This is a genomic window from Dyadobacter sediminis, assembly GCF_005860765.1.
Lineage (GTDB): Bacteria > Bacteroidota > Bacteroidia > Cytophagales > Spirosomataceae > Dyadobacter > Dyadobacter sediminis.
The window spans coordinates 1,038,088-1,153,430 of the sequence record NZ_VCEI01000021.1 but is presented as its reverse complement, the minus strand read 5'-3'; the positions used below and the strand labels follow the sequence as shown (position 1 = coordinate 1,153,430).

The 115,343-nt window shown below is 45.8% G+C and carries 95 protein-coding genes (2 of these 95 only partly in view); 40 read left to right on the top strand and 55 right to left on the bottom strand.

Translation table 11 applies throughout. The features are described 5' to 3' along the window. Both FEM55_RS12025 and FEM55_RS12020 read right to left on the bottom strand, forming a co-directional pair. Positions 1-1,127, bottom strand: the 5' portion of a protein-coding gene (locus FEM55_RS12025; RefSeq protein ID WP_138281557.1) for a hypothetical protein. It extends 427 nt beyond the left edge of the window; only the first 1,127 of its 1,554 coding nucleotides appear in the window; it begins with the start codon at positions 1,125-1,127; its stop codon lies off the left edge, out of view. A 113-nt stretch (positions 1,128-1,240) separates the two neighbouring features. Further along, complete coding sequence (locus FEM55_RS12020; protein WP_138281556.1) at positions 1,241-2,569, bottom strand: hypothetical protein; 1,329 nt, start codon at positions 2,567-2,569, stop codon at positions 1,241-1,243. A gap of 183 nt (positions 2,570-2,752) precedes the next feature. Between FEM55_RS12020 and proS the strand changes: the two genes are divergently transcribed. Together proS and FEM55_RS12010 are read left to right on the top strand one after the other, a co-directional pair. Further along, complete coding sequence (gene proS, locus FEM55_RS12015; RefSeq protein WP_138281555.1) at positions 2,753-4,228, top strand: proline--tRNA ligase; 1,476 nt, start codon at positions 2,753-2,755, stop codon at positions 4,226-4,228. A gap of 73 nt (positions 4,229-4,301) precedes the next feature. Beyond that, a complete protein-coding gene (locus FEM55_RS12010) occupies positions 4,302-4,733 on the top strand; it encodes an FKBP-type peptidyl-prolyl cis-trans isomerase (RefSeq protein WP_138281554.1) in 432 nt (143 codons plus the stop codon). A gap of 52 nt (positions 4,734-4,785) precedes the next feature. On the opposite strand, the gene FEM55_RS12005 is transcribed toward FEM55_RS12010, so the two are convergent. Next, on the bottom strand, positions 4,786-5,415 hold the full coding sequence (locus tag FEM55_RS12005) for an AlbA family DNA-binding domain-containing protein (protein WP_138281553.1): 630 nt from the start codon (positions 5,413-5,415) through the stop codon (positions 4,786-4,788). A gap of 4 nt (positions 5,416-5,419) precedes the next feature. Next, positions 5,420-6,544, bottom strand: coding sequence for a DNA-processing protein DprA (gene dprA, locus FEM55_RS12000; RefSeq protein WP_138281552.1), 1,125 nt, complete (start codon positions 6,542-6,544; stop codon positions 5,420-5,422). A 120-nt stretch (positions 6,545-6,664) separates the two neighbouring features. Here dprA and FEM55_RS11995 point away from each other — a divergent pair, with 120 nt between their 5' ends. Continuing rightward, positions 6,665-8,488, top strand: coding sequence for an alpha-amylase family glycosyl hydrolase (locus FEM55_RS11995; protein ID WP_138281551.1), 1,824 nt, complete (start codon positions 6,665-6,667; stop codon positions 8,486-8,488). A 16-nt stretch (positions 8,489-8,504) separates the two neighbouring features. On the opposite strand, the gene lepB (FEM55_RS11990) is transcribed toward FEM55_RS11995, so the two are convergent. The 8 genes from lepB (FEM55_RS11990) to FEM55_RS11955 form a co-directional block, all read right to left on the bottom strand. Then, a complete protein-coding gene (gene lepB, locus FEM55_RS11990; RefSeq protein ID WP_138281550.1) occupies positions 8,505-9,683 on the bottom strand; it encodes a signal peptidase I in 1,179 nt (392 codons plus the stop codon). Between the two features lie 147 nt (positions 9,684-9,830). Beyond that, positions 9,831-10,967, bottom strand: coding sequence for a signal peptidase I (lepB, locus tag FEM55_RS11985; protein ID WP_138281549.1), 1,137 nt, complete (start codon positions 10,965-10,967; stop codon positions 9,831-9,833). A gap of 29 nt (positions 10,968-10,996) precedes the next feature. Next, entirely contained in the window at positions 10,997-11,716 is a 720-nt protein-coding gene (gene dapB / locus FEM55_RS11980; RefSeq protein ID WP_138281548.1) for a 4-hydroxy-tetrahydrodipicolinate reductase, read from the bottom strand. 31 nt (positions 11,717-11,747) lie between these two features. Further along, the gene (locus FEM55_RS11975) at positions 11,748-12,437 is read right to left on the bottom strand and encodes a DUF5683 domain-containing protein (protein WP_229209212.1); all 690 of its coding nucleotides are present in this window, start codon (positions 12,435-12,437) and stop codon (positions 11,748-11,750) included. Positions 12,438-12,464: 27 nt separating this feature from the next. Continuing rightward, the gene (locus FEM55_RS11970; protein ID WP_138281546.1) at positions 12,465-13,382 is read right to left on the bottom strand and encodes a ParB/RepB/Spo0J family partition protein; all 918 of its coding nucleotides are present in this window, start codon (positions 13,380-13,382) and stop codon (positions 12,465-12,467) included. Positions 13,383-13,409: 27 nt separating this feature from the next. Beyond that, the gene (locus tag FEM55_RS11965; protein ID WP_138281545.1) at positions 13,410-14,207 is read right to left on the bottom strand and encodes a ParA family protein; all 798 of its coding nucleotides are present in this window, start codon (positions 14,205-14,207) and stop codon (positions 13,410-13,412) included. A gap of 164 nt (positions 14,208-14,371) precedes the next feature. After that, a complete protein-coding gene (locus FEM55_RS11960) occupies positions 14,372-15,394 on the bottom strand; it encodes an SPASM domain-containing protein (protein ID WP_138281544.1) in 1,023 nt (340 codons plus the stop codon). A gap of 76 nt (positions 15,395-15,470) precedes the next feature. Then, a complete protein-coding gene (locus tag FEM55_RS11955) occupies positions 15,471-15,932 on the bottom strand; it encodes an Lrp/AsnC family transcriptional regulator (protein ID WP_138281543.1) in 462 nt (153 codons plus the stop codon). A gap of 182 nt (positions 15,933-16,114) precedes the next feature. Here FEM55_RS11955 and ald point away from each other — a divergent pair, with 182 nt between their 5' ends. From ald to FEM55_RS11935, 4 genes are all read left to right on the top strand, one after another. Further along, positions 16,115-17,227, top strand: coding sequence for an alanine dehydrogenase (gene ald, locus FEM55_RS11950; protein WP_138281542.1), 1,113 nt, complete (start codon positions 16,115-16,117; stop codon positions 17,225-17,227). Positions 17,228-17,681: 454 nt separating this feature from the next. Then, positions 17,682-19,439, top strand: a complete 1,758-nt coding sequence (locus FEM55_RS11945; protein ID WP_138281541.1) for a DEAD/DEAH box helicase — start codon at positions 17,682-17,684, stop codon at positions 19,437-19,439. A 63-nt stretch (positions 19,440-19,502) separates the two neighbouring features. Then, the gene (locus FEM55_RS11940; RefSeq protein ID WP_138281540.1) at positions 19,503-20,024 is read left to right on the top strand and encodes a DinB family protein; all 522 of its coding nucleotides are present in this window, start codon (positions 19,503-19,505) and stop codon (positions 20,022-20,024) included. A 56-nt stretch (positions 20,025-20,080) separates the two neighbouring features. Next, complete coding sequence (locus FEM55_RS11935; protein WP_138281539.1) at positions 20,081-20,926, top strand: sugar phosphate isomerase/epimerase family protein; 846 nt, start codon at positions 20,081-20,083, stop codon at positions 20,924-20,926. 15 nt (positions 20,927-20,941) lie between these two features. Here FEM55_RS11935 and FEM55_RS11930 read toward each other — a convergent pair whose 3' ends face one another. Further along, a complete protein-coding gene (locus tag FEM55_RS11930; protein ID WP_138281538.1) occupies positions 20,942-21,976 on the bottom strand; it encodes a zinc dependent phospholipase C family protein in 1,035 nt (344 codons plus the stop codon). Between the two features lie 404 nt (positions 21,977-22,380). On the opposite strand from FEM55_RS11930, the gene FEM55_RS11925 reads away from it, so the two are divergent. After that, positions 22,381-22,725 (top strand): Dabb family protein, encoded by a 345-nt coding sequence (locus tag FEM55_RS11925; RefSeq protein ID WP_138281692.1) that lies wholly within the window; start codon positions 22,381-22,383, stop codon positions 22,723-22,725. A 70-nt stretch (positions 22,726-22,795) separates the two neighbouring features. Here the strand turns inward: FEM55_RS11925 and ung are convergent, their stop codons facing one another. Beyond that, positions 22,796-23,461, bottom strand: a complete 666-nt coding sequence (ung, locus tag FEM55_RS11920) for a uracil-DNA glycosylase (RefSeq protein WP_138281537.1) — start codon at positions 23,459-23,461, stop codon at positions 22,796-22,798. Between the two features lie 150 nt (positions 23,462-23,611). On the opposite strand from ung, the gene apaG reads away from it, so the two are divergent. The 11 genes from apaG to FEM55_RS11865 all read left to right on the top strand — a co-directional run bounded on the left by apaG (position 23,612) and on the right by FEM55_RS11865 (position 33,410). Next, positions 23,612-23,998, top strand: a complete 387-nt coding sequence (gene apaG / locus FEM55_RS11915) for a Co2+/Mg2+ efflux facilitator ApaG/CorD (RefSeq protein ID WP_138281536.1) — start codon at positions 23,612-23,614, stop codon at positions 23,996-23,998. Positions 23,999-24,016: 18 nt separating this feature from the next. Then, entirely contained in the window at positions 24,017-24,832 is an 816-nt protein-coding gene (locus tag FEM55_RS11910; protein WP_308420194.1) for an O-methyltransferase, read from the top strand. A gap of 100 nt (positions 24,833-24,932) precedes the next feature. After that, positions 24,933-25,901, top strand: a complete 969-nt coding sequence (locus FEM55_RS11905) for a DUF2157 domain-containing protein (protein WP_138281535.1) — start codon at positions 24,933-24,935, stop codon at positions 25,899-25,901. Then, positions 25,898-27,043 carry a hypothetical protein gene (locus FEM55_RS11900; RefSeq protein WP_138281534.1) on the top strand — a complete coding sequence of 382 codons (1,146 nt, stop codon included), beginning with the start codon at positions 25,898-25,900 and terminating at the stop codon, positions 27,041-27,043. Before FEM55_RS11905 ends, FEM55_RS11900 begins: the two co-directional genes overlap by 4 nt. 57 nt (positions 27,044-27,100) lie before the next feature. Continuing rightward, positions 27,101-28,138: a glycoside hydrolase family 43 protein gene (locus FEM55_RS11895; RefSeq protein WP_138281533.1), complete on the top strand. Its 1,038-nt coding sequence runs from the start codon at positions 27,101-27,103 to the stop codon at positions 28,136-28,138. A 230-nt stretch (positions 28,139-28,368) separates the two neighbouring features. Continuing rightward, the gene (locus FEM55_RS11890; RefSeq protein ID WP_138281532.1) at positions 28,369-29,430 is read left to right on the top strand and encodes an endonuclease/exonuclease/phosphatase family protein; all 1,062 of its coding nucleotides are present in this window, start codon (positions 28,369-28,371) and stop codon (positions 29,428-29,430) included. Between the two features lie 140 nt (positions 29,431-29,570). Beyond that, the gene (locus tag FEM55_RS11885) at positions 29,571-30,323 is read left to right on the top strand and encodes an EcsC family protein (RefSeq protein WP_374756478.1); all 753 of its coding nucleotides are present in this window, start codon (positions 29,571-29,573) and stop codon (positions 30,321-30,323) included. Between the two features lie 21 nt (positions 30,324-30,344). Then, positions 30,345-31,133, top strand: a complete 789-nt coding sequence (locus tag FEM55_RS11880; RefSeq protein ID WP_138281531.1) for an MlaE family ABC transporter permease — start codon at positions 30,345-30,347, stop codon at positions 31,131-31,133. A gap of 1 nt (position 31,134) precedes the next feature. Further along, positions 31,135-31,899 carry an ABC transporter ATP-binding protein gene (locus tag FEM55_RS11875; protein ID WP_138281530.1) on the top strand — a complete coding sequence of 255 codons (765 nt, stop codon included), beginning with the start codon at positions 31,135-31,137 and terminating at the stop codon, positions 31,897-31,899. Between the two features lie 3 nt (positions 31,900-31,902). Beyond that, positions 31,903-32,922 (top strand): MlaD family protein, encoded by a 1,020-nt coding sequence (locus tag FEM55_RS11870; protein WP_138281529.1) that lies wholly within the window; start codon positions 31,903-31,905, stop codon positions 32,920-32,922. A gap of 119 nt (positions 32,923-33,041) precedes the next feature. Further along, complete coding sequence (locus FEM55_RS11865) at positions 33,042-33,410, top strand: Hpt domain-containing protein (protein ID WP_138281528.1); 369 nt, start codon at positions 33,042-33,044, stop codon at positions 33,408-33,410. A 159-nt stretch (positions 33,411-33,569) separates the two neighbouring features. Here FEM55_RS11865 and FEM55_RS11860 read toward each other — a convergent pair whose 3' ends face one another. Further along, complete coding sequence (locus tag FEM55_RS11860; protein WP_138281527.1) at positions 33,570-34,745, bottom strand: glycosyltransferase family 2 protein; 1,176 nt, start codon at positions 34,743-34,745, stop codon at positions 33,570-33,572. Positions 34,746-34,748: 3 nt separating this feature from the next. Then, positions 34,749-35,666 (bottom strand): glycosyltransferase family 2 protein, encoded by a 918-nt coding sequence (locus tag FEM55_RS11855; RefSeq protein ID WP_138281526.1) that lies wholly within the window; start codon positions 35,664-35,666, stop codon positions 34,749-34,751. Between the two features lie 183 nt (positions 35,667-35,849). On the opposite strand from FEM55_RS11855, the gene FEM55_RS11850 reads away from it, so the two are divergent. From FEM55_RS11850 to FEM55_RS11830, 5 genes are read left to right on the top strand one after another with little or no spacing between them, the layout of a single operon-like run. Next, positions 35,850-36,401, top strand: a complete 552-nt coding sequence (locus FEM55_RS11850) for a hypothetical protein (RefSeq protein ID WP_138281525.1) — start codon at positions 35,850-35,852, stop codon at positions 36,399-36,401. Next, a complete protein-coding gene (locus FEM55_RS11845; protein WP_138281524.1) occupies positions 36,398-37,555 on the top strand; it encodes a response regulator in 1,158 nt (385 codons plus the stop codon). The genes FEM55_RS11850 and FEM55_RS11845 overlap by 4 nt, the downstream gene beginning before the upstream one ends. Positions 37,556-37,563: 8 nt before the next feature. Beyond that, complete coding sequence (locus tag FEM55_RS11840; RefSeq protein WP_138281523.1) at positions 37,564-37,902, top strand: STAS domain-containing protein; 339 nt, start codon at positions 37,564-37,566, stop codon at positions 37,900-37,902. 3 nt (positions 37,903-37,905) lie between these two features. Further along, positions 37,906-38,490 carry an anti-sigma regulatory factor gene (locus FEM55_RS11835; protein ID WP_138281522.1) on the top strand — a complete coding sequence of 195 codons (585 nt, stop codon included), beginning with the start codon at positions 37,906-37,908 and terminating at the stop codon, positions 38,488-38,490. Further along, positions 38,480-39,592, top strand: coding sequence for an acyltransferase family protein (locus FEM55_RS11830; RefSeq protein ID WP_138281521.1), 1,113 nt, complete (start codon positions 38,480-38,482; stop codon positions 39,590-39,592). Before FEM55_RS11835 ends, FEM55_RS11830 begins: the two co-directional genes overlap by 11 nt. Before the next feature lie 9 nt (positions 39,593-39,601). Here the strand turns inward: FEM55_RS11830 and FEM55_RS11825 are convergent, their stop codons facing one another. After that, a complete protein-coding gene (locus FEM55_RS11825) occupies positions 39,602-40,942 on the bottom strand; it encodes a lipopolysaccharide biosynthesis protein (protein WP_138281520.1) in 1,341 nt (446 codons plus the stop codon). 168 nt (positions 40,943-41,110) lie between these two features. Between FEM55_RS11825 and FEM55_RS11820 the strand changes: the two genes are divergently transcribed. The 5 genes from FEM55_RS11820 (at position 41,111) to FEM55_RS11800 (ending at position 47,923) form a co-directional block, all read left to right on the top strand. Continuing rightward, entirely contained in the window at positions 41,111-42,763 is a 1,653-nt protein-coding gene (locus FEM55_RS11820; RefSeq protein ID WP_138281519.1) for a glycosyltransferase family protein, read from the top strand. A gap of 48 nt (positions 42,764-42,811) precedes the next feature. Beyond that, positions 42,812-43,687, top strand: a complete 876-nt coding sequence (locus FEM55_RS11815) for a glycosyltransferase family 2 protein (RefSeq protein ID WP_138281518.1) — start codon at positions 42,812-42,814, stop codon at positions 43,685-43,687. A gap of 3 nt (positions 43,688-43,690) precedes the next feature. Further along, positions 43,691-44,467, top strand: a complete 777-nt coding sequence (locus FEM55_RS11810) for a glycosyltransferase family 2 protein (RefSeq protein WP_138281517.1) — start codon at positions 43,691-43,693, stop codon at positions 44,465-44,467. A 19-nt stretch (positions 44,468-44,486) separates the two neighbouring features. Then, positions 44,487-45,254 (top strand): glycosyltransferase, encoded by a 768-nt coding sequence (locus FEM55_RS11805; protein ID WP_138281516.1) that lies wholly within the window; start codon positions 44,487-44,489, stop codon positions 45,252-45,254. 62 nt (positions 45,255-45,316) lie between these two features. Continuing rightward, the gene (locus FEM55_RS11800) at positions 45,317-47,923 is read left to right on the top strand and encodes a response regulator (protein ID WP_138281515.1); all 2,607 of its coding nucleotides are present in this window, start codon (positions 45,317-45,319) and stop codon (positions 47,921-47,923) included. Here the strand turns inward: FEM55_RS11800 and FEM55_RS11795 are convergent. From FEM55_RS11795 to FEM55_RS11770, 7 genes are all read right to left on the bottom strand, one after another. After that, positions 47,906-49,117, bottom strand: coding sequence for a glycosyltransferase (locus tag FEM55_RS11795; RefSeq protein WP_138281514.1), 1,212 nt, complete (start codon positions 49,115-49,117; stop codon positions 47,906-47,908). The genes FEM55_RS11800 and FEM55_RS11795 overlap by 18 nt on opposite strands. 61 nt (positions 49,118-49,178) lie before the next feature. Continuing rightward, the gene (locus tag FEM55_RS11790; RefSeq protein ID WP_138281513.1) at positions 49,179-50,030 is read right to left on the bottom strand and encodes a beta-1,6-N-acetylglucosaminyltransferase; all 852 of its coding nucleotides are present in this window, start codon (positions 50,028-50,030) and stop codon (positions 49,179-49,181) included. Continuing rightward, positions 50,027-51,535, bottom strand: coding sequence for an O-antigen ligase family protein (locus FEM55_RS11785; RefSeq protein ID WP_229209211.1), 1,509 nt, complete (start codon positions 51,533-51,535; stop codon positions 50,027-50,029). The genes FEM55_RS11790 and FEM55_RS11785 overlap by 4 nt, the downstream gene beginning before the upstream one ends. After that, positions 51,535-51,681 carry a hypothetical protein gene (locus FEM55_RS24950; protein ID WP_171036536.1) on the bottom strand — a complete coding sequence of 49 codons (147 nt, stop codon included), beginning with the start codon at positions 51,679-51,681 and terminating at the stop codon, positions 51,535-51,537. Before FEM55_RS24950 ends, FEM55_RS11785 begins: the two co-directional genes overlap by 1 nt. A gap of 14 nt (positions 51,682-51,695) precedes the next feature. Further along, positions 51,696-52,874: a glycosyltransferase gene (locus tag FEM55_RS11780; protein WP_138281512.1), complete on the bottom strand. Its 1,179-nt coding sequence runs from the start codon at positions 52,872-52,874 to the stop codon at positions 51,696-51,698. Continuing rightward, a complete protein-coding gene (locus tag FEM55_RS11775) occupies positions 52,871-55,051 on the bottom strand; it encodes an exopolysaccharide transport family protein (RefSeq protein ID WP_138281511.1) in 2,181 nt (726 codons plus the stop codon). The genes FEM55_RS11780 and FEM55_RS11775 overlap by 4 nt, the downstream gene beginning before the upstream one ends. Beyond that, a complete protein-coding gene (locus tag FEM55_RS11770) occupies positions 55,048-55,716 on the bottom strand; it encodes a TolC family protein (RefSeq protein WP_229209210.1) in 669 nt (222 codons plus the stop codon). Before FEM55_RS11770 ends, FEM55_RS11775 begins: the two co-directional genes overlap by 4 nt. 115 nt (positions 55,717-55,831) lie before the next feature. On the opposite strand from FEM55_RS11770, the gene FEM55_RS11765 reads away from it, so the two are divergent. Beyond that, the gene (locus FEM55_RS11765; RefSeq protein WP_138281509.1) at positions 55,832-56,449 is read left to right on the top strand and encodes an acyltransferase; all 618 of its coding nucleotides are present in this window, start codon (positions 55,832-55,834) and stop codon (positions 56,447-56,449) included. A 72-nt stretch (positions 56,450-56,521) separates the two neighbouring features. Here FEM55_RS11765 and FEM55_RS11760 read toward each other — a convergent pair whose 3' ends face one another. The 4 genes from FEM55_RS11760 to FEM55_RS11745 form a co-directional block, all read right to left on the bottom strand. Next, a complete protein-coding gene (locus tag FEM55_RS11760; protein WP_138281508.1) occupies positions 56,522-57,736 on the bottom strand; it encodes a sugar transferase in 1,215 nt (404 codons plus the stop codon). 13 nt (positions 57,737-57,749) lie between these two features. Next, positions 57,750-58,139, bottom strand: coding sequence for a response regulator transcription factor (locus tag FEM55_RS11755; protein WP_138281507.1), 390 nt, complete (start codon positions 58,137-58,139; stop codon positions 57,750-57,752). 419 nt (positions 58,140-58,558) lie between these two features. After that, entirely contained in the window at positions 58,559-59,650 is a 1,092-nt protein-coding gene (locus FEM55_RS11750; RefSeq protein WP_138281506.1) for a hypothetical protein, read from the bottom strand. Then, positions 59,637-60,221, bottom strand: a complete 585-nt coding sequence (locus FEM55_RS11745) for an RNA polymerase sigma factor (RefSeq protein WP_138281505.1) — start codon at positions 60,219-60,221, stop codon at positions 59,637-59,639. The genes FEM55_RS11750 and FEM55_RS11745 overlap by 14 nt, the downstream gene beginning before the upstream one ends. Positions 60,222-60,363: 142 nt before the next feature. On the opposite strand from FEM55_RS11745, the gene FEM55_RS11740 reads away from it, so the two are divergent. Further along, entirely contained in the window at positions 60,364-62,250 is a 1,887-nt protein-coding gene (locus FEM55_RS11740; protein ID WP_138281504.1) for a vWA domain-containing protein, read from the top strand. A gap of 127 nt (positions 62,251-62,377) precedes the next feature. Here the strand turns inward: FEM55_RS11740 and FEM55_RS11735 are convergent, their stop codons facing one another. From FEM55_RS11735 to FEM55_RS11715, 5 genes are all read right to left on the bottom strand, one after another. Beyond that, positions 62,378-62,959: a DUF4202 domain-containing protein gene (locus tag FEM55_RS11735; RefSeq protein WP_138281503.1), complete on the bottom strand. Its 582-nt coding sequence runs from the start codon at positions 62,957-62,959 to the stop codon at positions 62,378-62,380. 30 nt (positions 62,960-62,989) lie between these two features. Then, positions 62,990-63,451: a hypothetical protein gene (locus tag FEM55_RS11730; RefSeq protein ID WP_138281502.1), complete on the bottom strand. Its 462-nt coding sequence runs from the start codon at positions 63,449-63,451 to the stop codon at positions 62,990-62,992. A gap of 51 nt (positions 63,452-63,502) precedes the next feature. Beyond that, positions 63,503-64,060, bottom strand: coding sequence for a hypothetical protein (locus FEM55_RS11725; RefSeq protein ID WP_138281501.1), 558 nt, complete (start codon positions 64,058-64,060; stop codon positions 63,503-63,505). Positions 64,061-64,122: 62 nt separating this feature from the next. Continuing rightward, the gene (gene treY, locus FEM55_RS11720) at positions 64,123-68,346 is read right to left on the bottom strand and encodes a malto-oligosyltrehalose synthase (RefSeq protein WP_138281500.1); all 4,224 of its coding nucleotides are present in this window, start codon (positions 68,344-68,346) and stop codon (positions 64,123-64,125) included. A 79-nt stretch (positions 68,347-68,425) separates the two neighbouring features. Then, positions 68,426-68,803: a response regulator gene (locus FEM55_RS11715; protein WP_138281499.1), complete on the bottom strand. Its 378-nt coding sequence runs from the start codon at positions 68,801-68,803 to the stop codon at positions 68,426-68,428. A 190-nt stretch (positions 68,804-68,993) separates the two neighbouring features. Between FEM55_RS11715 and FEM55_RS11710 the strand changes: the two genes are divergently transcribed. The 6 genes from FEM55_RS11710 (at position 68,994) to FEM55_RS11685 (ending at position 82,564) form a co-directional block, all read left to right on the top strand. Further along, positions 68,994-73,205 carry a hybrid sensor histidine kinase/response regulator gene (locus FEM55_RS11710; RefSeq protein ID WP_138281498.1) on the top strand — a complete coding sequence of 1,404 codons (4,212 nt, stop codon included), beginning with the start codon at positions 68,994-68,996 and terminating at the stop codon, positions 73,203-73,205. Positions 73,206-73,374: 169 nt separating this feature from the next. Next, positions 73,375-75,357, top strand: a complete 1,983-nt coding sequence (locus FEM55_RS11705; RefSeq protein WP_138281497.1) for an alpha-1,4-glucan--maltose-1-phosphate maltosyltransferase — start codon at positions 73,375-73,377, stop codon at positions 75,355-75,357. Beyond that, entirely contained in the window at positions 75,347-78,682 is a 3,336-nt protein-coding gene (treS, locus tag FEM55_RS11700; protein WP_138281496.1) for a maltose alpha-D-glucosyltransferase, read from the top strand. Before FEM55_RS11705 ends, treS begins: the two co-directional genes overlap by 11 nt. Positions 78,683-78,692: 10 nt before the next feature. Then, entirely contained in the window at positions 78,693-80,624 is a 1,932-nt protein-coding gene (gene glgB / locus FEM55_RS11695) for a 1,4-alpha-glucan branching protein GlgB (RefSeq protein WP_138281495.1), read from the top strand. Between the two features lie 32 nt (positions 80,625-80,656). After that, a complete protein-coding gene (locus FEM55_RS11690) occupies positions 80,657-81,454 on the top strand; it encodes an SDR family NAD(P)-dependent oxidoreductase (protein WP_138281494.1) in 798 nt (265 codons plus the stop codon). Between the two features lie 354 nt (positions 81,455-81,808). Beyond that, positions 81,809-82,564, top strand: coding sequence for a LytR/AlgR family response regulator transcription factor (locus FEM55_RS11685; RefSeq protein WP_138281493.1), 756 nt, complete (start codon positions 81,809-81,811; stop codon positions 82,562-82,564). 3 nt (positions 82,565-82,567) lie between these two features. Here FEM55_RS11685 and FEM55_RS11680 read toward each other — a convergent pair whose 3' ends face one another. The 4 genes from FEM55_RS11680 to FEM55_RS11665 form a co-directional block, all read right to left on the bottom strand. After that, the gene (locus FEM55_RS11680) at positions 82,568-82,951 is read right to left on the bottom strand and encodes a DUF3037 domain-containing protein (protein WP_138281492.1); all 384 of its coding nucleotides are present in this window, start codon (positions 82,949-82,951) and stop codon (positions 82,568-82,570) included. Then, on the bottom strand, positions 82,929-83,726 hold the full coding sequence (locus FEM55_RS11675) for a HipA family kinase (protein ID WP_138281688.1): 798 nt from the start codon (positions 83,724-83,726) through the stop codon (positions 82,929-82,931). Before FEM55_RS11675 ends, FEM55_RS11680 begins: the two co-directional genes overlap by 23 nt. Before the next feature lie 129 nt (positions 83,727-83,855). After that, the gene (locus FEM55_RS11670) at positions 83,856-84,350 is read right to left on the bottom strand and encodes a hypothetical protein (protein WP_138281491.1); all 495 of its coding nucleotides are present in this window, start codon (positions 84,348-84,350) and stop codon (positions 83,856-83,858) included. Between the two features lie 11 nt (positions 84,351-84,361). Beyond that, complete coding sequence (locus FEM55_RS11665; protein ID WP_138281490.1) at positions 84,362-85,516, bottom strand: zinc-dependent alcohol dehydrogenase; 1,155 nt, start codon at positions 85,514-85,516, stop codon at positions 84,362-84,364. 240 nt (positions 85,517-85,756) lie between these two features. Here FEM55_RS11665 and FEM55_RS11660 point away from each other — a divergent pair, with 240 nt between their 5' ends. Next, positions 85,757-86,137, top strand: coding sequence for a hypothetical protein (locus FEM55_RS11660; RefSeq protein ID WP_229209209.1), 381 nt, complete (start codon positions 85,757-85,759; stop codon positions 86,135-86,137). Between the two features lie 283 nt (positions 86,138-86,420). On the opposite strand, the gene FEM55_RS11655 is transcribed toward FEM55_RS11660, so the two are convergent. Further along, a complete protein-coding gene (locus FEM55_RS11655) occupies positions 86,421-89,072 on the bottom strand; it encodes a DUF7133 domain-containing protein (RefSeq protein WP_138281489.1) in 2,652 nt (883 codons plus the stop codon). 126 nt (positions 89,073-89,198) lie between these two features. Then, positions 89,199-90,092 (bottom strand): LysR substrate-binding domain-containing protein, encoded by an 894-nt coding sequence (locus FEM55_RS11650; protein WP_138281488.1) that lies wholly within the window; start codon positions 90,090-90,092, stop codon positions 89,199-89,201. A gap of 356 nt (positions 90,093-90,448) precedes the next feature. On the opposite strand from FEM55_RS11650, the gene FEM55_RS11645 reads away from it, so the two are divergent. Then, positions 90,449-90,898 carry an Hsp20/alpha crystallin family protein gene (locus FEM55_RS11645; RefSeq protein ID WP_138281487.1) on the top strand — a complete coding sequence of 150 codons (450 nt, stop codon included), beginning with the start codon at positions 90,449-90,451 and terminating at the stop codon, positions 90,896-90,898. A gap of 53 nt (positions 90,899-90,951) precedes the next feature. Here FEM55_RS11645 and FEM55_RS11640 read toward each other — a convergent pair whose 3' ends face one another. Beyond that, positions 90,952-91,410, bottom strand: coding sequence for a nuclear transport factor 2 family protein (locus FEM55_RS11640; protein WP_229209208.1), 459 nt, complete (start codon positions 91,408-91,410; stop codon positions 90,952-90,954). Between the two features lie 162 nt (positions 91,411-91,572). Beyond that, positions 91,573-91,965 (bottom strand): NUDIX hydrolase, encoded by a 393-nt coding sequence (locus FEM55_RS11635; protein WP_138281486.1) that lies wholly within the window; start codon positions 91,963-91,965, stop codon positions 91,573-91,575. Between the two features lie 246 nt (positions 91,966-92,211). Between FEM55_RS11635 and FEM55_RS11630 the strand changes: the two genes are divergently transcribed. Next, entirely contained in the window at positions 92,212-92,577 is a 366-nt protein-coding gene (locus tag FEM55_RS11630) for a hypothetical protein (protein WP_138281485.1), read from the top strand. 23 nt (positions 92,578-92,600) lie between these two features. Here FEM55_RS11630 and FEM55_RS11625 read toward each other — a convergent pair whose 3' ends face one another. From FEM55_RS11625 to FEM55_RS11560, 14 genes are all read right to left on the bottom strand, one after another. Further along, positions 92,601-93,059 (bottom strand): GNAT family N-acetyltransferase, encoded by a 459-nt coding sequence (locus FEM55_RS11625; protein ID WP_138281484.1) that lies wholly within the window; start codon positions 93,057-93,059, stop codon positions 92,601-92,603. A 133-nt stretch (positions 93,060-93,192) separates the two neighbouring features. Continuing rightward, entirely contained in the window at positions 93,193-94,494 is a 1,302-nt protein-coding gene (locus FEM55_RS11620; protein ID WP_138281483.1) for an MFS transporter, read from the bottom strand. Beyond that, positions 94,494-95,126: a bifunctional 4-hydroxy-2-oxoglutarate aldolase/2-dehydro-3-deoxy-phosphogluconate aldolase gene (locus FEM55_RS11615; protein WP_138281482.1), complete on the bottom strand. Its 633-nt coding sequence runs from the start codon at positions 95,124-95,126 to the stop codon at positions 94,494-94,496. The genes FEM55_RS11620 and FEM55_RS11615 overlap by 1 nt, the downstream gene beginning before the upstream one ends. Further along, on the bottom strand, positions 95,123-96,124 hold the full coding sequence (locus FEM55_RS11610) for a 2-dehydro-3-deoxygalactonokinase (protein ID WP_138281481.1): 1,002 nt from the start codon (positions 96,122-96,124) through the stop codon (positions 95,123-95,125). The genes FEM55_RS11615 and FEM55_RS11610 overlap by 4 nt, the downstream gene beginning before the upstream one ends. A gap of 100 nt (positions 96,125-96,224) precedes the next feature. Continuing rightward, positions 96,225-98,435, bottom strand: a complete 2,211-nt coding sequence (locus FEM55_RS11605; RefSeq protein ID WP_138281480.1) for an outer membrane protein assembly factor BamB family protein — start codon at positions 98,433-98,435, stop codon at positions 96,225-96,227. Positions 98,436-98,568: 133 nt separating this feature from the next. After that, positions 98,569-100,047, bottom strand: a complete 1,479-nt coding sequence (locus FEM55_RS11600; protein ID WP_138281479.1) for a RagB/SusD family nutrient uptake outer membrane protein — start codon at positions 100,045-100,047, stop codon at positions 98,569-98,571. 158 nt (positions 100,048-100,205) lie between these two features. Continuing rightward, the gene (locus FEM55_RS11595) at positions 100,206-103,196 is read right to left on the bottom strand and encodes a SusC/RagA family TonB-linked outer membrane protein (protein ID WP_138281478.1); all 2,991 of its coding nucleotides are present in this window, start codon (positions 103,194-103,196) and stop codon (positions 100,206-100,208) included. A gap of 183 nt (positions 103,197-103,379) precedes the next feature. Next, complete coding sequence (dgoD, locus tag FEM55_RS11590; protein ID WP_138281477.1) at positions 103,380-104,624, bottom strand: galactonate dehydratase; 1,245 nt, start codon at positions 104,622-104,624, stop codon at positions 103,380-103,382. A 100-nt stretch (positions 104,625-104,724) separates the two neighbouring features. Beyond that, positions 104,725-105,966, bottom strand: a complete 1,242-nt coding sequence (locus FEM55_RS11585; protein ID WP_138281476.1) for an enolase C-terminal domain-like protein — start codon at positions 105,964-105,966, stop codon at positions 104,725-104,727. 455 nt (positions 105,967-106,421) lie between these two features. After that, positions 106,422-107,459, bottom strand: a complete 1,038-nt coding sequence (locus FEM55_RS11580; RefSeq protein ID WP_138281475.1) for a LacI family DNA-binding transcriptional regulator — start codon at positions 107,457-107,459, stop codon at positions 106,422-106,424. Between the two features lies 1 nt (position 107,460). After that, positions 107,461-108,816, bottom strand: a complete 1,356-nt coding sequence (locus FEM55_RS11575; protein WP_138281474.1) for an enolase C-terminal domain-like protein — start codon at positions 108,814-108,816, stop codon at positions 107,461-107,463. Between the two features lie 56 nt (positions 108,817-108,872). After that, positions 108,873-110,414: a SusD/RagB family nutrient-binding outer membrane lipoprotein gene (locus FEM55_RS11570; RefSeq protein ID WP_138281473.1), complete on the bottom strand. Its 1,542-nt coding sequence runs from the start codon at positions 110,412-110,414 to the stop codon at positions 108,873-108,875. A gap of 32 nt (positions 110,415-110,446) precedes the next feature. Next, positions 110,447-113,581, bottom strand: coding sequence for a SusC/RagA family TonB-linked outer membrane protein (locus FEM55_RS11565; RefSeq protein WP_138281685.1), 3,135 nt, complete (start codon positions 113,579-113,581; stop codon positions 110,447-110,449). 566 nt (positions 113,582-114,147) lie between these two features. After that, positions 114,148-115,343, bottom strand: partial view of a glycosyltransferase family protein gene (locus tag FEM55_RS11560; RefSeq protein WP_138281472.1) — the 3' portion only. 220 nt of this gene lie beyond the right edge of the window; only the last 1,196 of its 1,416 coding nucleotides appear in the window; its start codon lies beyond the right edge, outside the window; its stop codon occupies positions 114,148-114,150.

The following is a 115,343-nucleotide window of genomic DNA, read 5'->3' as shown; positions in this document are numbered from 1 at the left end:
CCTTTGTCCTGAAAAAAGAAAGTAGCTCCGAAATTTCCTCGGAACGGGCTTGTCAGCGAATATACAAAATCATTGGGTGCGATCGGCAGGCTCGTATAGGGCGGTGTGATCAGATCTCCGTCCGGTCCTGTAACCTTGTTATCAACATATTGCGCACTGACATTCTGATTGAAAGTTTCCTTGATCGAAGTAAATGTCGGACTTGTCAGCACACCGCCGATCTGAACAAACGGATTAAACTTGTAAATCACTCCAAGCGCTACATTAATGCCGTTTCCTGTAACCGTAAGATTTTCATCCTGCTGCGTGAAAACAAGTTCCGGGCTGTCTGTATAATTGTCCTGAAAAGTCCGCGTGTACTTGTACCGCAGACGGCTGAACCCAAGCGTAGCACCGATGTAAAACTTGTCATTGTAATTTCCGGCATAGGCAATATTCCATTGTGTGTTCGCACCCGTCGCACTGTACGTTCCAAACTGATCTGCAGCACTGTTGTTATTATTCAGCGGGGCATAAGGTGGTCCTGTTGTACTTGTAGGATTGATCAAATACATTTGGTAATAAGCTGATGGCAAGGAATAAGCAACCGGGCCGCCTTTGGCCGGATCGCTTTCGAAATCCGTTTCAAGCTGCGAAACTGTTGTGCCGTCTGCATTTACGTTTTCCACAACCTGATCAAGATAAGCACTCCGGTTATTCAATCCTGAAAAATTGTATTTATCCTGAAAAGTCTGTTGACGTGAAAAGGATATTCCCAGCGATGAACCTTTCCACTTTCTTTGAAAACCGGGCTGGCTGGCAATGACAAGCGAAGCCTGTGCAACGTTGAAATTACTTTTACCGGATGACCGGGAATCATCAATGTAACGGGTATTGTTATTAATACTTGTCACTGCCGGACTGACAGTCAATTCAGATCTGTTATAAAAACCCAGTCCAGCAGGATTGCCGTGTATTACACTGGGATCGCCACCCAGGGCGGCATGATTTCCTCCAAGTGCCTGAAACCGGGCCGATCCTGTCAGATTACTTTCAGAATATCTCAAAGCATCCGATGCATATTGTCCGAATACGGATGAAGAAGCACACAGGGCACAAACTACCGCCCATATAGATTGTTTTGTCATGGATATATAATGTTCGCTAACCTTTGAATTCAACATTTAATAAACGAAAAACCCTGCAAGACTTTGCAGGGTTTTAATAATAATTCTATGCCTGATCAACAAAATCAGAGTGATTATCTCGGACCTCTTGAAGAAGAACGGGTTGCTCCGCCGCCGCCACCGCCGCCAGATGGCGCGCTGTAACTTCTGGATGGCGCACTATAACTTGGTGCACTGTATGAACGGCTCGGTGCGCTGTACGATTCAGAACCTCTGCTGCTAGGAGTTGAGTAACTACGTGCAGGTGCCGAATAATCAGACTGGCTTCTTGAAGGAGAATTGTACGATGGCGAGCTGTATGAGCTTGCTCCTCTTGACGAACGCGGACTTGCATAGCTGCCGGAAGTTACGCCATCCGAAGAATAACTGCTTGCATTAGTTGAACGCGGACGTGAATAATAAACATTATTGCCCTGGTTTTCACCTCTCGAACTGTAAGAAGAAGTTCCGCTTGTTCTTCCGTTTGCATCAGACAAACTGTTTCTTCCGTAAGATCTCGAAGACCTTGGTGAAGAATACGTGTCGTTTGCAGATATGGCATTTGCTGCTCTGCGGCCGGCACGGCCTTCAGTTACAGGAGTGGAATTGGATCTTGATCTGGACGAGTTTACAAAATTCGAGTTATAGCTGTCACGGTTTCTGGAACTGTTGCCGGAAGCAATTCTCGGTCCGGAAGTTCTTGCAAGACCCTGTCTTTCGTAATTGTTGTTTACTACTACAACCGGACGGCTGTAAGCCCATGGATTATAACCGTAACCGCCATAATAACTGTCATACATTCCATAACCGTACATGCTGTTATAGCCCCAGGGACTATAACCAAATGAATTATATCCGAAAGGATCATAACCGTATCCCAGCATACTTCCGTAACCCATCATTCCGCCGTAACCCATGCCCATCATGCTGCCGTAGCCCCATGGTGAATAGCCCATCATCGGACTCATGCCAAATCCCATATAAGGACGCATTCTGAACATGCTTCCAAGACCGAACTGAAGTCCGAAGTTCATTCCGCTTCCAGGCCAGTAAGAACCCAAGCCGCCGTAGCTGTAAGGATTTGCAAAAGAATTTGCCTGATTATAGCCGTCTACAAAACCGGCATTGTAACCAACATCATTGGAAACATTCCGTTTTACAGAACGGGAAGACAGGTAAGAATCATCATAATAATCGCTGGTACCTGTAGCTTCTTCGTCTCCAGTGTAAGTATAATCCGGATTGTCACTGCGGGAAATTTCTTGATCTGCACTGCGGTCTCTGGACACTAATCCGGAACCGGGATTTCCACCGTAAAGTGGATCATACCCGCCTGAACGTGATACATTTTGAGTCGTTGTACATCCCCAAGCTCCCAGCAACACCAGCAAAGAAAAATATTTTGCTTTATTGAACATCGTCATGGCTTTAAAGGATTAAAAAGTTTGATGCTAATATAATTAAAATTTTTATTCCAAGTACTAAGTAAACGTGCACTATAATACATTAATTCCAAATTTAACATAAAAAACTATCTTTGCTACTTCAAGAATTTGAGGTTCCGATATAACGATATACTCCTTTTCATTTACAAAATAATCCTACGAATGAGTAAAGCCTTACCAACCCGAAGTGAAAATTACTCCGAATGGTACAATGAATTAGTAAAAAGAGCCGATCTGGCCGAGAACTCTCCCGTCCGAGGCTGCATGGTGATCAAACCGTACGGCTATTCGATCTGGGAAAAAATGCAGCGGGCACTGGATGACATGTTTAAGGAAACCGGGCATACCAACGCTTATTTTCCTTTGTTCATACCCAAGTCATACCTGAGTAAAGAAGCCTCACATGTGGAAGGATTCGCCAAGGAATGTGCTGTCGTTACCCATTACAGGTTAAAAAATGATCCGAACGGAAAAGGCGTTATTGTGGATCCGGAAGCCAAGCTAGAAGAAGAACTGATCGTCAGGCCGACTTCTGAAACGGTGATATGGAGTACGTACAAGAACTGGATCCAGTCATACCGGGATTTGCCGCTGCTGATCAACCAATGGGCGAATGTGGTTCGCTGGGAAATGCGGACGCGTCTGTTTCTGCGTACTGCAGAGTTTTTGTGGCAGGAAGGCCATACGGCGCATGCTACTTCGGCGGAGGCCATTGCCGAAACCAGACAAATGCTGGATGTATACGCGCAGTTTGCAGAAGAATGGATGGCCGTGCCGGTAATTAAGGGTGTAAAATCACCGAACGAACGGTTTGCCGGCGCTGTGGACACGTACTGTATTGAAGCATTGATGCAGGATGGAAAAGCATTGCAGGCCGGAACTTCACATTTTCTCGGACAGAATTTTGCCAATGCCTTTGATGTGAAATTTCAGGATAAAGACGGCAAGCTGGAATATGTCTGGGGAACTTCCTGGGGCGTAAGTACCCGGCTTATGGGCGCACTGATTATGGCGCATTCGGATGACAGCGGACTTGTGTTGCCGCCTAAACTCGCACCGATTCAGGTGGTGATCGTGCCGATTTACAAGAATGACGAACAGCTGGAACTCATTTCTGCAAAAGTAGGCGAAATTGTAAAAGAGCTTAAAAAACTGGGTATCAGCGTGAAATACGATAACAGCGATGCTTATAAACCCGGTTACAAATTTGCCGAGTATGAATTGAAAGGGGTTCCGGTACGCCTTGCGATGGGCGCACGCGATTTGGAAAACGGCACCATTGAAGTAGCCAGAAGAGATACCAAAACAAAAGAAACCGTACAGCTGGAAGGAATCGCCGGCTACATCAGTTTGCTTCTCGACAATATTCAGGAAGCCATATACAACAAAGCCCTTGCATTCAGAGAGGAGAACACGACACGTGTAGACACGTTTGAAGAATTCAACCAGCTGCTGGATACCAAAGGCGGCTTTATTCTGGCGCATTGGGACGGCACTTCCGAAACCGAAGAAAAAATCAAGGAAGAAACCAAAGCAACGATCCGCTGCATTCCGCTGAACCAGGAACAGGAAGAAGGTGTCTGCATTTATTCCGGAAAGCCTTCATCCGGAAGAGTGGTTTTTGCGCGGGCATATTAATTTTAGACAACCGGTACAAGGTTCTGCAAAATTCCGGAGCAGGACAATTTTCTAACCATTAAGTTTTAATACAATGAAGCAGGCGAAAGCAGGTGATAATGTGCAGGTCCATTACAAAGGGACTTTGCCGGACGGACAACTTTTTGATTCATCAGAAGGACGCGATCCTCTGGATTTTCAGCTTGGAAGCGGTCAGGTGATCAAAGGATTTGATGACGGAGTTACAGGTATGGAAATTGGCGATAAAAAAACGATCCATATACCGAATGCCGAAGCATACGGCCCTGTAAATGAAGATATGATAATTCATTTTGACAGAAAACAGATTCCTGCTGAAATCCCTCTGGAAATTGGCAGTACACTGAACATGCATCAGGAAGGAAACGGCCAGGTTATTCCGGTCATCATCCGCGAAGTAACGGAAGATACAGTCGTGCTGGATGCAAACCATCCGCTTGCAGGACAGGATCTTATCTTTGAACTGGAATTGGTAGGAATTAAATAAACAGCAGTTTTTGTAATGAAAAGGCGTTTGACAAGGATGTCAAACGCCTTTTTTATTCTGCCCATTTGAGACTGAAAGTTTCGGGCTTCTTAGGAGAAATTTTTAATAAAATCTGTCTGGCGGCAAGATCGTGCAGCATTTTCTCTGCTCTTTTTTCCGAAATATTAATGATTCTGGAAAAGACCTTGGCCGTAATCGAATCCGTTTCTTTCAAGTAAGTCACCAGTGTTTTCACATGCCGCGAAGCAAGCAGCTTTGTGGTATCTTCATCGCTTTCGCCGTACAGCAGCAATCGCGGAATCGGCATGCTTTTGTCTTTGACCCGGATGTAGATAATCCTTTCTCGCTTTTCATTTCTGGCATAATGCGGCTTGTCATGACTTTCATTTACATCAATAACCAGTATTTTTCTGCCGTCCAGGCTAACCGTTTCTATACTGATCATTATGGCCGGTTCGATCAGTTCGGCAGTTGCCTTTTCCAGCTTTTGCAGCTCTTTCAGTTCCGACGCGACGCCCGAAATGGTGCCATTGTCCGATACGCCTACGATCAGGGTACCTCCTGATGTATTGGCAAAAGATACAATGGTCTTGGCTATTTTAAACGGGCTGTCAATGGTTTTCTTAAACTCGGTTGTTAGCCCTTCTCCCTGTTTTATTGTTTGAACGATGTCTTTAATCATGCATTTATATCAACCCGTATTTTTTGCCCGGCATGGACCGGACCATTCCCTGAAATTCCAGATTCAGCAACAGCGTAGCCAGCCTGTTAAGGTGCATTCCCGACTGCCACGACAGTTCATCGATCTGTATGGTACCATTTTGTTTCAAAAGCGCAAGAATTTGTCCTTCCTCCTGCGTAAATCCGTCAAAACTGGCTTGCAGCTGAACCTTTTCGGCTGCACCTTCATCTGTTTCCATTTCATGCCAGCCCATGGCATAGGCCATATCCGAAACGGAAGTAAAAATGGAAGCCTTGTGATCGCGGATCAGGGCATTGCAACCCTCCGACTGCGCATTGCCGATCATTCCCGGAACTGCATAAACATCTCTGTGATAATTTTGCGCAAATTCCACCGTAATCAGACTTCCGCCTTTCTTTGCCGATTCAACTACAATAATAACATCACTTAACCCCGCAATAATTCGGTTACGTGCAGGAAATCTCATAAAATCCGGTTTGGTATCCAGCGCATTCTCCGTGACAAGCCCGCCGTGTTCCATCATTTCTGCAGCCGTACGCTGGTGCGAGGAAGGATACACTACATCAAGGCCGCTTGCCATAACGCCTATTGTGGGAATATGATGCTTTAGACAAGCCCGATGCGCAGTGATGTCCACTCCGTATGCAAGTCCGCTTACGACCATGGGAAAGTAAGGCTGAAGTTCCTTGATAATGATTTCAGCAGTGGCTTTGCCGTACTCGCTGATTTGCCTTGTTCCAACAATTCCGACTGTTCTGGCTGCATTGAAATCGAAATTACCACGGGAATAAAGTACAATCGGGGCATCGTACAACGGTTTCAGTCTGGCCGGAAAAGATTTGTCTGTAAAAAAATGAAGTCCGGTTCCGGATTCGCTGCACTTGCGGTATTCCTCTTCCGCCATGCTCAGACAGTTTTTGGTGAGAATAGCCCTTGCTACTTTTTCACCAATGCCCGGGATTCTGATCAGCTTTTTGTATTCCGACTTAAAAACTTCCGAAGCGCTTCCGCAGTATCCGATAAGCTGCCTGATCGTCACGGAACCGATTCCCGGCGTATGAATCAGGGCAAGTGTACATATCTTTTCGTTTTCAGTAAGTTCCGACATATTATAGTGTGTTGTGATCCTCATTGCTTCCAACCAAACGTATAAGTATACGAACTGGCATGTATTTTGCCAATATACGTAATAGTTTAACCTCAAAAATAACAAATATCCCCAAGGGAAATGGAAAATTTACAAACTGAAGAAACGGAAACCATTCAACGATTTGAAGGAATGGGAGCAACCTGCTATCCGGAAGGAGTTTATTACCGGGTATGGGCACCGCATGCAGAAAGCGTTTCAGTAGTTGGTACTTTTAACGACTGGGATGATCAGAAAAACCCGCTTGAAAAAGAAGAAAATGGTATGTGGGGCGCTTTGGTAGCTAATTCAAAAGAAGGTGACGAGTATAAGTTTGCCTTGAAAACACCATATGGTGATTTCATGAGAAACGATCCTTATGCATTGAAAATGACCAATTCTTCCGGAAATTGCATCGTATATAATCATGCTTCCTTTGACTGGAAAGAAACCGGTTTTCAAATGCCCGGCTGGCATGAACTTGTCGTTTATGAACTGCACGTAGGTACTTTTAACGTAAAGGAAAAAGATCAGGTCGGGACGTTTTATACGGCTATTGAAAAGATCCCTTACCTGAAAGATATGGGCTTCAATGCTGTTGAATTAATGCCCTGTTCTGAGTTTCCGGGATCTCGGTCATGGGGATATAACCCCGCAAACCCGTTTGCCATAGAATCCGACTACGGCGGCCCTGACGGGCTGAAAGCTTTTGTTCAGGCTGCCCATGAAGCCGGGCTTTCCGTTATCCTGGATGTTGTCTATAACCATTTCGGCCCGTCCGATCTGGATCTGTGGCAGTTTGACGGATGGCAGGAAAACGATGGCGGCGGCATTTACTTCTACAACGACTGGCGTTCGGAAACACCATGGGGAAACACACGTCCCGATTACGGCCGCGGCGAAGTAAGACAGTACATTCATGACAACGCCATGATGTGGCTGAAAGAATACCGTGTTAACGGGCTACGCATGGATATGGTACCTTATATCCGGAATGTAAAAGCAGACGGCAATCCGGGCAATGATATTCAGGAAGGCATTTCACTTATACAATGGATCAATAAAGACATCCGTGAAAGTTGCCCGAATTGCATAACGATTGCAGAAGACATGCATTCGTTGGATTTCATCACCAATTCTCCTGAAAATGGCGGGATGGGTTATGGCTCGCAATGGGATGCGGAATTTGTACATACGGTCAGAGATGCCATTATTACAGCCAATGATCAGGACAGAAATATGTTCAGCGTAGCAGAAACGATTGCAGACCGGTTCAATACAGATTCCTTTCAGCGCATCATTTACACCGAATCACACGACGAGGTTGCGAACGGACAAGCGCGGGTTGCAGAAGAAATCGCAGACGGTGATGTAAATAACTGGTATTCAAAAAAGAGAGCCGCACTTGGCGTGGCACTGGTTTTGACTTCACCGGGCATTCCCATGATTTTTCAGGGGCAGCCACTGCTCGAAGACAAATGGTTTTCCGACAGTGACCCGATCGATTGGTCAAGACTGGAAAAGTTCAGCGGATTCGCTGCACTGCACCGCGATATGATCCACTTGAGAAGAAACTGGTTTGGCGTTACAAAAGGTCTTCAGGGCCAGAACGTGCAATTGATCCGGGTTGATAACGATAAAAAAATAATTGTGATGCACCGTTGGGATCAGGGCGGGCCAAAAGACAGCGTAGTGGTTGTCCTTAATTTTTCCATTGAAACTTTTTCTGACTATAAAGTAGGTTTCCCGAGAGCCGGTAAATGGAATCTGAGATTAAACAGCGACAATGCGCAGTACGATCCTGAATTCTCCAATATTGGCGTATTTGACGTAGAAACCATGGACGGATCTTTTGACGAACTGCCTTGTTATGCTTCGCTGCATATTCCACCGTACACCGCACTAATTTATTCTCAGGAAGAATAAACGAAGCCGAACGGAGCTATTTGATTACTCTGAATAACCTTTCCCAACGAATCTTGTTAAAAAAGTTCGTTGGGTCAGGATCAATTGACATCCATACAAATACTGCTTTACCTACAATATGATCTTTGGGCACAAATCCCCAGTAACGCGAATCCGCTGAATTGTGCCGGTTATCGCCCATCATGAAGTAATAATCCTGTTTAAACGTATACTGGCTCAAAGGCTTTCCATTCAAAAGAAGCTTGCCTTCTTTCAGGGTTACATGTTCATTTCCTTCATAATACCGGATAACATCCGCGTAAAATGCCGTATTTAAATCATTGAGTACAACGGTACCGTTTTCTTTCGGAATAATCAGCGGGCCGTAATTATCCTTGTTCCAGTTTGTCAGATTTGTTGCCGGAAAAAGAAAAGGCTCCTTTAAACCTTTGCTTAAATACAAAGGCTCCACTCTTTTTACAAAATCGTACGTTTTCAGCTTCTGGGCAAGAGCAGGCGTCGTTTTCACGATATAACCGGATTCATCATTGGAATCGGTACTGTCATTGAACGTTTCCGTAAACGGTGTAAAATCGGTAATACCGTTTTTACGAAATACATTTTCTTCATGAACAGCAGTTGTCGTTGACATAAAGTATTCGTTCTGCATGCGAAACGGAACGGGTTGCGCTTCACCATTGATATAAACCTGACCGTTCCGGATTTCCAGCGTATCACCAGCCTGCGCTACGCACCTTTTGATATAATTGGAACGGAGATCCACGGGATGCGGATGAAGGTCGGGCAGCACATTGCTGTATTTGCTGTACGTTTCCGGATGCTCAACAGGCAGGTTAAATACAACTACATCACCGCGTTTTACATCTGTGAATCCCGGCAAGCGGTATTGAGGCAATTTGATCCATTCCAGATACGAAGGAATCGCAGTTCCCCAAATGTACTGATGCGTAAGCGGCATCTGCAAAGGCGTAACCGGCGTAGTAGTGCCGTAATGCAGCTTGCTTACAAACAGATAATCCCCGACCAGCAATGTATTTTCCATGGAAGGTGTTGGAATTACAAAGGCACTGAAAAACAGCCAGCGGATAACAGCTGCAGCAATGACGGCGAACAAAACAGAATCAATCCATTCACGAAAGGCAGATTTGCCTTTATTCTGTTTTTGCTGTTTCGGGGCAATTTCGGTAACGGCCATTGCGGTTGCTTTTTGTTTACCTGCAATATTACATCAATATTTATAAATAGTAAATTTTTATATATTATTTATTTATATATATTGAAAAGTAAAAAAGGGAATGCGTTGCTGCATTCCCTTTTTACTTTTAAAATGGTCTTGAAAAAATCAGTTAATAACCCGGAAAATCCGGTTCCATCTGATTTTGTTAAAAAATCCGGTCGGGCTCGGATCGATGGACATCCAGACAAATACGGCTTTTCCGACAATATGATCCATTGGAACAAAACCCCAATAACGCGAATCCGCAGAATTGTGACGGTTATCGCCCATCATAAAATAATAATCCTGCTTGAAAGTATAGCTGCTGATTGCTGTACCGTTCACTTTCACCGATTTTTCTTCCAGTACTATATTTTCGTTTCCTTCATAATTTTTGATAACCGGACCGTATAATGCCAGATTTTCAGGAGTCATCTGAACGGTCATTCCTTTTTTGGGAACTGTTACCGGACCGTAATTGTCGCGGTTCCATTTGAACAGGGAAGAATTCGGATAAAGCATTGGCTCGCTGATTTCCTTCGGGGATTTTACAAGCGTGATTCCTTTTACAAAATCATAGTTCTTCAGCTTTGCTGCGATTTCGACTGTTGTAAAAACCAGATAACCCATCTGATCATTGGATGCAATCGTATCATTAAAGCTTTCCGTATAAGGGCTGTATTCGGAAATTCCGTTTTCCTTGAACACCTTAACCTCATTGACCGCAGTTGAAGTAGCAACAAAATACTCGTTTTCCATTCGGACCGGATTTTCAACCGCGGTTCCATTGGCATAAACCTGCAGGTCCCTTACTTCCACCTTGTCTCCGGGAAGTCCCATGCAGCGTTTGATGTAATTGGTTTTCAGGTCAACCGGGTGCTGAAGTTCAGGCGGATAATTGAACACCACCACGTCTCCGCGCTTTACTTCACTGAATCCCGGCAAACGGTATTGCGGCAACTGAACCGCATCGGTATAAGACGGAATGTTGGTTCCCCAGATTGTCTGATGCGTCAGCGGGACCTGAAGCGGTGTTTTCGGCGTACGTGTTCCGTAATGCAATTTACTTACGAACAAAAAATCCCCAACGAGCAGACTGTTCTCCATGGAAGGCGTAGGAATCGTAAATGCTTCAAAAAAAAGCCAGCGGATAAGGGTTGCAGCCACAACGGCAAAAAGTACGGAATCAAACCATTCACGGATGGGCGACTTCTTTTTATGGGTATGCACCGTACTGGAGGTAATTTCTTTATGGATAGCCATGCTATAAGTTTATTGATAGTTTATGATTTTCAATCCAGATTCTTCAGAAGGTCGTCCATTCCGAAAACCCCTTCCCTGCCCGGCAGCCATTCTGCTGATACCACGGCGCCCAATGCAAATCCGGCCCGGCTGTTAGCCGTATGCGTTATCTCAATAGTATCCACTTCGGATTCGTAACGGACAATGTGCGTTCCCGGAACTTCTCCTTCCCGCAGCGAGGTAATCTGTAAATATCCTTCTTCTTCATCAGGTGCCAGCTTCCAGCCGTCCAGTGATTCTGTTTCAGCAATAACTCCCTCGGCCAGTGTAATCGCCGTTCCGCTTGGCGCGTCCAGTTTATGAATATGGTGAATTTCGGTCATGGAAGACTGGTATGCATGTCCGTTCATCAAGCGTGCAAGCTGGCGGTTCAGACGGAAAAACAGGTTTACGCCGATGCTGTAATTGGATGCATAGAAGAATGCGCCGTTCTGTTCCTTGCACAATCTTTCAATTTCTGCACGGTGTTCCAGCCAGCCGGTCGTTCCGCTTACAACCGGCCAGCCTTTTTTAAGACAATAGGTTATATTTTCAAACGCGGCTTCAGGCGAGCTGAACTCAATGGCTGCGTCTACATCCGCTGTTTTGAGCACGTCCATTTCCGCGCGGTTGCCAAGGTCTATTCTGCCAACGATCGTATGCCCTCTTTCCAGTGCAATTTTCTCGATCGTTCTGCCCATTTTGCCGTATCCAAGTAATAGTATTCTCATCAATCAAAAATTTATTCGGTACCGGTAATAGTTACTTTACATTAAAAACAAGGCGCAGGCCTGGTGTCGGTGTTCGCATGGCGGGCTGGTTCAGTTTGGGTTCAATTCTCAATGACAAATCGTCTGAAAGATCAAACGTCTTCAAATGTGCTGCCACGTTGGCTTCAATAATGGAAAGTGAATAAATGAACCCGGAAACAATCAGCGCAAATCCTCTGTTGCGGCGCCAGTAATTCTTGCCTCTGGCCGCCTGGTCCCTTGTTGCAGGCAAATATTCACTTTCGGTATTCAGCAGGTTTCTTACTCGCACAATCTTTGTAGAATCCGGTGTAAGTCCTGTTTTTATATTTCCGTAATTCTTGCTGTTCTTATCCAGGTCGTAAAAGGATTTATACGTATCGAGATAATCCTTGTACTTTATGGAATTAAGATAATAGGCATAAAGTCCGCCGCCGAATGCAATATATACAATGGGAAGCTTCCAGTAATCCCGATTGTAAATCTGCCCGCCACCGGGAATCAGTGCAAGCCTAGTGGCCGTTTTGGGAACGGGCATAAACTTTTTGCTTTTGGGACGGATGGAATCCTGCTGCGCGACCTTGATGGTATCGCCGGATGCGCGGACGGTGTCTCCACCGGAAGCCGAACCCTTTTTTATAGCTCGAACAGTATCTGCCGGCGTGGTTTGCGCGATAATAGTTCTGGAAAAGAATATGAACATCCCAAGCAAAAACCAGTTTTTCAAGTCCTATTTAAATTTCAGTGTTTCAAGTATTTTTTTCAGCTCGTCCTGTGATGTAAAAGGAATCTTGATTTCACCTTTATGATCATTATTGCTTTTCACAGAAACTTTCGCTCCGAAAAAAGAAGACAATTGAAATTGTAACGACTTTATTTCCTGATTAATTGTAGCCTGTTTTTTGGCAGCAAACGATATGCTGCTCATCATGCCCAGTTTGCGGACTTCATCTTCCACTTTCCGCACTGACCAGCCTTCTTCAATAATTTTATTAAATATTTTTAACTGACTCTGATCGCTGTTTATGGTAATAATTGCACGCGCATGTCCCATGCTGATCTTGTTGTCGCGCAGTGCAGCCTGAATAACGGGCGGAAGTTTCAGCAAACGGATGTAATTATTGACCGTTGTACGGTTTTTACCGACGCGCACGCCAAGTTCTTCCTGTTTAAGATTACATTCCAGGATCAGGCGCTGATAGCTGAGGGCAATTTCTATCGAGTTAAGGTTTTCACGCTGAATGTTCTCGATAAGTGCCATTTCCAGCATTTGCTGGTCATTTGCTGTTCTGATATAAGCAGGGATAGAAGTCATTCCCACCAGTCTCGAAGCCTGCAGACGTCTTTCTCCCGAAATCAGCTGATAACTGTCATCCGTCAGCTGCCTTACCGTAATTGGCTGAATGATGCCCTGCACCCGAATGGAATCGGCAAGTTCCTGCAGAGATTCCTGATCAAATTTGGTCCGGGGCTGATACGGGTTTGCTTCAATCTGGCTGACGTCGATCTCGTTCATCGAACCGATGACGTCTGTCGGCGAAAGCCGGGCATTGGTTCTTGGCGCACTGATTTTTTCCGAATCCTGAAGTAAAGCCCCGAGGCCTCTTCCCAGTCCGGTCATTTTTTTGGTCTTACTGCTGTTCTCCATCTTCTTTCTCGCTGTTCAAATCATTTATCAGTTTACGCCAATCTGTTTGTCAGAAGACAGCAAACCATTTTTACTGAGAATTTCCCGGGCAAGATTCAGATAGCTCACCGCACCTTTGCTGTCGGCATCCTGCGCCATAACAGGAATACCATAGCTCGGCGCTTCGCTGATCCTTACGTTACGCGGTATGATGGTGTTAAAGACAAGCGATTCAAAATGACTCGTAACTTCATTTACAACCTGATTGGACAAGCGCAGCCGAAGGTCATACATCGTAAGCAGGATCCCTTCTATAATAAGGCTTGTATTGAGGCGTGACTGAATGATAGTAATGGTATTCAGCAGCTTGCCAAGGCCTTCCAGTGCAAAGTATTCGCATTGTACGGGTATGATAACGGAATCAGCGGCTGTAAGGCTGTTGATCGTGATCAAACCCAGTGACGGCGAGCAGTCTATTATGATAAAGTCGTATTCGTCCCGTACTTCGGCAATCGCATCTTTCATGCGCTGTTCCCGGTTTTTCAGATTGATCATTTCAATTTCCGCACCGACCAGATCAATATGCGACGGCAGCAGATTCAGGTATGGAAAATCAGTTTCCAGAATAATATCCGCCGTCCTCGCCTGCTCCACCATGCATTCGTAAATGCTGTTTTCCATTTCCTGCGGATTGAATCCCAGCCCGGAGGTTGAATTGGCCTGCGGGTCAGCATCAATAATCAATGTACGGAATTCAAGTGCGGCCAGACTTGCCGCCAGATTAATAGCAGTGGTTGTTTTTCCTACTCCTCCCTTTTGGTTTGCAATTGCAATTACTTTGCCCATGTATTAATTTGAGTTACCAAGGTCAAATTTCTATTATTCGGGGCAATTCACCAAAAAATGTTCCACGGAGTTTTTATTTACGGATACACTTATTTGATTAAGAGCAACTTAAACTATATTATTTATTAATTAAAAATAAATCTGCTACAAAATGGCGAAATGTTTCACGCCCAAACCTGAGTTCCTTCGGTACAATTTTTACACATTTCAATTTCCGAACGGGAACGGATCAGCGAAGCTCTGAAATCTTTGTATTTCTTTCCTTTCCATAATTGCCGGAAAGTCTGCCTTTTCATATCTCCGAGCTGGTATTCGGCATCTTTGTCAAAACAGCACGGAACCACCGCGCCGTCCCATGTGATGACACATGAATGCCACATTTTCCAGCAATGGTCCACAAATTTGTTTTTAATGGAATACCGGCCCGACTCCTGCTTTTGGTAACGCGAGTATTTTTCAATAGTCGGGATCAGTTCCGAGCCTTCTTCGTAGTCGTAAATCTGTGCCGTTTTCAGCCCGACTTCATCTACGCCAAGTTCTTCTGCAAGTTTTTTCACTTCCTCGATCTGGTGTTCATTCGGCTTCACAACCAGAAACTGGAATATGACATGCGGCGTGCTCGAACGCAGTTCCTTTTTCCATTTGATAATGTTTCGGGTGCCTTCGAGCACTTTTTCCAGATTGCCTCCAACGCGGTACTGCTGATAAACATCCTGCGTGGTACCGTCTATGGAAATGATCAAACGGTCGAGACCGGATTCTACCGTTTTTCTTGCTTTTTCATCCGTCAGATAATGCGCATTGGTGGATGTAGCCGTATACAGTCCTTTTTCATGTGCATACTGTACGAGTTCAAAAAATTTCGGGTGTAAATAAGGTTCTCCCTGAAAATAGAAAATAAGGTAAAGCAGGGTTTCGGCCAGTTCGTCTATAGTTTTTTTGTACAGCTTTTCTTCCATCATGCCGGTCGGCCTTGTAAACGAACGCAACCCGCTCGGACATTCGGGACAGCGAAGGTTGCATGAAGTGGTCGGCTCAAAGGAAATGGCAATCGGCATTCCCCAGTGAACCGGATTTCCGCTGACTTTTGAATAAAAATAACTGCTTAAAATCTGGATTGCATTCCATGCCCGCTTCGGCGTAACTTTGGACATCAGGTTGAGGCCGTCCTTGAAATTCTTATTCATTTATATGGCTTTTGGCAAATGGCTAGACTCTATATGCCTGTTTATCAATGTAAAATAAAACGTAAGCTGCGCTTGCTTATACAACGGAAATGGCAGTCGTGTACTTGATCTCGGAAATTACGAAATAACTGCTGATGTGTAACACACTTTTTAACGCAGAAAGTTTGTGCTGGTAAAACTGATTGTAAGCTTCCGCATCTTCCACAACGATTTTCAGCATGTAATCAAAGTTCCCCGATACGATCGAACATTCCAGCACTTCGCTCATTTTGACAATGGCTTCATTAAAATCCTCAAAACTTTCTTTACGCTGTTTGTCAAGCGTTATGTTACAATAAACGATCAAGGCTTTTCCAAGTTTACGCCGGTTGAGCAAGCCCACGTATTTATCAATAATTCCTTCTTTTTCAAGCTTCCGGATCCTTTCATGAACAGGCGTGACCGAGAGATTGATGTGTGCCGCAATTTCCTTGATGGTCATTTGTGCATTCTGCTGAAGAAGTTCCAGAATTTTTCTGTCCGTAAGGTCAGGCTGCATATAGTATTTTTTATCGGCTGAATATGGATTAATTACTTGATGGAAGAAATTATAATGCCATATAAGGATGAAAATAGTTTTCTTTTCTGTCCTTTTTGTATTTCATAGTATCTTTTTCTTAATAAAAGTACTTTTGCAAGTCTCCCGAAAGTCTTTCCAATCTTATAAAAATACAGTTTCCAATGATCATTGGCGTACCTAAAGAAATTAAAAATAATGAAAACCGTGTAGCCGTAACGCCAGCCGGAGTTACGGAATTCCTGAAAAACAAGCATACGGTTTATGTTCAGACGGAAGCCGGAAAAGGAAGCGGTTTTTCGGATGAAGAATACATGGCGGCCGGGGCCGTAATCCTGCCTTCCATTGAGCAGGTTTATGCCATTGCCGAAATGATTATCAAGGTAAAAGAGCCGATTGAAAGCGAATACGCGCTGATTAAAGAAGGCCAGCTGCTGTTTACTTACTTCCACTTTGCCTCATCCGAACCGCTGACACACGCCATGATTGAGCGGAAGGCAGTTTGCCTTGCTTACGAAACCGTTGAAAAAACAGACAGAAGTCTTCCGCTGCTTGTTCCGATGAGTGAAGTGGCAGGAAGAATGGCGGTTCAGGAAGGTGCCAAATATCTGGAAAAACCAATGGGTGGATTCGGCATTTTGCTGGGAGGTGTCGCAGGCGTAAAACCGGCCAACGTGCTTGTTCTTGGCGGTGGAATCGTGGGCACGCAGGCGGCTAAGATGGCGGCCGGACTTGGAGCAAATGTAACGATCGTGGATATCAGTCTGCCAAGATTGCGTTATCTGGAAGATATCATGCCTGCCAATGTGGATACCGTGATGTCCAACGAGTACAATATCCGTGATTTGGTTAAAAGTGCAAACCTGATCATCGGCGGTGTGCTGATTCCCGGTGCCAAAGCGCCTTCGCTGATTACGCGCGATATGCTGAAATTGATGAAGCCCGGAACCGTTATGGTCGATGTGGCCATTGATCAGGGCGGCTGCTTTGAAACGTCCAAAGCCACTACGCATGAACACCCGATTTATGAAGTAGACGGCGTTGTACATTACTGTGTTGCCAATATGCCCGGAGCAGTTCCTTATACGTCTACCCTTGCATTAACAAACGCTACGCTCCCTTATGCATTGCAACTGGCCAATCTGGGCTGGAAAGCGGCCTGCTCCAGAAATGAAGAACTTCGCAAAGGGCTGAATGTTGTAAATGGCCAGGTTGTTTTCAAAGGTGTTTCGGAAGCATGGAACCTGCCTTACACCGAAGTAGAAAAGATTTTTTAATAAACAAACCTGACTGATAAAACCCTGCGGATGCAACTATCCGCAGGGTTTGCTTTTCTAAAAATATTACAATTAATTACGCATCGTTATTGTAATTTCAAATTATATTCTTACTTTTGCATAAAATTTGAACGAACATCCGTTCGCTTCTCTGCTTCTTACACGGTTTAGCACTTAATAATTCGCTCCGACCTTAAAAATTACCTGGTTGGCATCACCGTTCTCATGCAGGACCCCACGGATGGTTTGTGGTGGGCTTTGCGCAATCCCCTTTTGAATTAGTTGATATTTTGCTGAATGATTCTGGCTATACGACCATTTTTGGTCCGTACAGGTCGTTGGCAAGTTGTTGATCCGATATGGATAGCTGTTCCGGAAATGGGAACCGGAATTTCATGCGAAGTAATACTTTGCACCTTTTTTACATCTAGCATTTTATAATAAAATACATATAATGACAACTGAAAATTTTGAAACTTTCTCAGAGCTTGGTCTCTCAGAAAACATCCTGAAAGCCTTAAATGAAATGGGTTTTGAAAAACCCTCTCCCATTCAGGCACAGGGAATCCCTGCAGTAATGCAAGGCTCCGACGTAATTGGACAAGCCCAGACCGGAACCGGTAAGACTGCTGCATTCGGAATTCCTGTTCTGGAAAGAATTGATATAACCAGCAATGCAGTACAAGCTCTTGTTCTTTGCCCGACCCGCGAACTTGCCGTTCAGGTTTCAGAAGAAATAGGAAGACTTGCCAAATACCAGAGAGGACTTAAAATTGAAGCGATTTACGGTGGCGATTCTATTGACCGTCAGATACGCTCCCTGAAAAAAGGAGTCCATATTGTAGTGGGAACTCCCGGCCGTGTTATGGACCATATGGAACGTAAAACGTTGAAATTCGACGAAGTACGCATGATGGTTCTGGATGAAGCGGATGAAATGCTTGATATGGGCTTCCGGGAAGATATTGAAAGTATTCTGGCCGACATGCCGGAGGATCGTCAGACAATCCTGTTTTCTGCAACGATGTCCAAGCCGATCATGTCCATCACAAAACGTTTCCTGAATGATCCGATCCTGATCAAAGTGGTACGTAACGAGCTGACAAACCAGAATATTGAACAGGTTTATTTTGAAGTAAAACCGCAGGCTAAAGTTGAAGTAATGACCCGGCTGATCGATATGTATCATCTTAAATCACTGCTTGTTTTTTGCAATACCAAACGCAAGGTGGATGAAATCGTTGAAGATCTTCAGTTGAGAGGTTATGCTTCCGAAGGGATTCACGGCGATTTGCGCCAGCAGCAACGCAGCAATGTAATGAGCAAATTCAAGGCAGGTGTAACAACGATTCTTGTTGCTACGGACGTTGCAGCCCGCGGTATTGACGTTAGCGGCCTGGATGGCGTGATCAATTACGACATTCCGCTGGATGAAGAATATTATGTTCACCGTATCGGCCGTACAGGTCGTGCCGGAATGTCCGGGAAAGCATTTTCCCTTGTTGCAAGAGATGAGAAATATCGTCTTAAATCCATTGAAGGATATACCAAAGTTAAAATTGAAAAAGGTGTCATTCCTTCTTACGAAGATATCGTAGGTGTCCGTAAAGCACGCTTTGTAGAGTCCATTTCCAATTCTATCAAAGAAGGCGATGATCTGAATCTGTATAATGATGTGCTGGAAATGCTTCATCACAGTGGTTTCTCGACCGAACAGGTTGTAGCCGCACTTGCCAAGCAGATCATGGGTGTTCAGAAAAATGAATATGCTGACAGCAACCTGGCATGGGAAGAAAGACGCAGCGACAGAGACGGCCGTCGTGAAGGCAGCGGTGACAGATTTGACCGCCGTTCGTCAGGAAGCCGGTTTGAAAGAAGCGGTGACCGTCGTGAAAATGATCGTTATGCACCATCATCACGCAGGTCCGAAGGCGGCCGTGACGGAGATTCAAGACGTAGCGGTACACCGGAAGCCGGCATGACCCGCTTGTTCCTGAGCCTTGGACGTAAAGATCACATTTTGCCAAAAGATATTGTTGGTGCCATTGCAGGCGAAGCTAACATTCCGGGAAAAACCATCGGTGCCATCGACATTTATGACAAATTTACCTTTGTTGACGTTCCGGAACGCGATGCACGTGCGGTCCTGAGAGCAATGGATGGAAATACGATTAAAGGAAAACCGGTTCAGATTGATATTGCAAAACAATAATCAACACAATCATCAGCAAAAAAGGGACTTGTAAAAAAGTCCCTTTTTTTGTTACTTTTCGGCATGAAAAACAATGAAAAACCGGAAGTATGGCTTCGCGGACCGCTTGCAGGTATTCCGGATCTGTTGCAGCCGGTTGCACATGCTCTACTTCAGGCACAGGAAGAAATTACAGCTCTGGTTCAGGATTTTCCTGACGAACTGCTTTGGGAACAACCGGCAGGCGTAGCTTCTGCCGGATTTCATCTTCAGCATATGGCGGGTGTTCTGGACCGGCTTTTTACCTATGCAAGAGGCGAATCGCTCCTGGAAAACCAGCTTGCCTATCTGAAGGCAGAAGGAAGCCCGCCCTTTCCGGGCTGTACTGCAGCGGATCTTCTTAGGATTTTGGATGACAGGCTTTTGTCCGTGATGCAGCAATTAAAGCAAACCGACGAAAGTACTTTGAAAGAAGTGCGTTACGTCGGACGCGCAGGAATTCCTTCAACGCATCTGGGCCTTCTGTTTCATGCTGCCGAACATACGCAACGGCATCTGGGCCAGCTTTTGGTAACTGCGCGGATATTAATTTCTGCAAAGGAGTAGATCAAAACGACTGTTTATCTTTTTTGAAAAATTTCTTAATTGTTAAAACGCGTTTTATGCAAAACTTTAAAAAAAGCTGCATGCTTTGTCTGCTTGCACTTTGCAGTCTGACAGTACGGGCACAGAAAAATCCCGAAGACAAGGCCGGCTGGAAACTGGGTGCTCAATCGTATACTTTCCGGTTGTTTACTTTTGATGAAGCTCTGAAAAAAATTGACAGCTGCGGCCTGAAATACGTGGAAGCTTTTCCGGGACAAAAGCTGGGCGGCAATCTGGAAGGAACCATGGATTTCAAGATGAATGCTCAGAAACGGCAGGAAGTAAAAAATCTGCTGAAAAAGCATGGCATTACAATGACTGCTTTCGGTGTGGTCAATGGAAAGGACAAAGCGGAATGGGAACAGCTCTTTGAATTTGCAAAGGATATGGGAATCCTGAACATAGATACCGAGCCGAATCCGGAACAGTTTGCCTACATCCTTCCGATGGCTGAAAAATACAAGATCAATGTTGCACTGCACAATCACCCGAAACCTTCCCGTTTCTGGCATCCTGATACGGTTCTGAAATATGCAGGAAACAGCAAATTCATCGGTTCGTGCTCCGATATCGGCCATTGGGTACGATCGGGCCTGGATCCGGTGGAATGCCTCAGACAACTGAACGGGCATGTTATGGGCATGCATTTCAAAGACGTTGTGAAAGATTCTCCGGACGGCAAGTATCACGATGTGATCTGGGGAAAAGGCGACAGTAAAGTGGATGCAGTCATTGCAGAAATGAAACGCCAGAAATTCAAAGGTCCGATTTCGGTTGAATACGAATATCACTGGGAAAATAATGGCCCGGAAGTAGCGGAAAGTGTCAAATATTTCCGTCAGGCTTACGAAAAGACCAAGTAGCAACAGTAACATTTGTTACTCGTCTCCTTCCGACCTTACCCGAAGAATCCGCTGAAACCAGCTTTGCTGTTCAGCGGATTCTTCATTTTTGACTTTTTGATCCGGCACAAATCCTGCCATTTTCTTTAAGTCGGGTTGGCCGGCATTGATCCAGCAGCTGTACCAGATATCGCCTACCATTTTTACAGATGCCTTCATGCGCCTCTCCACTTGCCCGCCAAGCATCTGATGGTATTTTTCTGAAAATTCCTTTGAATAGGATCTGGTCAGTACATTGTTCCTGAGTTCGTAACTGTACTTTTTATAAGATTCAAAATCCACAGTCAACTGCTTTTCAAACTTAAAAACAGAATCGCTGGCGGTATTGGATGCCATTACAGTTTTCCAGACTTGCTCTGCAATATCCGTATGATAAACCGGTTCGCCGATCCACATGTCATAATCCTCTGCAAACAGTTCCGGAAGCCGCGATTCCCAGAATGCGTGGATTCCTTCCTGATTGCTGAGCTGCCCGTTGTAGTTTCTGGTCGTATGCAAAGGAACATGCGCGTCGGCAATGTAATGGCCGAGATCCGCTGATACTCTCAGAATTCTGGCTGGATCGTGTGCTTTAAATGCTTCCGTCAGCTGAAAAGCAGCCGACTGAATATACCACGGTACAATGCCATGTTTTCGCAGGCTGTCTTCACCGATTTTCTGTACGGCATCCTTCCAGTATTTTGGCAGAGTTAACCTTGCGCTGTCGCCGTATACATCCAGATCAATGTAATGCCTTTCCGCTTCTCCCACAACCGAGTACCTTCTTCTGTCCGGGTTTGTTGCATTTTCAGTAAGGTAATCGATGTTCTTTTTATAGAAGTACTGCATTTCAACCGGAAGCCGGAACACTGCCATGCGGTTAATCCGCTTATGCGCCCAGAATCCCCATTTTACATCAGCCGCCTGAACAATGCTCGCCACCAGCATAAAAAGCTGCATACAGGAAATGAATTTCGAAAAAGACCGAAAATGATCCGACTTTTTTTTACGAAAGACACAAAGTTGTGCCATATAAAATTTTGATATGCCTGGAAAACTGAATTTTACCTGTTTAGACGCTTGCAGCAAAAAAAGTAACGCGCAATATGATTTTTGCTACTATAAATCCCCTGTTGTTCCACTTTCTATCGGTAAAATTCCTTTTTCCAAAACCCGGATATCTTTCCCCTGCAATTTCTAAGAAGAAAGCACCCCGAACATTATTCTATAATTTAATAAATGACATGAATATTATTTTTTAATACCAATTTAAATCAGAATATGTTATATAATATATACAAATAATGCAATTTATAAATATCTGGTTATCTTTGTAACCTAAAAGAGATAATTTGATATAATTGACTGAAAGGATAATGAAACCAAAAAATAAAACAATAGGATATTTAATACCGGTTTTCGCTTTGTGCGTGTTCATGCTTGTTATTTACGGAGCTTACGTTCCGCATAAACCTGCCGAAATACAGCGCGTAGTCTGTATCAAGTTCAAGCCGGGCACGACGCCGGAAGCCATTGACAAGCATTTGCGTGATTTTGCATCCATGAAAAATGCAGTAGATGATGTGGTTGCTTATTCCGCAGGCCATGTTCAGAAATCGGGCGCAAACGAAAACCAGTTTGACGTGATTCATTACCTGACGTTCCGCACCAAAGAAGGCGCATTGCAGTATGCTTCCAATGCCGACCATAAGGCATTTGTACAGGCAAATGAAGGCAAATGGGCTAATGTGCTGGAAATGAATTCGAATATTGAAAAGTAATCAAAGAAAGTAATAGGAGTGAAATTCTTAAAAAGAGCCGGGCTTCCCGACTCTTTTTTTATTTGCCGGATCACCAGTTTATCGGTTCGAGACCTTTGCTTTCCAGATATGCGTTGGCTTTGCTGAAATGCTGGTTGCCAAACCAGCCGCCGCCATTGGCCGACATAGGCGAAGGATGTTTTGATTTCAGTATATAATGTCTTGAAGCGTCAATAATACTGCCTTTATCTTGTGCATAACGTCCCCAAAGCATAAATACCAGATTGTTTTTCTCGTCTGACAAACACTTGATAACTGCGTCTGTAAACTTTTCCCAGCCTTTGTTCTGATGCGAACCGGCAAGTCCGCTTTGAACCGTCAGCGTGGCATTGAGCAGCAGAACACCCTGCTTTGCCCATCTTTCCAGATTTCCTGATTTCGGAATCGGCTTGCCAAGGTCGTCCTGAATTTCCTTGAAAATATTGACGAGTGACGGCGGCGTTCTGACCCCTTCATTCACCGAGAAACAAAGTCCATGCGCCTGCCCGGCGCCATGATACGGGTCCTGGCCAAGAATCACCACCTTGCACGCATCAAAACTGCAGTAATTGAATGCATTAAAAATTTGTTTGGCAGGAGGAAATATCTGTTTGGTTGAATATTCGTTCTTAACAAATTCAACAAGGTTTGTAAAGTAAGGTTTTTCAAACTCCGGTTCGAGTCTTTCTTTCCAGGATTGCTCTATTTTTACGTCCATAAAGTGGTTTTTAATTTGATATCCAAATTATATGATTTTGTTTTGGTTTTATCAGCATTTGATGACTATTTTCGTTTGAGTGGAAGAACTGAAATTTTATTATTGAACACTTCCTTACTTTTGCAACATTCATAAACACCTTCATTCCATATGGTTTCCAAAGTGACAGATGGTGTAAAAGTCACCGTTTTAACAGAATATCAACCGGATTATTCCAATCCCGGTCAAGATCATTACGTCTTTACTTATAAAATTCTGATAGAAAATCATAGTGAGTACACAGTCAAGCTGTTAAGGCGGCACTGGCTCATTTATGACGCCAACGGAACCGTCCGGGAAGTGGAAGGAGCCGGCATTGTCGGGCTGCAGCCGATCCTGGAACCGGGCGATGTCCATGATTATGTATCCGGCTGCAATCTGCGTACCGACATGGGCAAAATGGCCGGGACTTATCTCATGGAACGCGTTCTCGACGGACGACAGTTTCGTGTAATTATTCCTGCTTTTTCGCTGGTGGCTCCTTACAGAATGAACTAGCATTATCCGTTTTTTCGCATGCAGGACTTTTTTCCTGCTTTTTTAAACGCTTCACCATTGATTGCTGCTTACTTCAGGTACCTGTTCCATTCAGGAAACGAACATTCCATCCATTCACCTTTTGTTTTTGATCTTTACACACAGGTTATTAAAGTCAAAAAAGACCGCAATCCGGACTATAAAAGCCTGAAGTTGCTTCGTAAAGAACTTCTGAAATCCGATCGTCAGATCGAAATCCTTGATCTTGGGGCCGGCTCGCGCATCAACAAATCAAATCTCCGTAAAGTAAAAACCATTGCAAAAAATGCAGAAAAGCCGGAAAAATTCGGAAAACTTTTCAACCGGCTTATCCGGAGATTTCAGCCGGCAACCATGCTGGAACTCGGAACTTCATTAGGGCTTACAACTTTGTACATGTCCAAAGCGGCGCCGGAATCGCGCATGTTTACGTTTGAAGGCTGCCCGGAAACGGCAAAACTGGCTAGTCAGCATTTTAATAGAATGAATGCGGACAACATTAAAATTATTACCGGGAACATTGATTCCACGCTTCCCAAGTTTCTTGCCGAAACCAATACAAAGCTGGATTTCGCTTATTTCGATGCCAATCACCGGTTTGAACCCACGGTCCGTTATTTCGAAACATGCCTTCCGTATATTCAAAACGAATCGGTTTTTATTTTTGACGATATTTACTGGTCGCCGGAAATGACGCGTGCATGGGAATACATCAAGGCGCATCCGCAAGTAACCATTACGGTTGATCTGTTCTGGATCGGACTGGTTTTTTTCAGGAAAGAACAGGTTAAGGAAAATTTCACACTTCGTTTCTGACCGATCCAGACTTATCGAACGGTATGTCAGCGGTTTGACAAGTAAGCTGGACAGCAAACGCTTAAGTTACTATTTTTACTTTCTGCGTCTAAAAGCTGGTATGAACACACAATCAATACTTCGGGATCTGGTCGGTAAAAAAATCATTTCGGAAAGCCACGCTTCCCTGATTTTGGAGTACGAAACTGCAAAGCCTCTTTCCGTGCATTGGGAACTGCGGTATATGCTGTACACCGGCATCCTGCTTTTTAATTCCGGGCTTGGGATGATTATTTATGAAAACATCGATTCCATCGGACATCAGGCGATGATTGCTGCCATTGCATTGCTCACAGCCGCCTGCTTTTATTATGCGTATCAGAAAAGTCATCCGTACAGTCATGATGAAATACTGAATTCCAACAAGTTACAGGAATATATCTTATTGCTTGGCTGCGTCAGTTTTCTTGCACTGGAAGGTTATCTGCAGTTTCAGTATGAATTGTTTGGTTCACGCTATGGCATTGCGGTCATCATCCCGACTATTTTGTTCTTTGTATGCGCGTACCGGTTTGATCACCGCGGCGTGCTTTCCATGGCCATTACCGGACTTGCTTCATGGCTCGGGCTTACCATTGCGCCGCTCTCCGTTGTGTACGGAAATAATCTGACTGACCTGAAAATCCTGAATTCAGCAATTATACTGGGCACTTTGCTGACGGTTACAGGCTGGCTGTCAGAAAGGTTAAGTATTAAAAAACACTTTTCATCTACCTACATTTTCCTAGGCGGAAATCTGGCTGCGCTGGCTGCAATTTCAGGTTTGATCAATCAGCCGTACAAAGTAGCTTACGCCGTTTTAAGCCTTGCTTTTTGCTTGTTTTTTGTTCTGAATGCACGTCGGAAACAATCGCATATCTTTCTGCTGATTGGAATCATATATGCTTATATAACTGTTACTTACCTCATCTTTTTCAGAATAAGCGAAAATGCGTACTTTTCATTAATGACCGTTTATCTTACTGTTTCCAGCATCGGGGTCATTTATTTTCTGCTGAATTTCAAGAAAATCCTCGGAACAGCAAGATGAAAAAACCATACAATCTGAACTGGATCAAAAATATTGAAGTTCAGCGCCGGGCAACCGACTGGGCTTCTAAAAACCTGCTTGACAAACCGCAACTGGAAGCGATCAAAGCTCAATATCAGACGCATTTTTACAGGCCTAATTTCTTTGTCAAGATTGGACTTTTCCTTTTTGCAATTATTGCTTCTGCCTTTTTTATGGGATTTATTTCCATTTTTCTGACCGACAGCAATATAACCGATCGCGGTTTTGCAATGATCAGTTTTCTTTTTGCCGGATTCTTTATCTTTTTTCTGGAACGTCAGATTAAATTATTAAAATTCTTTCATTCCGGTGTTGACAATGCCTTGTTATACATAAGCATTGCATTGCTTTTTGTGCCTTTGTTTTTGCTTTTTAATGACCTGAAAATCTGGCAATATTCACTTGTTCTTTTCATTCTGTTGTCCATTGCGACCATACGTTATGCGGATATTTTAACCGCCGCGGGTTCCTTTTTGGCGTTGTTTGTTACGCTGGCAAATTTCCTGATGAACTTTTCAGCCGGTACTCTCATTTTGCCTTTTGCTGTTATGCTGATGGCTGCATGCATTTATTTTGCAGTCAGAAAAAACACAGGCATTTACTATGCAGACTGTTGTAAGATCATTGAAATACTGTCATTTGCGGCTTTTTACCTTGGCGGAAATTACCTTATCGTTCGTGAAGGAAATGCTTTGCTGAATAATTCCGTCCGGCCTATTTCCCTGCAAATTCCATTTGCGCCGGTTTTTTACCTGTTTACAATCGTGATTCCATTTGCCTACATAGTAACGGGTGTGCGTAAAAAAGACCGGATTTTGCTGAATACCGGCTTGCTGGCAATGGCTTTTTCCATGGTTTCGTTTGGATATTATTTCAGCCCTTTCACAACAGCCCAACATATTTTTGTGAGCGGACTGGCTCTTATTCTGTTTTCGGCTGCGCTGATACGCTATCTGCATAGGCCAAAACTTGGAATCAGTGATGAGCCGGAAAAGAGAAATATACCGGATGAGCTGAAATCAATTTTAATTGCACAAACCCTGGGACAAGATCCTGAAACAAAAGGCATTAATTTCGGAGGCGGAAACTTTGGCGGCGGAGGCGCAGGTGAAGTATACTGATTTCTGACAAAAATTGAGATATTTACATGTTACAATACCTTTTCCGAAAATCAACTGATGAAAAAACACTTCCTTATTCTTCTCCTTTGTATCTCAGGAATTCATTCATTTGCACAATCCACCGGTAAAACGTCCGGCAGTCCGGTGGCCGGCAGTCCGGTGGTCGGCAATCCGGTGGCCGGCAGTCCGGTGGTCGGCAATCCGGTGTTCCCCGGCTGGTATGCTGATCCCGAAGGCATTATTTTCAACAAGACTTACTGGATTTACCCGACTTATTCCGCACCTTATGAAAAGCAGGTCTTTTTTGACGCTTTTTCTTCCAAAGACCTTGTTACGTGGAAAAAACATGAGGCTATACTGGATACAAGTTCTGTAAAATGGGCTAAAAAAGCCATGTGGGCTCCTTCCATCATTGAAAAAGAAGGAAAATACTACTTCTTTTTTGGCGCTAATGACATTCAGAGCGATAATGAAACCGGTGGAATCGGTGTTGCCGTAGCCGACAAACCCGAAGGTCCGTTCAAAGACCTGCTGGGAAAACCTCTGATCGACAAGTTCCATAACAAGGCACAGCCTATTGACCAGTTCGTTTTCAAGGACAAGGATGGTCAGTACTATCTTTTTTATGGCGGCTGGAAACACTGCAATGTCGCCAAACTGAACAATGACTTTACCGGTTTTATTCCTTTTGAAGACGGTTCCATATTCCGGGAAATAACGCCGGAGAGTTATGTTGAAGGCCCGTTCATGTTCATCAGAAACGGGAAATATTACTTCATGTGGTCAGAAGGCGGCTGGACAGGCCCGAATTATTCCGTAGCTTATGCCATTGCCGATTCCCCATTCGGACCGTTTAAGCGTGTGGACAAAATTCTTCAGCAGGACCCGAAAGTGGCAACCGGCGCCGGCCATCATTCCGTTATAAACATTCCGGGTAAAGACCAGTGGTACATTGTTTATCATAGACGGCCGCTGACTGAAACCGACGGCAATCACCGGGAAACATGCATTGACGAAATGACTTTTGATGAAAAAGGGTTTATCAATCCGGTTAAAATCACAACCAAGGGCGTTAAAAAACAGCGTATTAACTAGCGCTTCTCAATAATAGCTTTTCATGACAATCCGTTGACTACTAATTTGACAGCTAACGGATATGTTTCGAATTACTTACATATAGCGGTCAGCGTTTAAATTAATTTTTCTGTTTTCCGGATTGTTCAGAGCCTGTTTTCGCCGGTTTATGACCAAATGATTTTTTAATTTTCATTTAAGAACGATATTGTAAGAACTTATTTGTTTGTGTTTATAGCTTTTCCGCTACAATGAATGCTTTAAAATGGATCCTGGAAGTTTCAGGCGCACTGGTCATTTTGTTTTCTGTTATACCGCTTATCCGGAATGACTATTGGGCATTCAGGGTTTTTGAGTATCCGAGGATTCAGAAGCTTTTTCTCAATTTAATCATTCTTGCGCTTTACGTTTCGTTCTTTTCCGTTTCATCAACGTACGAAATTGTATTTACAAGTCTGATCGTTGTGAATGCGTTCTATCTTTTATTTCAGATTCTGCCATTTACATTTCTGGCCAAGTCAGCGCTGATCAGGGCTACGAAAAAGGATGATGACAATTCACTGAGCATCATTTCTTCCAACGTTTTTCAGGATAATAAAAATACGGCCGGCTGCATGAAGCTGCTCCATAAATATGATCCGGACATTATTTTGCTGCTGGAAACCGACAACTTCTGGTTCAAAGGAACCGAAACCCTGAAAGAAAAATATCCGCATCAGGTTCTGGTGCCGCTGGAAAATACATATGGCATGCTGCTGTATTCCAAACTGAAACTAATCGATGCCGAAGTAAGATACCTTGTTGATCCTGAAATACCTTCCATTAAAGCAAAAGTGCAGCTTCCATCCGGCAAGACCATACGCTTGTACTGCGTGCACCCTACTCCGCCGGTCCCGGGCGAAAACCTGTATTCCACCGAAAGGGACAAGGAACTGCTGATGGTCGCCAAAGAAGTAAAGGAAAATAACTTGGCAACCATCGTGGTCGGTGACCTCAACGACGTGGCATGGTCCTATACAACCAAACTCTTTACCAAAATCAGCGGCCTGCTTGACCCGAGAAAAGGAAGAGGTTTTTACAATACATTCCATGCACAGCATCCGATTCTGCGCTTCCCGCTCGATCATGTATTTTGTTCTACAGACTTCAAGCTGCGCCGCCTGAAGCGGCTTGAAAATTTTTCTTCCGATCATTTTCCTATTCTGATCAGCCTGCAGTATGAAGCCATTGCACATTTGCAGCAGGAAGAGCCTGAACCAGACGCGGATGAAATCAAACTGGCGGAAGAAAAAATCCATAAAAAAACCAATTGATCCAGACTGCTTCCGGATGCATACCGGAGCCTGGCCAGCCTGTTTTCAGGGCTGCCATTTATTGGAATGATTTTTGCTAAACAGGAGTAAGTGTCAAAAACGCGTATTTCTGTTCTATCCGAAATTGTCCTTTTACCGGTATGCAAATCCTTACATATGAAGAAAAGATACAATCTGAACTGGTCAGGTGGCAGCAGAAGATGCAGAAGCGGCCCAACTTCATTGACCGGACTTCCAAGAAAGTTCAGGATAAGCTGAACAACATCATTCCCGATAAAGTGCATGAGGCCATAACGGCTTCCATCAAACAGATGACACGCGCTGTGCTTACAGGTGCGGAATTTACGACTTCCATGCCTTTGCCAAAAAGCTCGATAGAAGAAACCGAAATTGCAGTCAGAAAAAGGATTGAATTCTACAAAAAAGCAGGCGCCGCGGAAGGAGGCATTACCGGAGCCGGCGGTTTCTGGCTTGCACTGGCCGAATTTCCGATTCTACTGGGCATCAAACTGAAACTTTTATTTGAAATCGCAGCCCTGTATGGTTATCCGGTGGATGACTATCGGGAACGACTTTTTATACTTCACGTCTTTCAGCTTACTTTCTCAAGCCAGAAACAACGCCAGCATGTTTTTCAGCAGATTATTCAGTGGCATGTAAAATGCAAAGAACTGCCTGAAGATATCAATCAGTTCGACTGGAAGACCTTTCAGCAGGAATACCGGGATTATATTGATCTCGCCAAACTGGCGCAGCTGATACCCGGCATCGGAGCCGCCGTTGGCCTGGTCGTTAATTACCGCCTGCTCGATCAGTTGGGAAAAACAGCCATGAACGCCTACCGGATGCGATGGTTTGAAGAAAAGAATACATTACTAGCAGTTACAAGTTAATCCACCTTGCATTTTATCTGAATGAGCGCCAAGCAAAAGGAACACGTTTACACCAAAAAAATAGATTCGGCCTTACTGGCAGTTTACAACGGTTATTCTTTTTTTATCCGTTTTTTCCGTGAAGCTTTTCGGGGAAGAATGGAATTTCAGGAAATTATAAAACAATGCTATGCCATTGGGAACAAGTCGCTGTTGCTGATCGGGATGACGGGATTTATTACCGGAATGGTGTTTACCAAACAGTCCCGTCCGTCTCTGGCTGAATTTGGCGCTACTTCGTGGCTTCCTTCGCTGGTAGCCATCGCGATTGTGCGGGCTCTGGCCGCTCTCGTTACCGCACTGATCAGTGCAGGAAAAATCGGTTCCAGTATCGGTGCCGAACTTGGCTCCATGCGCGTGACCGAACAGATTGACGCTATGGAAGTCTCTGCGGTAAACCCGTTCAAGTTTCTGGTGGTTACCCGCGTGCTGGCTTCCACGATTTCGATTCCGATCCTGATGTTTTACTGTACAATGGTCAGCCTCATGGGCGCATTTCTAAACGTGTACCTGAATGAAGGCACAAGTTTTATTGCATTTTTTGAGAACGCATTCGAGCAGATTACTTTTCTCGATGTGGGGACTTCAGTCGCGAAAGCAGTTGCATACGGATTTACAATCGGTATTGTAGGCTGCTATCAGGGATATAACGCCAACAAAGGAACGGAAGGCGTCGGAAAAGCAGCCAATTCAGCGGTGGTCATTTCCATGTTCCTGATTTTTATCGAGGAAGTTATTATTGTTCAGGTATCGAATTATTTCAGGATATAAAATGGCAGAAACCCGCTTAGACACCGATACGGTTATTGATATACAAGATCTTTATAAATCATTCGGAGACCTTCATGTACTCCGGGGTGTGAACCTGAAAATCAGCAGAGGTGAAAATGTCGTTGTCCTTGGCCGTTCGGGAACAGGAAAATCGGTTTTGATCAAAATCATTGCCGGCTTGCTCCGACAGGATAAAGGAGTTTGCAATGTACTGGGAAATGAAGTTTCAACGCTCAATGAAAATGAACTTCGTGACTTGCGGCTGAAAATCGGGTTTTCGTTCCAGAACAGTGCGCTCTACGATAGTATGACAGTTCGCGAGAATCTGGAATTTCCGCTTGTACGCAATGTTGCCAACCTGAGCAGAGCCGAAATTAACGAACAGGTGGAATATGTACTGGATGCTGTCGGGCTGCTTCAGACCATCAATCAGGTTCCTTCCGAGCTTTCCGGCGGGCAGCGCAAAAGGATCGGGATTGCAAGGACACTGATCCTGAAACCGGAAATCATGCTTTATGATGAACCCACCGCAGGACTTGATCCGATTACGTGTCTGGAAATCAACGAACTTATCAATGAAGTAAAGGAAAAATACCACACGACCTCCATCATCATCACGCATGATCTGACGTGTGCAAGGACAACCGGCGACCGTATTGCCATGCTGCTCGACGGCATATTCCTGAAGCAGGGCACATTTGAGGAAGTATTTGATACCAATGAAGAAAGAATCAAAAGTTTTTACGACTATAATTTTATTCAATAAATAATGGAAACATCAAGCAGAAAACGCTCTATAACAGTTGGTCTTTTTGTCATCATCGGCATTTTGATTTTTGTAGTAGGTATACTTACGATCGGGAGCATGAAAAAAGCATTTTCTACAACCATTACGGTCAAAACCATTTTTGATGACGTAAACGGTCTTCAGAAAGGAAACAACATCTGGTATTCGGGTGTAAAAATCGGAACGGTGAAATCCATCCGGTTTCTTCAGAATTCCAAAGTGGAAGTGATCATGAACATCGAGGAAAAATCGCAGGAATTCATCCGTAAAAATGCCAAGGCCAAAATCAGTACGGATGGTCTGATCGGGAATAAAATTGTGGTGCTGTATGGCGGAACGCAGAAAGTGCCTTCCATTGAAGACGGCGATGTACTGGCTGTTGAAAAAATTGAAAGTACCGAAGAAATGCTGGCTGTACTCTCCGAAAACAATAAAAATCTGCTCGGGATTACAAGTGCATTCAAAACGATCAGCAAGAATATCCTGGAAGGAAAAGGAACAGTCGGGATGCTTCTGAACGACGAAAGTCTTTATAAAGACGTAGACCAGACTTTAACCCTGTTGAAAAAGGCATCGCAAAATGCTTCGACCATGACGGCATCGCTTTCGGGGTTTACTGACAAACTGAACCAGAAAGGCGGATTGGCCAACGACTTCGCAACGGATACGGTCATCATGCGCGATCTGAGAATGACGGTCGGCAGACTGAACGAAACAGTTTCTTCGGCGAATGAAATGGTTACTAACCTGAAAACGGCCAGCGCAGATATCAACTCGAATACAACGAGCCCGATTGGTGTGCTGCTGCACGATGAAGCAACAGCATCCAACCTGAAAGGCACATTGCAAAATCTGGAAAGCAGTACGGAAAAGCTGGATGAAAATATGCAGGCATTAAGATCCAACTTTCTTTTCAGACGTTATTTCAAGAAAAAAGACAAAGAACAGGCCAAACAGCAGGAAACGGCACCAACCGAAGAAAAAGCGCAGAATGTCCAGTAATTTGATATCTTTGTAAAAATAGTTGTGTATTTTACATGATAAGTCAAATAATTTCATAAGCTTTAACAAACCATAATTTGTAACTTGTTAAACATCTGAAACACCTATAACTGGAAGATATGGCACTGCAACTTAATCCTGCTCTGGACTTGAACTACATTGATAAAGCGTATGGAGAAGATCCTGTTATTCTGCATATGATTTTTGATGCTTTTCTCAGTGATTCTGTCCCGCGCTGGAATGCATTGCACGAAGCGCTGGACAAGGAAGACTGGAAGGAATCGGCGAGTATCGTTCACGGTCTGAAGCCGTCTTTTACCATGGCCGGTCTTACCTGGATCCGTCCGAAAGTGGAAGTGCTTGAAAAGGCAATCAAGGATAACGAAGAGCCGGAAAATCTGATGAATATGTACCTGACAATTTCCGATGAACTGAATCAGCTGATTCCGATTCTGGAAGAAGAATCCGAAAGGCTGAAAAACTATTAATTGGCTATTGGCTGTTAGCTGTTAGCAACTGGCTTTTAGGAAAGAGATAAATGTTACAAAGAAGTAAAATTTAAAGAATAATGTTTTTTGCTGAATTCTGGTGATTGCCGTTATTTTTGTAATTGCAATTTTTATAAAATATTGTTTGAAGCGCCGTTATTAAACGGCGCTTTTTCTTTTTGCCTTGTCCCATACGGCACTCTGGCTTCCGGCAAGGTATCTTTTGATTCCGGCCAGCACGGCATAATTCATCACGCAGAAGTAATAGGGCACAAATAATGCCTTGATCTTGATTCTTCGTTTTTCAAGAACCCATCCGGCAAAGGAAAGCGTATAAAAAAGCAGCTGCGCGGTCAGAATAGCCGTATAAAGCCATTCACCCGTTCTGATGACAATAACAATATTCAAAATCAGCGCAAGCAGCATCAGAAAAGGAGTTACGGTCCAGCGAAGCACGCGGTGACTGATGTACTGAAAAGTAAGGACGGGATAATGAAACGGGTTAAAGAGCTTTTCGAGGCGCAGAATGGACTGTATGCCCCCGGCCGCAATTCTGATTTTTCTTTTCAGCTCTTCCTTGATGTTGTCCGAAGAAAGTTCCGACGCATATGCCTCGGGTTCGTAAATAATGCGGTAACCTTGCTGCGCAATCAGCATGGAAATCATGAAATCATCGAGAATAGTATCGGGCTGGACTTCCTTGTACAGCGAACGCCTTACGCTGAACAGTTCGCCCGCCGCGCCTACAACCGAATACAGCTCGGAATCCCATTTTTTCAGCGTTGATTCGTATTTCCAGTAAAAGCCCTCTCCTGCCGTAGCATCGGCCATGGCATCCTGCATAACCCTTTTTTCACCCGAAACGGCACCCACTTCCGGATCGGCATAATGCCTTGCAATGAGCAGCAGCGCATCCTGGTTTAAAAACGTATTGGCATCGGTAAAAACAACCACTTCACTGTCCACTTCATGCATGGCTCTGTGAATCGCCTGAATTTTCCCGCTTCTGACCGGCGTATGCATGAGTTTGATTTGTCCGTAACGTGCAATAAGATCAGGCGTACGGTCCGAGGAACCATCTGTAATGAACAGCAGCTTCAGCTTTCCCTGCGGATAGGACAGTTCAAGCGTATTCCGGATTTTTTCCTCGATAATGCTTTCCTCGTTATAAGCTGCAATCACCAGCGTCAGCGTCGGAAAATCCTGATCTAAACCCGGAACCGGCCTTTTTCCTTTAAAAATCCTGCGAATTCGTACCAGAACATAAAGGACAATACCGTAACCTAGAAAAGTATAAAAAACAATGAACAGGCTGAACCAGAAAGAAAATTTCATATTTTATCTCGTAAGTGGGAATCCAAGATTATTGCTATCCGCTTTGTTTGTAAAATGCCATGTAATGGCCTTCAGAAAGACCGGAATAAAGTCGTACTCCTTGTTTTTGACGTACTGGAAAAGGTTACGCGGAATCACTGCAGCCAGAAAATAACAGCAGAACACAAGAAAAGTGAAGGTATCTGCATTTTTACGGATAAAAAGGATGCGGTTCCGGTTCATAAAAAATTCCTTCAGAGCCGTCCGCTTTCCTACTGAAACCGATTCCTTATGGTAAATAAGTGCCGATAAGTCAACGTGAATTTCATAACCGGCTTTCCGGATGCGTTCGCACCAGTCCAGTTCTTCGTAATACAGAAAGTAGTTTTCCGCCATCACGCCTGCTTTCTGCAAAGCTTCTCTTCGGATCATCATGGCGGCGCCATGCGCATAGCCCGTTATTCCGGTCAGTGAATCGTACTGGCCGCGATCTTCTTCAAACTGCCCGATGCATGCATTTCTGGCTGTGAAGTAATTCATCGGCGTATAACCTGTGTATTGCAGCATGCCCGGCTGGTCAAAGTAATGGATCTTGGGTGATATCATTCCGATTTTTGGATCGGACTCCATCTTCGCCACCAGCTTTCCGATCAGGTCCGCTGTAACTTCCGTGTCATTGTTGATCAGAAAAAGATAATCGCCGGTCGCATGCTGAATGCCGATGTTGTTCCCTCCGGCAAATCCGGTGTTGATTTCGGAACGGATGAATCGAATGTCTTTGTACCGCAACTGCCATTCCGGCACCACATTGACCTTGCTCCCATTGTCAACAACGATTATTTCCAGATCGGGATAGGCATTTACTTCCGCAAGTGATCTCAGCAAATCTTCCGTAACCAACGGCTGGTTAAAATTTACCGTAACAATGGAAACCCTTTTCATGATCATGTGATTTCTGAAATTGTTCTGAAATAACAAATATATTTTGTTGATTTGTAGAATTATTTCAAAATTAGTAATAAAATTATAGCTTCAAATAGTTGCTGGGTTTTAAGAAAATATTTTATTGGAATTGTAAATCACATGTCCGTTAAAGCAGTTTAAATCTTATAAAATATTTAAATAGTGAAAATTAATCGCTTGCTTAATATCCGGAAAGATTCTGAAGTACAAAGTGCCCGTTTGCCGCAGTCGGAAACCGGTAATACTTTGCTTGAACAGAAATTAAGCGAGCTGATCGAAATTATCGAGCGCTCCGTGATAGACAGTGAAAGTGCGAGACTTTATCAGCAGCAGATCGCAGAAGCTTTCGCAAAATCGGGAACAGCAGAAGCTCAGATCGCATCGTTTGAGCAGCTGGATCAGGACAACAACCTTTCGAGGGAAGAATTGCTGGAAGGTCTGGAAAAACTGCTTTCCGAAACCAAAATTGACAGCAAGATCAGTAGCAATTATCTTAAAAAAAATGCATTTCAAAAAGGCATTATGTTTATTCTGGCCATATTGCTGATCGTATTCGGATTTGCCATGATCATCATGCCTGCACCGCCCAGTTTTGAAATATTTACTGTTTTTTACTTTACTCCGAATGACGGCGTTACGATCATGGACTTGGTTTCGTTGCTCATCATATTTGGCGGCGTCCTATTGTTTGTTTTAAACTTCAACAAAAAATGATCAGTTTCCCGGATCCTCCTGCGGCCGTAAAAAAGATCCTGCTGGTAGAAGACAATCTGCTGTTCCGTAAGGTTATAGAAGCATCCTTGCTGAAAGCAGGCTACAACTGCGTGCTCTGCGAGTCTGCAACGGAAGCGCTGGAATTGCTTGCGGATGAAATGCCGGATCTGATTCTTTCCGATTATGACATGCCTGAAATGAACGGATTTGATTTCCGGCAGGCCGTTCTGCACAATCCGAACCTGAAAGATATCCCGTTTGTATTCCTGACTTCCATTACCGACGATTCGCTGATGCTGGAAGGGCTGAACATGTATGCGCTGGATTTTATCAACAAGGAAACGCCGATGGCGGTTATTATTTCTAAGCTCAACAACATCATTACATCGCTTCAGAACGAACACGTAAGATCTGTACACGAACTTAAAATTGCCGCTGAAACGCTGAATGTCAAATCCATGCCGGTACAGGACCCCAAAGTTGCAGGTTTCCGTGTCCATTTCTGGCACAAAGGGTTTCGGGGATATCCGGGCGGCGATTTCATTGATTTCGTGCAGGTCGATGAACGTTTCTGCTTTGCTTTTCTGGGCGATATCATGGGAAAAAAATGGAAAGCATGGTTTTTTACATTCGGGTTTTTAAGCTACATCCGGGCAGCTATCCGCTTCTGCGTGCTGGATAACGATTATGCCATTGATACCATCATGCAGAAGATCAATAAGCTGATTTATCTGGATGACAGCCTGGAAAGTATCCTATCCAGCCTGTCGCTGCTTCTGCTCGACAGCCATACCGGAGAGGTGCATTACTCCGGAGCAGGTGACCTTCCGCTCGTAAATTTTGAACCTTCGCTCGACAGAACTTCAACCATTATGTCTTCCGGCCTGCTGCTCGGACTGATGGAAGAAGGCATGTACGACAAACAGGTCATAAAAATGAAATCCGGAGACCAGATTGTGCTTTTTACAGACGGCATGATCGATATCCCTTCGGATGGTTCCAAAAAAAGCGATTATCCTTTTTTTGTAGACAAGATCAGCCCTTATCTCGGCAGGACTGACAGTTTTGAACTGATTAAAAAAGAGGTTCTGGGGACGATCAACGACGGTAACCAGATGGACGACGCAAGCATTATTTTTATCGAAAAACAATAATATACCCTATGGTACTTCAAGTTAATGACCTTTCAGATGTAGTACAGGCAACGATTTTGCCGGAAGAAGCCAGTTTGTCAAATGCAGACATGTTCAAAGAAGAAATGATCACACTCATAGCCGGAGGAACGAAGCTGATCATCCTGAGTTTCGAGAATGTGAATTATATCGACAGTTCCTTTCTGGGAAGCCTCGTTGTGGCTCTGAAATATGCCATGCCGCGGAAAGTGGATATCTACCTTGTTGCCCTGAAACCGGATGTCAAAAATCTGCTGACCCTGATCAGAATGGATAAAGTCTTCAAGATTTTCAAAGACTACAAGCAGGCTATGGAAACAATAAACTAGATTATGAAAGAGGAATCAGGTAAGATTAATATTGCTTTTAAATGTGACCGGGAAGAAATTCCCGGAATTGTAAACCTGTGCCTTGATCATATCAGGAAAGAAACACACGTCAAGCCTGTAGGTATGTTAACCCTTGCAAAGCTGAAATGGATTATAACCGAACTACTCACCAACGCAGTAAAGCATTCGGGCATGAACGAATGCATGCTGACTTTCGAGCATGATACCGAACAGCTTGTCCTGGAAAAGGAAGATACGGGAAAACCGCTGATGCTGTTTGAAAACAACAGCGGCCAAGTTATAACCTGGCCGCTGCCTCCCTTGGCCGAACCCCTCGAATTCCAGATTTACCACAACGGAACGGATTCACTCCGGGTACGGAGCACAGAACCTGACTGCGCAGCTTTTTTTGTTGAACAGCTGGATGACGTGGAAATGCCCGGACTGCTTATTGATACAAGCGAGCACTTCGGGCTGCTCATTATGACCAAAGCATCTGATGAATTTACCTATACATACGATCCCATACTAAAAATCAACCGGTTCAGAAGCACCATTTATCTGAATAGCAACGAACATGAAGCATAGGTTTGAAGTACTTGATATTTTTCGCGGCCTGTTTGCAACGCTGGTTTTTATGTTTCACCTCGGCCCGTTTGCAGAAACTCCCGTGCTGAACAACAGCTTTGTGGAAAATTCCGACATGTTTGTCGATTTCTTCTTTGTGCTGAGCGGATTTGTGATTGCTTACAGCTACCAATCCCTTTCCGACTGGCAGCAGTTCAGGCTTTTTATCACCAAACGCATTTACAGGATTTACCCGCTGCATTTGTTCATGCTTCTGGCGTTTGTAGGAATGGAAGTAGCCAAAAATCTGCTGAACCCTTATGTCAAGGTTAACAACCTTGTTAACCCGGCCAATAATATCACGACCTTTTTTACTTCCTTTTTTCTCGTTAACTCCACTCCGGTTCCGGGTGTACACGACGTGAGCTGGAATATTCCGAGCTGGTCGATTAGTGCAGAAATGATGGCTTATCTTGTTTTCGGAAGTCTGCTGGTTTTCATTCATGGCACGCGCCAGTTCAGCCACAGGAATTTCTATTATGCATTGATTATTCTCGTTTGTCTGGCAGGATTGTCTGCAGTTTCAGGAAGTTTACAGATCAATTACAGTTTTGATTACGGTTTTCTGCGCGGCATACTCGGCTTTTTTACCGGCGCAATCTGTTTCAACCTGTTCAGTGCTACGCATCATCATGTACGTACCTGGCCTTCGTTCTTGTTTTCTGCTGCGGAACTGACCACGCTTGTGCTGATTACGGTTTGTATCTGTTACGGAGAAATTATGAAGCCGCTCGGCGCTGTTTTTGAAGTGTTGTTCTTTGTCTGCATTTACACTTTTTCATTTGAAAAAGGCTTTATTTCCGCCATGCTGAAAAGAGCCGGCTTACTGCATAACCTTGGAAAGTACTCCTACTCTATTTACATGACGCATGCCTTGATGATCAGCCTTTTCAATGTGTTTTTCATCCGCATTCTCAAATTTCCACCCACTGCGTATTCTTATCTTTTCATCCTGAATTTTGCGCTGATTTATCTGGTTTCTTCCTGGACTTACAAGAATATTGAAATGCGTTTTCAATACAAGAAGACCAAAGTTCCTGCAAAGCAAACGGATGCAGCATAACGCCTGCAATCAGTTTTTCGCAAGTTTCAGCCAGTAAGTTTTAACGAGGTTTACCGCTTCCGAATAGCCCGTTGTGAATACGCTCATGATGCTGAAAGGCTCAAACCGGTTCAATCCCCAGTATCCGATTCCCACGCCGATCAGCGTCGGCACAATTCCTGCAATGGCCACGCCGTATACATTTCCTGTCAGGTAAATTCCGGCAAAGGAGGCCGAGACGCTTCCCGCGAGCATTAACAGTACTTTTACAAAATTGATCTTGGGCTGATGGATGACATCCAGCGTAAGGGCAAAAAACCGGTCGAGCGGATAAAGCAGTGCAAAGGTCATAAACAACCGCATGATGTTAGCGGCTTCACTGTGCACATACTTGCTTCCGCCGATGATGCTGATGGCAACGTCGGCAAGCGCCACAGCACCCAGGCAAGCCGGAAGCAGAGCCACCGTAATCAGGCCCGTATATCTTTTCATGGTTTCAATCACCTTTGCCTTGTTGCCTTCATTGTAGGCTGCGGATAACTCGGGCATTCCCGTGGCGGCAAAACTTCTGAGCGGAATTTCAATGATTTCCATGAGCCGTTGGCCGAGATTAAAAACAGCCAGCGCGGCAGGCCCGAGCATGAAGTTGATGATCATGGTGTTGGAAGTTCCGAAGAGGTTGGAGCTGAGCGTGGTCCCGACACTGTATTTGCCAAAATGAAAAATCTCACGGATCGTTGTCCACGTCCGGTCTTTGAACATGGCAATCCGCGACCAGCCCATGAGTATGGTAAAAAGGCTCGTCATGGCCGCACCGCCCAGATAAGCATAAATGATATTCTGCAGATTGGCCGTTTTGGTCAATGCCATGATAATCACAAACAGTATGAACACGCCCTGGCTCAGAAAACGGATGCAGAGCAAATGATCGAAACGCTGCTCGGCCTGTACGACGCAGGAAGCAATGAATGAAGGAAGCGACGCTACATAAATAATCCCGAACCATTCTACAAACAAAACCAGCGACGGATTTTTGAAATAGGAAGAAAACAGATAGGCAGGAACATTCAGGATCACCAGCACCAGCGTGATGGAACCGCCTATAAACCATGCCGAACCAACCACTTCCGCTTTTCTGGACGTAGCGGCACCTGCATAAAACTTGATAAAGGCTGTCGTAAGAAAGCCCGAGCGAAAGGTATCCACGAGCAGCAGAATAGACAGGAAAAACACCCACATTCCGATACTGGCAACCGGAAGCGCACGGTACAGGATAATCATGTTAAGCATTCCCAGTACCGACATGATGCCGTTTCCGGCCAGCGAAAGAAAATGTTTGTTCCTGAACTTCTGTAAAAGTTGCATTGCCATGTAACGCTGAATGTGACAGTTAGTATTTCATTTGACGGGGCAGCACAAATATGTAATTTTTTTTAATGAGATATTATTGACGCTGCGAATTATTTCCACAAATAATTTAATTAATTTGCCTAACGAATAGATTCCTAGCTACGTTCCAAAATAATACATTGGCGCTCTATGATGACCAAAACTTTTACACCGGTTAAAAATTCCCAAAAGAGTCATACGATATTGCTGTCTGCTATCCTGCTTTCAGGAATTTTCCTGCGTGTGTTCCATTATTTTGATAACCGTTCCTTATGGGAAGATGAAGTTTTCCTGGCTTCCAGTCTTATTCATATGGATTTTTTGCAGCTTGCAACCCTGCCGCTGGAATATCAGCAAAGGGCGCCGGTCGGCTTTCTCTGGCTTTCGCGCCTGGGTGTGGTGCTCTTTGGAAAGAAGGAACTGGCGTTACGGCTTTTTCCGTTTTTATGCGGCATTGCATCTTTACTTCTTTTTGTTCCGGTTGCCAGGCATTTCTTGCGTTCGGGCCGCAGCATCGTGGCAGCAGTGTTCATTGCAGCATTCGCGCCACCGCTGGTTTATCATGCCGTGGAAGTAAAACAGTATGGAACGGAGTTTCTGGCAACGGTGCTCTGCCTGCTCCTGTACATCAATCACATCGGAAAAACCGATGTAAAAAATCTGGTACTTTGGGGATTGGGCGGAGCTGCCATACTCTGGTTTTCGTTTTCGTCCCTGTTCGTTCTGGCAGGGATAGGCGGGGCCGTTGCACTCACCTGTATAATCCGGAAAGACTGGCGAATGTTCTTTTTATACCTCGTTCCGTTTTCACTGTGGCTCTTCAGCTTTGTCATTCAGTATGTATTTTTTATCAGCCGGTTTCCGGAAGAAGAATGGCTTGTGCAGTTCTGGCGCAACAGGGAAGCTTTTATGCCGTTCCCGCCGCGCTCGCTGCACGATGTGCTCTGGCATTTCAACCAGATTTATTCTCTCGTCCGGTATCCGATCGGTCTTTCATGGTTTGACCTTGATTACGAGCATGATTACAGCCAGGTGACCCGGATTCTGGCAAGGATTCCGTTCCTTCCGATTGTCGTCGGCACTGTCGGGCTGGCTACCTTGTATTTTCGTCAGAAGCGGCACCTGCTTCTGTTTTCATTGCCGGTTATACTTGCGCTGGCAGCCTCTTCGCTGGAATTTTACCCTTTAAGGGAAAGACTAACCCTGTTCCTTGCGCCGATCTTTATTCTGGTCATGGCAAAAGGCGTGGAAAGGATTGATGCTTTAAAGATTTCCTCCAATGCAAAAACGTGGATCGTCGCCATTCTGCTGGCGGCCCCGCTTATGAATTCCGTATTGCAGATCTGGAACACAAGCCTGTTTGGCAGTTACAAAAAATCCATGCAGCGCGAAGTCATGCAGAACATCCAAAGCCAGTACCGCGAAAACGATATCGTGTATGTATACTGGAACGACCTGCCATCGTACCGTTATTACGAGGAAGCCTACAATTTCAGGTTCAACACCATTTACGGCAGCGACGAGCGGAAAACTTCCAGCAATTTCAACAGCTATTTAAAAAACATGTCGGGCGATTTTCAAAAATTCCAGGGTCATGAAAGGCTTTGGTACATATACAAGCCCTATAACGGACTGAAACTTGGCGATATTGAAAACGAGCCGCAATGGTACTACCGCAATGTTGACGCCGTCGGAAAAGTACTGGGACATATTTCCAAAATGGGCACTTTACAGGAAGTATTCCCGTCCGGAAAAACGACCGACGATGTCAAAGTCTGTCTGTTCGAACTTTCTGTGCAGTGAGCCGGAAGTTGCCCTGAAATTATCGTTAAAACCTTTTAATGTTGAAACATGAGTTTATTTGGTTTACCAAAATGGATCCAGCCGCACCTGTTCAAGAACAAGAAATTCAAAGACCTTACGGGTTCCGAAATTGAAAATCTTAGAAGGACAATCAGCCGCTTCAGGGCTGAAAAACCGGATGTTTCGGTCGTTATCCCTGCATGGAACGAAGAAAACAACATTTACAGGACACTTTCTTCGCTTTCCAACAGCCGTACCAAATACATGGTGGAAATTGTCGTGATCAACAATAATTCCACTGACGGAACACAAAATGTGCTTGATACGCTGGGCGTTCGCAATTACATGCAGCCTGTTCAGGGAACGCCTTTTGCCCGGCAAATGGGTCTTGAACTGGCGCGCGGCAAATACCATTTATGTGCAGACTCGGACACTTTTTATCCGCCCGACTGGATTGACCAGATGGTGGCGCCCATGGTAAAGGATTCCAACATTACAGGTGTTTACGGGAATTACTCCTTTATACCGCCCGAAAACCAGGGAAGGTTCGGGTTATGGCTGTACGAGCTTTTTGCCGGCATGATGATCCGGATCCGCAAAAGAAACCGTGAATACCTGAACGTTTACGGGTTCAATATGGGATTTGTAACGCAGATCGGACGCGATACCGGCGGTTTCAAGGTCAGCGGTTCCAGAATTTATGCCAACATTGTCGGAAGCGATTACGAGAATGAAGCCGAAGACGGACGCATGGCGCTGAACCTCAAAAAAGCAGGAAAACTGAAAATGGTGACTTCTTCCAGTGCAACCGTTTACACGTCTCCGCGCCGGCTGCTGGATGACGGGAGCATTGCCCATGCTTTTTTCAACCGGGCCGGAAGACAGCTGAAAGGCATGCGCGATTATCTCTCTCTTTCCAATTAAGTTATGGATTATCATTTCCCTGATACTACTTTACTCATTACGCATTACAACCGGAGCGGTTCGCTGGAACGGCTGCTGGCTACTTTTGAAAGTCTCGGATGCCGGTTCGGCGACATTGTCGTTTCTGACGACGGAAGCAGGCCGGAGCATCTCGACAAATTAAAAGCCATGGAAAACCGGTACGCGTTCCGGCTGATTACCACGCCTGTCAACAAAGGCCTCGGCAATAACATCAACAAAGGCCAGGATGCGGTAAAAACGCCTTATACCCTGTACGTACAGGAAGATTTTCAACCATCCGATATTTTTCCGGGCCATTTTCAGGATGCGCTTGGCTTCATGCGGGAAGATCCGGCCTGGGATATTGTCCGGTTTTATGCTTACTTCTCCTATCCTACACTGAGGCCGTTCAAAAAAGGTTTTTCAGAAATGGTTTATACTTTCTGGGATATGAATCATTTGAAATTTTATTATTACAGCGATCATCCGCATTTGCGGCGCAGTCATTTTCTGGAAAAATTCGGAAGGTACCCGGAAGGAATCAAAGGCGACCTGACGGAATACAAAATGGCCGTCAGCTTTCTTCAGAAAAAAGGCAAAGGACTGTTCTTTAATGATTTTACCAAACTGTTTTACCAGAAGAATTCCTCCGACGAACCAAGTACCATGGAAAGGCCGAACTGGAGACTGAGCAGCAATCCGCTCATCAAATTATCACGCCTGCTGTATCTGCGTTACCGCTGGCTGAAAAATTCCCTTGATCTGGTATTTATGAAGTGAACAGCGCCGACTGACTATTATGAAAAAAGACTATTTTTTTAAGGATGTGACGCTTCTGATCACACATTACAACCGAAGCCAGTCACTGGAACAGCTTCTGAAATCCTTTGTACAGCTTGGCTGCCGGTTTGAAGACATTGTGGTTTCGGATGACGGCAGCAAGCCGGAACACCAGGAATACCTCCGGACATTACAGCCGCAATACGGGTTCAGGCTGATTACCACGCCGGTAAACAGAGGGCTTGGCAACAACATCAACAAAGGACAGGATGCCGTAAAAACGCCGCTTACATTGTATGTGCAGGAAGATTTTACGCCTGCCGCCATTTTTCCGGAAAGTTTCACACATGCATTGAACATCATCAACGGCAGGCCGGAAATTGATATGGTGCGGTTTTATGCGTATTTTCTTTATCCTTATCTGAAAAATCCGGAGAACAACTATTACGAAATGGCCTTTCATGTGCTGAAACCGGGTTATAAAAAGTTTTACGTTTACAGCGATCATCCGCATCTGCGCCGCAGCAGCTTTTTCAACAAATTCGGAAGGTATATGGAAGGTCAGAAGGGTGATGTTACGGAATACGGCATGATGATGTCGTTTCTGAAAAATAACGGGAAAGCCGTGTTTTACAAAGACTTTAAAGACCTGTTTCTGCAGAAGAACTCCGAAGCCGAACCCAGCACGATGAAGCGGAATGTATGGCGGGAAAGTGATAATTTTTTCCTGACGCAGGCAAGGCATCTTTACAGGCACTTGAAATTCAACTTTGATTATTTGGTCTGATTCCGCAGCATCCATGCAAATCCAGTCAGGTCTACAGTTACAGCTCAATCATTTACAGGTTTATGCCCGGTACTACAAGAAACAATTCATTCAAATGGTATTATGCCAGCATTTACCTCGGGCTTGTCCTGATTTTCGGATCGCAGTATTTTACCTATAAAAACGTAAGGGATCTTTCGCTGAACAACACAAGGCTGAACGTGACCGTAGGCGTACTGAACCAGATTGCCAATTTCGGGCTGGTTACCAAAGATTTCCAGTCCAACATGCGCGGTTACCTTATAACCAAAAACAGTGAACTTCTTTCGGACAATTACAATAAAAAAATCCAGCTGGTCGGTATTACGGACACGCTTTTCAACCTTGTCAGATCGGATGCAGCGCAGACGCGGCGTGTTCAGGAACTGTTAAAAATTTCGGGCAAAATCGTTTTCTACACGCAGAATGTCATTACCGTGTACCGTACACAGGGCGAAGAAGCTGCTTTTCATCTGCTGCAGGAAGGTGAAGGAATCCGTCTGAACAATTTACTGACGGACAAAATCAATGAAATCAACAGTGAAGCAAACAGCAATCTGAACGAACGGAGAAGGCTTGTGGCCAGTACGCAAAAAAACTCGGTGCTCTTTATCTTCGTCACCGGGGCGGCCGGATTTCTGCTTTCTCTTCTTTCAATCGTACTCCTGAACCGCGACAAGCGAAAGCTCAGACGTATGCAAAAGGAAATAAATGAAAAAGAAAGAGTTGTAAACCAGTATCTGGAAGCCATTCCGGACGGTGTACTGGTGATCAACAAGGAAAATGAAATTGTGCTGCTGAACCAGTCAGGCCGTGAAATCCTGGGTGTCCGGTCCACCAACCTGGAAGCGCTTAATGAAGAACTGAATACGGTGAAACTGCTTGATCCGACACGTTATCACATTGCTTTTACCCGTGAAACACTGCCGGTATCACGCGCTTTGCGCGGTGAAAAACTCATCGGCAATAAAATTGACCTTGTTAAGGAAAACCGTTTGTATCATCTCGAAACCAATGTACAGCCCGTAATCGGACTGGAAGGTGAAATTACAAGCGCCATTACGGTTTTCCGCGACATTACCGAAAGAGCCAATTACGAAGCTACGCTGGAAAAAGCCCGGACGCTGGCCGAAAAATCGGTGAGGGTAAAAGACATATTCCTGTCCAATGTAAGCCATGAAATCCGTACGCCGCTGAATGCCATTATCGGTTTCACAAACCTGCTTATCGGAGAAGTAAAGGACAGGAAAAGCATCGAGTACGTGGGATACATTCAGTATGCCAGTAAAAACCTGCTCGAACTGATCAACGATATTCTGGACTTTTCGAAAATAGAAGCCGGACAGGTGCATCTTGAAAAAATGGCGGTTTCCATTACCGAGCTTGTCAACTCCGTTTCAGTGATTATTAACCAGCGGGCCGCTGAAAAAGGCATTGTTTACCAATCCGTTTTATCCGCCGGACTGCCGGAAATCATCGAAATCGACAAACTGCGCCTCACACAGATATTGCTGAATGTCTGCGGAAATGCCGTAAAGTTCACCGAAAAAGGCAGTGTAAAATTGCTGGTAGAACCCATCGGCGAGCCGGTCAGCGGCGTTCAGAACATCCGCTTTGAAGTGCGCGACACCGGAATCGGAATTGCTCAGGACAAAATTGACGAAGTATTCAACCGTTTTGTGCAGGCCACGGAAAGCACAACGCGGGTTTTTGGCGGAACAGGGCTCGGACTGAGTATTGTAAAGTCGCTGGTACAACTCTTTAACGGAACACTGAACCTGAAAAGCGAAGTCGGCAAAGGCAGTGCTTTCACGATAGATATTCCGGTCAGGATCATGACGGACGCTGTTTTACAGGAAGATCTGGAAAGAACAATTGACTTCAATGGCTCCATCACGTCGTTAAAAATACTTGCTGCTGAGGACAATACGCTTAACCAGAAACTTCTTAAAGCCATTTTTGAAAGATTGGACATACCTTTGACAATAGTAAACAACGGCCAGGAAGCCATCGAGAAACTTCAGGCCGAATCGTTTGATATTGTACTGATGGATATTCAGATGCCGGTGATGGATGGCTATACCGCTATCCGGAAAATAAGAAGTTCGATTTCAAAAACCATCCCGATTATCACCATGACCGCGCATGCCATGATCGGAGAAAAAGAAGAATGCCTGAGCATAGGTGCCAACAGTTATATATCCAAGCCGTTCAAAGAGAGTGAACTGCTGTATACCATTGCACATCTGGGAAACAAAGAGAATATAGTAACGCCTCATAACCAATCCACTAATCAAAATCAAAATACCATGACTGACTCCATTATCAATCTTGAATATCTGAATGAAATTACAGGAGGCGATGAAGAGTTGCGGGAAGAACTTATTGCACTTTATGAAAAAGACAGTAAAACGCAGCTGAGTGCCATAGAAGAAGCATCGCACACCATGAATCAGGAACAGATGCGGCAGGCTGTTCACAAATTCCGCTCCTCGCTGTTTTCGGTCGGAATGCTTTCCACAGCCAATCAGTATAAAGAACTGGAAGCCATCCTGAAACAGGGAAAATGGGAATCTTCCCTGAACCAGAAACTGGAAGAACTGAAGGCAGAGTCGGAACTGGGCCTTCAGCAGCTAAAAATGCTGAGTTAAATTCAGAGTGGTATTTGCAGGCAGTTCATTGATTGCCTTGTAAATATCACCTACACTGTTTTCCCAGGTATGCGAAGCGGCAAAAGCACGGCGTGCTTCCATCCTGGAATCCGAGTTTTCATCCAGTGCCTTTTCGATCAGTGAAACGTAATCTTCTTTGGTTTTACCGAGATAAACGTACTCTGCAAAAACGCTCATGGCATCTGTTCTGGTCGCTACGGTCGGTTTTCCCATGGCCAGATATTCGTCAATTTTTCTGGGATAATTCCCGATGGTAACTTCGTTCAGCAATTGCGGATTGATGCATACGTCAAACGAATTGATGTAGGCCGGCAGCTGATCTATGTTTCTGGAACCGGTAAACGTCACGTTCGGCAGCTGATGCAGACTGCTCTGAAGGAACTCGTTATCCTCGGGCCCCACCAGCACAAGGTTCCAGTCCGGACGTGTTACTGCTATGTAATGAAGCAGTTCCATGTCCAGCCGGATGCTCTGCAGCGCGCCTACATAGCCGATTCTTGGCCTGGCGATGCGGCTGATATCAGCGGGTTCATCGCTGCCAACTCCTTCCATGAACAACTGCAGGTCGCAGCCCTGGCCCACGTAATACGAATGCCGGTTATACTTTCTGCAGTAATCGGCCAGGTAAGTGGAATTGGCAACGCAAAGGTCACTTTTTGCAATAAGCTGCGGTTCCAGTGAAGTACCGTGTTTTTTCCAGTAATCCACTGCCAGCATGAAATCGCGGGAATAATAAATGGACAGTTTCGGCTGCAGGAAATCCTTAAGGTAAAAGCTCCGGAACATGTCATTGTCATTGAAATGAATGAAATCGCTGAACCCGAGACTTTTTACGGCACGTTCAATAGACGAGGCAAAAATCCGGTTATTCCTTTTATTGAGCCGGTTAAAAATAAATTGCGAAGGTATCCAGTTAATGGATTCGATCATCCGGTCGGGATACAGTACCCATAGGTTCCTGTTGATCTTTTCTATGCTGTTCAGTTTCCTGTCGATGACTTCGCGGCGCCTGATGATTTTGGGATCGGCACTTTTTTTCAGCAGACTGATCCGGTCCAACGGTGAATTGACGTACAGCACTCTGTGCTGCCTGCTGAATTCAAGAGCAATATTCTTGCAGTTGCTGCCGATTTCCACGTCCCATGCCTGCTGCCCGGTGATGACAATATCCATTTTCAATCTGCTTACAGGTAAAAAAATTCAGTTTCTGTTTAAAAATGCTTGTGCAAAAAAGTCATAAATGGCTGTGAATCCGTTTATCCAGCATATCCAGTATTTCCGGATATTTAACCAGATCAAATTTTCTGGCAAAAAGCGCAGGAGATGCCAGCAGCTTGCCCACATCTTCGTAATCCAGTGTTTTGGGACTTGCGTTTCCAGCCGACCAGTCAATGTATCTCAGATTGTTATTGATCAGTTTACTCCGGAAAGTGGAATTGTATAATATGGTCTGAAAAATCATTTCATCCGGTGCCCAGGTCAGTTTGAAGAAACGTACAACTTCGGGATGCTCGTCCAGATAGGTGATGATGAACTGAACTGCTTCCATGGTAATGCTGAGCCATTGCGACTTGCCGACAGGTACCAGCAGATCAGGCATTTTTCGGACCGGCAAAAACTTGTTCATCCATCTCTGAAGCATGGTTTTTCCACGAAACCGGTAGTTTGTAAGATGGTACTCGGTAAAGCGGGTTTCGGCTTCTCTCCATTCTTCCGGGATAAACTTGTACTCCATAAAATTCTTGTCCGGGTTCTTTTCAAAAAAATCATGGATTTCCTCAGCACTTTTTAACGGGTAATCCGATCCGCTGAGCAGATTAACAAGGTCAATCTGAAGACCGGATCTGGCAATGGCCAGAAAGCCGTTCAGCGTTGCCTGCACCATGCTGTAAGCGCCCCAGAACACTTTTTCACGGTTACTGATCAGGAAAACACGATCCCTGGCTGCCAGAAAGTCGAAATTACTTTCCGTTGCTTTTTGATCAATATGTATGAAAAAATAGGCATTTTCGTGCTGAAGGCTGTCAATAAGCCTTTCCAGCTGCGCGGGTTGCGAATGGGCCAGTATGAGATGTGCTATTTTCATAAGGTGATTTTCTCTTTTAAAGCCACTTCCCGGTCATTGATCCGTTTGGTTATATTGATAAGGGCAACAGCAACATAGAAATAAATGTTGGATGGAAACTGCACCAGGGCTTCCTGCGGATAATTGCCGATGTTATACGCAAAAACGATCAGCAGCATGGCCATGCAGTATGTTTTCAGCTCTTTGTTTTCGATCAGATAATAGTTGTTGACGCCTTCGCGCAGGATAAAGTACATCAGGATACAAAACAGCAGCAGCCCGATCCAGCCCAGTTCCACTGCAATACGGACATATCCGCTGTCGGGAGGAAAATTGGCCAGAAAGGAATTCGGTGCAAACCTTTGCCCCCATGCACCTGTAGCACCCAGTCCGCCGCCCATCGGGTGCGTCCATATGTATGGCTGGATCCTTTTCTGATTGGCAGTACGCAGCTTGAAAGACTCGTCATCCGATGGCTTGAAAGCCGTCTGGAAACGTACTATGTTAGGATCGGCCGTTGGCACAAAAATCAGGAACAGGATGAATACACCGGCAATGGCCGTTCCCACCAGCACCTGGCGGCTGAACCTCAGGATCATAAAGAGTACCATGGCTGCCGGCAGAAGCACATAGGCACCGCGCGTTCCTGAAAAAAGCATGGCAGAAAAGAACAGCGCGATCAGAATGGCCAGCACTACTTTCTTCCAGAATTTCTTCACAATTGTCAGCAGCGCAATGCAGAGAATGCTGCTTACAACCATGTTATAGGAAAAGGCAACCGGATCGGAAAAAATGGAGAACTTGCGCCAGCGTCCGGCAATAAACAGCAGGTTGGCAATGTTCGGATCGGAATGCAGCCATTCGTCTTCGGCTGTTGAAAAACCGATGTATTCCTGCTTGTAAGCATACAATGCCGCAAATATGGACAGGATGAGCCACATGTAAAGCAGGTTCCGGATGGCACTCACCGTCCTGATCTGGAACATAAAGACAAAGTACATCAGCATGACAATGGCTACCGAACGGATCGTGTAAACCCACGCCAGCCTTGATTCCGCCACCGGATTGGCAACTTCAATGATGTTGTAAGCGATCCAGACCAGGATCATGAAACTGATCGGGCCGCGAAAAACGGTCCAGTCGGGATATTTTTTCTGGTAAATAAAAAAGCCGAGAATCAGCAGCACCTGAATGCCGTCCATAACGGTCCCAAGCGGAAAATTGATTCCCAGCCGCATAATGAAAAACAGCAGATATGCCATGATCAGCAGAACTGAAATGCCGAACAGTGGAAATACGACAATTCCGTAAATCATGAGCGGCCCGATTATCAGTCCCATGATGGCTGCAAAGGCAAAAATCCCGTGATAGGCAACGAGTGTTCCCAAAACAAGGGAAACAGCGAGCAATATAAAAAGTCCGGTTGTATTGCTCAGTTTCTGAACCCAGAACAAATGTTTCAGCCTGCTTCTGCGGCTTGTACCGGAAGCATTGTTCTGCATCAATAGCTGAATATCGTCTGTCACTAGAAAAACAGGATTTTAAAGAAAAAAATAAATACACTGACCAGAACCAGCAGCAAAGCAACCTGACGGGTTTTCTTCTGAAGCGGCGTCAGATGTTCAAAACTCTCCTTTCTCTTTTTTTCGGTTTTCTCCGGATATATTTTCATAGGATGGAAAGCTGTTACTGTTTCTGGTCCGAATGTCCGTGCCGCGTTGCCACCGAAATCTGATTGGCTTTCCGTGCGTTGAAAAGCGCCAGAAGCTGAAAGGATATGAACTTTGGAATACTTACAAGCGACTGGTAAATGCGCGGGTCGGTTTTTGATTTTTTCAGAGCCAGGTAAAATCCTGCGACAAAGGTGCACAGCCCGGCAAACCATGCAAGCGCCACGAAAGGAGCTATAAACAGGTTTACAAGCAAAAACAGGACCGAAAGAATCAGGAAAATAAACAGCGGCGGCCGCAGCAGGACCAAGCCGAAAATAAGCTGGTTCCAGTTGAAACCGGCAATTCCCTTAAAGAAGATCCTGAAACCCAGCGTGAAGTACTTGAACCAGGTATTAATCCAGCGTGCTCGCTGTTTCACCAGCTGATCGGTGCCGCTGGTTTTTTCATCGTACACAATGGCGTTTTCTGCAAAAGCGATCCGGTACTTGCGGCTGACGATCCCTTCCTGAAGAACTTTGTCAAACCCGGCACCGGTTACATCCAGATGTTCCAGACATTCTTTATACAACGCCGTCGTAAATGCCATTCCCGAACCCGCCAGCGTAGCCGAAGTTCCTGCGCCGAAAAGAATTTTCCCGTCATAAAAATGATAGTAGATATCCCGTGCCGCGTCCAGACAGGCATAGGTAGTGTCCAGGTTTTTAGCATCTCTTACGCCTTGTACCGCCTGAAATCCCTGATTGAAATAAACATTCAGTTCATTCAGGTATTGCGGGTGCGTGAGGTTGTCACTGTCGATGATGGTCAGATGGGAATGCGGGCGGATGAAATTCCGTATGGCGTAAAAATGGGAACGTGTGTTACTGGCAAGCACTTGCTCCGGCCGCAGCACAAGCACGCGGTCCGCCGGAAAACGCAGATTGCTGATGTCGCATTTATCAGCCACGACATATATATGATAATGAACATAATTCAGATTCAGCAATGAATTGACAACCGCCGGCAATTGCTGCGTCTGTTCATAGGCCGTAACAATAATCCCGTAATCCGGAACCCGCACTCCTGCCGGATTCTGTACACGGCTGTGCGATTGTTTTCTCAGGTTATAAATCAGCAGAAGCATGACCGGAAAAATCAGGTTATATCCGATCAGCAGCTGCAGCAACAGCCATAACAGTTCTATTATTTTCATACTTCAACCAGTTTTCCGATTTTTCCTGCCTGTTCCGGAATGTCCTCAGTATTGGTCAGCACCCAGCCGGCAAACTTGTTTTCCAGGTTGTTCAGATACTGAATCTTGGATTGATCTTCATCTGAAATCGTGTTTCCTGCGGCAAATACGGCCACAACAAGGTCGGTGAACGAGATCCATTCCTTGGCTTTGTTCATGGCTGTAAGCGGGTCTGTTTCCACCAGAATAATGTCAAACTGCGTTTTCAGTACCGAAAGCCGCTGACGGATTACCCGGTCATCGGCCAGTTCTTTCAGGGAAATATCGCCGCCTTTGTTGCTCAATACGCTGATCTGGCCCGGAACGGCTTCTTTCATCGTATCCTTTTTTACAAAACTTTCGAACAGCTCCGAATCCGGGTTCAGCTTGGAAATATCCGACTGCCCGAAATTACCGTCGATGATCAGAACCGTTTTGTTGATCTTGGAAAAAGCCCACGCAAGTGCCAGTACAAACGACGTTTTCCCGACGTCGTGCGAAAGACTGGTTACGGCAATGATCTTGGGATCATCCATTTCATTATCCAGTTCATAGCGTATCGACCGGACCAGATTCTTGTACATCCGCAAAGGTTTTTCATCCGACGAACCCGTTCCGGCAAGGTTGACATTCGAATCCGAACCCAAGGCATTGAGGTAACCAAGCACCGGGCGTTCCGTGGCATTGGCAAGCTGAAGCGGGTAGCGAATGGACTTGTCGAGGTAAAACAGAATAAAGAATACAAATACGCAGAAAGTAAGGCTGATGACGCCGGAAAGAATCACCAGAACCATTTTTTTGGAAGCCTGAACCTGCCCCGGCATCGCCCTTTCGATCAGTCGGAGATAGATCGGGAAACTGAATTCCAGACTGGCTTCATTGTAGCGCTGCAGTGCTTCGATATATTCCTTGCTTGCAATGTCGATCCCCGTTTCGTACTCCTGGATTTTGGCTTCGTTGGGCACCAGACCGTCAAACTTGCGGTTTAGCCTGTTCAGCTCGCCCTGAATCGAAGCAACGCTGTTCCGGGCCAGTTCAAGCGAAATTTCCATCGTCAGTTTCTGAGTCACCAGATCCTGCTTCAGGGCCATGGGATTGTATACATACCGGTCCGATGCATCGTCTATTTCGTTTGAAAGCTGGGTTTTCAGAGAATCCAGACTGACTTTTACCTTGGCGTCGAAATTGCTCAGGATGTATTTTTCGTTCAGCTCCTTGAGATTTCGTTTGGTCGTAATGATTTTCTGGTTGATACCCGTCAGCGCGCTTTCAAAGTATTTCCTGTCCGCCGGATCAAATTTCTTGTCAATGTTTTTGATCGCAGCACTGTAAGCAATGATATCTTTCTGCGCAATTTCCCTTTTGGTTTCGTAATCGGCCATCTGGCCGTAAATGCTTTTAGCCTGCTCGTTCAGGTTCAGTACGCGGTTCTTGATCTTGTAATCTTTCAGCGTGTTCATCCTTTCATTAAGCGCAGTCAGTTTCTGAAGCATAAAGCGCTGGAGAAAATCAATGGTCTTTTTATTGTTCCCGACCACACGCGAAGAATTGTCTGAAATAAATTCCTGGCAAAGGCTGTTGACCACATAAGCCGCAAGCTCGGGATCATCCGCTTCATATTCAATATCAATGTAATCGCTGCCGCCGGTGCGGTATATAATGAGTTTGTCCCTCAGCGCATTGGCATCATAACCCATATCGACCATGATTTTATTCAGGCTGTTTTCATAAGGTTTCCACAAAAAAAGCTCTTCTCTGGCCTTGTATTTTTTGGTAAGGAGCGCAATGGCCTTGCTTTTGTCGGCCTTGCTCATGTTTTCAATTTCCTTCACAGGTTCCCGCCAGGTCGAATCCTCGTAACCTTTCAGCTGATTCAGCAGCAGGCGGTAGGAAACCTGATCAAGCGTTCTTTTAAGCCTCATTACCTGAATCAGGCTTTCGAATTTTCGGGCAATCTGCGTATCCTGCTCGTCTTTGGCCTTCGTAACCACCTGATCGGTTTTGTCCACCAGCCCCGTTGCAATCCGCGCGCGGGTATCGTAAGTATCCGGGAGTCTTCTGACGAGGAAAAAGCAAAGTATAACAGTGATCAGCGGGACAAGGATCAGTGTTATCTTGTTCCGCTGCAGTAATCTCAGAAATTGTAAGAATTCGGTCATTTTATGTCTTCCAGTTTTTGTCCCAACAGTTCTTCCAGATTGCTTTTGGCCACCAGCACATCGCTTTCTGCATTGAGTATGTTCTGTGCATGATCGGCAATCATGATCAGCACTTTATTGTAATTTTCAAGCGATTCTTCTCCTCTCTCAAACCGGTGCCTGATCGTGGAGGCCATACTTTCCACATCCAGCATGGCTCCTGACCTTACGCGCATCACGGCAATTTTCTGGACATAGGTGAAATACCGCTTTTTGACCTCGGCTTCCATGTTCAGGTCAAAACTTTCCTTGTCATATTGCGCGGCTGCCAGTTCGCCTTTGGCCTGTTTGATCAGGCTGGGCTTTTGCAGGATGGAACCGATGTTGGCAAAAAAACCAAACTGGTACCCGCCCAGAAAATTGGGCGATATGGTGGCGGTGTTGTTGTTCGGGCTGTACAGATAGGAAAATGAAAATATGTCGAAGTAGGAAAGTTTGGCTCTTTTGATCCCGTTTTCAGCAGTACTTACCCTGGCTTCGTACATTTTGATCTTCGGGTAATTAGCCTTGCATACTGCGATCAGCTTTTCAAGATACGCGTAAGAGACATCTTTGCTTAAAGATTCCTGCGCCTTGCCCGTATGCATTGTGAGAATTAAAAAAGCCGAAAACACTGCGTGTTTCATTTGCATTAATTTAGAAAAAATTAAACTATTGAAAATTACTTTTAATATAATTGTAAATAAAAGAAATCTTGATGTAATATTAAATATATTATTACAACTAACTAAATCTACACAAATGTCAGTATCTGACCAAATCAAAAATAATCCCCGTTTAAAGAAATTTTTCCATTGGCTCCTGATTCCCACGAATCAGGCACGTCCCAGATTATGGGTAAGGCTTATCCTGAACCGGTTTTATCATCAGCGGGGAAAAGGCGTCATTATTCGGAGCCGGGTCAGAATGGACGTTGTGCCGTTCAATCATTTCTCAATCGGAAACCATTCCATGATTGAAGATTTTTCTACGGTAAACAATGGCGTCGGAGATGTGATAATCGGAGAAAACTCGCTTGTGGGACTTGGAAACGTGATTATTGGTCCGGTAAAAATCGGAAATAATGTCATTCTTGCCCAGAACATTGTCGCCAGCGGACTGAATCATAACTACAATGATGTGATGCAGCCTATTCAAAAGCAAGGCGTAAGCATGGCGCCTATTGTCATTGAAGATGATTGCTGGATAGGCTCCAATGCTGTGATAACGGCCGGCGTCACCATTGGAAAACATGCGGTTGTTGCTGCCGGCACGGTGGTCACCAAGAACGTACCTCCGTATTCGGTTGCAGTTGGGAATCCCTCGCGAATTATTAAAAAATATGATGACACCCGCAAGGAATGGGTTAAAACATACTAGCATAAGAAGTAGAATATATTCAAATAATTCGCTCCGCGCTTCGTGCCCAAGTATCTTTATTATAACCCGGAATCAGACGTTTTCGGATTGCAGCAGGGCCGGGAACGTTTTGAGAATAATTCTGAGGTCCATCATAAAGGAGAACTCTTTGGCGTAGGTAATGTCCAGCTGTGTTCTTTCTTCTTCCGACATATCTGCTTTTCCTTTTCCCCGCTTGGTCACCTGCCATAAACCGGTCAGTCCGGCCGGGCCAGCAAAACGGAGAATTTTATCGTCCGTTGTCATTTTTTCCGCTTCATACAATGGAAGCGGACGGTTTCCTACCAGTGACATATCGCCTTTCAGAATGTTTAAAAGCTGCGGAAGTTCGTCCAGACTGCTGTTCCGCAGAAACTGGCCGAGACGCGTAATACGCGGGTCGTTCTGGAATTTCATGAAAGCGGCTTTCTGATCTTTCTGGTATTGGTACAGCTTTTCACATATTTCCTTACCGTCATGGAACAGCAGGCTTTTGCAGTAATTCTGCGCCTTGCACTCGTCACAGAGTCCGTTGCTTTCAATTTGCTGAACCGGCTCGGGACTTTTGTTGTACATGCTCAGCGCAGCCATTTTCCGGATCAGCTGGTCCGCATCGGTCCGCATGGTCCTGAACTTGTACAGGTCAAATATCTTGTACCCGCTCCCTACCCTTTTCGACAGGTAAAAAACAGGACCTTTGGAATCTATTTTAATCAGGATCGCCACAATCAGAAATACAGGCAAAAGCAGGATCAGTGCCGTTCCGGTTGTTGCAACATCAATGGCTCTTTTCCAGAATGGTGTCCGGCTGTTCATTGAACCTATTTTCTGCGATGCTTTGCTGGCAACATACCACTGCCGCTTTTTAAAGTATTTCAGTCTCGTGATCAGATCGCCATTGTCGAACCGCACCGAATAAATATCATCTGCATGTTTCGCTCTTGCCATGTCTATCGCTTCCCGGCTGAGCTTGTTCACCATCAGTACAAACGGAATATTACCGAATCCCGAGTTGCCGCGGATGGTTTCCAAAAGCGCAACGCCGCCGCTGTCAACATGCGCCAGAATGACGTCAGCAGGATAATTTTCGTATAAGGCCTGCAGAACACCTTCCTGCGAATCAAAATATTCTACCTGCAGCGTTTCTTCAAACTGCTCTGAAAACCGGATATACTGATCCCAGTCCGAATTCAGGTAAATGACCCTGAACGAAGATGCATAGGATCTTTGCTCAGCAACCATTCCTTCGGACGTGCTTGTTAATTCCATGACTTTCTTATGATTAGGAAAAGCGTTTACTACGGCGCAGGATCGCGTTGATCTTTGCGTGTACTTCCATTGGATTGAACGGTTTGACCATAAAATCATCCGCGCCAAGGTTCAGGCACTGAATGCGTTCGCTGCTTTCGTCCGATCCGGAAAGAATAATGATGGGAATCTCGGAATACAGGTTGCTGGCTTTCGCAACTTTCAGGAATTCCTTGCCGCTAAGATTCGGCATGTGCAAATCTGCGATGATGAGGTCCGTATGGTTTCCCTGTTCGAGCCAGAGCATTCCTTCCGAACCATCATTTTTGACCACTACATTAAAATCCTTTTTAAGAAAATGTTCCAGAATTTTGGTAATGCTGGGTTCATCGTCCAAAATCAACAGATCTTTTTTATCGCTCATGGGTTTGTAAATATTTCAGATATTCGGATGATCGTTTATGCCGGTTAAATCAAAGTTTTATTAAATGAGTCAAGTGCGTGATGTCCGAAAAATATCCGGTACAAAATGATCATTGCGTAGAATTAATAACAAGAATGCTCAATAGCTATTTTACGCTTCTTTAATTTTAAGAGCTTTCAACTGAATGGCCCGCTCCCTTGTTTCAAGTTACAACTTGACTCGATTTATTTGTAAATAATAAAATTACGATGATTGCAGCCCGTATTCAGTAGTACAAGTTAATAGTAAAATTAATTATTCGTAACAACAAGTCAAAAATAAAATCGGAATTATTGGAAAATAATTAAAATAACTTCTACAAGTAAAAGATAACAGTTTGATAACTGCCCTTTTACCGGAAATGTGCGGATTAAAAAGTATTATTTCGTGAAGTGAATCATAACAATAACACGCTGACCGGCGCCTTTTCCGGCAGAAAGCCAGGCCGGACCATTCCGGACCAGGCCGATGGCGCGATTGGTCAAGGTGCTGTCGCCGATTGCAGAAAACCGGGTGAGTTTGCCGTCAGGCTGCACTGTGAAAGTAACGGTCACAACCGCATTGATCCCGGCCGAAACGGCATTTTTTTCAAGGTAATCCTGATAATTTTTCCAGCCTTTTTCCGGCATGGCGCCGTCTGACGATCGGAAAGAAACTTGTTTTTCAGCAGTCATCGGAGCGGCTGCAACTTGTATTTCATTTTCACTCCTTTGCTGTTCGCCGGCCGCGTCTGCCATATTTGCATTATCCGCAGAATCCGATGCGCTGTTTTCGTCCGCCGGAACAATAGCGGAAAGCTTTTCGGATTCCCGATGCCGGCTGATTATTCTTTCGGATACTGAACCGTGTTCCGATCCTGCTTTGTCGGCGGATGCAATGCGGCTACTTTCGTCCTTTAAAATTTGCTGCTGACGCGGCACGGTTTCCGCAAAAAGAGATTCTTTTTCGTAGCGATCCGCTACAATGCTGTTTTCGACTGTGGAGGAATTTGTTATGCGGTCTGTTTCCGGTTTGTTTTCCGTTGGCGGCGACGGACTCTTCAAACTTAGCGGGGCATCTGGGGTAATCCGTTCTTCCTGTTCATTGGCATCTGGATATTCTGGCACTTCCCTTGCGGAAAACTGCTTTTCGGATGGATTTTTCTGCATTTTTGGTCCAGTCAGAAAAGTCGTCCAGAGGATACCGATACTGATAAACAAGGAAGCCGCTGCGCCATAAGCCCAAACCGGAACAAACCGTTTACGCGCAGTACCGAGCCGGTTTTCCAGCTTCCGGTTTAATTCCTGCCCAACAGCCGGTAAATCCATTTTATCTTCTTCCAGTGCCAGAAATCCTGCATATGCTGCTGCGGAGAAAGCATCTTCAAGTAACTGTTTCTCAAACGCATGCTGTTCTTCATAAGACATTTCGCCCTGCTGATACCGGCGAAAATCTTCTGAACCGAACGGACGTAATTTATCAGGCTTTTTCATCTTTTTCCATGCAGATTTTAAGGTTCCGCTTTCCGTTCTGGATGCAGCTTTTCACTTTGTTCAGATCAAAACCGGTTTCCGCGCTGATTTCCCGGTAACATTTTTCCTGCATGTAAAACTTCTCAATCGCAGTCCTTTGTTCTTTTGCCAGTGCGTTCATGCAACTCTCAAGTACCGTAAATTTCGCATCTGCTTTCTCGTGTGCTTCATACGCGTTACCCGGAATTTCTGCCTGATTTTCATCCAGTTCTTCGGTTGTTACAAAAACCCGTTTTGCACGGATCTGCATAAGGCAGTAATTCCGTGCAACGGCATGGAGCCAGCTTCTGAAATGATCGACTTCATGCGTTTTCAGATCAGTGATTATTTTTTCAAAAATCTGCATCACAGCGTCCTTGCTTTCGGCCTCTTCGCGCAGGTATTTATAGCAAACGGCGAACACCATTTCCATATACGGCTGATACAAAGCGCCTAAAAGCTGTATATCTCCGGTAAGGCGATACAAGGAAAGCTGTTCCGCTTCTGAAAACGAAGGATCCTTTCTGCCCTGAAACCATTTTAAAAACTTCACACGCGCGTACTTAAAAGAACAACTTCCATTTGCCTGCTGCTTATTGATGCAGTTTCACCAAAATTCCATAAATTTTTTTTGAAATAAGTATGGAATTAGCAGCCGGCATGCATCCTGTCTGTAAACAAAATCACGATTGGCCATGAAAAGAAACCTGATTGCACTATTCTCTTTGATCCTTTGCGCATTTGCCTTGCTTCCGTCCCGAAAAATCACGGGAACCGTTTTGAACTCCGCACTCGAACCCATGAAGGAAGTTCAGGTAATGGCCAAAGGCACTTCTGTTTCCACAAATACCGATTCACTGGGCAAATTCGAAATTACGGTTCCTGTTTATGCAAAAGTACTGGTCTTCAACATGGAAGGTTATTTTACGCAGGAAATCAAACTGGATTCCAGCTCCGTGTTGCAGGTGATTTTAGAAAATATGGTCCTGAGACCGGAGCAGTTTAAAGTCATACATGAAGAACTGGAAATCGAAGAAACCGCTGTTGCAGATTATCAAAAATCCGAAAATGTCGCCACCATCATGGCTGCAAGTCCGATGTATGCCCCGCGTTCGCAATCGTTGAAGCAGCGGACCACTACGGAAAGTTACAGTCCGATCACTGAAAAAGGATTTCAATATGCAGAACGCGAGCCGGTGACTACTTTTTCAGCGGATGTGGACCGGGCGGCATACAGCAACGTGCGCCGCTTCCTGAATTCGGGACAAATGCCGCCAGTTGACGCTGTCCGGATCGAGGAAATGATCAATTACTTTGCGTATGAGTATGCGCAGCCAAAGGACGAACATCCATTGTCTGTCAAAACCGAACTGACCGATTCTCCGTGGAATCCCGGTCTCAAATTGCTGCACATCGGGCTTCAGGCCAAATCCGTTTCGACCAAAGAACTGCCCGCTTCCAATCTGGTTTTCCTGATCGACGTTTCGGGTTCCATGTCGGATGAAAACAAGCTTCCATTATTGCAGCAGGCGTTCAAGCTGCTAACCGATCAGCTGAGGTCGCAGGATAAAATTTCCATCGTCGCTTATGCCGGGGCCGCCGGCGTCATTCTTCCGCCAACTGCAGGAAATGAAAACATGAAAATCCGGGAAGCACTGGAAAATCTGGAAGCCGGCGGCTCTACAGCCGGCGGCGAAGGCATCGAACTGGCTTACAAGCTGGCAAAGGAAAATTTTCTGCCCAAGGGAAATAACCGCGTTATTTTGGCTACGGACGGCGATTTCAACGTCGGGGTTTCCAGTGAAAGCGATCTGCAGAAACTTATTGAGGAAAAACGAAAAGACGGCATTTTCCTGAGTGTCATGGGTTTCGGAATGGGCAATTACAAAGACAGCCAGATGGAAACACTCGCGGATAAAGGCAATGGAAATTATGCTTACATCGACAACATTCAGGAAGCACGAAAGGAATTTGTAGAGGAATTTGGCGGAACGCTTTTCACAGTTGCCAAAGATGTAAAATTCCAGATCGAGTTCAATCCGCAGCATGTGCAGGCTTACCGGCTGATCGGCTATGAAAACCGCGCTTTACAGAATGAAGATTTCAACAACGATAAAAAAGATGCCGGAGAAATGGGCGCCGGACATACGGTAACGGCTTTGTACGAAATTATTCCCACAGGCTTTAAGAGCGATTACATTTCACAAACCGATGCGTTGAAATACCAGAAGAAAAACCCTTCCGCAACCGAAAAGTCGGATGAAATGCTAACGTTGAAAATCAGGTACAAAAATCCGGATGATGAAAAAAGCCGCTTGTTTGACCTGCCTGTAAAAAACCTGAACGCACCCTTTGCTGCGGCTTCCGAAAACCTTCGCTTTGCTGCTTCAGTAGCAGAATTCGGCCTGCTGCTTCGGAATTCGGAATATAAAGGAAGTGCTTCGTATCGGACTGTAATCCAAAATGCCAAAAATGCTTTGGGAAAAGACGAGGAAGGTTATCGTTCAGAATTTATAAAGCTGGTAAAAACCGCTGAATTGCTGGATAACAACCAAAAAACGGTTTCGAAAAACAAGGAATGAAAATCACTTTTGCAATGCATAACAGTCTGTGCGGCGTATTTTACTTTGCCGCACAGATTGTTGTTTTTACGAAGCTGTATTTACAAATGATGGATTGCCCGCAGTTACTTATCTGCGAAAATGTTTTTCAGCCATTCAAGGCTTTATGAATCAGTTGTTTTCCTTCATTGCTGTATTGCAGCGACAGCGCCGTTTCTCTGCCGGAATCGCTCATTTTCGCCCACGTTTTCCGCAGTATGTCAATCATTTTCTCCTCGCTTACCTTTGCAATCAGGTCATCAAACTGGTACTGAAGAAAAACCAGGCACAATGCATTTTCCATGGTCTGCACTTCGCTATCTGCCTTTATTTTCTGTTTGAGAATAATTTGCCGGACGCGGTCGGTTGTTTCCTTGTCATAACCTACCGAAGCCAGTATTTCCTCTGCTTTGTGCGCATGGAATTTCGCAAGATCGCTTCTCCATCTAAGATAACCCGCCCTTCCGTCCGGATATGAATCTCTGGCAATTTCCCACCTGCCGATATGCTGGCTTCTGGATGCCAGCAAAAGGCTTTCGCTTGCTTCGGGATCAAGCTTTTTTATCCATTCATATCGTTTTACCGCATAAAAATATTCAGCCGGATAATCCTCGCTTTCCCATTGCAGATGCTCGGGCGACTGCCGGTTGTATGCGTCAAAAAGTTCAAATGCTTTTGCAAGTTTGTCCATGAATGGCCGGTATATACATTGTGGTTAAAGTTATTTTGCTGCCTTGAATTTCAGGGCAATTCTTGTTACGCGCGGATAATCGTAGGCTGTGCTTTGCGTCTTCATTGTAAAAGAACTGCTGCTGACATCGTGTGGTTCAATGGTCCATTCGCCACTTTTCGCATGGGCATCTGCGGCTCCGACGGTGATATTGGCCTTGTTTTCTTTCCATTTCAGGATAAAAGGTTTTGATTCTCCTTTGAAAACCCCTGAAAACGTGCCGTCCTTTTTCAGTTCTACGGTCTCCATATACCTTTCAAAGTCAATGCCGCCGAATTGCTGCGTTAGTTTACCCTCTTTAAAAGTAATGGCGTCATTGACAGAAATCTCGTCAATGCGCCATTGGGATTGGTTCATTAATATGGAAGCTGCTTCCTGCACATTGTCCGCCGACTGACTGCAGGCGGACAATGTGAGCAGGAACAGAAATATGCATTTTCTTTGAACGGTCATTTTCCAGATTATACGTGTTTGTACAAATATAATCACATCATTGAAAGTCCGTCACAAGAATGCATTGTTGTTATTGTTGTCACCGGAAACCAGAATCCTGGTTCCATTGCATTTTCTGAATTCTTCGGCAAGGCTTTCCTTGTTCAGGTGACTTTTAACTTCCACGCTGATGATGATACCGCCCTGCTTGATTTTATCTTCATAATAATCCACATCGTCTTTCGGATAACCGGAACCAATGATGGCACCGATGGTTCCGCCTGCCAATCCGCCTGCAGCAGCTCCGGTAAGTCCGGCCAGTAACGGGCCGGCCAGAACAAGCCCTACGCCGGGCAATACCAGGTTTGTACCGATTGCAGCAATGACGGTGAGCACGGCGCCGGCGGCGCCTCCTACTATAGCGCCACGCTTCGCATCACCGGCTGCATGTGTTTCTGCCGGATGTTCTTCGAGATCATCTTCAGATTTGTTTTCCGGCCTGGCCATCACTACAGAGATTTCGTCCCGGTCATATCCTTTTTCAAGGAGTGTAGTAAATATATGGTCGGCATCTTTGTGGGTTTCAAACAAGCCGGTTACTTTTTCCGATTTAACATGTACACTTTCCATAACAGTCCTTTTTTAAGCGTTATAAAACGGGTGATGAACTAAAATTCCATGCCATTACATACTTAATCCCGGTTGAACAAAACCGTCAGGTCTGCCAGAAACTTTTCGGCATCCTTGGTAACCTGACCCGGTGTCAACCGCCATGCCCAGTTGTTTTCGCTTGATCCCGGACTGTTCATTTTGGTGGACTCGTCCAGATTCAGAACATCCTGCATCGGCAGTATAGCTGCTTTGGCAACTGAAGAATAAGCCATGCGCGCCATAGCGACATAAAAATTTTCTTCATTGACCGAGGCTGAAATGTAGTTTTCAATACGCGCTTTCATATCGTCATCCACCGCCTGCCGGAACCATCCCCGTATGGTGTTGTTGTCGTGCGTTCCGGTATAAACTATAAAGTTGGGCGTGAAATTATGAGGTATATGATCCGACTGCGGCATATTTTCATCAAAAGCGAACTGCAGTACTTTCATACCGGGCAACGCAAATTTGTCGCGCAGCCTGAATACTGCCGGGCTTACTTCTCCAAGATCTTCCGCTATGAACGGCAGTCCGCCCAATGCTGCTTCTATTTTCTTGAAGAAATCTTCATCAGGCCCGAGTTTCCATTCTCCTTTTACAGCCGTCTTTTCACCGCCCGGCACTTCCCAGTAATCTGCAAAAGCCCTGAAATGGTCAAGCCGCACGATATCGAACAGTTCGATGTTTTTTGCCAGCCGTTCGATCCACCATTGGTATCCCTGCTGTTTGAGTGCTCCCCAGTTAAACACAGGCATTCCCCAAAGCTGGCCGTCATCCGAAAACGCATCCGGCGGAACGCCCGCAATACCGGTTATTTTTCCATTTTCATCCACACAGAAGAATTCCGGATTTGACCATACATCTGCCGAATCATAGCTGACATAGAAAGGCATGTCGCCCAGCAGCTGAATATTCAAGCCGTTGCAGTATTTGCGCAGGCTTTTCCACTGCTTGTCAAAAATGTACTGCTGCCACTTCACAAACCGGATGTGTTCTGCTTCTGTTTTTTCCAGTTCGTCCAGTGCAGGCTGATCTCGCTTCCGGTATTCATCCGGCCATTCGTACCAGGGCTGTGTTTCATGTTTGGCTTTCAGTACCATGTACACGGCAAAATCATGCAGCCATTCTGTATTTTTTTCACAAAAGGCTTCGAAATGCTTTTCCTCTTCTGAATCCTGCAGTTCGTTGAACTTGTTGAATGCTTCCTGCAACAGCTCGTTTTTTATTTTGGCAGCCTGATCATAATCCGCTTCTCCGGTATCGGGTAAATGGTATTCCTGCAATTTTTCACGATCCAGCAAACCGTCTTCGGCCAAAAGCTCCGGACTCACCAGCAACGGATTGCCTGCACGGCTTGAAAGCGCGCTGTACGGAGAATTGGCCTGTGCGGCTTCCACCGGATTCAGCGGCAGCATTTGCCATAACTTCTGATTGCTCCTGCCCAGGAAATCGGCAAACGCGTAGGATTCCGGTCCCATGTCACCAATTCCGAAAGGCGATGCCAGCGAACTGATGTGCAGCAAAACACCCGCCATGCGCTCATTGTCCAGTTTTGTTCCTTTCAGTACGGCAAATGGCAGTTCCCTGAAAATGTCGCTCATGTTGATCTTGCCCTGGAATTCCAGTTTTTCTTCGCTGAAAACATTGTCCCATTCCAGTGAAAGGTTGTCCGGCATGACGATCAGCGTATCTTTCCAGTCGATATCAAAGAAGCTTTTTTGCTGTTCCCTGCATATAACGGCGGCATGCAGCGGCACGATCACAATGTAGTAATCTTTCTTCTGCTTGCGCGCAAATGCCAGAATATGATCTTTGTACGCACCTCGCATTTTCAGAGGGATATAATCTCCTTTAGTAAAGAGAAGCGGGTTTTCCCTGCGCAGCTTGAACAAATGCTGTGTCAGCCAGAGTTTGATCTGTGCATTGTTGCGGTCGTCCCAGAGTTTTTCCAGCAGCCTGTCTGCATCGTAATCGTCCAGTTCTTTCAGCCATTGTTCCCTTTTGGCAAAATCAACCGGACGGCGGTTGTCCGGATCTACCAAACTGAAATCCCAGAGTTCGCAGCCCTGATAAACATCCGGGATGCCGGGACATGTAAATTTCAGCACAAGCTGAACCAGTGAATTGATGATGCCGTAATCCGCTATTTCCGCGTTAAATGCCGTGAAGTTGTCGAAGAACGGGTGTTCCTTGTTCAGCAGCTGATCCGCAAACTTCATTACGCTGCTTTCGTAAGCTTCATTCGGCTCCGACCAGTTGGTTTCCGTCTTGGCTTCGCGAAGTGCTTTCTGAAGGTATTCTCCAAGTCTTTGCTGAAAGTTGTCTTCATCTTCGCCCTGCATCGGATAAGCGCCTGCAAGCGTCTGGTAAATCAGGTATTCATCGTTCGCAGTCGGCCCGGCCTGATCTTTTTTCAAATCAGCGTTCAGCGCCGTCCATTCCTTTACCTTGGCAATCCATTCTTCACCAATATCCGTCAGTACATTAAGCCTTGCGCGTACGTCCTCGCCTCTTTTTGTATCTTGCGTGGATGTCGCATTCAGTGCCAGCGGCCAGTCTTTCTGGCGCTGACGCATGCTTTGATGAAAATCCTTGATGCTCATACCGAAACGGTCCGGAAAGTCGCCGACATCGTTATGTCCGATAAAGCGGTTGTATGTATACATCAGCGTGTCTTCTCCGCCTTTTGCCATCAGCGGTCCGGAGAACTGCATCAGCCTCTGGTAGAATTCCAGTGCCTTTGCCTGATATGCTTCATCCCCGCCAGCTGTTTTTTTCAGGATACTTTCTTCCAGAAAAGCAATGGTTTCCGTCAGGTCTTCATGATGCTCGCGGACGTCTTCAAAAATGGCCTGGATTTCCAGCGTTTCCGTTTCAGACAGCGGCATGTTGTTTCCATAATAGCGGTAAACAGGGCAGTGGATCAAAAATTCACCGATTGTCTTTTTAAGGTTGTCCTTTCCGATTCTTTCTATGGTGTCCTGATCTGCAAGCTGAAGCTCCACAAAAAGCTGATACAGGTTTTCCAGTTCACCGCCCATATGGTTGTAAAGGATATCGGATTTCTTGTTCAGCAGATTGGAACGTACGGATTCCTTGTTGCCGGTCAGTTCGCTGTAATAATCGGAGAAAACCTGTTCTGCCTGGCTGTTTGTTAGCAGGTTGTTTAAAGTAGCAAGAAATTCGTATCCGGTTGTTCCTTCGATCGGCCAGGAAGCGGGAAGGTCTTCGTGCTTTTCAAGGATTTTTTCGGCAACGATGTAGGTGTCTTCACCGGTCAGTGCTCTTATTTGTTCAAGGTATGCCGCCGGATCGTACAAGCCATCGATATGGTCAATGCGGATGCCCTGAAAAATGCCTTCGTCCAGCAGCGTTTTGATATAACGGTGATAATGCTCAAAAACATTTTCGTCCTGGATATTAAGGCAAATCAGACCGTTTACCGTAAAAAACCTTCTGAAACTGATCTGCGCCTCCGTATGCCTCCAGTAGCAAAGCCTGTATTCCTGCTGTGCGGCAAGTGCTTTCAGCTTTTCCTTGTCGCCGCTGATCTGTTCCAGCCGTGCCGTGATATAGTTTTTCACCATATCGTTTTTCATCAGCGAAGCAAGCTGAAGCAGCAGCTCGTTCCATCTTTCGGAAAATACTTTCGGATCTTCCACTTCATGGATTTCGTTCAGCTGTGATATAAATTGCCCGATTGTCTGCGGGCCCTCCTCTTCGCCTGCATTCAGAATGGTGATGTACGATTTCAGGTTGACCGGGAAAGAAGTTCCTTCATAGGTAAGCACCAGTCGGCCGTCTACAAATTCAGTCTTCAGTTTGCCATCCTCGATCACTTCGTCCAGTTCCTTGCCCAGAAACGGCACCATCATTTTTCCGCGAAACAGTTTGCTGTTGCCCGGCATGTCAAAATAAGTGGCATACACGGACTGCTTCCCTTTTTCAAGCACATCCATCAGCCACGGATTGGTGAAATGAAATGCCATATGGTTGGGTACGATGTCCTGCAACCATTTTATTTCCAGTTTTTTAAGACTGCTGCTGAGTTCCCGGAGCTGATCTTCGGTTCCGATTTCAGGATCAATGACGGACGGATTCACACCGTCGTAGCCATGCGTGCTGCCGGGTGTGGATTCCAGGATCGGTGAAGCGTAAATGGTTCCCACTCCCAGCTTCTGGAAGTAAGGAATCCATTTTTCGAAATCGGTAAAAGAAAATGCTTTATGAAATTGTATGCGGTAAGTAGCTGTAAGATTATTCATAATAAGTCGGAATGATTCTTTGCTTGCATATTAAATACTGTGCCAGTACAAGAATGGTCCGCGCAGGAAAATGAAGAATTTACATATTCAGAAGGGATTTTAAAACCGGGATTTCCAATGGTTTGGAAAGCAGCTGTATAATAAACGGGTTGGCAGTAGCTTCTTCCATATCCGTTCTGTCCACCGTGGAAGAGATCATGAAAACCTTGATCCTTGCCCTTAATTCGTCCGCAAGATGTGCGTACTTCGCGATAAACTGGAACCCGTTGATCCCGGGCATCTGAAGATCCAGCAATATCACAGTCTCAGGCATTTCCGCGGGTTGTGTTTCAAGAAAATCAAGTGCAAGCTGTGCCGAACTAAATGTGATGACTTCTGTCGTCAATCCGCTTCTCAAAAGTAATTTCTCCTGAGTAAACAAATCAAAACTGCTATCATCAATCAGAAGAAATTTCATGTACACGGGAAGGAAAGTTCTCTATAAAGCTATCTGCAAAGACCATCAAGTTCAATCAATTATTAAAAAATAATTTTTATTTCTACATTTATTGCCAATAGTAGAAATACTTCTTATTTCATTTCTATCTTTAATAAGAACAAATTTTTAATTCCAGCCTCAACAAGTAATATTTATTCAATCAAGGATAATGAAAGTATCTCTGCGGGCCGTTTTATTTTTTCTTGTTGTAAGTTACTGTTTACAGGCACAGGAAAAAAACCGTTCGTTCCGGCACCTCACCACAAACCAGGGCCTGTCGCAGAACAATGTGACGAGCATCCAGAAAGACCGCCGGGGTTTTATGTGGTTCGGAACACAGGACGGGCTGAATATTTATGACGGTTACAAATTTACTGTGTACCGCAATGAGCCGCACAATCCCGGAAGCCTCGGCCATAATTACGTACATACCATTTTTGAAGACAGCAAAGGAAGGCTCTGGATCGGCACCAATTACGGCGGCCTGAGCCTGTACAATCCCGAAACCGACCGCTTTACCAATTACACGCACAAGCCCGGCGACGACGCAAGCATCAGCCATAACAATGTAACTTCCATTGCCGAGGACAAGAACGGCAATCTGTGGATTGGTACCGGCGGCGGCGGGCTGAATTATTTCGACATTAAAAAAAGAACTTTCAGGCATTTTATTCATCATGAATCGGAGCCGTCGAGCCTGAGCGACAACTTTGTTATCGATGTACTGGTTACCAGCGACGGAGCAGTTTGGGCAGCAATGAAAAAGAAGGGGCTGGAAATGCTTTCTTCCGACGGCAGCCGTTTTACGCATTACATGTACGATCCGGCCGATCCGAAATCGTTGAGCAAAAATGAAATCAACAGTATTTATGAAGATGCCCAGCATCGTTTCTGGATTGCTACCGAAGGCGGCGGACTGAATCTGTTCAACAGAAGTGAAGGAAAGTTTACGGCTTACCAGCACGATGAAGCAGATCCGCAGAGTATTTCGCACAATGACGTCATTTCCCTTGCGCAGGATAAAAAAGGCAGATTATGGATCGGTACCCGGAACGGCGGGATCAATATTCTGGAAAAAAACGGTACTTTCAAAAAATATGCATTTGACCCTGCAATCAGCAGCGGGCTGAACAATGGCTCTATTTATTCGCTGCATTGTGACAACATCGGTACCATGTGGATCGGGACGTACAGCGGGGGCGTGAATGTAATGGATTACGAACCGCAGAAATTCAACCTCTACAGAAGCAATCCGAGCAGGAAGAACGGCCTCAACAATGACAATATACTCACCGTAACCGAAGACAGCGACGGCAAACTCTGGCTGGGAACGGACGGTGGCGGAATTAACGTCTGGGACAGGAAAACCGACCGGTTTACACATTATACTCACAATCCCTTGCAAGCCGAAAGTATTGCCAGCAACTTCATTATGTCGCTTTATGAAGACAAGGACAAAAAAATGTGGATCGGCAACTACAAAGGCGGACTGAGTATTTTCAACCGGGAAAAAGGCACTTTCCTGAACCTGAATGAAGACAGCAGCATCCGTGACGTCATTCCGTCCAACATTAATTCCATGATCGAGGGCAGCAACGGATTCATCTGGATCGGCACTTCCGCCGGACTTATCCGGTATGACAAGAAAGCGAGAACGTACATTGTTTATAACAGTAATGCTGTAAAACACGGACACATCAACAATGATATCATCAAATCGCTCTGCATTGACCGGAAAGGGAATTTGTGGATCGGGACAGAAGGCGGCGGGCTGAACCTCTTTAATGAAAAACAGAACACTTTTACGCATTATGCCAATAATGAAGACGATGAAAATTCCATCAGCAATAACCTGGTTAACTGTATTTATGAGGATAAGAAAGGCAATCTGTGGATCGGAACGAGCAACGGACTGAATCTCTTTAATCCGAAAACAGGAAATTTCAGAAGTTACCGGCAGAAAGACGGCCTTCCAAACAATGTAATCCAGGGAATAACGGAAGATTCGCGCGGAACGCTCTGGATCAGTACCAATTACGGCATTTCCAACTTCAATCCCGGAACAAGAACATTCCGCAACTTCGATAACAGCGACGGACTACAAGGTACTTCGTTCAACAGAATGTCGGTTTACAAAAATCAGGAAGGTTACATTTTTTTCGGCGGTCAAAACGGCTTCAACTTTTTTCATCCCGACAGCATTGCATACAACAATTACATTCCGCCTGTTTACATTACAGACTTTCAGATTTTCAATAAATCCGTCACACTGCATGACGCAGAGTCTCCGCTGAAAAAGCACATTACGGCCACCCAGGAAATTACGGTTTCCTACAAGGACCTCATGCTTTCCTTTGAATTTACTGCGCTGAACTACACCATATCCAGAAAAAATAAATATGCGTATAAACTGGAAGGTTTTGATAAAGACTGGATTTTTCCCGGAACTACCCGCCGTGCGACTTACACGAATCTGGATCCGGGCGACTATGTTTTCCGGGTAAAAGCCTCCAACAATGACGGCATCTGGAACGAAACCGGAACTTCTGTAAGGCTGCATATCATCCCGCCCTTCTGGCAAACCTGGTGGTTCCAAGGTGTCATGCTGCTGCTGGTCGCTGCGCTGATCATCGGTATATACCATTCCAGAATGGAGGGCGTCAAAAAACAGAAACTCGAACTGCTCAGTCAGGTTCAGGCAAGGACAAAAGAAGTGATCCGGCAAAAGCAGGTACTGGAAGAACAGGCGGAAAACCTGCACAAGCTGAACAGCGACCTGCAGAAAAAACACATTGAAGAGCAGCTCGCCAGAGAGGAAGCGGAACGCGCAAACCAGGCTAAAAGTGTGTTTCTGGCCACGATGAGCCATGAAATTCGGACGCCCATGAACGGTATACTGGGCATGGCTGCGCTGCTTTCTCAAACGGCCATGAACGAGGAGCAGGAAGAATATGCCGAAACCATCATGAGCTGCGGTGACGGCCTGCTGACGGTCATCAACGACATTCTGGATTTTTCCAAAATCGAGTCCGGCAATATGGAACTGGAAAACAAGCCATTCGACCTGCACGAGTGCATTGAAGAAGTGCTCGGCATCTTTTCGGGAAAGGCTTCCGATCTCGGGCTGGACCTTGTTTATCAGATTGCACCGGACGTTCCCGGCCAGATCGTCGGTGACAATCTGCGTCTGCGGCAGGTCCTGATCAATCTGGTCGGGAATGCAGTGAAATTTACACAGCAGGGCGAAATTCTTGTAAGTGTACAGAATGCAGGTATGAAAGATGACGGTATGATCGAACTGAAATTTCTGGTGCAGGATACAGGTATCGGCATTCCGCAGGACAAGCTTGACTTATTGTTCAAGGCATTTTCACAGGTTGATTCTTCGCATACCCGGAAGTACGGCGGTACCGGCCTTGGCTTGGTAATCAGCCAGCGGCTTGTTCAGTTAATGGGCGGGCATATCCATGCAGAAAGCTGGGATGGAAAAGGAACCGATTTTTATTTCAGTATACATACCAGAGCCAGTGAGCAGAAATTGCCGCAGTCTGCCGACAATGAAGCGCATGACATCGAAGGAAAACTCGTGCTGGTTGTAGATGACAACAAAACCAATCTCCGGATCATAGAGTCGCAGCTCCGGTACTGGAAACTGGTGCCGGTGCTGGCAGCATCGGGCCAGGCCGCGCTGGACCGCCTGGATCAGTACAAAAACATTGAACTGGTCATTACGGATCAGCACATGCCTGAAATGAACGGACTCGAATTAGGCGAAAAGATCAAAAGCAGGTTCCCCCAGCTTCCGATCGTGCTGCTCAGCTCGGTTGGTGACGTCGTACGCAAAAACAACTCGGACATTTTCCGCTCCATACTTACAAAACCCGTCAAACACCAGAAACTTGTCAAGGTAATCAGAAATGAACTTTCACAACGTTCTGGTGCAATCCAGCCGGACATTGCCAGCAAAAGCCAGCTTTCAAACAACTTTGCCGCAGATTTTCCACTCACCATTCTGATTGCCGAGGATAATCCCATCAACGAAAAACTGTTTGTAACGGTGCTGCGCAAGCTGGGCTACACAGCACAGGTTGTGCATAACGGTCGGGAAGCGCTGGAAACGGTACAAAGGCAAACTTTTGACCTGATTTTTATGGATGTTCAAATGCCGGAAATGGACGGACTGGAAGCAGCTTCGCTGATCAGGAAACTGGAAATCAAGCAACCGTTCATTGTTGCGGTTACGGCCAATGCCATGCCTGAAGACCGTGAAATCTGCATCAATGCCGGAATGGACGATTACATTTCAAAGCCGCTGCGGTACGATGACGTCAAAGCATCCCTTCAAAGTGCCTTTAACACGAAAAAGCCTTTGTACAAGTAATTTACATCTGCATGGCGGTCTGCTGTCCGTTTCGTGCTTTCCGCCGACATTCAAATAATCCGGATTTTATATAAAAAACAGCGGTAGAACAGGATCAAAGCCTGCCTGCAGGCATGATTTTGATTGTCCTAGTATCCATTCGAGAAATGAAAACTTAAAAATCGGATCGATGAGTATTCAGGATGGAATAAGACGCGTAATTATCACCAACGTTACACCACAAGTTGAAGGCGGCAAGTATCCGGCCAAAAGAGCAATCGGGGAAAATGTCCTTGTTTCTGCTGACATTTTCGGAGACGGACACGATGTAGTTGCTGCCAGTGTGATTTTCAGACATGAAAATGACGAATACTGGAGTGACCTTCCCATGAACTATGTCATTAATGACTGCTGGGAAGTTTCATGGACACCGGAAAAAACCGGTTTTTATGAGTACAGGGTAACAGGCTGGATCGATCATTTCACCACCTGGAAAAAAGGTCTGGTCAAGAAATATGATGCAGGCCAGGATGTCTCCGTCGAAATCCTCATCGGTGCCGAGCTGCTGGAAGAAGCAGCTGAACTCGTAAGCTCAGAAAAGAAGCCGGATTTTACCCGGTGGATCAGTGAACTGAGAAACTCCGGAGACAAAGACGTTGTACATGCAATAAATCTGGCCATCAGCGACGAGGTTGCCAACGCCATGAACGGAATCCGTTTCACAGACCGGATCACAGTTTATGATAAAACATTCCGGCTGGAGGTAGAAAGGAAAAAAGCTGCATTCAGTTCGTGGTATGAACTTTTCCCACGATCTGCATCCGCAACGCCTGATACACACGGCACTTTTAAAGATGTTGCAAAACTTTTGCCCCGAGTTGCCAGAATGGGCTTTGATACGCTTTATTTCCCGCCGGTTCATCCGATTGGCGAAATGAAGCGCAAGGGAAAAAACAATTCATTAACGCCTTCGGAAACAGATCCGGGCTCTCCATGGGCAATCGGAAACAGGCTTGGCGGGCACAAGGCAGTTCATCCGGAACTGGGTACTTTAGAAGATTTTGAGGAACTGGTTTTACAAGCCAAAGAACTCGGTATCGAGATCGCGATGGACATTGCGTACCAGTGCGCACCTGACCATCCGTATGTGAAAGAACATCCGCAATGGTTTAAATGGCGGCCCGACGGCACTGTTCAGTATGCAGAAAACCCGCCCAAAAGATACGAGGACATTCTTCCTTTTGATTTTGAAACCGAAGACTGGCAAAATCTGTGGAATGAACTGAAAAGTGTGATCGACTTCTGGATTGAAAAAGGCGTACGCGTATTCCGTATCGACAACCCGCATACGAAGGCATTCGGTTTCTGGGAATGGATGATCGGTGAAGTCAGGAAGAAAAACCCGGAAGTTTTGTTTCTGGCCGAGGCATTTACGAGACCGAGGGTTATGGAACGGCTTGCCAAGATCGGCTTCAATCAGTCGTATACTTACTTTACGTGGCGAAACAGCAAATACGAAATTGAAAAGTACATGCATGAACTGACCAAAACAGATCAGCAATACTATTTCCGTCCTAATTTCTGGCCCAACACACCCGACATCCTGCCGCACCATCTGGCCGTCGGCGGAGAAAATGCGCACATTACCCGGTTTTTACTTGCTGCCACGCTGTCTTCCAATTACGGTCTTTACGGCCCGGTTTATGAATTCGGTGTCAATACGCCGCACCCCGGCAAGGAAGAATACACAGACAATGAAAAATACGAAATCAAGCACTGGGACTGGAACCGTTACAGCCGTACGGCAGAAATCATAACGCGTGTCAATAAAATCAGGAAAGACAATCCGGCACTGCAGACAACCTGGAACATTGAATTTGCGGACACAAACAATGACATGATCATGTGCTATACCAAAATTGATGAAGCCAGCAACAATGCATTGCTGATTGCTGTAAACCTCGACTTTTATAATACACAAGGCGCACATATAAAAGTACCGATTGAGAAATTCGGGATACATTATGATCAGCCGTATAAAGTCAGCGACATGCTTTCCGGAGAAAAATACAACTGGCAGGGAGCGTACAATTACGTACAGCTCAATCCGTACGAAATGCCTGCACACATTTTAAAAATTGAACCATTGAATACATACCCGCATGGAAAATAAGAATGGAGTACTCGAAAAAAATCTGCAATGGTACAAAGATGCCATTATTTACGAATTGCATATAAAAGCATTCAAAGACGGAAATTGCGACGGAATAGGCGATTTCCAGGGTTTGATGCAACAGCTGGACTATCTTCAGGATCTTGGCGTAACGGCGATCTGGCTGCTTCCTTTTTACCCTTCGCCTCTGCGGGACGACGGATACGATATTTCGGATTATTACTCCATTAATCCTTCTTACGGCGATATCCAGCAATTTAAAACCTTCCTGAAAGAAGCCCATAAACGCGGTCTCAAAGTAATTACTGAGCTGGTTATTAATCACACTTCTGATCAGCACCCGTGGTTCCAGCGTGCCAGAAAAGCGCCCAAAGGTTCCGATTACCGTAATTATTATGTCTGGACGGACGATCCGAAACAGTTCAAGGATGCGCGGATCATTTTTCAGGATTATGAAAAATCCAACTGGACGTGGGATAGTGAAGCAGGACAATATTACTGGCACCGGTTCTTCCATCACCAGCCGGACTTAAACTACGACAGTCCGCTTGTGCAGGAAGAAATATTCAAGATTCTTAATTTCTGGTGTAAAATGGGTGTGGACGGATTCCGTCTGGACGCTGTTCCGTACCTTTTTGAAAGAGACGGAACAAACTGCGAAAACCTGCCGGAAACGCATGAATACCTCAAAAAACTGAGAAAATATGTAGACGAGCGTTACCCCGGAACTTTGCTTCTGGCGGAAGCCAACATGTGGCCGGAAGACTCCGCAGCCTACTTTGGCGACGGTGACGAATGTCAGATGAATTATCATTTTCCGATTATGCCGCGCATGTTCATGTCGCTGCAGATGGAAGACCGTTATCCGATCACCGACATTTTTGACCAGACTCCGGAAATCCCGGAAAACTGTCAGTGGGGAATATTCCTGCGTAACCATGACGAGCTGACACTGGAAATGGTAACGGACGAAGAACGCGATTACATGTACAAAGTATATGTGAAAGATCCGAAGGCAAGGATAAATCTGGGCATCCGGCACCGGCTTGCTCCTTTGATGGAGAATAACCGCAAGAAAATCGAGCTGCTGAATTCACTTCTTTTCACTTTTCCGGGAACACCGATCATTTATTACGGGGATGAAATCGGGATGGGCGATAACTTTTACCTTGGCGACCGCGACGGCGTAAGAACGCCGATGCAATGGAGCCCGGACCGTAATGCCGGATTTTCACAAGCTAATCCGCAGCGCCTTTATCTGCCATTGATTCTTGATCCGCAATATCATTACGAATCCGTAAACGTGGAACTGCAGACACGCAATTCGTCTTCGCTGCTGTGGTGGATGAAACGGGCAATCAACACGCGTAAGAAGTACAAGGCATTCAGCCGCGGAGACATCAAGTTCATCAATTCGGAAAATGCCAAGGTACTTGCTTTTACACGTACTTTCGAAGATGAGACCATGCTGGTCATTGCCAATCTTTCACGCTTTCCGCAGCCGGTAGAACTGGATATTGATCAGTATAAAGGTTATCAGCCGGTCGAGATTTTCAGCAAAAACAAATTTCCCGCCATTAAGGACAATACACCGTATTTCTTTACATTGGAAGCTTATGCATGCCAATGCTTTGTATTGCAGCAAACGCATCCGGAAATCGACAAGAACGAGGAACTGCCGCTTATTGAACTGGCAACATGGGAAGATCTGCTGAAGCCGCGTGTTATCGAGTATCTTGAAAACAAAATATTGCCGGCTTACCTGATGAAAATGAGGTGGTTCGGCGGCAAAGGAAAAGGATTGGACAGTCTGCGCATTGTTTCGCATGCAACCATTCCGCTTGGCGAGAACCTGCCGGGCTACATCCTTTTGCTGGAAGCGACTTACCAGAATGACCTTCCGGAAATGTATCAGCTGCACGTTGCTTTTGGCAAACAGCCTTTTTCTTTCCGTGTAAGAGAAGATTGTCCACAGGCTGTTATCGCACAGATCAAGATTGAAGAGGAAGAGGGAGTACTGTTTGACGGTGTTTACGGACAGGAACTGCAGCTTGCCCTGATCAACAATATGGCTGTGCAGGAGTCTGTCGAAACCAAAGACGGCCACATCCATTTCTCAGGAAACGAGGAGCTGGAAAATCACATTAAAGATACTGAAAAGATCAAACCGAGGGTGATGTCTGCTGAACAAAGCAACACTTCCCTGGCGTTTGACAGCAAGTACTTTTTCAAGCTGTACCGCAAGGTGGATCGTGCCATTAACCCCGATCTGGAAATCACGCATTTTCTGACGCACGAAGCCAAATTCCCGAACATCCCGGCTTTTGTGGGAGCCATTGAATGGAAAAACAACAAAGATTCCATGGTACTGGGCATGATGCAGGAAATGGTTCCGAGCAGTACGGACGCATGGGCAAATATGCTGGACAGGCTCAACGATTTCAATGAGAAAATACTTTTGGGAAGCAATGTTCAGTTGCCGGCCGAGCTGGTCGGAACTTTGATCGACCCGGTGGGTTACGAGGATATTCCGGATGTGCTGAAAGATCTGCTGGACGTTCCTACTGCCGAGCAGATTTCGCTGCTGGGCGTAAGAACAGCTGAAATGCACCTTGCACTTGCTTCGGGAACGCATCTGCCGGATTTTAAACCGGAAGAATTCTCACTTCACTATCAGCGGTCGGTTTATTCCTCTTTGCAGTCGCTTGTACGCGTTGCTTTCCAGAGCCTTAACCGAAACAGTAAAAAACTGGAACCGGAAGTTAAAAAGGAAGCCGATGAAATCATGCAGATGAAAGAAGAAATCCTGGCGGAACTTAAAAAGGTGTATTCGCACAAGATCGATACTTCCAAAATCCGCATCCATGGCGACTACCATCTGGGACAAGTGCTGTTTACAGGAAAAGACTTTGTGATCCTTGATTTTGAAGGCGAGCCAGCAAGAAGTTACAGTGAAAGAAGGCTGAAACGTTCGGCACTGCGCGATGTGGCGGGTATGCTCCGCTCGTTCCATTATGCGGCTTACGGAAGTCTTTATCTGGATAATCAGGTTCGTACGGAAGATATTGAAAAGCTCATTCCTTATGTAGAACAATGGTACCACTACATGAGCGGAATTTTCATGAAATCGTATCTTGAAACGGTGAAAGACAGCCCGATCATTCCGCAGAAAAAGGAAGACCTTGCCATCCTGCTGCAAACATTCCTGCTGCAAAAAGCTATTTATGAACTTAATTATGAGGTAAACAACAGGCCGACCTGGGTTATGGTCCCGCTGAGAGGAATTAAATCCATCATGAAAAAGGCAGAACCTGCGACTGTATAAACTTTTGACTATGACAGATCATAAAACGGAATTACCGGCATTACTGACCGACTTTGATATCAGCCTGTTTCAATCAGGTACGCATTACCGTATATATAATAAACTTGGTTCGCACATCACCGAACATAATGGTGTGAAAGGAACAAGCTTTGCTGTCTGGGCGCCCAATGCAGCTTACGTTTCGGTTGTCGGCAATTTCAACGGCTGGACAAGAGAAAGCGCGCCTCTTCAACTTCGGAACGATCATTCGGGTATTTGGGAAGGCTTTATCCCGCAAATGGGAAAAGGTGAATATTACAAGTATTTCATTCGTTCGAACAATGGGTATGAAGTAGAAAAAGGCGATCCGTATGCCTTCCATTGGGAAACGCCTCCGCATACCGCGACGGTAACGTGGGACCTGAACTACGATTGGAACGACAGCAGCTGGATGCAAAGCCGGAAAGCGGAACATGCCATGAACAAACCCATTTCGGTTTATGAAATGCATATCGGATCATGGCGGCGCGTGGATGAAGAAAATGGCCGGTTTATGACTTACCGTGAACTCGCAGCTGAACTTCCCGAATACTGTAATTATATGGGATTCACACATGTGGAGTTTATGCCCGTCATGGAACACCCGTTTTACGGATCATGGGGTTATCAGCTGACAGGCTACTTTGCACCTTCCAGCCGTTTTGGAACACCGCAGGATTTTATGTTTCTGGTAGATGCCCTGCATCAGGCGGGAATCGGTGTGATACTTGACTGGGTTCCTTCCCATTTTCCTACGGATGAACACGGATTGGGGTATTTTGACGGCACGCACCTTTACGAGCATGCCGATCCCAGAAAAGGTTTCCACCCGGACTGGAAAAGTTCGATCTTCAATTTTGGCAGAAACGAGGTTAAATCTTTTCTGATTTCCAACGCCATTTACTGGCTGGACAAATTTCACATTGACGCCCTGCGCGTAGACGCCGTGGCTTCGATGCTTTATCTGGATTACTCAAGAAATGAAGGAGAATGGATTCCAAATGAATTTGGCGGCAGGGAAAACCTGGAAGCCATTGATTTCATCAGATCCTTCAACGATGCTGTCCACACCTATTTTCCGGACGTATTCACGGTTGCCGAAGAATCAACAGCCTGGCCGGGCGTTACCAGCCCGACCAACCAGGGCGGACTGGGTTTTGATATGAAATGGATGATGGGCTGGATGCACGATACACTCTCCTATTTCCAGCTTGATCCTGTACACCGCACGCATCATCAGGGACAGCTTACTTTCAGCATACATTATGCATTTTCGGAAAAATTCACATTGCCGCTTTCGCATGATGAAGTCGTCTACGGCAAGCATTCACTGATCAACAAAATGCCGGGCGATCACTGGCAGCAGTTTGCCAACCTGCGGCTTTTATATGCTTACATGTACGGTCATCCGGGTGCAAAGCTGCTGTTTATGGGTGCGGATTTTGCCCAGCGACATGAATGGCGTCACGATTTCAGTCTGGACTGGTCAGAAAACAACAATCCTGCGCATACGGGCATTCAGCATGTACTGAAAGATCTGAATGCATTGTATAAAGAACAGCCGGCACTTTACGAGAATAATTTTTCGGCAGAAGGATTTGAATGGATTGACAATCAGGACGCAGCAAATTGCGTCATGAGCTGGATGCGCAAAGGCAGGAATGAAGCAGACATCCTGATTTTTGTGGCCAACTTCACCCCTGTTGTACGGAACAATTACCGGGTCGGGACTGGTAAACCGGGGTATTACAAGGAGATATTCAACAGTGATAATCTGAAGTACGGCGGAGCTGATGTGATTCATAAAGACGAACTGGAAACCTACCCCGTTCCCAAACATGGAAAAACACATTCCATTCCGCTGACCTTACCGCCGTTGGGCATTATTGTTTTAAAGTATGTGCGGGAATTTGAATGGCTTTGAGCCAATAGTTTTCACCTAAATCTTAAGAAGTTATGTCTGCAGATAAAAAATATGCTTTAATAACCGGTGCCACCAGCGGCATTGGTTACGAACTTGCTCTACTGTTTGCCAAAAACCAGTATAACCTCGTTATTGTATCACGTGACCAGCAGCAGCTGGAAACCAGAGCGAAAGAGTTCAGGCAACATGGAGCCAATGTAATTTCCATCGCAAAAGATCTTTTTATAAAAGATGAAGCTTTTGCGCTTTGTCAGGAAGTAAGAAATCAGGGCATTGAAGTTGAAGTACTTGTCAATGACGCCGGACAAGGTGTTTACGGACTGTTCAAGGATACAGAAATTGAAAGAGAACTGGATATTGTAAACCTGAACATTGCTTCCGTTATCATTTTAACAAAGTTCTTTTTACGGGACATGATCAGCCGTAATTCCGGTAAAATCCTGAATGTCGCTTCCATTGCCAGTAAAACACCGGGACCATGGCAATCGGTATATCATGGAACGAAGGCTTTTGTACTCTCTTTTTCTGAGTCGATCCGGGAAGAAGTAAAGGAATATGAAATCACCGTGACTGCGCTGATGCCGGGCGTGACGGATACCGACTTTTTCAACAAAGCGGATATGACGGAAAGCAAGGCAGTTCAGGATGAAAGTTCCATGGCCGACCCTGCCGATGTAGCCAAAGATGGTTACGATGCACTGATGTCCGGCAAGGACAAGGTTATTTCAGGGTTCAAGAACAAGGTTCAGATCGGGATGAGCAACATTTTACCGGATACGGTTGTAGCACATAACATGAACGAAATGCAGAAGCCTGTGGACAAAGACTGATTATAAATGAATTTGATTAAAATCCCGGAAGTCATCCTCTCCGGGATTTTTTTATGCACCTTGGCCAGAAAAAGGGCACTTTGGTCCGGTTGCTACAAACCCGCACATGCATCTTTATTATTCACAGAAAATGTTCCGCCTTGCTGGTTTCGACCGAAAATGCAAGAGCGGCAATCCGGATGATCCTGTCCGTATCAAGAAGTAAATTACCTTACAGTAATCAGCATCAGCCACCAAATAAATGAATCCTGCTATATGGGTGAAATTAGTATAAATTATTGCCGCTAACAGATACGAGGATTAGTACGCAGCAACCATTTATTATTTTATTTCCTACTATATCAGACTTGCGTTATGATAAAAGCGTTGATTATTGATGATGAACAAAAGGCCAGAAATGTGCTCCGGCATTATTTAGACAATCTTGTAAAAGAAAGTTTCGAGATCAGAGATGCGGATTCGGTTCAGTCAGCATTGACGGTACTGGAGACTTTCATTCCGGACGTTGTATTTCTGGATGTTGAAATGCCTTTTCAGAACGGATTTGAATTCATCAGTGCCCGAAAAGATCCGCCCTACGATATTGTGTTCACTACGGCTTACAACCAGTATGCTATTCAGGCCATCCGTTTCAGTGCACTGGATTATCTGCTTAAACCGGTGGATCCCGACGAACTGCAGGCAGCCATAGAAAGGCACATCGAAAAAGCACGTCTCCGGGCTATTGAACTGAATCAGGAGTTGTATGATAACCTTGTCCAGAATATAGAGAAGAAAGACATCCGGGATTTTAGGCTGGCGGTACCATCCAGCGAAGGAGTTTTCTTTTTTACACTGGATGAAATTCTTCGTCTGGAAGCTGATAAAAATTATACGGCCATTCACCTTGTAGGAAAAAAGCCGTTTATTTCCAGCAAAACGCTCAAACATTTTGATGACATGCTCGGTGAATTCAACTTCATCCGGACACACAAATCGCATCTTGTAAATCCCAAATACATCAAGCAGGTTACACATAACAACCAGTTTGTACTGCTTTCCGACGGATCAAAAGTGGAGGTTTCAAGACGTAAAAAGGAAGAAGTCCAGCAACATCTGAACTTGCGCTGACGGTTATCCAACCTGCTGTCTGAACAAACGCTGCAATGTTTCATCCGGATCTTTACAAAAGCCCGGATGAACTTTCGACGATTGTACAACGGTGCTTCGTGTAGCCGTGAGCCAGCGAAAGCGTGATGAGAGCGGCAATGCTCCGATAGGTCCTCCTGCTTTCCGGCCCTCGCAAATACGCCTCAATGCGTCAAGGTAATCAAGTACTTCCTTTATATCGGTGTTTTCGGAAAGAGCACGCAAACGGGCTTCGTTCACGTTAAAGACAAACTGAAGGTAATTTTTTCCGGGACAGTACAGAATGACTCCGACATTTATAAATTCCTCGCGCTCCACCCTTGGTACAACACGTATTACGGCGTACTCAAATAAGTGATTCTCGTGCATTTTGCGCTCCTTTTACAAAAATTTCAGAAACAGAAAGCCGCAGTTCCAGAAAGCGGGCATAGGCATTGCGATGTGCTTCGGCGGAATCAAAAGGCGAATCAGCAAGCAGCCATTCATCCGGAATCAGCGCAACGACCGACCTGATTTGATCCGCATTCAGTATCTTTTTAAAAGCAGTGTCCGCTTCGTCCATCTCAGTTGCATAGCGAAGCAGAACGTGATCTTTTACCTGTGCAAAAGGCCGTTGTGCCTGCTCTTCCCAGTTTTGCCAGGAATGGTGAAAATACAGCGAAGCGCCGTGATCAATGAGCCAGAGCTCTTTATGCCACATCAGCATATTGGTATTGCGTGCAGTCCTGTCCACATTGGCAAGAAAGCTGTCTAGCCAAACAATCCGGGAAGCAAGCTGCGGATCAACAACAGTAACTATGGGGTCAAAAGTGACAGCACCCGACAAATAATGCATGGCGAGGTTCAGTCCGGCACTTGCCCTGAGCAGATCCTGGATTTCCTCATCCGGCTCGGTTCTTCCAAAAGCTTCATCCAGATTGGCAAATACAATTTCGGGAATCCTGAACCCCAGAAAGCGGGCCAGTTCGCCGCCGATGAGTTCGGCAATCAATGCTTTCGGTCCCTGTCCGGCTCCGCGGAATTTAAGAACATAAAGAAAATCGTCATCCGCTTCTGCGATGGCCGGAAGGGATCCACCCTCGCGCAGCGGCGTTACATAACGTGTTACATGTACAGTCCTGAGCCGGGAATTATTCGGGTCCATTGCAATTACAGGGTCATTCAATGCTGGCAAGATAGAAATTTTTAACAGAACTCCTCATTGCCATATAAAACAAAACCGCATAAAACTCTTTTGTGAAAAAGGAATTTTATGCGGAATAGCTGCTTTCGATTAATCTTCATCATGGTCATCTCGTCGCATCCACGCTATAAAAAGCGCGGTAACGGCTACACCGACAAGCACTTTTTTTGCAAACCCTTTGGGATTATGCTTTAACTCCGACTTTACACCAAGTTCGTCAATCAGATTGGGAATATGGCCTTTTTTGAAATCGTCGGCGATGCCTTCGAGCATATTGATGCGGTCGGCAAGGATAAGCGGCAGCCAGTGCGCAAAGCTCGCTTCACTGTATTTGAATGCAAACCGCCTGATTTTTCCGCTCAGACCAGACGGCGGCGTGGAAGTACCGAACACGGCAGTAAGATCCGGCCTTTCATTGGATTTTAGTATTTCGACGGTCTGGACCTGATGTGCCGGACGTTCCCAGTACATGCCTTTATTATCATTTTCGGTCCTTCTTTTCATCGGATAAGCCGGAACATCAAGCGGATCAGCGTCAACGCCCCATCCCTTGATATGGCTGTGATCAATGGCTGTATTTTTCATATCTGTTTCCTTTAAATTCCTGCAGATGGCGGTATAAGAATGGTTTTAATGCAATTATCAAGCTTGGCGGAGAAAATATGGTATGCATCTCCGACTTCTTCCAGCGGAACTCTGTGCGTAATAATGGCTTTCGGGTCCAGACGCCCTTCCTTGATGTGCTCGATCAGTCTGGGCAGCAACCTTTTGACAGAAGCCTGGTTCGCACGGATTGTAATGCCTTTGTTGACGACATTTCCTATCGGAATCAGGTTGCCAGTCGGGCCGTACACACCTACAATGGATACAATCCCTCCTTTTTTTACCGAGTTGATCGCCCAGTGCAGGGCAGTGGCTGCTCCGGCCTGAAGCATGAGTTTTACTCCTGTAATGGTCTGCAATGCGCTTCCTGCGGCTTCACAGCCTACAGCGTCGATGCAAACGTCTGCTCCGATCCAGTCTGTTGTTTTCTTGATGAACAAAACCGGATCTTCCAATGAACGGAAATTGTAGGCTTCACACTGCGCGTAATTTTTGACAAATTCCAGACGGTATTCAATATGGTCAATAACAATCACGCGTCCTGCTCCGAAAAGCCAGGCGCATTTGGCAGCCATAATGCCGACCGGCCCTGCTCCGAACACCACAACGGTATCGCCCGGTTTTATACCGCCCATTTCTGCTGCCTGATAGCCTGTCGGAACCACGTCCGTCAGTAAAACAGCATCATCCGGATGCATTTCGGCAGGAATTACCGTAGGGCCTACATCTGCATAAGGAACACGGACGTACTCGGCCTGTCCGCCATCGTAGCCGCCAGCCGTATGCGAATAACCGAAGATACCGCCGACTGCTGTTGCCTGTGAATTGGATTCGTGACAGTTTCCATACATCTGCTGCTCGCAAAATACGCACTTTCCGCAAGCAACGTTAAAAGGAACAATTACATGATCTCCAACTTTAAGGTTTTGTACAGAAGGTCCGATTTCCTCTACAATGCCGATGAATTCATGGCCAAACGTCATTCCAACTCTGGTATCCGGCACCAGGCCGTGATATAAATGTAAATCCGATCCGCAGATACAGGATCTGGTTACACGAACAATCGCATCTTCCGGATGCAGTATTTCCGGATAAGGCTTGTGATCTGCCCGGACTCTGTATGGCCCGCGGTAATTCATTGCTAACATAAATGCTCCTTTCTGATTTGATAAGACATTATTCCTGAATAACCTTTTTACAAGAATTCAGTATATGCTTAAAAAAGCGTTCCAATGTTAACGTTTTATCCTGTTGGATCGCCATGCGCTTTTCTGATGCTGCTTTTTGATTACTGCGGCTGCACGGCTTTATGCAGGAATGTTCTGGAACGGTATTTTACAACAGCTCAATATCCTTGCAGATTCGAAAACCTTAAATCATCAAAATATATGAGAGTCCTTAAATTCATGGTTATCATCACGTTGATGGCTGCGCCCGCAGTTTCATTTGCCCAGTCCCGGAACAATGCCTCCGGAACAACGGGAAGTGAAAGAACCTATCAGAAAAAAACATCCAGAACCAGCATGAGAAAGGATTCATCCGATGTCACTGCCATTCTGAAAGATTCAGCCAATGCCGAAAGCGGACCGATCCTGAGCGACAATGGAAATGTCAGTACAACCGGACTGGTTGATGGCAGCAGAAGCAGCACCGGAAGACCGGGTACCGATACATTGTCTTCCTATTCGGTAAAAAAAACCAGAAAAACCATGCGCTCCGAAAGGGCAACAATGCCGGACAACACCAAAAGGAGAAAAAACCAGCGTTGAAATAGCTCATTCCTTATTCTTAATTCCCATGTTAAGGGCTTGTCCGGCTTCTTTTCGTGGGATTTTTTGTTTGTGAGGACACAAACGAAAACGGTGAATGTTGCTGGTTTTGTGTCTTCACAAAACCGTGCATAAAGCATTTTACAGCTACAAATTTCACGTTTTACGGCGTTTGTTATTTGTTTGTGAAGACACAAACATCACATTTACAATACCTCCGAACACACAAAAGCCTGCACATGAGCAGGTCACATACAGGCTTTTATACAAATTTCCGGATTTCCTATTTCTTCTGTTTGGAAAGAAAAGTAATCAGGGAAGCAAATTCCTCGTATGAAAGTTCGTTGGCGAGGCCGGATGGCATCATGGACGTTTCCATTTCCTTGCGAGAAACAATATCCGACGTCTTTATTGTATAAACCTGTCCCGTAATATCGCGCATGACAAGTTTGTCAGCCGATTCTTCCGAAATAAAGCCCATGTAATTTTTATCACCTTTGGCTGTAACCATAACGGTTGCAAAGCCTTGTGAAATAGAAGCATTGGGCTTCAGAATGGACTCTGCAATTTGCTCGCGCGTCATAATGGAACCGATTTGTCCCATAAACGGCCCTTTCATCACTTCGCCTTTGCTGATACTGTGACAGGCAACGCATCCCTGTTTGGTAAAAAGTGTTTTACCTATGGCAGGATCTCCGTTGATTTTTGCCATAGCCAGCATCACGTCTTCAATGGAAGATTCCCCAACCTGACCTTTTTTGTTCCTGATTTTTTCAAGATCAATTTTTACTTCCTCTTTTGCTACCGTTTTTTCTTCACCGCCAAATTCAGCAATTTCCATGCGGTGACGGCTGTTCAGGTCGGCGAAAAGCTGCTTGTCCTTTTCATTGGCCTGCTTCCATTCCTGCATCAGAAAATCTTTAATGCTGTCGGACGATTCCCAGGTTATGGCTTTATAATACGGACCATGCGTATCCGGTCTTGTGCTCCACCACCACGAACCGTCATAGTCCGCTTCTTTTTTGTAAAGCCGGGAAAGGGTAACCAGAATCTGGTCTTTCAGCTTTTCATCTTTTGACTGTTTATACGCTGCAATCAGTCCGTTCACTGCTTTCGGATCATGCATGTAACGCAATGCCCACAATGCAATCGCTGCATTTTCAGTATTGATCGCACTTACACAAGCATCCACTGCATTCAGGCTCACAAGCGATCTTACAGCGATATGGGCCGGAATAATAGCCGCATTCGGCGTTGCGTGCGGACCTTCCGTTCCCAGTGCAGGCGCCATAAAAGAAGCCGGAACTTTCACCTTCAGCAATTCCTTTGCAGCCTCCGCGCGGCCAAGCCTGCCCAGACCAACCGCTGCAGCAATCCTTACACGCTCGGAAGGATCATTAAGGCCTTTCAGAAAGGGCTCAACCGGCACATTTTTCAGAGCGGTTTTTCGGTCGGCCAGCGCACGGAGTGCGAATTCCCGGACGTCATTGTCTGCAGTCAGCTTTACAAGGTTTTCATTTCCACCGGCTCCGGCAAGCTGGGTATAGGTAAAAATTCCGGCTACACGTGCATAAAGCGGGTTACTTTTGTTGGATGCAATGTTCCAGGTTTCTTTTGCCGCATCTTTGGCGTTGCGTGCGATCAGTTCCTGCTGTGCAGCCAGCCGGGCTACTGCGCTTTCCGATTTGAGCATAGCCGCCAGTTCCTTTACAGAAGCTTTGTTAACATCCGCAAATTTTTTGTATGTCCAGTTCTTGGGAACAGCTCTTACGACAAATCCTTTACCCGGATTTCCCGAATAACCTGCACCGTCCCATGCCGACAGATAAACACGTCCCGAAGCATCGATATCCAGATCCGTAATCTGCGCAAGTTTTATAAATTCTTCTTCTTTCTGCTGGAAACTCGGGCCGTCCGGCGTTACCCGGTGAATGTAAAGCTGGTTTCTTCCCCAATCCGCCATCATCGGCACCTTGTTGAATTTGGCAGGCCAAGTCGGATCATCCAGAAACAAAGCCCCGGTTCCGGAACCTCCGCCCAGATCAACCAAAGCAGGAATGATTTCATCAGTAAAATGCTGGAACAAAACCGGATAACCATACTCTCCGGACTGTATCTGGTTACTGAAACGGATGTTCCAGCCTCCGCCGTCATTGGTATTTCCTCTTGTAAAAATATTCATATAAGGATCAATGGCCACGTCATAAATGTTCCGCATACCGTGTGTGTATACTTCCATTTCGGTGCCGTCCGGCCTCACTCTTACAATCCCGCCGCCAAGCTGCGTCATTTTTTTACCGGAACGGTCTACGGCATCGTGAAAGCCGAAATCACCGACAGCAATGTAAATCCAGCCGTCAATTCCCATGCGGATACCGTTTGTGGCATGGTCCGTACCTCGGCTTTGCAGAAATTTGGGTGAACTGATATTCTGGATCAGCGGGCTTGAAGGGCCGTCGGCCACGCCGTCATGGTTTTTATCCTCAAAAACCACGAGGTCCATTCCGGAAGCAATGCCGGTTTGCGCAGAAAATGTCGTATGCAGCACAAATACTTTGTCGCCCTGCGAAATAATACCGCGTGGATTGTCAACGCTGGCAAAAACGGTGTGCTTGTCCATTTTTCCGTCATTATTGCTGTCCACCAGTTTGACAATACTTCCTTTACCCGGTTCTTTTCCGAGCGACCCCATCATGTCCACGCCCACATACACTTCCCCCGTAGGCGCCACTGCCAGACAAGCCGGGCTCGGCGTAATGTCCGGGCCTGTAAAAGGTGTAATATTGATCTCTTCCGGCCAGCTGGTGGCATTCCGCATGGAATCCGTTTTCAGCAGCATTCTGTTTTCTTCCGCATTTCCTGACGGTCTGTTGATCGGCGCAGACCAGAAAAAAACCAAAAATGCGGCAAACAAGCTTAATGTAATTTTTAACATAAATGAATGGGACTAACAAGGCAATACATGACATATAGCCTGCAATTAAGAAAAGGAACGTTTGATTATAAATTGTACAAATTGAATTACTCCTATAAATATATGTGCTGAAACTTACTTAATCTGTCATTGAACCTGAATTTTGGCAAATTTCATAAAAAGCTCGGGCAGTGCCTCGTGCTGGCCGTGCAATATGGTAAAATAAAAATACCGCTCGATATTCAGGCCTTCCACATCCACAATGCGGCATTCTTTGTGATGCAGCTCTTTCAGAACGGCATGAACCGAAAGGAACGCCATGCTGTCGGAATGCAGCATGTACAGTTTCATGCTTTCACTGCCGCCCAGCTGCATTTCATTGTTCAGGTCGGCAATGCTGATCCCGATTTCCCGCAGTGCATGTGCAATAACTTCCAGCGTTCCCGAACCCGGTTCCCGCAAAAGCAGCGGAATCTGTTTCAGCTTTTCAGGCTTGATAACGGCTCCTTTTACCAATGGATTTTTAATGGCCGCCACCAGCACGATTTCGTCTTTCAGGAACTCGGTATATTTGATCGCTGCATTTTTGGAGTATCCTTCAATCACGCCGAGATCAATTTCCTTGTTTTGCAGCGCCTGCTCTATTTCCTCTGTGTTTTTAATGGTAAGCGTAATTTCCAGATTCCGGAATTTCTTATGAAAAGCAGCCAGGATCGGCGGCAGGATATACTGTGCAGCCGTTGTGCTTGCACCCAGCCTCAATTTGCCGCTCTGCCGCTGCGACAAACTGTTGATTTCAAATTCAAGATTACGGTAAATCTCAAATATTTGCTCACTATGCTGCATCAGGATTTCTCCTGCTCTGGTCAGCTTGATCCGGGAGCCGTTCCGGTCAAAAAGCTTTGTATTCAGCTGGTTTTCCAGTTCGTGGATGTGCTTGGTAACAGCAGGCTGCGTTATAAACAGTTCCGCTGCCGCCTTTGTGAAGTTCAGGCGTTTTGCAACGGTATGGAAAACGTGTAACCTAAAATCAAAAACCATTATATATTTTAAAACACTCGACGAAATTCTTCAGTAAAAATCTTGCATTCATTTTATATGGAATGTCAATGTTACGGTTTGAAACCTTGTCATTTGCCGGCAAGTACTGAAAACAGATTGAAAACACTGAGGTAGAAACCGGAAACAATATGACATTTTTTCCAGATAAATCATTGTTTAAACATCAACTAAGCCTATTTTACGCATGATAAACTGAAAATGTGACAGATCAAAATGTCAATTTTTCACCTTGAATTTTCTGGTATGAAATTTACTGTTTATGCTGTATGAATGTTTAATACTTTCATTTACTTATTAGATAATTTATTATTTAACAATTAAAACAGGAGGTAATTATGTCACTCATCAGAAAAAACAGGGATATGTTCCCCGTATTTCCGGCTTTATTTGATGACTTTTTAAGCCGTGATCTTTTTGACTGGAACCAGTCCAACTTTTCATCCACAAGCACCACGGTTCCTGCCGTAAACATCCGCGAATCAGAAGAAAACTTTGAAGTTGAAATGGCTTCGCCGGGCATGGACAAAAAAGACTTCAACATTCGTCTGGACGGCAACACGCTGACGATCTCTTCGATGAAGGAAAATAAACAGGAAGAAAATAAAGAGCATTATTCCAGAAAAGAATTCAGCTATCAGTCTTTCCAGAGAACATTTGTCCTTCCAAAGGACGTAGTCGATGAAGACCGCATCAGCGCGCAATATGAAAACGGACTTTTGAAACTGTTGATTCCGAAGAAGGAAGAAGCCAGGCAAAAGGGACCAAGATTAATTGAAATATCCTAATATAAAAAGTAAGAGGCTCTGACAGAGCCTCTTACTTTTTAGTTTCTCAAGCATTATACTGTAATCTTCACAGCCTGCCTCGCAATCAGAATCCATTTTCCACCCTGCTTGTGCCATACCTGTAGAACTTTCAGGTTTGCCGATCCCGGCGATTTTCCGGCATCATGCGTTTCAGCCGTAAAAACATGCCGTACAATGGCAGCATCGCCTGTAATTTTGATTGTTTGTTCAGTCAGGTTTATTTTCTGAAAATTGAACTTTCCGCTCATCAACGAAGCTGTAAAAGTTGCCTGATCTTCCACGAGGCCGTTGGAATGTCCATAGCTAAGATCCCTGGAAACCAGCTTTGAAAGTTCATTTTCCTGCGGGTCAACAAGCTGCACACGTAACGCTTCTACAGCATTGGCTACTTCGGCCTCCTCTTTTCCTTGTGCAAACGCATTGGACAAATTCAATGCTAAAAACAAAAAGGTTATAAAAGCACTTTTAAAAACGGAATAACGGTTCATCATATCTGGTGTAAAATGCTGGTTGTGTTGCTGTTCATCATATTAAAGTACCTCAAAAACCTTTTTTTACTTATGCATTAAAGTTCTTCATTAATGCGATCCGTGGACAAGAGGCTATTGAAAATAAAGCAACATGTAACTGAATACGTTGAAATGCTCCTGACATCATTCCAGTAACCCTTTCACCTTCAGATCATCGAAGATTAATTTGGCCACATCCGAAACTTTTTCCCGATCGGAGTAGGAAAGCCAAATCACTTCTTCAATTTCGGCAGATGGCACGATTTCGCCAATTCCGGATGCGGTGTAGCAACGCATATTCACCATGATGCCTTCGGACTGCCCATGTGCCTGTGCACGAAATTCGCCGTAAAATTGAACAGAAGCCGGATCCAGTTTCAGCGTCAGTTCTTCTTCAATTTCCCTTGCCAATGCTTCGGAATCCGTTTCGCCGGGTTCGCGCTTGCCGCCGGGAATGTAATAGATCCCGCGTCCTTTGCTGCGCGCAGCCAGGATTTTTTTATCTTGTAACTTTATAAAGGCCAGTTTATCAATCATTCTAAAAGCTTTTTCTTTCCGGCAAACATAGCAAATTTTACTATGCTGCTTAGCGACATGTTCATTCATCACAAGGTATGTTGCCGTAACTGTTGAAATTCATACCTGTTTGTAATAAAACTTTCCAACTATTTTCCGTTCAGCCAGGTCTTGCTACTTTAAGCCGGCAGGTTCAAAAATCGACCTGTTTTATTGCACTGTTTTTATTCCGGAATTTTCTTTCATTCATTTCCAACCATTACGCTCATGAAAAACATGGATTTTAAAGGCAGGCTTCTATCATTTCTTGCAGTAACTGTTCTGGTATTTGCTTTGTCCTGCCAAAAAGAAGATCCGAAGCCCGATTGCGGCTGTGACGGAAAAACTTACAAAAAAGTGGAAAATGCAAAAGCCGTTTATCACGGACTTGGAACTTTTACAATAGCGGAAGAAGCTTCATCAGGAAATATTTATACGATTGCCTGCGAAGCGGACTCAACGTGGCAAAAAAGTGCTGATCTGAAAATTCCGGATTATATCATCAGCGGCAATCTGAAATCAAATTGTTCCTTTGGTCCAACACTGATTGCGCTGCCTGACTACATCCAGATTACTGCCATCAAAAAGCAATAAACAACGCTGTAAAATCCGGTTTATCAACTCCTGCTTAACAGCTTTTCAAAGCATATGCTGTTTTCTACATTGATGTACTGGCCGTAATTCGGAATTTGCCGGTAACCGCATTTTTTATAAAGTGCAATGGCATCGGGCTGTCTTTTTCCCGTTTCGAGAACGCATCTTTTAAACGACATTTCACCGGCCCAGCTTTCCAGTTCGGACAGGATTTTCCCTGCAATTCCTTTATTCCTGCATTCCGGCGAAACGTACATGCGCTTCACTTCCATGGCTTCGTCCTCAAACACTTTGATAGCGCCGCAGCCCACAGGCTTTTCATTTTCATAAGCCAGTACGACATGCCTGATTTTGTCCACTTTATTGTACTGCGAGTAAAACGAATGATCGTCACCGTCCGTTACCGCAAGGTATGCATCCAGCAACTTTACTAATGAAATAAAATCCGGATTGTCAGAATCGGTTCTTTTTAGAATAATCATGATTGATTGAATGTGTGTGTTGATCAAACTATTTTACAGCTTAAAAATGCCGTTAATTTAAGCAACATTTTTTTCAAGCTTAATTTTTATCAACGGGTTTTTGATTAAAAAAGCAAACCCAAACCGACTCTGTTTAACGCAATTCTTCCAGTTCCACAACCTTGGCCGTTTTCGTGAGCAAATGAATAATCAGCCAGGCAACAAGATAAGTGCAGCCGCAGATCGTAAAAATGATGTTGTAGCCGCCGGCGAGGTTTCCTGCGGCTTTGTAGGTATCCAGCAAACTGCCGATCAGAATCGGAAACAAAATACCGCCTACGGCACCGGCCATGCCGCCGATACCGACTACCGAACTCACCGCCTGTTTGGGAAACAGATCCGACGGCAGGGTAAAAACATTTGTAGCCCACGCCTGATGCAACGCCACTGCCAGACTGATCAAGCCGACGGCGGCCCAGACATTTCCGGCAAACTGGATCAGAATGACGGACAATTCCAGAAATGCAAATGCAAGCAAAACCGTTTTCCGCGCTTTCAGAGTCGGCCAGCCTTTTTTGATCAGCCACGATGACAAATACCCTCCGCCGATACTTCCGACTGTTGTTGCGGTATAAATCAGCATCAGTTCCAGACTCGGTTTTTTAAGGTCCAGATTGAAAGTCGATGCAAAGTAGGAAGGCAGCCAGAACAGGAAAAACCAGTAAATCGGATCAATAAGCCCTTTTCCGGTTATATATGCCCATGTTTGCGGGAATGTAAAAAGCTTGATCCATTGAACCGGCTGCTTTTCAGCTTCATTTTCATCCTGATCCTGCCCGCTTGTTATGTAATGCAGTTCTTCGGCGCTGAGCCTTTTCTGCTTTGAAGGAATGTCGTAAAAAATAAGCCAGAAAACCAGCCACACAAATCCCAGCGCGCCCGTAATCCAGAACACTTCCTGCCAACCGTAATAATTCAGTATCCAGGGCACCAGTAAAAGCGCAACGACTACGCCAATGCTCGTTCCGGCGTTAAAAAGTCCCGTTGCCAGCGCACGCTCCTTTCTGGGAAACCATTCTGCCACCGTTTTGACAGCTGCCGGATAATTCCCGGCTTCGCCCAACCCCAATCCAACCCGCGCAATGCCAAACCCGAACGCGCTCCGGGCGACCGCATGCAGCATACCGGCAACACTCCAGAAAATGATCGTAATGGAATACCCCGTTTTGGTCCCGATTTTATCGATAAGCCAGCCGAAAAGCAGCAGACCGACGGCATAAGCCGCCGTAAAAGCCATGACAATCCGCGCAAAATCGGTTTCCGTCCAGACAAATTCCTTTTCCAGAATGGGTTTCAGCAAACCGATAATCTGGCGGTCGAGGTAATTGATTGTCGTGGCCGTGAAAAGCAAGATCACAATGATCCAGCGGTAATTTCCGGAAGTTACATTTTGCATCAGACGGAGAGTTTGCTGTGAAATTGCCGGAAATGCGTTTTCAGCGCATCCCAGTTTTTTTCCTGAATCAGTTTTTTGTCAAAAAGCTGTCCGCCGATGCCGAGTCCATTGGCGCCGGCTTTCAGGAATGCAGACATGTTTTCAAGGCTTACGCCGCCGGTCGGAAGCAGTTTAAGCTGATTCATAGGCGCTTTCAGATCTTTAATGTACTCAGGCCCGAGCGAAGTGGCCGGATAAATTTTCACCATACTGGCGCCCAGCGTCCAGGCATTGTAAATTTCCGTAGGCGTAAATGCGCCGGGAAAAACGGGAATATTTTTTTTGACGCAGGATTTGATTACTTTTTTATTAATGACCGGTGTCACGATAAAATGGGCACCTGCTTCCAGTGCCGCTTCCAGATCATCTTTGGTACAAACCGTTCCCGCACCGATATTCAGGCCTTCGCTTTCATTTTCCAGCGCATACCGGATCATTTTGGAAGCGTCGGGCGTATTCATGGTGATTTCAACGGTTGTAAGTCCGGCTTCGCGGAAAACGGGAAGAATACGTACCATGTCTTCCATTGCAACGTTTCGGATAATGCCGACAAGCGGTGCCTTTTGGAACAGCTCCCAGGAAAATTTACTCATAAGTTCAGTTTGTTCAATGTTAATTTCTGATGCTCAAAAACCTTGATCTGACCGGCTGTTGCGGACCTATCCACGATTTCGGAAGGTACAATTATAGTTCTGTCCGGCAGGTTCAATGTTTCGATGGCGGTTTTGTATAATTCGTAAAGATTTTTTCCGCTGCATAATACCAGTTTCCATTCCGTTTCTTTTAGCAAGTGCCGCAGCTCGGACCCGATCAGCAGTCCGCTCAGGAACATGGCATTCTGTTTTTTATTCATTAAATGAAAAAGCTGGTTCGTTCTTACTGTAAAAAGCGCATTTAAAATACTGGCAACACCCGATTCTTCAATCCCGGCCTTGAACGGTTCCAGCATTTCAGGCGAAAGATTTACCTGATTTTCAACTTCCACGGAATCTTTTAATATACTCTGACCCGCCATCAGATTAAAAACTTCACCCGTCATGAACGTTTTAAACTGCGTAAGCTCGCCTTGCTTCACGTACAAATGTTTGGAATGCGTTCCCGGAAATAGGAATATGGCATTTTCCTGATATGGAAAATCGGTAAGTTCGGCTACACCGATGAGCTGTGTTTCTTCTCCGCGCATGACATCATGATGGCTGCTTACGCCGGATAACAGCATGATTTCATTGTTAAAACCTTCCTGTTCACCAAAATGCTTCATCAGAATACTGCTGCCGTTCAAAGCAAACGGAAGCTGCGCATAAGGAATTTCCTGCATACCGATGGATGAAGACGCCATGCCTGACAAAATAACCGTAACTCCATCGAGATTCATGGCAAGTTTTTGTGACAAGATCCTGATCTGTTCGGCCAGTTGCTGCCTGAAATAAATTTCACGCGGGATGCCATCCAATGCTTTCCATGAACTGTATGTGTAGCTGATTCCATTCTGCGAAATCACTTCGCCAATCAGCGAATTGTCCGTTCTGTTTACCAGCCGCAGTCGGAAAGATGTAGTGCCCCAATCGCAGCTTAACAAATATTTCTCCATGTTATCAGGTTGAGTTATGCCGCCAAAACTTCACGTATTTTAAATAAAAGGCTTTGATATATCCAGTTTTCTGACCCGCAGTATACGAATTCCGGCGCCATTAAGGAAGCGCAAAAGCAACATAGCTTCCACCGGACTTCAATCCATACCGCGTACCGCCGGCAGCAATAACAATATACTGCTTTCCGTTCACCATGTACGTGGCCGGTGTTGCAAAGCCGCCCGCAGGCAGTTTGTATTCCCAGACGACCTTTCCTGTTCTGGTATCAAAAGCCCTGAGTTTTTCATCATACGTTGCCGCAATGAACAGCAGTCCGCCTGCTGTTACGATCGGGCCGCCGTGATTTTCCGTGCCGGTCGGCGGAATTCCTTTGCCGGTCAGTTCGGGGTACTCGCCCAGTGTTACTTTCCAGAGGTATTCTCCCGTGTTCAGGTCAACGGCATTCAGCGTTCCCCACGGCGGTTTGATGGCCGGATAATTATCCTGATCGCGAAACTGGACATTGCCGTTGTTGACAAATGGCGGAGCATAAGGAAAATCCGCACTTTTCTGCGCCGCAATTTCCGGAGTCTGGCTGTGAACGTCATTGGCTGCCGGCTTGCTTTCCATATTCAGCAAAAAATCGATAATAGCATTCCGGTCGTCCTTTGCAATATGCTGAAAAGAAGGCATTCTTCCGCGTCCCGTTTCCAGAATGGCCGCAATCTGCTCCCGGCTCAATCTTTTGCCAATGTCTTTCAAAACAGGATAAGCCTGCGGACCCGCCGAAGCCGTTGCATTTCCGGTCGTTGTAGCGTGGCAAGCCGTACAGTTGGTATTAAAAAGCACCGCTCCTTTTGACAGCGTTTGTCCATTGTTTTTTTCCCTGCTGTCGCGCATTTTCAGCCACCAGAGCATGTTGTTGCCGTTTACATACATAATCCCGTTCGGATCAGCGGCTGTACCGCCCCACTCTGCCCCGCCTCCGATGCCGTAAAGCAGCCCTCCTTCCAGACTGGGCAATTCATTTTTCGGACCTTTGCGGCTATTAGTATAGCGGTCCAGTACGTAGGCGTGTGCTTCCGGCGTACGCGTTGTAATATCTGCTTCGGTCAATTGCTGATTGGCAAACGGCGCAGGTCTGGACGGAACGGGCTGCGTAGGCCATGGATTTTCACCAGGCAAGGCGTTGGCAACAGGCGCCGCCACTTCTTTGACCGGAAATAACGGTTTGCCTGTATCCCTGTCAAAAACAAAAATGTAGCCGTCTTTGGTCGCCTGCGCTATGGCATCTATCCTTTTACCATGATGCTTCACGGTGATCAGATTGGGCGGACAAGGAATATCGCGGTCCCATAAGTCGTGATGTACAGTCTGAAAATGCCATTTACGTTTTCCTGTTTCCGCATTCAGTGCAATGACGCAGTTTGCAAAAAGGTTGGCACCTTTTCTGGCGCCTCCGTAAAAATCCACCGAAGGCGAGCCGGTTCCCAGAAACACCGTTCCGCGCTTTTCGTCCAGAACCATTCCCGCCCAGCAATTGGCGCCGCCCAGTTTTTTATAGGAATCTTCTGACCAGGTTTCATACCCGTATTCCCCGGGAAGCGGAATGGTGCGGAAAATCCAGGCGAGCTTGCCCGTACGAACATCAAAAGCGCGGATATGGCCCGGCAGTGCATCGCCGCCTTCGGAAACGGACGAGCCTGTAATCAGCAGATTTTTGTAGATAACGCCGGGAGTCGTGTTGCGGATGTTGAAATTGTTCAGGTCGTAACCATACGTTTCCTTGTCGCCAAGACCTTCGTGAAAATCGACTTCGCCGTTTTTACCAAAACTTTCAACGCGTTTTCCGGTATTTGCATTTATAGCGAATAAAGAAGATCCGGCGGTATAAAGAATTCTTTTGTCATTTCCATCGGCCCAGTAAACAACGCCGCGCACCGGATGAAACCTCGGCCTTTTGCCTTCAAACGGATCGAATTTCCACAGTTCTTTGCCGGTTGCTGCTTCAATGGCAAATACTTTCAGTTTCGGTGTGGTGCCGTATAGAATGCCGTCAATAATAATGGGCTGGCATTGCATGTCCATGCCTCTTTCATCGGCATTGCTGTTTTCACCGGTATCGTAAGTCCAGGCGAGTTTCAGGTTCTTAACATTTTCTTTATTGATCTGTGTTAAAGACGAGTAACGGTTTCCAGCCTGATTGCCTCCGTAAACCGGCCAGTCCTGATCCGGCCCGGAAAGTTCTTGCTTCCTGTTTGCGAAAGTCCATGCGCAGATCAGGAAAAGTAACGACAGGTAAAAGATATTTTTCAAGGGTTCAGAAATCATTTTAAAAGTAAATGGATCTTGCTGATGAAAATAAAGTCCTTACCGATCCGGAAAGTGAAAAACCTATATTTCAATTAAATACAACGTTCCGGGCATTTTATGCAGAGCATAAAACGTCCGGAACGCAGGCTCATCAATTCAGGTTCGGGTTTAGCGATGTGTCGGAATAAGGCAGCGGAAACCAGTAATTGGCTTTGGTAATGGCGCGTATTGGCTGAAGATCGTCCGGACTTTTATTCGCGTTGGCTTCTTCTACTTTTTCCAGACGCACAAGATCAAACCAGCGCGTTCTTTCACAGGCAAATTCCCATGCACGCTCCTGCACCACTTCATCGGCAAATCTGGCGGCAGTAAGTCCGTCTGCGGCAGACAAAGGTTTGGTTCCGGCGACGCGGCCTCTGAGCCGGATCTGGTTCAGCGCATCATACGCAGCCTGATCCGGGCCGCCCGTTCCGCGTGCTTTCGCTTCGGCATAGATCGTCAGGACATGCGCATACCGCATCATCACCGACGGCAACGAAGCCTGATACGTGGAAATATCGCCTTTGATATACCATTTTTTATAATAAGGATGTTTTGTCAGACTGTTTTGCCACGGGATTTTAGTACCTGAAAGTCCGAACTCGGTGCGGAACGTCGCATCTTTTCTTGGCCCTGCGGGAAAATTGTTAAAGAAATTCAGCTCGGCATACATATCGTCCCAGCCGCCTTCTTCTCCGGGCATGGTCGTTAATCCGTACGTGGAATTGCCGGAATCGCCGCTTGTGAAACCATTGATCTGGAACACGGCCTCGGCTGTTCCCGTTGAGGCCGGATCATTTTCAAAGACAGCAGCAAAAGTCGGCAGCAGCTGAAATCCGTATGCAGCTTTGTTATCGATTACTTCTTTGGCTTTGGCGGCTGCAAGGTCGTATTTATCAGTCTGTTTCAGCGGCCATCCGGCCATTGTCAAATATACATCCGCGAGATATGCCTTTGCGGAACCTTTATTCGGCCTGCCCGGATCACGTTTGTTATTGGGCAGATTGGTTTCAGCCACTTTCAGATCGGCCACAATCAGTTCGTAAACCTGCTCGGGCGTAGACTTTCCAATACTCAGCAAATCAGCGGAATACTCGCCTGCGAGCACCAACGGAATATTTCCCCAGAAACGCGTAAGCCAGTAATAGGAAAACGCACGTATAAAATGCGCTTCTCCGACAATGATATCAATAGCCGCTTTGTCGCCAACCGTTTTTTCATAATTATTGATCACATTGTTTGCGCCCTGAATAGCTTTGTAGCAGCCGTTGTAAACGGCATTGGAACGCTGGTTTGTGGTAGAAACATTGAACTGGTCAAACTCGCGCCAGTCGGCTTTGTTGCTCGCGGGATGTGTCGTCACATCATCGCTGCCCAGCGTTGCGGCATTGGCAGACGGATGTATAAATCCTCTCGACCATTGCGAAGCCAGACCTTTGTAAGCGCCCGTCAGTGCAGATTCCAGTCCGTCCTGTGTGGATAAAACGTTGTTGCCATAAAGCAGCCCAGTTGTATCTTCTTCCAGATAATCTTTGCAACTCGCCCCGGAAAGCAGCAACGCGGCAAGCAGGAATGTGTTTATTTTTTTCATTTTATATTCAATGTGAAATGTCAGATGTGAAATACTGGCCATGAAGTTGTCATGGGTTGTTAGTTGGTTGGTTGTTGAAAACTGGTCATTTTTTGTCAGATGATTGTTGGCCGTTTTCAATGATTAATTGCTAACAGCTAAAAGCTAACAGCTAGCAGCTAAAAGCTCAAATTGATTCCCAGCGTATAAACTTTTGCATTCGGGTACGAGCCCCGGTCGATGCCGATGGCGGTGTCCGTTCCGGAACCTACATTGCTGGACTCAGGGTCCGGACCGGAATAGTTGGTAATGGTAAACAGGTTCGTCGCACTTCCGAAAATTCTGATGGCACCTTTGTCACGCAACAACGCGCTCGGAAGATTGTATGCAAGACTCACGTTTTTTAACCGGACAAAACTGCCGTTTTCAAGGAAGCGGCTGGATTGCGTAAACGGCTGATATGTTTTGGTAAATGCAGGAATATCCGAATCCTCGTTGCCCGGACGGTAATAATCCCTGATTTCGGTCAGCAAAAACTGACGTGCTTCACCGGAACCGGACATGGCGCCGGCGCGGGTATAATTCAGCTTGTCAACACCGAAAACGCCGTTTACAAAAACATTCAGCGTAAAAGCACCATAAGTAAAGGTGTTATTCCATCCGCCGGTCACTTTCGGGAAAGCGTAGCCGATTACCTTGAAATCATCCGTTGTAATGCTGTTGTCACCGTTTACATCTTCGTAATGCGGATCACCCGGAACACGGCCCTGCTTGGCTGCTTCGTCGGCTTCATTCGGTTTGAAGGTCCCGAGGTAATTCAATCCCCAGTAAGAACCGAGCGGCTGGCCGGGCATCAGCATGAATTCATTCGTAATAGACATGCCGCCGCCTGCTCCCGTTCCGGTTCCGATTCTTGGCAATCCGCCGAGATCCAGCACTTTGTTTTTCAGCGTAGAAAAATTCAGGTTGGTTTCCCAGCCGAATCTGCTGCCCTGCACCGGCGTTCCGCCGATGGAAAATTCAAATCCTTTATTCTCGATTTCACCGATATTGCGCGTTTGCGTTCCGCCGCCGGCATAGTTCGGTATGGATACATTCAGCAAAAGGTCTTTGGTGTTTTTATGAAAATAATCCGCTTCCAGCCGTAACCTTCCGTTCAGGAATTCCATTTCAATACCTACGTCGGTCTGCCGCGTGGTTTCCCATTTCAGATCCATGTTCCCGGCATTGCCCTGGATTACGCCGGCCGTGATGCTGTTGTTGTTGAACGCCACATAAGTTGTGTTGTAAGAAGACAGCGTAGCGTATGGATTAATCGCCTGGCTTCCTGTCGAGCCCCAGCTGCCTCTGAGTTTCAGGTTACTGAAAATGTTCAGGTTCTTGATAAATTCCTCTTCCGACAAACGCCAGCCAATTGCAACGGAAGGGAAAACACTGTACCGGTTTGACGGGCTGAACTTGGACGAACCGTCTCTTCGGATGGCCGCAGTAAGCAGATATTTGTCTTTGAATGCATAGTTTACACGTCCGAGAAATGACAGCAACGTCCATTTCTGAAAACCGGATGCTACGGACGCTGCGGAATTTCCACCGATGTTGTCATAACCCAACTGCGGGAAACGCAAACCGGTGGCATTGGCCGAAAAGTTCTTGTTGGTATACTGCTGTGTTTCCAGAACGGCCACTGCATTGATCGAATGGTTTCCAAGCGTTACATTGTAGTTTAATGAATTGGTGTTCTGAAGCGTTACCTGATCCGAGGAATAACGACCGGCATTCGGAACATTGTTTGCAATTCTTGGCCCGTTAAAATAGCTGTTCTGGCCATCGAGGTAATTAACCGCATACTGAAGATCGAGTGTCAAACCTTTAACCGGCAGTTGATAATTCAACCCGCCGATGGCATTGACATTGAATTTAGTGGCATCATTGGATCGGTCGTATAAGTTATCCAGCGGACTTCTTGAAACGGAACCGATCGGATCCGCGAATGTCGGAAAACCGTCTGCTCCGTAAGCCGGCGTTGTCGGTGCCCATTGCAAAGCTTCGATCAACGCGCCGCCGCCATCCGTATTGTGATTCAGCGAATGTGCTCCCGAAAGATTGAAGCGCAAAGCCAGTTTGTTATTCACCTGCGTGTTCAGGTTGGTACGAAAAACCAGACGTCTGAAATTGCTGTTTTCTACAATCCCTTTCTGATTAACATAATTTCCCGAAACCAGAAACGTCGTTTTTTCATTTCCGCCGGTAATGGTAATCTGCTGTTGCTGACCTCGTCCGGTGCGATAAACCAGATCCTGCCAGTCCGTACCGCCATTTGATTTGTAATTGGCAATCTGCGCTTCTGTGAACGGCGGCGTTGAGCCGGTTGCGAGTGCGCGTGCATTTACGATTTCGGCAAATTCACCCGCGGGTAAAAGGTCAAATTTCTTGATCACATTAGAAACACTTCCCTGACCTTCGTAAGTTACTTTGATGCCTCTCGCTCCTTTTTTCGTGGTGATGATGACGACGCCGTTTGCGCCGCGGCTGCCGTAAATGGAAGTGGAAGCGGCATCTTTCAAAACCTGAATGGATGCAATGTCATTCGGATTCAGCAGGTTGTAATCTGCTCCGATGTAGCCGTCGATGACGTACAGCGGATCATTGTTTCCAAGAACCGAGTTTGCGCCGCGAATACGGATTCTGGAATCACCGCCCGGCGAGCCGTTGGATTGTGTAACCTGCACACCCGTCGCACGTCCCTGTAACACCTGATCCAGACGTGTAACCGGCTGCTGCGCAAATTCTTTGGTAGAAATAACAGACAATGCGCCGGTAACATCGGTTTTTCGCTGCGTTCCGTACCCTACAACCACAAGCTCGCTCAGGCTTCTGGATTCCTGCGTCAGCTGAATATCAATGACACTGCGGTTATTGATTGCGACGGTCTGACTTACATATCCGATAAAGGAAAAAACCAGCGAACCGGATGCCGGCGCATTGATCACAAAGTTCCCTTCCCCGTCGGTAGCCGTTCCCTGCGAAGAGCCACTCAGCAGCACGTTGACGCCGGGAAGCGCCGCATTGTCCTGATCCGTCACCTTTCCGGTTATCCGGCCATTCTGGGCATAGGAATAACCGGCCCCAATGTAAAGGTTCAGCAAGATTAAAACTACGTATTTTCTCATTTTGGAATAGGTATTAAGTTACATTTTTAGTAGAAAAATTGCAATTCAAACTGATCTTAAAGTGCTTTTTTTAGTTATTTCAAAGGGTTTATCAAGGATGGCAAAGCAGGTGAAATGTGGCAAAGCAGGTGCAAATGCCGCTAATGGGAAACTGTAACTAAATGCAGTAAATCTGTAACGCTGTCACCAGTCTACAACGGAGCCGTCCAGCGCATTGTAACTTTCCGGATTTTTCCAGTCGTGACCGATCATTTCCTTCATTTTGTCTTCGTCCAGTTCAATGCCGAGTCCGGGCGTCTTTGGCACCATAACCGTTCCGTCTTTCTGAAGTTTAAAGGGATTTTTCAAATAACCTTCCCCCAACGACACCTGTTCCTGAACAAGGAAATTGGGAACGCTTGCGGCGAGCTGCAGGCCGGTCGCAAGCGAAATCGGGCCCATGGGGTTATGCGGTGCGATGGGAACGTAATATGCTTCGGCCATCCCTGCAATGATCCGGCCTTCAGTAATTCCACCCGCATGGCAAAGATCGGGCTGGACAATGCTGGCAGCGCCTTTTTCAAGGATTTCGCGAAAGCCCCATTTGGTAAAAATCCGTTCACCGGTCGCAATCGGAATATGCATTCCGCGGGCGATATCCACCATGGTATCCACATTCTGCGCCTGACAAGGTTCTTCCACGAACATGGGCTGATATTGTTCCAGTTCTTTGATCAAAACCTTGGAAGTCTGCTGGGAAATGGCACCGTGAAAATCAATGGCGATATCCATTTCCGGGCCGCCAGCTTCGCGCAGGGAAGCAAAGTTGTCGGCAGCGAATTTGATAAAAGCCGGATTTTCAACAATGTTGGCCGGGTTCTTTTTGGCTACGCCTGTTTTGATTACGGTAAAACCTTCTTCCTTACGCTTTTTCATATCTTCGGCATTGGCAGCACGCCCGTAAACCCGCACGCGGTCACGCGTTGGTCCGCCGAAAAGCTCATGAACGGGAACGCCAAGCAATTTGCCTTTGATATCCCATAAAGCCTGATCAATACCGCTCAGCGCGCTCGTCAGTATGGGGCCGCCGCGGTAAAAAGCATGGCGGTAAATCGCCTGCCAGTGATGCACAACCTGCCTCGGATCTTTGCCGATGAGATAAGGCTCCACTTCCTGAATCGCTGTTTTGATCGTGAGCGCACGTCCTTCCAGCAGCGGCTCGCCCAAACCGAAGATGCCGGAATTGGTATGAATTTTCAGGAATATCCACCGCGGTTTGACCAGAAATGTTTCCAGCCTGGTGATTTTCACACTCCCGTATGCACTGAACGGCAGCGGCGCGGATGCATAAGAACTTTTGGGCAAAAGCATGGTACCCATCGCAGCAACGCCGAGTACGGCCTGAATTGCTTCCCTGCGTGACATGCCGGTTTTTTCAGATTTTTTCATTTATCTAAACATTAACATGGATTTGCGTAATGCTGTTTTTAATCTGTATTCAACCAATTTTATTTACCTAAAGGCTGTAAAGTTTGGATAAGCGTAATTGTCACCAGTTATGGATGGCTCCGTCGGGACTTTTCAGAACGGGATGCGGGAACCTGGTCTTTTCTTTCACTTCCATGACAAACGTGGCTTTTTTAGGATCGAATTTCACACCCAGACCGGGACTGTCATTCAGGTATAATTTGCCATTTTTGAAATTGATAAAATCCTCATTGAAGTACGGCGGACGTTCCGGCTCGCCGCCGCCCAGCTCCATCAGGCAGCGCGCCGGACTGCTCGAACCCAGAATATGCACCAGCGCGGCCGTTGAAAGCGGTCCGGTAAAATGCGGAATCATGCCTACATAATGCGTTTCGCACATGGAAGCAAGCTTTTTAAACTCTCCTATTCCACCGGTGTTCGGTACGGTAAAGCGTGTATAATCGATCAGGCGGTTTTCAATCAGTTCATTGGTATCCCAGCGGTCGCCAAACTGCTCTCCGACTGCAATCGGCACTTTGGTCATGGTTCTTACTGTTTTGTACACACCGGGGTTTTCGGAACGGACGATGTCTTCCACAAAGTAAGGTTCAAGCGGTTCAAGCGCCGTGCAGATTTTCAGTCCGTCCGTCATGTCAAACCTTGTATGCAGATCGATTGCCCATTTTCCGCCGCCTCCGACAGCAGCATCAATTCTTTTACAGAACTCAATCGTCTTTTTTACATTGTCATAAAAATCAAACGGCTCTTCTCCGTTTCCGCCCGTCGGCCCGATCCGGTAGGCTCTTAATCCAGCTTCAATGCAGTCTCTGGCTCTTTCTTCTTCGGTTTTGGCCTTGGAAGCACGAAAACCCGTGGCATAACACTCGACATAATCACGGGTAGCACCGCCAAGCAGTTCGTACACCGGAACATTCAATGCCTTGCCTTTAATATCCCAAAGCGCCATTTCCAGCGCTCCGAGCGCATGCAGTTTTTCTCTTCCGGGCGGATAAAACATGCCGCGGTAAACGTTCTGCCAGATGTGTTCAATCCGGAAAGGATCTTCACCGATCATCATTTGCGCACACTGCTCGATCATGTCTTTGGAACCTCCTTCCCCGATTCCGATAATCCCGCCGTCGGTTTCTATTTCGACGATTCCGCGTGCCTGATTGAAAAGGGGTTTGTTGTAGCCGGGCGCTGCATAATACCGGATTTTTGTAATTTTCATTCTGGAAGCCGCCTCTGTTTTCAGGACGGGCAGTCCGGAAAGGACCGCAGCGGTGCCGAGAGCGGCGGATTTGAGAAAGTTTCTTCTTTGCATGGGTTTGGATTGGGCTGTTGGCTTTTAGCGATTTGGGTTTAGCGATTCGGTTGGTTTTTTAGGGGGCCCCGCCAGGGCCGGGTTTGCATTGGTTATGTTTTGCTACAAACAGGGGGCCCCGCCGGGGCCGGGTTTACATTGGTTTTTGTTTTGCTACAAACAGGAGGCCCCGCCGAGGCCGGGTTTACATTGGTTTTTGTTTTGCTACAAACAGGAGGCCCCGCCGGGGCCGGGTTTGCATTGGCTTTGTTTTTGCTACAAACAGGGGGCCCCGCCGGGGCTGGCTTTACATTGGTTTTTGTTTTGCTACAAACAGTGGGCCCCGCCGGGGCCGGGCGGCTCCGGAGGAGCCTTCTGTTTCTAGCACTATGCTTGACGATTGTGGTTTTGGGCTCCGGAGGAGCCTCCTTATTTTACGTACTAACTTTTCCTATTCAATGAAATACATCAGCAAACTAACCCGAAATCCATCCGGATTTCACCTTGGAAGAATCGCGGGCGATGAGTTTTGCCTCCATCAAAACCTGCTTCATTTCTTCATCGGGATTTTTCAGCTTTTTCAGAAGGTACTCCACCGCCGTTTTACCCAACATTTCCAGAGGTTGCCGCAGATAAGTAATCGGACAGTAATAAAGATCAAATACTTCTGCCTGTCCAAAACTGACAATGGCAAGGTCTGACGGTACTTTCAGCCGCAGTTCATTGATGTATTTCAAGCCGTTAATTGCCAGACCGTACGTTGCGAAAATGATCGCCTCTACCTTCTGATCCGATGAAAGAAGTTCCTCAATCGCAACTTTCACTTCCTTTTCCATCGTTTCAAAACGGACTTCTTTTAACCAGTCGTCCTGAAATTCAATACGGCTATCCTGCAATGCCTGCCGGTACCCGCGTATGCGTTCCTGCATGTGGTACATTTCCGATTTGTAGGCAATCAGTCCGATGCGGGTGTAGCCGCCGCTGATCAGGTGAATGCCCGCGTCAAAGGAAGCCTTGTAATTGTTGGTAGCCACAAAATCAGTCTGGATATCCGGAAAGTGCCTGTCAAGCAGAACAAACGGAATATTTCTTTCTTTCAGATACATGATCTGGTTTCCTGAACCTTCGCAGGAAACGATGATAAAGCCGTCCACTTGCCTGTTGATCAGCACCGTTATAAGATCCCACGCTTTGTCTGCATTTTCGTCGCAGCTTCCGATGATGACCGTATAACCACTTCGCTTGGCTTCATCTTCCACCACTCTGGCAATGTTGGCAAAAAAAGGATTGGATATATCAGCAATAATCAGCCCGATCGTATGCGTTTTCCCGCTCCGCAAACTCTTTGCCAGGTGATTGGGCTGGTAATTCAGCTCTTTCGCCAATGCCCTGATCTTGCCTGCAATGGCTTCTCCTACCCGGGCTTCCTTTTCTTTCCCGTTCAGAACATAGGAAACCAGGGCCGTCGAAACGCCGGCTTGCAGGGCTATGTCTTTCAGGGAAACCTTTTTCATATTATGGCCGAACGAGGGTTCCGTCAAATTTTCTTACCTGCCAGTTGGATTTGGTCGTGATCGGATACTTGGCCGCTTCTTTTTCATTAATATCCACGCCGATTCCGGGTACCTCGTTGACAGACATATAACCGTTTTTCATCGTCGGGCAGCCGGAAAATACTTCGAGTGTTTTGTCATTGAACGACACTGCTTCTTGAATGCCGAAGTTCCAGACAGCCAGATCAATATGTGCATGTGCTGCATGGCCTACAGGTGAAACATCGCCGGGGCCATGCCATGCGGTTCTGATGTTGAACCATTCTCCGAGCCTTGCCACTTTCATTGCAGGTGTTACACCTCCGATCTGGGAAACGTGAATGCGGATATAGTCAAAATACAGGTTCACCATCGGCTCCAGAAATTCGTTGATGTTGTTGAACAGCTCGCCCATGGCAATCGGAACCGAAGTAACCGCCCGCAGCTGCTTGAACCATTTCATATTTTCGGGAGAAAACGGATCTTCGATAAAAAACGGATTGTATTCTTCCAGCTGTTTGATCATGTTGATGGCGTTCATCGGCTGAACTCTTTCGTGAATGTCATGCAGCAGTTCTATTTCTTCTCCGCAGCTTTTTCTTACCGCAGCAAACAATTTCGGAATGGATTTGAGATACGTATTTTCATTCATAAAGCTGTCCGTTGGTCCGCCGAAGTTTTCATTCCTGAAATCCGGCTTTTCAACAGTGCTTCCGACTGCGCCATAACCGCCTTGCTGAATACGGATGAACTTATAGCCTTTTTCCATGATGCTTTTGACACTTTCAACCGTTTCTTCGGGCGAGTTGCCGTTGGCATGCGTGTAGCAAGGAACGGCAAAACGGACTTTACCGCCCAGAAGCTGGTATAACGACATGCCCGCACGCTTTCCCTTGATATCCCAAAGTGCCTGGTCCAGACCGCTCAATGCGTTGTTCAGAACCGGTCCGTTGCGCCAGTAAGAGCTCACGTAGGCACCCTGCCAGATGTCTTCGATGTTATCGACGTCCTTGCCTGCGCAGAATTCATTCAGATACGTATTGATGGCCACAATGACAACGGCTGCCCGCTGGGTAAAAGTAGCGCAGCCAAGTCCGTAGAGTCCGGGTTCGGACGTTTCCACTTTTACCACAATCAGGTTGGATCCCTGCGGTGCGGTTGCAATGGCCCGGACACTCTTGATCGTTACGGGTTTCATCGCTTTGGCATAGTTCGGAATGCCTTTTTCTTCGCGTGCTTCTGCAGTTGATATGCCGCCGAATAATCCGAGCAAGCCTGCCGAAGTGCTCATGCCCAACGCTTTCATTGTATCGCGACGACTGATTCCACTTTTATTCATGAACTTTTGGATTGTTAAAAGGTTAAAGATTCAGGAGTTATGTTTTTACAATTGATTTACTTTTTGTCCCACCATACTCTGGTGTTCAGATCATTCGGTCCCTGCCTTGCATTGGCATCATTGACATTCTGAAGGTTCACAATAATTTCACTGTCGGGATAAGGCATGCGGCGGATAAAGTCTTCCGTAATTTCAGCACCGGGATACGGATTTTTCTTCAATGCAGGATAACCGCTTCTGCGGAAGTTGGCAAACAGCTCGTTCCCGTCCAGAAAAGAGGCGACCCAGTATTGCGTGTTAATCTGTTCCAATGCTTTGGTCTTATCCAGCGGATGGGCTTTAAGATACGTTTGTATGGCCGCTTCCGGAATGGCCGCAGCGGGATCGTACAAAGCCATTTGTTCCAGATTGGCACGAATGCCTTTTGAAAAATAATCTGCCGGCTCGCCTGTAACCCATCCGCGGACAGCCGCTTCTGCCAGTAAAAGCTGGTTCTGGGCATACGTAACGTGAAACTCGGGCGCATCCAGTTTCAATACCGTTGTCAAGTTCACCTGACTGAAATCCCACAAACTTGCCACGCCGTTTGCTGTCAGTACGGTATTGATTGTTACGTCATTATAGCCCATCGGCATGCCGACCTGAACTTTCGGATCGGATGAAGCCCGGGTGGCGACCTGCTCCGGACCGCCCTTGGCGCCTACATAACGCACGGCAAATACGGGCAATCGCGGATCGTTGTTTTCCTTTAAATAATTGACAAACGGCGCCGCAAGGTAAAAGTTGGTCTTCTCGCGTGCCGCAAGGTGATTGGCAATGTAATTGTTGTAAATCGCCGTATGCCGGATCATGGAATTGTCTGCGTTGCTTTCAAATAACCCGCCGGCAACTGCTTTTGCCACGTAGGTTTTGGCCATGGCTTCGTCCACTTTCGTGAGGCGCATGCCCGCTCGAAGCATTAGTGAATAGCCCAGTTTTTTCCATTTCGCAACGTTTCCGCCATACAGAATATCCGTTGTAACCGCAGGCTGGGAAACGTCCAGTGCAGCCGAAGCTTCGTCCAGTTCTTTCAGAATATCCTTGTAAATGGCTTCCTGCGGATCATATTTCGGTCTGATGATTTCATTGATATAGCCTTGCCCGGCTTCAAAATACGGAACGTCGCCGTATGTATCCGTCAGGATCATGAATGCATACGCTTTCCAGATTCTGGCCGTATGATAAATATTAGCCTGCATAGGATCGTCCTTGGTCTGCGTGGTGACGGCAACCAGCTGTTTGATCACATTCCGGTAAAAATTCACCCACACCAGCGGCGAATTTGCATTGTTGTACTGGTTGTAATTTCCGCCTGACAAAGAGCTTCCGTAAGGCGTAACAATCTGTTGGACAATGGCAAAATTGTAGGTCAGCATGCCGAGTGTCGAAAGTCCGTCGAGGTAAGTCGTGCTGATGATGGCCTTGTTCAGGATGAGCGACGGCGCCAGGGAAGTCGGATCAACTTTGTTGGTATTGATCTCGTCAAACCCTTTATCGCAGCCCGTAAGCGAACCCAGCAGAAACAAAACGGCAAGTATGGATTTTAATAAAGTCTTCATATTTTTCAGGAGTTTTGAAAACAGTTTGACGATCAGAATTTCACATTCAGATTGAATCCGATGCTCCGTGTCGGCGGCAAGCCCGGCCAGAAATCAAGTCCGGTCGCGTTGTCCGACGAGTTCAGCACTTCTTCCGGGCCCATATTTTCGGTCCATTTTTTAATGATCAGCACGTTGTTCGCAACGGCGCTCAGTCTCAGCCCTTTGATAAAGAACTTTTCAGGAAGCAGTTTGCCGAGATCATAGCTCAGCGTGATCTGCCGCAGTTTCCAGAAACCGGCATTGAACACAAAATCTTCGTTGACGCCCAGCGGATTAATGGATTCATAAAAAGGCTGCACTGCCGCTTTGGTCTGATTGATTTCCCCGTCCGGATTTACGCCGTTACCGATCACGAAACCTTCCGCTCGCCCCGGCAGCGTTCTTTTGGACAATCCGTGGCGCATGTAATTGATATTCCGACCGGCAATCATTTTATGACCAAGCTTGAAATCAATCAGTGTGGAAAGCGTGATTCCTTTGTAAGTAAACGTGTTTGTGATTCCGCCAAAATATCTTGGAAGCGCATTTCCGACGTTCATCAGCGTATTGTTCCGCAGCGGCATTCCACTGTTTTTGTCAAAAACCTGCCTTCCTGCTTCATCCCGCAGATATTTGAATGTATAAAGCTGGCCAAGCGGCTTGCCTACGACCATATTCAGCGTACGACCGCCTCCGCCGCCAACTGTTATGACCGTATCTTTTTCAGCAAGACCGAGTTTCAGTACTTTCGAAGTATTGTAAGATGCATTGAAGCTGACATCCCAGCGAAAATTTTTGGTGTTCACCGGCGAGCCGCTGATCAGCAGTTCAATGCCTTTGTTCATGCTGCGCCCCACATTAATGAGCTGGGCCGTATAAGAGGAAGCATCCGAAATCTGTGCGGCAAGAATCTGATCGTCAGTCGTTTTATGATAATACGTAAAATCAAACCCGATCTGGTTGTTGAACATTTTCATTTCCAGTCCGGCCTCGGCTTCCTTAATCCGTAACGGACGCAGGTTTTTATTGGGAACAGTGGATGCATTGATCCCGCCGACCGGCACAAGCTGGCCTGACGGATTCGGAAAGGAATTATTGTCAACGGAATAGTACAATGCATTGGAATACGGGTTCACGTTATCCGAACCCACTTCCGCATACGCCGCTCTCAGCTTGCCGAATGTAATCCATGCCGGCAGGTTTGTAATGGCCTGTGAAAAAACAAAACTTCCCGTAACAGACGGATAAAGAATGCTGCGATTCTGAGGCGCAAGTGTTGAAAACCAATCGTTTCGGGCGGTAACATTCAGGTATAAAAATTCTTTATACGAGATTGTGGCGGCACCGTAAAGCGAATTGATTTTCTTTTCCGAAAGACTGTACAACGGGTTTTTCACGCGTCCGTTCATAACTGTGTACAAGCCCGGCTGAATAAAATCCTGTACCGTTACGCTGTTGTAATCCATGCGAGCATAACGCTGGTTTCCGCCGAGCGTAACGTCCAGACCGATGCTGCCGAACGTATGGTTTCCGCCCAGAATGAAATCCAGGTTCCGTTCCGTATTCCTGCGGATATCCTGCGTGTAAGAACCGTTTACATAACCGACCGGTGCTTTTGCAATCGGCGCATAACCGTTCGGAATGTTGTAATCCTGTCCGCGTACGTAGAAATCCTGCGCAATGCGGCCCTGCAGATAAAGCCAGTCTGTAAACTGATATTTCATGGCCACGTTACCGAAAATACGGTCGCGGTCGATGTTTTCAAAATGGCGGCTCAGCGAGTAGTACGGATTATTTCTGACCAGAAACCTTGAAAACACAAATTCATCTCCGTTCGGCAAAGTCTGGTTCTGCTGCAATGCTTCAAATGGCATGGAATTGGCCAGCGTAAAAAGGACTGTTGAAACGGCAAAGTCCTGTGTATCAATCTGCGGCGGGTTTGTATTTTTCTCTTTTGAATAATTGATGTTGCCAAAAACATTAAGCTTTTTAGAGATATTCTGTGTAAAACCCAGATTTACAATTTTCCTGTTGAAGGTATTATTCGGTAAAATTCCCTTGTTCTCCGCATTGGCAAGCGAAAGGCTGAAACCGCCGTTAGGGCCGTTATTGGAAACGGTAACCGTATTTGTCATGTTCGTGCCCGTCCGGTAAAACTTCTTCACCCGATTGAAGACCGGTTCGTAAGGCCATGTTTCGTTGTCAAAAAGCACTTGCGTCATGCCCGGTTCAAACTTTTCCCCAAAACTCCATACTCCGGATGTCGGCATTGTAGCAGTCGGCCTTTTTCCGCCTTCGCCCTGTCCGTATTCATATTGAAAATCAGTAAAATCCAGCGGTGTATCCGTTGTGAAATTGATATTGTAATCCACACCGATCCCTTTTCCGGTACCGCGGTTTTTGGTCGTGATCATGACTACGCCGTCTTTGGCACGCGAGCCGTAAAGTGCGGCCGCGGTTGCACCTTTCAGAACGGTCATGGATTCAATGTCATCGGGATTGATACTGGAAAGTCCGTCGCCGCCGTCCGAAGCATTGGCCGATCTGGAACCGTAATCGCCGCCGCCTGCATAATTGGAATTATCGATCGGAACGCCGTTTACAACAATAAGCGGACTATTCTGACCGCTGAATGAAGACTGGCCGCGAATACGGATTTTGGCCGTTCCGCCCGGGCCGGTCGATAAAGAGGAAATGTTGACACCGGCCATTTTTCCCTGCAATGAACTGACAACGTTGGGTGTACGGTTGGTTGAAATCTGGTCGGCGTTGACGGTGGCAGTAGCATAGCCGAGTGTTTTGGCTTCCCGTTTGATGCCCAGCGCCGTCACGACCACTTCATTCAGGTTTTTTGATTCCTGAGCAAGTTCCAGATCAATAACCGATCTGGAATTGATGCTGATTGTCTGGCTGATATAACCTATAAATGAAAAAACAAGGCTTGCACCGGCCGGCGCATCAATGGCATATTTTCCTTCCGAATCCGTTACGGTTCCCTGCGACGAACCGCTGATCAGAATGTTGACGCCGGGCAAAGGCTCCTTATCCTGCCCGGTTACAATGCCTGTTATCCGGCTGTTTTGTGCATCAGCAACGGTGCATAGCATCGATAACAGAAAAATGATAATTGTAGAAGATTGTCTCATCATAACCAATTGTACATTAGAAATGTAAATCAAACCACATACAGAATTCCCCGCAACAATGCAGGATAACAGCCCGGAAAATCGCCGGGCGAAGAAAAAAATACCTTACTTATTTAAATTTCAGATCAACAAAGCGACAAGCCGGAAATCAGATTTCCCACAAGTAACTGTTCACCCTATACGTACAAAGAATTATGCTGGCAAAAAGGTATTTTGCCTGAAAGATACCGTTCCGGTAAATTCCGCTACATGCATGTTATACGGATTGAAACGGAATGTATTTAAACGATTAAGCAAAAATCAAGTGGTCATATACAAAAAGCGTTTTAAGCCGAAAATTAATAATCAATGTATCAACAATCTGTTCAGAACCGGAAGAAAAAGTGTGAGCTGGAATATGGCTTGTATCCTTTATTGAATTTTAAATAGGTATATTCCGGGAATGCTTGCTTCAAATGTAGGTTTAATCGTTTAAACAACAAAGCATTTCAATAAAATATTTTTATAATATTTCTAAAAATAAACATATAAGCCTTAAACAAGCTATTTGGCGGGAAACATGCGAATTACTTGTAGTATACAGCAAACCGCCCGTCAAAATAAACCAGATGGTAAAACGGAATTCCGGCTGTTCCCGGAGCCGGGAAGTAGGACTCGGCATTAAATTCATAATCCATCAGGATAAAATCCGCACCTTTTTTGTACGCCCAGGTGCCAAATTTTCCGGCAGTCATGTTTTTCTTCTGAGCATACAGTTTGTAATTCTCGTGTGTCAGCAAACGCGGAAACTGCTCGTATTCATTGTAAAAAAAAGTAAGTGGCACTACGCCCGTTGTTTTCCCGGGCAAATGCTTCCGAAGTTTTGAATAGGTGTCCGGCAAAAAACCGAGTTTATGATTTTTGACAATAAGCTGGACCGTACCGAAAATACCAATGATCAGATAAGCCAGCAACACAAGTTTCAGACCGGTATTGACAAACGGCCTGATTTTGTAAAGTTCGAAAACCAGCGCAAACATAAACGGCATAAACAAAGGAAGATACAAACCGCCGTTGCCTTTGGTGATAAGCCAGAAGGAGAAAAACAGAATCAGTGAGAACCGTTTCAGCTCGGACGGCAGTTTACGGATCAGATTCCTTTGAACCCACAGCATGTAAACAAGTAAAAGTGAAAGCGCAATCTGTTCCGGTGAATGAAAAAATATGCGCGGGTAAGTCAGAATCTGGATCAGCTTGGTTTGAAAACCGAATGCGGCCTGTGTCGCCGGATCATGCCGGAACTGGTACCACCAGATTTTAAAGCCGTTTTCAGTCAATAAAATATCCGTCAGATACAACGCGCAGGTCAGACTGCTGAATATTCCGAAACAGATTGCATCTCGGTATCTTTTGAGCAGCAGCAACGTTCCAATTCCGGCAATGACGTAAATAATACCGTTGAGATGCGACAGAAATGCGAGTCCGGCCAGCATGCCGCCGGCTGCCATGTGCAACTTATTTCCTTTGTTTCTGATCAGCAGAAAAGCCCCGAAACCAAATGCTGCGAGCATCATTTCCGGACGGTTTTCGAAACTCATCTTGATCAGTAACCGGTTGGTAAAAACCAGAATCAGAATTGCCGGCACAAATCCTGAGTTTTCAGCAGAAACCCTTGATCGTACATAAAAGGCAATTTCTGCCGTCATAATGCTAAAAAAGAGCAATCCTGTAAATTGAAGAACAGGCAGATGAAACCCGAAGAAATGTATAAACAAGGCCCCAA

Excerpts from the sequence above, each read along its gene's own strand:
- FEM55_RS11650 (WP_138281488.1), bottom strand. The coding sequence starts at position 90,092 with ATGGTTTTTGATTTTAGGTTACACGTTTTCCATACCGTTGCAAAACGC.
- FEM55_RS11870 (WP_138281529.1), top strand. The coding sequence starts at position 31,903 with ATGGAAACATCAAGCAGAAAACGCTCTATAACAGTTGGTCTTTTTGTC.
- FEM55_RS11600 (WP_138281479.1), bottom strand. The coding sequence starts at position 100,047 with ATGAAAAAAATAAACACATTCCTGCTTGCCGCGTTGCTGCTTTCCGGG.
- treY (WP_138281500.1), bottom strand. The coding sequence starts at position 68,346 with ATGAATAATCTTACAGCTACTTACCGCATACAATTTCATAAAGCATTT.
- FEM55_RS11975 (WP_229209212.1), bottom strand. The coding sequence starts at position 12,437 with ATGTTCATATTCTTTTCCAGAACTATTATCGCGCAAACCACGCCGGCA.
- FEM55_RS11890 (WP_138281532.1), top strand. The coding sequence starts at position 28,369 with ATGAATGCTTTAAAATGGATCCTGGAAGTTTCAGGCGCACTGGTCATT.
- FEM55_RS12005 (WP_138281553.1), bottom strand. The coding sequence starts at position 5,415 with ATGATTAAAGACATCGTTCAAACAATAAAACAGGGAGAAGGGCTAACA.
- FEM55_RS12020 (WP_138281556.1), bottom strand. The coding sequence starts at position 2,569 with ATGACGATGTTCAATAAAGCAAAATATTTTTCTTTGCTGGTGTTGCTG.
- FEM55_RS11730 (WP_138281502.1), bottom strand. The coding sequence starts at position 63,451 with ATGACCGTTCAAAGAAAATGCATATTTCTGTTCCTGCTCACATTGTCC.
- apaG (WP_138281536.1), top strand. The coding sequence starts at position 23,612 with ATGGTTTCCAAAGTGACAGATGGTGTAAAAGTCACCGTTTTAACAGAA.
- FEM55_RS11795 (WP_138281514.1), bottom strand. The coding sequence starts at position 49,117 with ATGGATATTGTCATCACCGGGCAGCAGGCATGGGACGTGGAAATCGGC.
- FEM55_RS11610 (WP_138281481.1), bottom strand. The coding sequence starts at position 96,124 with ATGGAGAAATATTTGTTAAGCTGCGATTGGGGCACTACATCTTTCCGA.
- FEM55_RS11635 (WP_138281486.1), bottom strand. The coding sequence starts at position 91,965 with ATGATTGATAAACTGGCCTTTATAAAGTTACAAGATAAAAAAATCCTG.
- FEM55_RS11775 (WP_138281511.1), bottom strand. The coding sequence starts at position 55,051 with ATGACCGAATTCTTACAATTTCTGAGATTACTGCAGCGGAACAAGATA.
- FEM55_RS11645 (WP_138281487.1), top strand. The coding sequence starts at position 90,449 with ATGTCACTCATCAGAAAAAACAGGGATATGTTCCCCGTATTTCCGGCT.
- ald (WP_138281542.1), top strand. The coding sequence starts at position 16,115 with ATGATCATTGGCGTACCTAAAGAAATTAAAAATAATGAAAACCGTGTA.
- FEM55_RS11565 (WP_138281685.1), bottom strand. The coding sequence starts at position 113,581 with ATGAGACAATCTTCTACAATTATCATTTTTCTGTTATCGATGCTATGC.
- FEM55_RS11875 (WP_138281530.1), top strand. The coding sequence starts at position 31,135 with ATGGCAGAAACCCGCTTAGACACCGATACGGTTATTGATATACAAGAT.
- FEM55_RS11935 (WP_138281539.1), top strand. The coding sequence starts at position 20,081 with ATGCAAAACTTTAAAAAAAGCTGCATGCTTTGTCTGCTTGCACTTTGC.
- FEM55_RS11770 (WP_229209210.1), bottom strand. The coding sequence starts at position 55,716 with ATGAAACACGCAGTGTTTTCGGCTTTTTTAATTCTCACAATGCATACG.
- FEM55_RS11820 (WP_138281519.1), top strand. The coding sequence starts at position 41,111 with ATGATGACCAAAACTTTTACACCGGTTAAAAATTCCCAAAAGAGTCAT.
- dprA (WP_138281552.1), bottom strand. The coding sequence starts at position 6,544 with ATGTCGGAACTTACTGAAAACGAAAAGATATGTACACTTGCCCTGATT.
- FEM55_RS11790 (WP_138281513.1), bottom strand. The coding sequence starts at position 50,030 with ATGAAAATAGCACATCTCATACTGGCCCATTCGCAACCCGCGCAGCTG.
- FEM55_RS11705 (WP_138281497.1), top strand. The coding sequence starts at position 73,375 with ATGAGTATTCAGGATGGAATAAGACGCGTAATTATCACCAACGTTACA.
- FEM55_RS11995 (WP_138281551.1), top strand. The coding sequence starts at position 6,665 with ATGGAAAATTTACAAACTGAAGAAACGGAAACCATTCAACGATTTGAA.
- proS (WP_138281555.1), top strand. The coding sequence starts at position 2,753 with ATGAGTAAAGCCTTACCAACCCGAAGTGAAAATTACTCCGAATGGTAC.
- FEM55_RS11840 (WP_138281523.1), top strand. The coding sequence starts at position 37,564 with ATGGTACTTCAAGTTAATGACCTTTCAGATGTAGTACAGGCAACGATT.
- FEM55_RS11905 (WP_138281535.1), top strand. The coding sequence starts at position 24,933 with ATGAACACACAATCAATACTTCGGGATCTGGTCGGTAAAAAAATCATT.
- FEM55_RS11805 (WP_138281516.1), top strand. The coding sequence starts at position 44,487 with ATGAAAAAAGACTATTTTTTTAAGGATGTGACGCTTCTGATCACACAT.
- FEM55_RS11825 (WP_138281520.1), bottom strand. The coding sequence starts at position 40,942 with ATGGCAATGCAACTTTTACAGAAGTTCAGGAACAAACATTTTCTTTCG.
- FEM55_RS11690 (WP_138281494.1), top strand. The coding sequence starts at position 80,657 with ATGTCTGCAGATAAAAAATATGCTTTAATAACCGGTGCCACCAGCGGC.
- FEM55_RS11925 (WP_138281692.1), top strand. The coding sequence starts at position 22,381 with ATGCTTGTTATTTACGGAGCTTACGTTCCGCATAAACCTGCCGAAATA.
- FEM55_RS11605 (WP_138281480.1), bottom strand. The coding sequence starts at position 98,435 with ATGATTTCTGAACCCTTGAAAAATATCTTTTACCTGTCGTTACTTTTC.
- FEM55_RS11910 (WP_308420194.1), top strand. The coding sequence starts at position 24,017 with ATGCAGGACTTTTTTCCTGCTTTTTTAAACGCTTCACCATTGATTGCT.
- FEM55_RS11665 (WP_138281490.1), bottom strand. The coding sequence starts at position 85,516 with ATGTTAGCAATGAATTACCGCGGGCCATACAGAGTCCGGGCAGATCAC.
- FEM55_RS11800 (WP_138281515.1), top strand. The coding sequence starts at position 45,317 with ATGCCCGGTACTACAAGAAACAATTCATTCAAATGGTATTATGCCAGC.
- lepB (WP_138281550.1), bottom strand. The coding sequence starts at position 9,683 with ATGGCCGTTACCGAAATTGCCCCGAAACAGCAAAAACAGAATAAAGGC.
- FEM55_RS11830 (WP_138281521.1), top strand. The coding sequence starts at position 38,480 with ATGAAGCATAGGTTTGAAGTACTTGATATTTTTCGCGGCCTGTTTGCA.
- FEM55_RS11865 (WP_138281528.1), top strand. The coding sequence starts at position 33,042 with ATGGCACTGCAACTTAATCCTGCTCTGGACTTGAACTACATTGATAAA.
- FEM55_RS11940 (WP_138281540.1), top strand. The coding sequence starts at position 19,503 with ATGAAAAACAATGAAAAACCGGAAGTATGGCTTCGCGGACCGCTTGCA.
- FEM55_RS11630 (WP_138281485.1), top strand. The coding sequence starts at position 92,212 with ATGAAAAACATGGATTTTAAAGGCAGGCTTCTATCATTTCTTGCAGTA.
- FEM55_RS11960 (WP_138281544.1), bottom strand. The coding sequence starts at position 15,394 with ATGAATAAGAATTTCAAGGACGGCCTCAACCTGATGTCCAAAGTTACG.
- FEM55_RS11885 (WP_374756478.1), top strand. The coding sequence starts at position 29,571 with ATGCAAATCCTTACATATGAAGAAAAGATACAATCTGAACTGGTCAGG.
- dapB (WP_138281548.1), bottom strand. The coding sequence starts at position 11,716 with ATGAGAATACTATTACTTGGATACGGCAAAATGGGCAGAACGATCGAG.
- dgoD (WP_138281477.1), bottom strand. The coding sequence starts at position 104,624 with ATGAAAAAATCTGAAAAAACCGGCATGTCACGCAGGGAAGCAATTCAG.
- FEM55_RS11670 (WP_138281491.1), bottom strand. The coding sequence starts at position 84,350 with ATGAAAAATACAGCCATTGATCACAGCCATATCAAGGGATGGGGCGTT.
- FEM55_RS11725 (WP_138281501.1), bottom strand. The coding sequence starts at position 64,060 with ATGGAAAGTGTACATGTTAAATCGGAAAAAGTAACCGGCTTGTTTGAA.
- FEM55_RS11970 (WP_138281546.1), bottom strand. The coding sequence starts at position 13,382 with ATGGAGAACAGCAGTAAGACCAAAAAAATGACCGGACTGGGAAGAGGC.
- FEM55_RS11755 (WP_138281507.1), bottom strand. The coding sequence starts at position 58,139 with ATGAGCGATAAAAAAGATCTGTTGATTTTGGACGATGAACCCAGCATT.
- FEM55_RS11955 (WP_138281543.1), bottom strand. The coding sequence starts at position 15,932 with ATGCAGCCTGACCTTACGGACAGAAAAATTCTGGAACTTCTTCAGCAG.
- FEM55_RS11680 (WP_138281492.1), bottom strand. The coding sequence starts at position 82,951 with ATGCACGAGAATCACTTATTTGAGTACGCCGTAATACGTGTTGTACCA.
- FEM55_RS11860 (WP_138281527.1), bottom strand. The coding sequence starts at position 34,745 with ATGAAATTTTCTTTCTGGTTCAGCCTGTTCATTGTTTTTTATACTTTT.
- FEM55_RS11660 (WP_229209209.1), top strand. The coding sequence starts at position 85,757 with ATGAGAGTCCTTAAATTCATGGTTATCATCACGTTGATGGCTGCGCCC.
- FEM55_RS11855 (WP_138281526.1), bottom strand. The coding sequence starts at position 35,666 with ATGAAAAGGGTTTCCATTGTTACGGTAAATTTTAACCAGCCGTTGGTT.
- FEM55_RS11615 (WP_138281482.1), bottom strand. The coding sequence starts at position 95,126 with ATGAGTAAATTTTCCTGGGAGCTGTTCCAAAAGGCACCGCTTGTCGGC.
- FEM55_RS11640 (WP_229209208.1), bottom strand. The coding sequence starts at position 91,410 with ATGATGAACCGTTATTCCGTTTTTAAAAGTGCTTTTATAACCTTTTTG.
- FEM55_RS11685 (WP_138281493.1), top strand. The coding sequence starts at position 81,809 with ATGATAAAAGCGTTGATTATTGATGATGAACAAAAGGCCAGAAATGTG.
- FEM55_RS11930 (WP_138281538.1), bottom strand. The coding sequence starts at position 21,976 with ATGGCACAACTTTGTGTCTTTCGTAAAAAAAAGTCGGATCATTTTCGG.
- lepB (WP_138281549.1), bottom strand. The coding sequence starts at position 10,967 with ATGGCTATCCATAAAGAAATTACCTCCAGTACGGTGCATACCCATAAA.
- FEM55_RS11810 (WP_138281517.1), top strand. The coding sequence starts at position 43,691 with ATGGATTATCATTTCCCTGATACTACTTTACTCATTACGCATTACAAC.
- FEM55_RS11575 (WP_138281474.1), bottom strand. The coding sequence starts at position 108,816 with ATGAATAAAAGTGGAATCAGTCGTCGCGATACAATGAAAGCGTTGGGC.
- FEM55_RS11740 (WP_138281504.1), top strand. The coding sequence starts at position 60,364 with ATGAAAAGAAACCTGATTGCACTATTCTCTTTGATCCTTTGCGCATTT.
- FEM55_RS11620 (WP_138281483.1), bottom strand. The coding sequence starts at position 94,494 with ATGCAAAATGTAACTTCCGGAAATTACCGCTGGATCATTGTGATCTTG.
- FEM55_RS11655 (WP_138281489.1), bottom strand. The coding sequence starts at position 89,072 with ATGTTAAAAATTACATTAAGCTTGTTTGCCGCATTTTTGGTTTTTTTC.
- FEM55_RS11880 (WP_138281531.1), top strand. The coding sequence starts at position 30,345 with ATGAGCGCCAAGCAAAAGGAACACGTTTACACCAAAAAAATAGATTCG.
- FEM55_RS11585 (WP_138281476.1), bottom strand. The coding sequence starts at position 105,966 with ATGCAAAGAAGAAACTTTCTCAAATCCGCCGCTCTCGGCACCGCTGCG.
- treS (WP_138281496.1), top strand. The coding sequence starts at position 75,347 with ATGGAAAATAAGAATGGAGTACTCGAAAAAAATCTGCAATGGTACAAA.
- FEM55_RS11845 (WP_138281524.1), top strand. The coding sequence starts at position 36,398 with ATGATCAGTTTCCCGGATCCTCCTGCGGCCGTAAAAAAGATCCTGCTG.
- FEM55_RS11815 (WP_138281518.1), top strand. The coding sequence starts at position 42,812 with ATGAGTTTATTTGGTTTACCAAAATGGATCCAGCCGCACCTGTTCAAG.
- FEM55_RS11760 (WP_138281508.1), bottom strand. The coding sequence starts at position 57,736 with ATGGAATTAACAAGCACGTCCGAAGGAATGGTTGCTGAGCAAAGATCC.
- glgB (WP_138281495.1), top strand. The coding sequence starts at position 78,693 with ATGACAGATCATAAAACGGAATTACCGGCATTACTGACCGACTTTGAT.
- FEM55_RS11570 (WP_138281473.1), bottom strand. The coding sequence starts at position 110,414 with ATGAAGACTTTATTAAAATCCATACTTGCCGTTTTGTTTCTGCTGGGT.
- FEM55_RS24950 (WP_171036536.1), bottom strand. The coding sequence starts at position 51,681 with ATGAAAATATATCCGGAGAAAACCGAAAAAAAGAGAAAGGAGAGTTTT.
- FEM55_RS11750 (WP_138281506.1), bottom strand. The coding sequence starts at position 59,650 with ATGAAAAAGCCTGATAAATTACGTCCGTTCGGTTCAGAAGATTTTCGC.
- FEM55_RS11945 (WP_138281541.1), top strand. The coding sequence starts at position 17,682 with ATGACAACTGAAAATTTTGAAACTTTCTCAGAGCTTGGTCTCTCAGAA.
- ung (WP_138281537.1), bottom strand. The coding sequence starts at position 23,461 with ATGGACGTAAAAATAGAGCAATCCTGGAAAGAAAGACTCGAACCGGAG.
- FEM55_RS11780 (WP_138281512.1), bottom strand. The coding sequence starts at position 52,874 with ATGAAAATAATAGAACTGTTATGGCTGTTGCTGCAGCTGCTGATCGGA.
- FEM55_RS12010 (WP_138281554.1), top strand. The coding sequence starts at position 4,302 with ATGAAGCAGGCGAAAGCAGGTGATAATGTGCAGGTCCATTACAAAGGG.
- FEM55_RS11595 (WP_138281478.1), bottom strand. The coding sequence starts at position 103,196 with ATGAGAAAATACGTAGTTTTAATCTTGCTGAACCTTTACATTGGGGCC.
- FEM55_RS11895 (WP_138281533.1), top strand. The coding sequence starts at position 27,101 with ATGAAAAAACACTTCCTTATTCTTCTCCTTTGTATCTCAGGAATTCAT.
- FEM55_RS11710 (WP_138281498.1), top strand. The coding sequence starts at position 68,994 with ATGAAAGTATCTCTGCGGGCCGTTTTATTTTTTCTTGTTGTAAGTTAC.
- FEM55_RS11625 (WP_138281484.1), bottom strand. The coding sequence starts at position 93,059 with ATGATTATTCTAAAAAGAACCGATTCTGACAATCCGGATTTTATTTCA.
- FEM55_RS11965 (WP_138281545.1), bottom strand. The coding sequence starts at position 14,207 with ATGGGCAAAGTAATTGCAATTGCAAACCAAAAGGGAGGAGTAGGAAAA.
- FEM55_RS11675 (WP_138281688.1), bottom strand. The coding sequence starts at position 83,726 with ATGGACCCGAATAATTCCCGGCTCAGGACTGTACATGTAACACGTTAT.
- FEM55_RS11580 (WP_138281475.1), bottom strand. The coding sequence starts at position 107,459 with ATGAAAAAGGTTTCCCTGAAAGACATAGCCCTGCAAGCCGGCGTTTCG.
- FEM55_RS11900 (WP_138281534.1), top strand. The coding sequence starts at position 25,898 with ATGAAAAAACCATACAATCTGAACTGGATCAAAAATATTGAAGTTCAG.
- FEM55_RS11765 (WP_138281509.1), top strand. The coding sequence starts at position 55,832 with ATGTCAGTATCTGACCAAATCAAAAATAATCCCCGTTTAAAGAAATTT.
- FEM55_RS11835 (WP_138281522.1), top strand. The coding sequence starts at position 37,906 with ATGAAAGAGGAATCAGGTAAGATTAATATTGCTTTTAAATGTGACCGG.
- FEM55_RS11715 (WP_138281499.1), bottom strand. The coding sequence starts at position 68,803 with ATGAAATTTCTTCTGATTGATGATAGCAGTTTTGATTTGTTTACTCAG.
- FEM55_RS11735 (WP_138281503.1), bottom strand. The coding sequence starts at position 62,959 with ATGGACAAACTTGCAAAAGCATTTGAACTTTTTGACGCATACAACCGG.